This is a genomic window from Spirosoma montaniterrae, from assembly GCF_001988955.1.
Taxonomy (GTDB): Bacteria; Bacteroidota; Bacteroidia; order Cytophagales; family Spirosomataceae; genus Spirosoma; species Spirosoma montaniterrae.
Genome location: NZ_CP014263.1, coordinates 5,714,988 through 5,797,678 on the forward strand (window position 1 = coordinate 5,714,988; position 82,691 = coordinate 5,797,678).

Below are 82,691 nucleotides of genomic sequence, written 5' to 3' on the forward strand. Positions count from 1 at the left end.
TATAGGCGAACGTCCTGTCATCATGAAAACCCGCCACCGTTTTTGTCTGCTAATTGTCCTGCTTATAAACCACATAAGCACATTTGCCCAACGGTCGGCCTACTGGCACGAGAAGCCCGGAACGTGGCTGCTGAATGTTGGCACAGGAGCTACCCGATATGCTGGCGATCTGGCCGAAGCCGGTAATCTGGCGCATCTGCAACTGGGCGCGGCTCTGGGTGTGGCCGGAACGTACCGCGCCACGCAACGGCTCTCGTGGCGGGCCGAAGCGCAACTGTACTACGTTTACGGCTGGCAGAAATACACCCGAAATTATTATAACAACCTCTCGTTCAATAGCCTGAATCCCGATGTTTGGGCGGGGATTCAGTTCGATTTCTGGCCTGTAAACGACCCCCACCGGGCTACTATCCCGTATGCTATGGCAGGTGTGGGACTTACCCATATAACGCCTAAAGCCCGTTATGAAGGCCAGAACTATAGTTTACCTCAATTTGAAACAGAAGGCGTTGCCTACAACCGGCTGCCACTTATTATTCGCTACGGGGTTGGTTTGCCAATGCTGTCGACCGAACGGCTAAGGTTTCATCTTGAAGGCACCTATACGCACGTTTTGAGCGACTATTTCGACGACGTTAGCTCGATATACATCGACCGAAGTAACATGACCCCGCTCGGTGCAGCCTTGACCGACCGACGCGCCGAACTTGGTACAACGCTCAACCGACCCGGCGAACAGCGGGGCAATACGGGTAAAAATGACGGTTACTTTGTGTTGAGTGGTCGGTTGGTTGTTGTCATCATTACGCCACAGCAACGCAATTACCGGCGCATGTTCGGGCGTTAGGGTTTTGGGGGCTTTTGCCGTATTTTTGGCCCCAAACCCACTCGACTACTAATGAATCCAGCCGTTTTTATTGAGGCCATTCAAGCAGAACTTCAACGCACTAAATACGGGCAGTACCCTCCCGAACTGTATGACCCCATTCGGTATATCATGAGCCTCGGCGGCAAACGAATGCGTCCGCTGCTGACCCTCATGGCAACCTATCTTTTCACCGACGACTGGAAACAGGCCATTCGGCCCGCGCTGGGTGTGGAGGTCTTTCACAATTTCACGCTCATGCACGACGACATCATGGACCAGGCTCCACTGCGTCGGGGGCAACCAACCGTGCATGAACGCTGGAACGCCAATATTGCCATTCTATCGGGCGATGTGATGCTGGTGAACGCTTACGAACTGCTGCTCGACGTGGCTCCCGACAAGCTCAAAGCCGTGATGAGTCGCTTTAACCGTACAGCCGCCGAGGTCTGCGAAGGACAACAGATGGATATGAATTTCGAGACGCGGTGGGACGTGACCGAAGCCGAATACATCGACATGATCCGGCTGAAAACGTCGGTGTTGCTTGGCTACGCGCTCGAACTCGGTGGCCTGATTGCCGGTGCCGACGCCGAAACTAACCGGCATCTGTACGAAGGGGGCGTAAACATTGGCATTGGCTTTCAGTTGAAAGATGACCTGCTCGACGTGTACGGCGACCCGGCCAAATTCGGCAAACAAGTGGGGGGCGATATTCTGGCGAATAAAAAAACCTTTCTGCTCATCGAAGCCCTCGAAAAAGCTACCGGCCCGCTCAACGATGAACTGAACGGCTGGCTTACCAAAACTGAGTTCGACAAAGCCGAAAAAGTACAGGCCGTAACGGCCATTTATGACCAGTTAGGTATTCGGCAGATTACCGAACAGCGTATCAATGCATATTTTGCACGCGGCTTTGCCAACTTCGACCAACTTAAGGCCGACCCCACCCGCCGACTCCTGCTTACCCAATTCGCTCGTCAGTTAGTCGAGCGTGAAAGCTAAACATCACATGAACATTACCCTTGTTATTATACTCGTTACCGTTGGCGTGAGCCTGGCAGCCTGGAACAATCCGGCTCTGATGAGTCGCTGGATTATGAATCCCTATCAGGTCATGAACCGGGGGCAATATTACCGGCTGCTGACATCCGGGTTTCTGCACGCCGACTGGGGCCACCTGCTGTTCAACATGCTGAGTCTGTATTTTTTCGGCGGTTTTATCGAGCAGGTTTTTGCCTACCTGTTTGGTGGCAACGGCGGGCTGTATCTGATTGGCTTTTATTTAGTCGGAATTGTTGTGTCTGATATTCCAACGTTGCTGAAGCACCGGAACAACCCCAGCTATAACTCACTGGGCGCGTCGGGGGGCGTATCGGCCATTTTGTTTGCGGCTATCCTGTTCCGGCCCCTAACGCCGATCTACTTGTTCTTCATTCCGATTGGCATTCCCGGCTTTATTTTCGGAGCGTTATATCTGGCATATTCCTACTACGAAGCCCGGCGTGGCTACGGCAACGTGAATCACGACGCGCACTTTTACGGAGCTGTGTTCGGTGTGTTGTTTATGATTGTGGTATACCCCGAAGTAGTGCCGCAGTTCTTCGATCAGGTGTCGGGCTGGCGGCTTTTCTAAACCATGTTTAAGTTACTCGCACAGCCGTACCCAACCGAAGAATCGCTACGACGCCGATTGCTGAAATCATTTACTATTGGGGCGTTTGTGGGCCTGTTCTTGTTGCTTTTTCAGCCGTTTGGTATCGATGACTGGCAAACCGATGCCAAAGTCTGGAAAGTGCTGGGTTTTGGAGCCGTAACGTTGGCGGTGTTGCTGCTGAACTGGTTTGCGCTGCCTGCGTTGTTTCCCCGGTTCTTCTCAGATGCTCAATGGACCGTTGGCCGCGAAATTGTGCGGGTATTGTCGTTCATTCTGGCGATTGCGATTGGTAACGGGCTATACATGAACTGGCTGTTCAACCGGCATCCTACAATTGGGAGCTGGCTTTGGATAATTGGCGTTACATTTCTGATTGGCATCTTCCCCACGGTTGGGTCTATCATGCTCAACTACATTATTCAATTGCGTCGCTACAGCCGCTCAGCCGCCACGCTTAACCCAGTTGCACACAACACCGCCGAATCAACACTCCAAACCGAAACGGCATCGCCCCCGCCCCTGAGCGATACGCTGACATTATTGGCTGACAATGAAAAAGATACGCTGACGCTCGAACCGGCTAAGTTGCTCTTTATCGAATCAAGCGATAATTACTGCACGGTCGTTTATCTGAAAAACGACAAGCCCGCCAAGGTTCTGCTACGAAGCAGCCTGAGCCGCATGGCCGACCAAATTCAGCGACCCCACATTGTTCGCTGCCACCGGTCTTATATCGTTAACCTCGACCGGGTAGAGCGCGTGACGGGCAACGCGCAGGGCTACAAACTACACCTCCTCGACGGGCAGTTTGCCTTGCCTGTTTCGCGTCAGTACAACGATACGCTCGTAGCCGAACTGAAGGCGTTGTAATTCACCTTTGTCATTCGTCCCAACCCACGTTCTTCTTTGCCAAATGCCCCAAACGGTGCCGTTTGGCCCTATTTTTTGTTCGGAGTTTCTGAGCCGCTGTACGTTTGCATCATCAACCGCAACCAACAAAACGGCTATGAACACGCTGCTCACTATTCTCCTCATCACCCATATTGCTACTGGCTTTACGGCCCTGCTGGTGGGACTGATTCCAATGTTTGCTACGAAAGGCAGCCAACTGCACAACCGAGCCGGGCTGGTCTTTGTCTATTGTATGATTGCCGTGACTCTCACGGCCTTGCTGTTGTGTGTGTTGCAGCCGTTTAAGATGATGCGGCTATTTCTGACAGGCATTGCTGTATTCAGTTTCTACCTGAGCATGACCGGCTGGCGGGCCACCAAACAAAAAAACGGGCAGGTGGCTGCTTTCGACCACTGGCTGACATACATAACGCTCGCTGTCAGCGCGGGTATGATTGGTTTTGGCGTGTATCTACTGGTATTGAATGGGCCTGTTTTTCTGCCGATTGTCTTTACATTCTTCGGTTTTCTTACCCTCCGATTCGCCGTTGAAGATTATCGTAAACAACGCAGACCCGCTCAGAAAATGCATCGGAGGGTCGCACCCTGGTATTTTCAGCATTTCACTCGAATGGGAGGGGCATATATTGCTTCGTTTACGGCGGCATTGGTCACCAACATTGGCCGCGTGTTGCCCGATGATGCCCCCGATTGGGTAGGTACGGTGGCCTGGATTGCGCCGAGTATACTTGGCGGACTAATTATTGGCCGAACGGTGCGCTATTACCTGACGAAGTTCAAGCTGACCCGGTAATCGACTACGAAACCAGTAGCCGACTGACTACTGGCAACGCCAGTTCGGCCCACTGTCGCATCTGTTTACCAGAGTAATGCAGACCATCGCTGGTAAACTGCGAGTCTACGCCCGGCGTGGGCTCACTTGCTGCCCGGCGCGTGGTGGGCGTAATGTCCACGAAGGCTACAGCGGCCCGGCGGCATTCTTCCTGCGCGATGGCATTGAACTGGTCAATCTCCTGCGCGATTTTGGCCCGGTCGCGGTCGCTGGCAAAAGGTGAAACGCCCCAGTCGGGAATCGATAGCACGAACACACGACTGGCCCGCCCCCCCGCAAACTGAATAGCCGTTTGCAGCAACGCCCGAAACTCGGCACGGTAACGCGCCCGCGACTGGCCCCGGTACTGATTGTTAACGCCAATCAGCAGCGATACTAATTCATAGGTTTTCTGATTACCGCTTTTCTCGATGGCTTCCTGCAATTCAGCCGTAGTCCAGCCAGTATGGGCAATGATGTCGGGGTTGGAGATGGCCGTGCCACTGTCGCGCAACAGCCCGGCCAACTGAACCGGCCACCGCTCAACCTCTAACGCACCCTCGCCAATGGTGTACGAATCGCCGAGCGCGAGGTAGTCAGAACCATCTGAACCAGGATTAGCCAAGATTTTCGGGATTAAACAAGATTCTAAACTAAAACCGCTAACATTCAAAAGTGTCAGGAATAAAACAAGATTCAACAGTTTACAAGCGAAGCGCATAAATCTTGTTTAATCCCGAAAATCCTGGCTAATCCTGGTTCAGAAGAAACGCCTTAATAAACGGGTCTAAATCGCCATCGAGTACGGCATCGGTGTTGGAAGTTTGGTGGCCGGTGCGGTGGTCTTTCACGCGCCGGTCGTCGAGCACATAGCTGCGAATCTGCGAACCCCACTCAATTTTCTGCTTCCCGGCTTCTACTTCGGCACGGGCTGCGTTGCGTTTCTGCACTTCGATTTCGTAGAGTTTCGATTTCAACAGCCGCATCGCCACCTCTTTATTCTGCAATTGCGAACGTTCCTGCTGGCACTCGATTATCAGCCCCGAAGGCCGGTGCCGCAACCGAACTGCCGTTTCCACCTTATTGACGTTCTGCCCACCGGCCCCGCCCGACCGGAACGTATCCCAGTCAATATCAGCCAGATTAACCTCAATGTTAATGGTATCATCAACGAGCGGGTAGGCAAACACCGACGCAAAGGACGTGTGCCGCCGGGCGTTGGAATCGAACGGCGATACGCGCACAAGCCGGTGAACGCCATTTTCCGATTTCAGAAACCCATATGCCAGCGGCCCATCGACCTCAATTGTGGCTGATTTGATGCCTGCCGTGTCGCCTTCCTGATAATCGACCTGTTTGAGGCTATAACCGTGTTTTTCGGCCCAGCGCATGTACATCCGGTAGAGCATGTCGGCCCAGTCCTGGCTTTCGGTGCCGCCCGCTCCGGCGTTGATTTCGAGTACTGCGCTCAACTGGTCTTCTTCGTTGCCGAGCATTTTTTTGAGTTCAAGATCGTCGAGCGTTTCGGCTACCTTGCGGCCTTCGGCGTCTACTTCTTCTTCGGTTACTTCCCCGGCTTCGTAAAACTCAAACAGCGTTTCGAGGTCACCAAACTGACTGTTCAGTTTATCGTATCCCGTTGTCCAGCCTTTTAGCACACGAACCTGTTTCATCACGCCCTCGGCGCGGGCGGCATCGGTCCAGAATTCGGGCTGGAACGTCTGCTGTTCGAGTTCAGCTAATTGCTCTTTTTTAGTATCGTAGTCAAAGATACCTCCCCAGAGCCTCTATTCTGGCCCTCAAGTCGGTCAACTGGTCAGTTGTCATGAACTTGTCTTGTGTTAGTTAGAAAGTTGTGATACAGAGATGCACGAAGGAAGCACAGAGATACGCAGAGAAATTTAAAAACTTTGTGTATCTCCGTGTCTTCTCCGTGTATCTCTGTGTCACAACCACAAAGATAGAACAAAAGCAGCGGGGGGCGTTGTTTCGGGGAAGCCCGCAAACCAACTTTTCGCTATACCTTTGCGTTCTCAAAATAGCATACGTGACCGCTGCGAACAGGTTTACGCAGCACACACTTTTCAGTATACATTCTTCATTTTTCACTTATAAAAATGGCTTCACAGTACGATGTTATCGTGGTAGGTAGCGGACCGGGCGGATACGTTGCCGCCATTCGGGCTTCGCAGTTGGGTATGAAAACCGCCGTGATCGAGCGCGAAAGTCTCGGCGGCATTTGCCTCAACTGGGGCTGTATTCCAACCAAAGCCCTGTTGAAATCAGCGCAGGTTTTTGAATATATCAAACACGCCGGCGACTACGGCATCACGGTACAGGGCGAATCGCAGGCCGATTTTGGGGCCGTTATCAAACGGAGTCGGGGTGTAGCCGATAGCATGAGCAAGGGTGTACAGTTCCTGATGAAGAAAAATAAAATCGACGTTCTCAACGGCGTCGGTAAAGTGAAAACCGGCAAAAAAGTTGAAGTAACCGGTCCCGACGGTAAAGCCACCGACTACGAAGCCAAGCACATTATCATTGCCACCGGAGGCCGCGCCCGCCAACTGCCTGCCGTACCCATCGACGGCGAAAAAGTGATTGAGTACCGTAAGGCCATGACGCTCGAAAAAAGACCCGATTCGATGGTTATTATCGGTTCGGGAGCCATTGGCGTCGAGTTTGCTTACGTGTATGCCAGCATGGGTACGAAGGTGACAATCATTGAATTCCTGCCCAACATTGTGCCGGTTGAAGACGAAGACATCTCGAAAGAACTGGCGAAGCAGTACAAGAAAATGGGCGTTCAGCTTTTCACCAATTCGGAAGTCACAAAAGTAGATACGAGCGGCAAAGGCTGCGTTGTAACGGCCAAAACCCCCGATGGTGAGAAGACGTTTGAAGCCGATGTCGTGTTGTCGGCAGCGGGCGTGGTTGCCAACATCGAAAATATTGGCCTGGAAGATGTCGGCATTAATACCGACCGGGGCAAAATCGTAACCGACGATTACTACCGCACAAACGTAGAAGGTTACTACGCTATCGGCGACTGCACCAAAGGGCAGGCACTGGCGCACGTAGCGTCGGCAGAAGCCATTATCTGTGTCGAAAAAATTGCCGGATTGCCGCACGTTGAGCCGTTGAACTACAACAATATTCCGGGTTGCACGTACTGTACACCCGAAATTGCGTCGGTAGGTTATACCGAAAAAGCGGCCCGCGAAGCCGGTTACGATCTGAAAGTAGGGAAGTTTCCGTTCACCGCGTCAGGTAAGGCCAAAGCTGCTGGCGCACCCGAAGGGTTTGTAAAGGTAATTTTCGACGCCAAATACGGTGAGTTCTTAGGTGCTCACTTCATCGGCGCGAACGTGACGGAGATGATTGCCGAGGTGGTAGCTGCCCGTCGGTTAGAAACCACGGGAGAGGAAATTTTGAAAGCCGTTCATCCGCACCCCACCATGTCGGAAGCCATTAAAGACGCTACCGAAGCAGCATACGGCGAGGCTATTCACCTGTAAGGTTTAGTCTAAACGCAGAGTGGCGGAGGTTGCACAGAGTACACAGAGCTTAAATCAAACACGCTGTGTACTCTGCGCAACCTCCGCCACTCTGCGTTTGAACTCTTAACTCAGGTACTTCAGTTTCACTACTTCTTTCGGGTCTAAGAACCGCCATTTGCCGCGCGGCAGCTCTTTCTTCGTCAGTCCGGCAAACATAGTGCGGTCGAGCCGGGTAACTTCATATCCGAAATGCTCGAATATCCGGCGCACAATGCGGTTGCGACCCGAATGAATTTCAATGCCAATTACGTGTGCGTCGGGTGTTACAATGCTAAGCGCGTCGGGCTTGATGGGGCCATCTTCGAGTTCGATGCCCTTGCGGATGGCTTCAAAATGCTCTTCCGTCAGTGACTTATCGATTTCTATCTGATAAATCTTCTTCACCTCATTTGATGGGTGCGTCAGTTTGTCGGCCAGTTCACCATCATTGGTAAGCAGCAGCAGACCCGTGGTGTTGCGGTCTAAGCGGCCTACGGGGTAAATGCGATAACTCCCTACGTCAGCAACCAACTCCATCACCGTTCGGCGATCTTCGGGGTCGTCGGTAGTAGTGATGTAATCTTTCGGCTTATTGAGCAGTACATACACAAACCGTTGCTGGCTTAGCAGTTTCGTGCCATATTTCACCGTGTCGCCATCTTTTACCTTGAAGCCCAACTCGGTTATAACTTTGCCATTGACGGTAATGTCGCCCCGGAGAATAAGCTCTTCGGCTTCCCGACGCGAACAAACGCCTGAATTAGCAATATATCGGTTCAGGCGAATCAGACCGTCCTGCGCGGCTGTCCGAACTGGCTGATCGGTGGGCTGTGCCGCTTTGGCGTCGCGTTTGTCGCGGTATTTGTCGCTGGTTTTTTTACCACGGCGGTCGTCCTGACCATATTGCTCATGACGACGTTGTGCCAGTTCGTAGTTGGGCACTTTATCGTAATCGCCCACGCGCCGGTCGCCCGATGCCCTGCGTTGAGCCGGTGTAAAGCGCGACGATTCGTCATCGTTCCGATTGGTAGTTGTGCGGTCATCGTTCCGGCGGGGCTCGCTCCGACGTTCATTCTGGCTTTCAAAGCGGTTGCGCTCGTCGGCTTCCCGATTAAAACCACCTACCCGTTTGAAACGGGGATTTTCGTCCCGCCCGCCCCGGTCGAAACGAGGTTTATCGTCGCGGTTGAAACGTGGTTTATCAGTACGGTCATTGTCTCGGCTGAACCGGGGTCGCTCTGTACGCTCTGAATCCCGGTTGAAGCGCGGTTTCTCATCGCGATTGTTATCGGCCTGACGTGGGCGGTCATCGCGGTTAAAACGGGGCCGATTATCGCTCCGTTCAAAACGCGGTTTGTCATCGCGTGAGGGCCGCTCGTCCCGACTGAAACGCGGTTTGTCATCCCGATTGAAACGCGGCTTATCGTCGCGGCTGCTCCGGTCAGGCCGGGGTTGTTCGCTGCGTTCGTCGCGCCGGAAACGCGGTTTATTCGTATCGTTATCGCGGTTGAATCGATTCGGGGCATTGGTTTGCCGGTCGTTGTCGCGGCCAAAACGTGGTTTGTCGTCCCGATTGAAACGCGGTTTATCGTCGCGTCGGTCGTTGCTTCGCTCAAACCGTGGCCGTTCGTCCGGGCGGTTGGTATCACGGCTAAACCGGGGTTTGTCGTCGTTGTTCCGGCGCGGGCGGTCATTGCGGTCACTATCGCGCGCTAAGCGGGGGCGGCTGTTGCCGGTACGGTCGTCATCCCGACGGCCAGAAGAACGTTCATTTCGCCGGGGCGCATCGTCCCGTTGGCGGTCGTTCTTATCAAAATCCTGATTCATGGAATAATACAGTAAATAGTACTGTGAAGGAAAGCGAACATGCTGATTATCAGTCTCACGACTGTTATGCAAGTCAAAAAGGGATGCAAAGATACTGCTTTTTACAGGAACCACACGGTAGTGGTTGTGCGCAGAACGTAATTTTTACAGAAAACAATCCAGGACCGCTGATGGTCGTTAGCGATATAGTGCCGAAGACAGTGCTTCGGCTGTAAAATAGTTTTCCTACCTACAGCCGAAGTACTGTCTTCGGTGCTATATCCTACTATGCCCCACCCGACACGTACACCCATTTACACCCCCGACCGCCGAACCAGCGACCAGTCGCTCCTGAAAAAATACATGGACTGGCTGTTTATCAAAAAGGGCCTGTATTTCCGAGATTATGACGACCTCTGGGATTGGTCGGTTACTGACCTCGAAGATTTTTGGGAGAGTATCTGGCAGTTCTTCGACGTACAGAGCCATACGCCCTACAACCAGGTAATTTACCGACCTACCAATGCCGATATGATTGGTACTGAATGGTTTGTAGGGGCAACTGTCAACTACGCCGAACATATTTTCCGGCACAAAACGTCACAGCGGCCTGCTATCGTTTTCGCATCTGAGCGGTCGGTGGAGCGGGGGCAGCGGCTCTCGGCTCTGTCGTGGGACGAACTCGAACGGCAGGTAGTAGCCGTGTCGACCTGGCTCCGGCAGCAGGGCGTGGGCGTGGGCGACCGTGTGGTGGCCGTGTTGCCCAACATTCCTGAAGCCGTTGTGGCTTTTCTGGCAACCAACGCCATAGGAGCGGTGTGGTCGAGTTGTTCGCCCGATTTTGGCACGGCCAGTGTGGTTGATCGGTTTCAGCAGATTGAACCCAAGGTGTTGATTGCTGCCGATGGCTATACCTACAACGGCAAACCAATTGATAAAACCGACGCGATGCGCGAACTGCGCCTTAGCTTACCTTCGCTGCAACGGGTTGTGTGGGTGCCATTTCTGGATGTAGAGAACCGGCTCGAACGCAGCGTACTGTGGCACGATGTGCTGGAAACAGCTGCGCCCGACGAGCTTGATTTTGAACCAGTGCCCTTCAATCACCCCATTTGGGTGCTATACTCATCGGGTACAACGGGCAAACCGAAAGCAATTACGCATAGTGTGGGCGGCTGTTTGCTCGAACACCTTAAAGTGCTGACCCTGCATCAGGACGTGCGCGTGGGCGAACGCTATTTCTGGTACTCGACCACCGGCTGGATGATGTGGAATTTCGCGGTAGGTTCTATGCTCGTTGGAGCCACGCTCGTGCTGTATGAGGGCGCGGCTGGTTATCCTGATCTAAACATACTCTGGAATCTGGCCGAGGCTGGGCGGGTCAATCACTTTGGCGGTGGTGCGGCCTACTATTTAGCCTGTTTGCGGGCGGGCATTTCACCGCGCAACACGTTATCACTCAGTCAGCTACGCAGCATAGGCTCAACCGGATCACCCCTGCCGTCCGAAGGATTTCAATGGATTTATGAGTCGGTGAAGCCGAACGTCTGGCTGATTTCATTTAGTGGTGGCACCGATGTTTGCAGTGGTTTTGTGGGTGGAAATCCGATGTTGCCCGTTTATGAAGGCGAAATCCAGTGCCGGTTGCTGGGTTGTAAAGTCGATGCCTTCGACGCCAACGCTCAGCCTGTGCGCAACGAACTGGGCGAAATGGTGATTCTGGAACCCATGCCTTCCATGCCGATCTTTTTCTGGAATGATCCCGGCAATGAACGCTACCGCTCCAGCTACTTTGCCGAGTACCCCGGCATCTGGCGGCACGGCGATTTTATCCGCATCACAGAGCGCAACGGCGTAATTATCTATGGTCGCTCCGATGCTACGCTGAATCGTGATGGCGTCCGTATTGGCACCGCTGAAATTTACAGCGCGGTCGAAAGCCTGCCCGATGTTGCTGATAGTCTGGTGATTGGCCTGGAGCAACCGGGCGGGAAGTATTTTATGCCGCTGTTTGTGGTGCTGCGCGACGGAACCACCCTGACCGACGACTTGGTGAAACAAATCAAACAAACCCTTCGGAATCAGTTCAGCCCGCGCCATGTGCCCGACGCCGTCTACCAGATCAGTGAAGTGCCGTATACAATCAGCGGTAAAAAACTGGAAACACCGGTCAAGAAAATTTTGTCGGGCATGGATGCGTCGTTGGCAACCAGCCGCGACACGCTGCGTAACCCGGCATCACTCGATCAGTTCACGGAATTTGTGCTGGAGCGAAAAAGTTGATAAGCCAATTTAAGTCCGGTACACGGCTATAGAAAAGCGTTTTAGCGGCTCAAAAACTGCTCATGCAACGCCACAACCTGCGGGAGCAACAGCGTATGCTCATCATTCACCAATACGTAATCCGCAATTTTCAGCCGGTCGTCGTCGCTGACCTGCCGGTCGATGATGTTGCGGATTTCGGTTTCTGACCGGTGCGGGTCGCGCTGTCGGATGCGCTCGATCCGTAAGTCGACGGGGGCCGTTACCACGATGACGGCGTCTATACCGTGACCCGGATTAGCGGCTCCCATCAGCGCGGCTTCTTTTACAACATACGGCTTGTCAGCGTGTTGGTTAACCCACGCGGCTGTATCGGCCCATACGCGCGGATGAATCACGGCGTTCAGTTGCGTCAGCAAATTGGGGTCGGCAAATACCTGCGACGCCACCCATGCCCGGTTATAACGTCCGAGCGGATCATACGCCTGATTGCCCAGTACGCGCCGGACATCGGCTTTCAGAATTGGGTCGTGTTCAGTAAGCCACTTAGCCCGCTCGTCAGCGTAATACACGGGCACACCGAGCGTCTCAAACACCCGGCACACCACGCTTTTCCCGGACCCAATGCCGCCCGTTACGCCGATCTGGAGCATTTTTGAGTGATTGACTGACTGACTGACTGACTGATTGATTGAATGAATGAATGAATGATTGAATGAATGAGCCTTCGCACCCCATTCAATCATTCAATCAATCAGTCAGTCAACCACTCTATTTTGGTGAAAGCAACTCGCCTACTTCAAAGCTCACCGACACTTTGTCGGCAGATGCGCGGAGAAGTGGGTGCTTAAATTGATTGACGGGTAATTCGTTGTCGTAGTTATCAGAAATTCGTTTGCCCGGAATCCGAATCAGCAGCGTATCAGACAAACCGCGCACGAGTCGTTCGGGACCTTCTATCTCAATGGTGCGGGGCGTCAGATTAATTTGGCTCGACACCACAAAACGGGGCGACAAATTGATATGTATACTGTCGGGGATGAGCCGGATTGTTCTGGTCATGCGTCGCTCGAAATGCATTTCGAGCGTGTCGGCCACTACGTAATTGACGCGTAGTTTCTTGGCTTGTTCGGCTAAGGTTGCTGCCAGCGAAGCCGTATTGATAACCGACGCCTGAATTGGGTCTTTGACAACATAATCGACCGGCTCTGTGCGAAACGGTAGCCACGAATGCCGAAGCAATCCCCAGCCATCGCTCGATACGTTGACCATCACGGTGCGGGGCAGGGGCGTAGTTGGAATGAACTTCGATTCGTTGTAAACGAAGTGAATCGGATAGTCAACGTTCAGGGTATAGCCGCTTTTATTGAGCGCATTCAGTAACCAGAATAGGGCAGCCGCTCCCAAACAAAGCAGGAAGCGGGTTGGCTGAAACGGACGAGCGTTCGACGGAGTATTCACAGAAAAAGGCTTGTTTATACCCCACCCCAACCCCTCCCCGTTAGGGAGGGGCTTCCGCTGGAAGCATCTATGCTTAGCCCCACCCTAACGGGGAGGGGTTGGGGTGGGGTGTTTTTATTCTGTTGCTTCCGTTTTAGCAGTCGCTTCGCGCGAGATGGACGATTTCTCGAAGGTCATCTTCACGCCTTTGTCGACTTCGAGTGTTACGGTTGTACCATCGACCGAGGCTACGCGGCCATGCAAACCACCAATTGTCACCACGTTATCGCCTTTCTTCAGATTATCGACAAACGTTTTCTGGTCTTTCTGTTTCTTCTGTTGCGGGCGAATCATAAAGAAATAAAAGACACCAATGATGGCTACCCAAAGCAGCACATTGTAGATCATTGGCGTGTTCGACCCTGCCGGGGCCTGTAGCAAAACTGCGTACATAAGTCAGGTAGATTAAGATGTTTTGACGGAGTCAGGTCTGGGGTTGACCATCGCTTTGAATTGCAGGTCGGTCATGGCCGGGTCTGTATTGGCAAAGATGGTAATCGTTTTATTTTGCTGACCCATTTTACCCCGGCTGTTGAACCGCACTTTCACCGATGAACTTTCGCCGGGGGCCACCGGTTCGCGGGGCCATTCGGGCGTAGTGCAGCCGCATGAAGCGGTGATGTTGTTGATAATCAGTGGAAACTTGCCAGTGTTCGTGAACTTGAACACGTGTTCAGCAGTATCACCTTCTATCATGTTGCCGAAGTCGTAAATGCCTTTTTCTGCGAACGTGATTTTAGGCAATTTGTCTGAGATCGTAGCTTGAGCCGATTCGCCCTGTTGCCGGTTATCGCAGCCGACCAGGGTTAATCCGCCGAGAAGAAGCAGGAAGAGGTACTGTTTCATAGCAGTGTTCTCAGTGAACAGTCATCAACCAACAGCCAACAGTTGGTCGAAACGTACAGTTTCGCTGTTGGTTGTTGGTTGATGACTGTTCACTGCTTAGGCGTTTTGCTGTTTAATCTGGGCCATGAGCCGGTCAACGTCTTCGAGCAGGCGTTCGGCTTTTTCACGGGCGTCGTTTACAACGCGCTGCCCTTCATTTTTCGACAAATTTTCGGGCAGGTCTGCTGAAGTCATCAGTTCGTTGAGCAGTTGCTCCAACTGTTCGCGGTACTTCGAGAGCCGGAACGACAGCCGGTCGCGCGTGACCATGCCCTTTTCGGGCGCGAACAACATACCAATCGCCGTGCCGACCCCAATGCCGACCAGCATAAACGTTACATCACGAGCAATGCGGTTCATCGTTATAAGAGTTGTAGTGTTGTAAGGTTGGATAGTTATAAGGTTGTTGTGCTGAGTCTGGCATAACTTTACAACTTTATAACAATATAACCTTACAACTCACTTGTTATCTAAAAGGCCCCGTCCGCTTTTCCGCAGGCGACCCGACGCTTGCAGCTTCTCGGAGAGGTTATCTAAAATTCCATTGACAAACTTACCGCTTTTGGGCGTACTGTACGACTTTGCCAGTTCGATATATTCGTTAATGGTCACTTTCACGGGAATGTTTGGGAAGCTAAGTAGCTCACAAACTGCCAGTTTCAGAATAATCATATCCAGCATTGCCACGCGTTCAACGTCCCAGTTTTGCAGTTGGTCGGCCAGCATGGTTTCATAGTCGTCGTTGTTATCGATAAAATTATCGAACAATGTGGTCAGGAAACGCTCATCCTCTTCCCAGTCGTCGGTCAGCGGTTCGAGTTTCAGCCCACCCGCGCTCGTTGCCGATTTGAGCGTTCGGATTGCCAGCCCGCGTACAACTTCGCTGTTTTCGGCCCAGCTCAAATCAATTTCGGCCAGAAAATCGCGAATAATTTCGTGCTTGAACACCAACGTGCGAAGTACGTACTGAATTAACGTCTGATCTTCGTCTGGCGTATGCGTTTTCTGTTCGCAATAGGCGCGGTAGGTCTCGTCGGTTTTCAGCACTTCGCGCAGGGCTTTGCGAATAAACCCCAACTCGTCGGCCCACGAAACGCCGTGGCGAACGGCTTCGTTTTGCAGCGGCTGATGCGCGGCCAACGCCTGCACCACCGTGTTGTCGTTCAGCGTCGATGCAAATGGGAAGGGGGTTTCGTCAACATCGCGGTACTGCCGTTCACTATCGATACGGGCGGCATGGCCCAACTCAACCAGCAGCAATAAAATACGCAGGTAATCTTCGTAGATGCCATTCACCTGCCGAATCATCATCTGGGCGAGGTGTTGACGGTCTTTTTTAGCGCGGATGCGGTAGAATAGCAGCCCGTCGTTAGCGGCTTTCAGGACGCTGGCGGGCGCGTCGTCGTCCTGAGCGGGCTGATTGGTTTTAACGGCTTCTTCAAACAGCAGACCCGCCAGTTTACGATACCCTTCCAGTTGCGGCTTATTCTGCGGCTTCATGGAGTTGAGATCGGGTTGAAACAGATCGGCGATGCCATCGAGGGCTAATTGCTGGTTTGAAGCCCGCGCCTGTTCGAGCGCGTACACGGCCTGCATTACTTTAATACGAAGGAGTCGCCGGTTCAACATGGTGTTTCTGCGGAGTTAGTTTGCCGATAAATAAAAGAACATCTGAAATTGCGGGCGCAAAGATACGAATTTTTCCCCGCCCAACCGTGTTCCCCTGAAAAACGCGGCCTGTTTGTGAAAGCACTTTCCTACCTCAATAAATATCTCCTCAAATACAAATGGTATCTGATTTGGGGAACGGTATTTACAATTATATCCAACCTCTTCGGCATTTTTCCGGCGCAACTGGTTCGATACGCGCTCGACCTCGTTCGCGAAACCCTCGACGTGTATTACCTCTATGATCAGTCGCCGTTGCAGGCGTCGCTCTATGATGTTTTTGCATTCAGTTTGTTGCTGTTTGCGGGTGGCACGCTCGTGATGGCGTTACTGAAAGGCTTTTTCCTGTTTTTGGTGCGCCAAACGCTTATCGTGATGTCGCGGCACGTAGAATACGACCTGAAAAACGAAATCTACGACCACTACCAAACGCTGCCGCTCAGTTTTTACCGCCAGCACAACACGGGCGATTTGATGGCCCGCATTTCGGAAGACGTGGGAAAGGTGCGGATGTACATCGGGCCAAGTATTATGTACGGCCTGAACCTGATAGTGCTGTTCATTCTGGTTATCACCTACATGGTTAGCATTAACGCCCGGTTGTCGCTGTACGTGCTGCTGCCGTTGCCAGTGCTATCGGTCGCAATTTATTTAGTCAATAACATCATCATTCGGCGGTCGGAAGAAATTCAGCGCAGCTTATCGAAGTTATCGACGTATGTGCAGGAAGCGTTTTCGGGTATTCGCGTGCTGAAAGCGTTTGTACAGGAAGAAAATTCGGCGCAGAAGTTTGAACTCGAAAGCGATCAGTACCGCCAGAAATCGCTCGGCCTGACCCGCGTCGATTCGCTGTTTTTCCCGATTGTTGCCATTCTGGTGGGTCTGAGCAACGTGCTTGTCGTGTATGTGGGCGGGCAGGAAATTCTGGCCGGTCGGCTCACTCCGGGCAACATCACCGAGTTCATTCTGTACGTCAATATGCTGACATGGCCCGTGATGGCCCTCGGCTGGACCACGAGCCAAACCCAACGGGCCGCAGCCTCGCAGGAGCGCATCAACGAGTTTCTGAATATCAGAACTGACATCGTTTCTAAGAAAAACATAACCCATACCATTCAGGGCGAAATCGAGTTTAAAAACGTGCGGTTCGTGTATCCTGATTCGGGCATTGTGGCCGTCAAAAACTTCTCGATGCACGTGCGGGCGGGCGAAACCGTCGCCATTCTGGGTACAACGGGTTCGGGCAAAAGTACGCTGGCGAACCTGCTCACGCGGATGTATGACGTGAGTGCAGGCGAGATTTGTATCGACGGGGTTTCGATTCAGGATTACAACCTGACCAACCTGCGCGAACAGATGGGCTACGTGCCGCAGGATGTGTTCCTGTTCTCTGAAACCATCAGCAACAACGTGCGCTTTGGCAAACCCGACCTGCCGCAGGCCCGCGTCGAACAGGCCGTGCGCGACGCCGATTTGTACCAAAACGTGGTCGATTTTCCTGAAGGCTTTGAAACACGGGTAGGCGAACGGGGCGTTACGTTGTCGGGGGGGCAGAAGCAGCGGCTGAGCATTGCCCGCGCCATTGCCCGCAACCCAAAGATTCTGATCCTGGACGATTGTCTGTCGGCGGTGGATACCAACACCGAAAACATCATTTTGAACAATCTCCGGCGCATCATGGCCGACCGCACGTCGGTGGTGATTTCGCACCGCGTTTCGTCGGCCAAACTCGCCGACTACATCATCATGCTCGATGATGGTGCAATTGTTGAAGAAGGCACCCACGACGACCTCCTGGCCCGCAACGGTGCGTACCGCGAACTCTACGACAAGCAGTTGCAGACGGAGGAGGTGTAGATTTATAGATGAGTACGAAGAAAATCGTCAAACAGCATAATGCGACGAAACCCTCTTGAGCGAGCTTCTCTATAGATAGGTTGGTCGCGTGTGAGCAGAACGCCGTTTAGTTGAATAGCTAAAGCCAGATAAGCTACGTCTTTCGGGTCTGTTTCTCCTATCAATCGTGTGGATTCACGCAAGGCATAATCACTCAAATAGTAAGTAGGCAGAATAGTAAGTGGTTGAAAAATAGCAATCGTGAACCGCTTTAGTTCATCATCTTTAAGCTTTGATTTGTTGATAATTGTTTCGCTGTACTTCTCTATTTCAGTCAGGGCGAATTGCGGCAGCAATGGGTTAAGTTGCTGGAAAACAGTTTTATAAAAACTCTTACCGCTAATCAACGCGCCCATTAAAACATTCGCGTCAATTATATAACTCATTTGGGTAAAACAAATTTATGTTTCTCCTGTTCCCATGCTTGCTGCCGGGCCGTTTGCCAGGCCGGGTCATGCATAGGGTCTTCGTCTGACAACTCCTGGAGAATTGCCATAGCAGCAATTTTCATTTCCAGATGCGCTGCTGAATCGCTCAATAAATTTTTAACAAGATCATAGCCCAGGGTTTCCACTACGCTGTCTTCTACTTCGATTGTGACCTGCATAAACTCAATTAGTTTTGTACTCGCTTCTTTAACAGTGCCAATGGTAGTTTTTGTGCTAAGTTTACATAAAAAGCATTAAAAAGTATGAATCCCCGCGTCTGGTTCAAAAGCATTTCGCTCGAAAACGTCCGCTCGTTCGGTACGAAGCAGACCATCTATTTCACCGAAAACGGCAAGCCCGATGGGAAAACCGCCCGCTGGAACGTGATTCTGGGCGATAACGGCACGGGGAAAACGACGGTGTTGAAGGGGTTGTGCATGGCTACGGGCAATTATTGGAACGATTCAGATGCGTTGTTTTTCCGGCGGTTCTCTCGCGAAAGCCCGCAAATAGAATGTGTTGCCGATAAAGATGGCGGTGAGGTAAAACTTGATAAATTTTGGATTAGTTATGGTGCGATGAGAAATGGTGAGTATGTCCATTCTGCTAATTACTCAGCCGGTCATAAGGTGAAAGCTGACCTTTTATTAACCGCATACGGAGCCGCCCGAGCTGCAACATCGCTCTCTCCATCACTGTCACAACAGCAAAACAATGTTCAGAACCTTTTTATAGATGGGAGTCCTTTATTGAATCCTGAGCAGTGGCTACTAAACGCTGAATTGGCTGCTAAACAGAGTGATGATAAGCAAAACTATTATGACCGTGTTAAAAAATCGCTGGAAAAATTATTTGAGGGGGAAGTTATAGGTATAGAATCTAAAACTAACTATTACAGCACAAATGTATATTTCAAAACTCACTACGGAGAAGTTCGCCTTCACGAACTAAGCCTCGGCTACAAAACGCTTATCGCATGGATGGTCGATTTTGCTAAAGGCTTGTTCGACCGCTACCCCGACAGCGAAGACCCGCTGGCCGAACCTGCCGTTTGTTTGGTCGATGAAATTGATTTGCATTTGCATCCGAAGTTTCAGCGCACCATTATTCAGTTTTTGACCGAGACATTTCCAAACACGCAGTTCATTGTTACGGCGCATAGCCCGCTGATTGTGCAATCAGCAGAAGACGCCAATATTATTTTGCTGAAACGCGAAGGCGACGAAACCCGCGTGGTGCAGGGAATGGAAGTGCATAGCTGGCGGATCGATCAGATTTTAAGTAGTGATTTGTTTGGCGGAATCAGTACCCGCCCGCCCGAAACCGAAACAAAAATGCAACGTCGGCGGGCGTTGCTGCTCAAAGACGGGCGTACCGAAGAGGAAGACAAAGAATTGGCCCAACTGGAAGAAGAATTGGGTATGCTGACGGCTTCGGAATCGGAAGAAGCTTTAAAAGCATTGCAACTGATTAATAAAGCTTTGCCCCATTAACGCCTGTGATTAAGCTTGATAAAACTACCGTAATAGTACCAACAATTTTAGCGGCAGGTGGGAGAGGGGAAAAGGCTGTAGACAAACTGAAAGCTGCGTTCGATTCGGGAAATACCACGTTTGATTTTGAGTCGGCCATCTACGGTCATGCATCGGTCAAAGAGACCTTGAAACTGTTATAGCACGATAAATGCTGTTTTTGCGAGACCCGCATCAGTCATGTCGAACATGGCGACGTAGAGCATTTCAGGCCCAAAGCTGGTTATCAGGTAAATGAAGCGCAGTTACTGGTGAAGCCAGGTTATTACTGGCTGGCCTATGATTTTGAGAATCTGTTTTTTTGCTGTCAGATTTGCAATCAGGTCTATAAGAAAAACTATTTCCCACTGGCCGACGAAAGCAAACGCGCCAACTCGCATCATGACGATCATACGCTTGAAGAAAGTTTGATCCTGCATCCGGCTTTCGATGCAATTGATGAACACTTGACGTTCGAGGCAGAAATTGCCAAGCCTAAAAACGGTTCGCGCAAAGGAACCGAAACCATCAAACGCACAGGTCTCAATCGTGAGCTTTTGCTAAAGGAACGGTTGGAGCATTTGAAAAAACTACGCTTTCTGGCGAAAGGTGTTGAACAGAATATTGCTTACGCCGACGAAATCAGAGCGGCTTTTAAGGAATGGGGAAAGTTTGACAGCCTCTTCTCCGCGATGGTTCGCGCCAACTTCCCCAGCCTGATTTGAAACAAAACGACCTCCGTTTCCGATTTATCGGTATGTCAAATCCATTACGATTAAACCTGTTTACGCCCGTTCATGACGACCGCCCGGTGTTTGTGGCGGGCAATTTTAACGACTGGCACCCCGCCGACGAGCGGTTCAGACTCCGCCAAACCGGGCCGGGCGAATACGAATTCGAGTTTCCGACTGACATTCTGCTTCCCGACATCCTCGACTACAAATACACTAAAGGCGGCTGGGACCACGTTGAACTCAGCTCGACCGCCGAGACGCCCCCCAACCGCACCATCAGCGCGGAGCCGCACCGAGAACCCGACATTGTGCCGCACTGGCGTTGGTTCGGACAACCGTTCAATCCCGATTTTCTGCCCAAGTTGGTGGCCGAGGAATTTCATATACCGCAGTTGCACACCGACCGCCACGTGAATGTACTGCTGCCGTATGACTACGATGCCAGTCCCGAAAAGCGTTATCCGGTGCTATACATGAACGATGGGCAAAACCTGATTGGCGAAGGTTCGGGCTACGGAAGCTGGCACGTCGAAGAAAAAATGGCGATTCTGGCAAGCCGCCGACGGCACGACATTATTATCGTAACTATAAATCACGGAGAGGCCGAACGCATCCGCGAATTTACGGTCGATAAAACCCGGATGGCCGGGCGCGGGCGGGGGCGCGAATACCTGAAATTCATTTGCGACACGCTCAAGCCAGCCCTCGACGCCAATCTGCGAACGCTGTCCGACGCCGAAAACACTGGTATCGGCGGCAGTTCGATGGGCGGGCTAATCAGCGTCTATGCCGGGCTGATGCACCCCAACGTATTTGGGCGGCTGATGGTATTTTCGCCATCGCTCTGGATTTCGCCCAAGATTTACTTCGACGCCATCAAGTTTAAAGCTCCTGTGCCGATGCGCGTCTTTGCCTACGGCGGAGCAGCCGAATCGAAATACATGGTTCCCAATCTTGAGCGGTTTAAAGAATCGCTGGTGAGGCAGGAATATGGCGGTAATCCTATCGACGTATATTTGTCGGTTTATCCGGAAGGCACCCACGAAGAACGCCACTGGAGCCGCGAGTTTCCGCGTGCTGTTGAGTGGCTTTTCTATGGAGAGCATGTTTAAAATTGATGGAACACGGATGTAACGGGTTATACGGGTTTACACAGATTTTTATTTGGAAAAAGCAGCAAAATCCGTGTTAATCCGCGTCATTCGTTAAATCCGTGTTCCCCTTATATTTCGAGTTATGCGTATCATCTGTGGCAATACCGACATTGGCGACCGGATTATTCCTGTTGTCAAAACTGACTCTCTAATTGACCGACTGGCCGAGCAAGCTACTAAACTTGGCTTGCCAACGGACGCACTCCAGCGCGACTTTAAAGCCGAAGCCAAAGAAGTGCTGACCATGTACGGCTCTGATGGGCAGAAGACGTATCTGCTTGGCTTAGGCACTGACCCGCAGGCTATCGACTGGCTGAAAACGTTCCGAAAGTTTGTCTTCGATCACAAAGCAAAGCTATCGGCAACGGTTAGCGTTGACCTGACCGGCTTTGATGCGTCGGTGGTGGAGCCGGTGGTGCTGGGACTTCGGGCAGGTAGTTACGACCTCGGCCTGTTCAAAACCGATAAGCCCGAAAAACCCACGTTTTTAACCGATGGGCAGGTTTCGATTGTGCTGTCTGCCGACCAGCAGGCCGAAGCGCAGGAAGCCCTGCAACGGGCCGAACACATCGCCCTGACGACCCGGCAAATGCTGGACGTGATGAATTCGCCCGCCAACAAAAAAAGCCCCGAATCGCTTGCGAAATGGGCAATGGCGTCGGGGCAGGCGTATGGCTACAAAGTGACGGTTTTAGACCGGGCCGAACTTGAAGCGCAGGGCTTGGGCGCATTGCTGAGCGTATCGGCGGGCAGCGAGGTGCCGCCCGTGCTGATTGTGGTCGAATACAAGCCGCAGGGTGTTGAAAAGGCGAAAACGGTGGGATTGGTCGGCAAAGGTGTAACGTTCGATACGGGGGGCGTGTCGATTAAAACGTCGGCCAACATGCACTATATGAAGAGCGACATGGGTGGAGCCGCAGCCGTGCTCGGTACGCTCGAAGTAGCCGCCAAACTCAACTTGCCCGTTCACCTTGTCGGCGTAATACCCGCCACCGAAAATTCGACCGATGGCCGTTCCACCAAGCCCGGCGACGTGGTGACGAGCTACAGCGGCAAAACCATCGAAATCATCGATACCGACGCCGAAGGCCGCGTAATTCTCGCCGACGGGCTGGGTTATTTAGTGCGGAATTATCAACCCGACGTAGTGATTGACCTCGCTACGCTCACGGGCAGCGTGATTGCCGCGTTGGGCTACCATGCCGCCGGGCTATTCACGGCCAACAACGACCTGGCCGCGCAACTGACCGCTGCCGCCGACCGCACGGGCGAACGACTCTGGCGAATGCCCGTCTGGGACGTTTATAAAGAAGACATTAAATCGGACGTGGCCGATGTGAAGAATTTTAGTGGTAAACCGCTCGCCGGTTCTATCTCGGCTGCGAAGTTTCTGGAGGTTTTTGCGGAAGGTCATCCAGCCTGGGCGCACCTCGACATTGCCGGTACAGCCTTTGCTGATACTGAGTTCGGTACACAAAAAAATGCGACAGGTTTTGGAATACGGCTGCTGATTGATTACTTGCAGAATTTGTGATAAAATTGTTACACCGAGATACGCAGAGAAGAAAAGAAGATTCACGCAGGGTGAGCTTTATTGAATCTTCTTTGCGTATCTCGGTCTCTCCTCTGTGCATCTCTGTGTAACATAACAACATGGCCCAACTCTCATTTCTCTGCATCGCCACGTATTTCAAGGGGCAGGATTTCATGCGTTCCTGCAAGGCACTCGGCAATACGGTGTACCTGCTTACGGTCGAAAAATTGCGCGATGCCGAATGGCCCCACGACGCCATCGACGACGTATTTTACCTGCCTAATCCCGAAAACACGAGCGAGAATTTAGACCGGATGCTCACAGGACTTGCCCATACTATGCGCCAACACAAAATTGACCGGGTGGTGGCCTTAGATGATTTCGACGTGGAGAAGGGCGCGCTTATCCGCGAAACGTTCCGCATTCCGGGCATGGGCCAAACCACGGCGCGTTTCTTCCGCGACAAACTGGCGATGCGGATGCGGGCCGCTGCCGAAGGTATTCGGGTGCCGCGTTTTAGCAGCCTGTTTCACGATCAGAGCATTACCGATTTTATTCAGACCTCCGAAGGCCCGTGGCTTGTGAAACCACGTTCCGAAGCATCGGCAACGGGTATCAAAAAAGTACACAACATCGACGAAGCCTGGCAGGTGATTCATGCCCTGGGCGAACGGCGGCACGAATACCTGATCGAAGAGTTTAAGCCGGGGCGTGTGTATCACGTTGATTCGCTGTCGTTTGAAGGCAAAATTATCTTTAGCCGGGCGAGCCGCTATCTGGCAACACCGATGGAAGTCTCGCACGGGGGCGGGGTGTTTCGCACCGTCACGCTGGCGAAGAACGACGCGGAAACGGTGGCTCTGCGCGAAATCAACGAACGCGTCATGAACGCATTTGGCATGAAATCGTCGGCCTCGCATTCTGAATACATCCGGGGCGACCACGACGGCGAACTGTACTTTCTGGAAACAGCCAGTCGGGTCGGTGGCGCGCACATTGCCGAGATGGTGGAGGCTGCGTCGGGTATCAACCTGTGGACTGAGTGGGCGAAGTTAGAAACCGCCCTTGCCCGAAACGAACGTTACAAGATTCCCAAAGAATCAGACCACTACGCTGGACTGATTGTGTCGCTGGCCCGGCAACAATGGCCCGACATGGCCGCCTTTTCGGACGATGAAATCTGGTGGCGCATGAACAAGGAATACCACGTTGGCCTGATTGTCCGCTCCAAAAAGCAGCCGCGCATTCTGGCGTTGCTGGACAAGTACATGCAACATATTTACAACGACTTTCACGCATCGGCCCCCGTGCCGGATAAGCCCACAAGCTGAGGTCCTGCACCCGTCTCCCGCGTTTCATTTAAATCATTACAACCTTTTACGTTATTGAGGGTCTTGGCAAGTGTATTCTAACTAATTGACATGACGCGAACTGTATTAATTTTATTGAGCCTGGTATTAGTGTTTATGGTCGGCTGCAATCGAACAGGTATTGACCCAACACTCCTGCAACCTGAACTTGCAATTGAGGAAGGGTTACGGCCAATTACAGTTAATTCACAAACAGTCAGAGACCAGTTACTAATAGACATATCGCCACAGGGGTCAATCGTGTGCTGTTGTGCGCCTTGTCTGCAACCTACTTATGCCTTGACTGATCGCTACGAAATACAGATTTCCAGCGCAGAGTCAGGGCCTTATCGCCTGTACACAACTATTAAATCAGGCAACAGCGAGCAGGAACAACAGAAAGCCCATAGTATAGCACTACCCAAAGATTTAGTTAGTCAGCCCTCAATTGTTCGGGTTGTGGCTGTAAGCAAAAAAGGTAAAGTTGGTCAGGTTAAGGCTATTATGAATAGCTTTTCACCCGAAATTAAAGCTATCACGGAAGTGGTTGTTAATGAGAAAGATAAACTGTGGTCGCTTAATTTCAATCCGGCTAAGCCGCAGGTCGTTTATGCTACTTACGTACAGGACGCGTCTCACAACATTATTGCTACATTACGGGTAGCTGACTATGCACAGGGGAAATTGAGTAATGTGCAGGTTATAAACCCCAGCGGCTATGGCGGTCTGTTTTCAAAAGATGGAAAGCTACTGGCTTATTTTCAGCCGCGTACTACGGATGACTTGCCCCGGCTACTCGTTATTCGGGAGATGGAGACGGGACTAAACCGCACCCTTCGATTACCTGCCAATTTATGGATTGGCTCGATGGCCTGGTCGCCCGATGGGCAGCACATTGCTTTTTTGGAGCAAAATAACGAATACACGCGTTTGTGGAAATTAACCATTAGTACTGAAAAACTTGAACCCATTACAGCCGTTATGCCATATAAAGAACCCGGTGGTCTCTGGCAAGGTAGTATTGATTGGACACCCGATGGTAAGGCAATTATTGCTACGCGCAGCGACCATCAAACCAGTATAAACCGGCGGTTTGGCTTGTCTATGATATCTGTCGCTAACGGACGTATTTTGTCAGATTTTATGACTTTACCTAATTGGCGCGATGAGAGTCCATCCTTCTCCCCCGATGGAAAACAGATTGCTTTTCTTAGTTCCAGAACCGGCCCGTCGAGTAACAATTACTCCCTTTGGTTAAGAGACATAGCCACTAATCAACTTCGGCATCTACGTTTTCCTGAAGGTTTTCAATTATCAAGTATATTTCAACCACATTGGATTAACGGCAGTCAGTTACTTATTGCAGTGTATTCGGGCTACACGGCCCAGAATCGCTACTATGTGGTGTCAATTTGAAACGGCCTGAACAGATTTAGGTTGATACGCTTCAATCTTCGCCAGTAGCCCCGTCATCATTTCCTTGAAATAATCGCCATTGTAGGGGCCGAACCAGTTCATGTCGCGGGTTTCGTAGGTGATGCGGTTATAATAACGGTCGGGTGTGACATAGCCGATGTAGCCGCCGTTGAAGCTCGTAATCATTAGATTCAAGCCGCGCTGCCGGGCTGCGGGTTGCAACTCCACTGCCAGTTCGCCCGAAAAGTCGCAGGGGGTGCCGAGCAGTACGGTTGAGCCGATGCGTAGCGCTTTCAGGTCGGACGGGTAATCGCCATAGAGGTTGTGAAAAAACCAGGGTCGAATCCGGCAATCGCCCAGTACACGGGGGTGCGGTTCGCGCAGGCTGAGTGGTAGGGTGAGTATTGCCAGTGTACTATCGGGGCGGGGCTGAATGGTGGGTGCAATGCGTTCGATGCGCAGAGCCAGATCGCCCGCGTAGTTTCTGATCTCCTGAAAATCAGTTTTGCCGCGTGCCTGTGGCCCGGTACTGCCCATTGGCCCGCCCAGAAACAGCGCGAACGTTGCCGTTTTTCTCTCTAACCTGTCTACCAGCGAACCCGGATAGTCGCGGCTGAGATAATCTCCGTTATCGCCTTCAAACAAGGTCGCATGGCCCGCAAACGAGCAAATCAACGCCGACGTACCATCTTGTTTCTGTAGTTTAATGAGCCGAACGGCTCCATCGAGCGGTCCGGTTGGCCCCGAAAAACCGATGCGGTTGTAAATATGGTCAGACGCATCGGTTTCGCCGTAACCAACCTGCGCGGGGGCCATGTTGGCTTGTGCATTGCGAATAGCCGTTAGAATCCCTTCGGTGATGCGCGTCACAATGCGCTCGTCATAGTCACCGGCAATCAGTTGGCCTACTACCCCCGGTGCCCAGCCGCCCACACTGTTATGCGAGTGAATGGTTCCGCTGTAGACGTTTTCCCAGCGAAGTCCCAGTTCGGGAAGCCGTTTTTTCAGTTGTTCTACCACCGTTGGGGGCGTAATGAGCAGATCGAGTCCGATTAGCACGGCCCGCGTACTGCCGTTGTCGAAGACAATGGCCCGCGCCCAGATCGAGTCGCTGACGATTCGCCAATGTCGTCCGCGCCGTTCGCCGTAGCCGCCGGTTGGGGTGGTATAGGGGGGCGTAATGTTGGCTTTGGCCCATCCTGCCCGTAATGGCGTTTTTGCCGCTGGTGGCGCGGGCAATTGTGTCAGCCGCTGTTTTGTCTGAGCGTAGTACGGCATCTGTTGATAAGGGGTCTCATCAACTGGAATCAAGCTAATAGATACAAGAAGAAGAACGAACAAAATCAGGCCAAGCAGTAGACGCAGCAGGAAACGAACAAACCACATAAGTGCATTAAAGAAAGATACAGGTCTGCAAGCAACGAAATAATGCCCGAAACAGAAAATAAAAAGCACCCGCGAAAATCACGGATGCTTTCTGTATTAAGCCGGTTTCCCGGTTCCTCAAACTAAACTCCCTGCTCACTATGTCGATGATCCTCAATGGGCTACCGCCCGTGTAGCAATTTTACCGTTCGATAAAACATACGTACCTATGGATAATATGGATTCCCGGTTCTCCAAAACAGTCGTATAACTTGCGTGACAATTATAGCGAATGCCCGTCACAAGGCCACTTGTGGATTTCATTCAGCTATTTACAGCCTTTCTACATTGATTATGCAATACAAACGAACCCGCACCACCGACATGCAGATGCTATTGCGCAGCCAGTTGAACGTTGTTTCGCGGTATGCCAATCAGTCATCGCAGCCTCAGAAACCGATGGGACCCATTAGGTTTCTGTTGCAATTATTCTTCCCATAGCCGGAAGATTCTTGGTGAAAAACGAAGTGGAGCCCAGCCTATCGGCGTGATAGGCTGGGCTTTTTTTGGGCCAAACTAACAGACTCGCGCTCACTGCCCTGTCTTTTGTTATCTTTGCGACTCCCCAATTCATGCCACAGTACTCATTCTACACTACTCATTTTAGCTATTTCATGCGGGTTTTAAAGTTTGGCGGCACGTCGGTAGGCTCGGTTGAGAGTATCAAACAGGTTATTCAAATTATTGAAAAGCATCGTGATAACGACGATCAGATAGCCGTCGTGTTTTCGGCGATGGGTGGTGTTACCAACCAGTTGATCGAGATTGGACGGATGGCAACAACCGGTCAGGTCGATTATATGGAACTGGTTCGGCGTATCGAAGACCGGCACTTCAACGTTGTCAAAGCCCTGATTCCGGTTAAAGAACAGAGTAAGGTGTTTGCCCGCGTTCGTGGCATCATCAACGAACTCGAAGACCTGCTGCGGGGGGTCTCGCTTATTCGCGAACTCACCCAGCGCACCCATGACCTGATTACCAGCTTCGGCGAACGCCTGTCAACGTCGGTCATTGCTGAGTGCATAAAAAGCCGGGGTATTCCGGCGCAGTTCTGCGACGCTCGCAACCTTATCAAAACCGACGCACAGTTTGGTCATGCCGACGTTAACTACACGCTGACAAATCAGCTTATTCAGGAATACTTCGCCAAAAACACTGACTTACAGCTCATTACGGGATTCATTGGTTCGACCGAAAAAAACGAAACTACCACACTGGGGCGGGGCGGCTCTGATTATACGGCCAGCATTATCGGTGCGGCCCTGAACGCTACGGTTATCGACATCTGGACCGACGTTGACGGTATGATGACCGCCGACCCGCGCAAAGTGCCAAATGCGTTCAATATCCCGACCATCACGTATGCCGAAGCAATGGAACTGAGCCACTTCGGCGCGAAAGTGATATACCCGCCCAGCCTGCAACCGGCCTTTGCCCGCAACATCCCGATTCGGGTGCTGAACACGTTCAACCCATCGCATGAGGGTACGGTAGTCAGCCGCACTGCCGAACGGCGACAGTACACCATTACGGGCATTTCGAGCATCGACGACATCGCGCTGGTGAACGTGCAAGGCTCCGGTATGATTGGCGTGGCGGGCGTATCGGCCAAACTGTTTGGCGTGCTGGCGGCTCATAAAATCAGCGTAATTCTGATTTCACAGGCATCGTCGGAACACTCGATCTGTTTTGCTATCGACCCCCGTGGAGCCGATAATGTGAAGGCAATTTTAGACGCCGAATTTGCTACTGAAATTGCTCACGGACATATCGATAATATCGGCATCGAGCGCGATCTGTCGGTGATTGCGACAGTGGGCGAAGGCATGAAAAAATCGTCGGGGATTGCCGGGAAGCTGTTTTCGGTGCTGGGCAAAAACGGCGTTAATATCGTGGCCGTGGCGCAGGGGTCGTCGGAGATCAACATTTCGGTGGTTATCAATAAAAACAACCTCTCTAAGGCTCTCAACGCGTTACACAACATTTTCTTCCAGTCGGAGGCCCGAATGCTTAACCTGTTTATGGTGGGTACGGGGCTGATTGGTAAGGCGTTGCTGAAACAGATTCACGCCCAGACGGATTACCTCCGTCGCGAAAAGTTGCTGAAAATCTGCGTGGTCGGCGTGGCAAATACCCGCAAAATGCTGCTCGACCCAAAAGGGCTAAACCTCCACGACTGGCACGAACATCAACTAACCGATGGTGTGACAACCTCGCTGCCTGCCTTTATCGAGAAAATAAAAGATTATAACCTGCCCAATTCGGTATTTATCGACTGCACGTCGGATAAAGACATTGTGCAGCATTACGAAGCCCTGTTAGACGCTAACATTTCGGTCGTAACGCCGAACAAAGTGGCAAATTCCGGGCCGTATTCGGAGTATCGGCGGTTGCAGCGCACAGCCCTGAATCGGGGGGTTAAGTTTCTGTACGAAACCAATGTTGGGGCGGGTTTGCCCATCATCAACACCGTGCAGGGGCTAATGACGGCGGGCGATCAGTTTCTGAAAATCGAAGCCATTCTGTCGGGTACGTTGTCGTTCATATTCAATACGTTCGGCACTGGCGGTCCGACGCATCGGTTGTCATTTGCCGAGGTAGTGCGCGAAGCAAAAGAAAAAGGCTATACCGAACCCGACCCCCGCGACGACCTGAGCGGGCAGGACGTGGCCCGGAAAATCCTGATTCTGGCCCGCGAAGCTGGCTTCCCGCTCGAACCCGAAGACGTTACGATCAACAACCTGCTGCCGCAGTCGTGCTTAGACGCGCCCACGATTCCGGCCTTTTTTGCCGAACTCGAACGCAATAACGCTTACTTTGAAAACCTGCTTTCAGAAGCCGAAGCCAACGGCGAAAAACTACGGTTTGTAGCCTCGTTTGAGAACGACAAAGCCGTGATCGAACTGCGGTCGGTAGGGCCGGAGCATCCGTTCTACCAACTGACCGGGGCCGACAATATCGTGTCGTTTACGACCGAGCGGTACAAAGAGCGTCCGTTAGTAGTAAAAGGCCCCGGCGCGGGTGCCGAAGTAACGGCATCGGGCGTCTTCGCCGACGTGGTGAGCATCGGGAGTTATTTGGCGTAGCGCAGAACTCGCTAAAGAGTATGACTGTTAACGAAGAAACTACTAACAACACAGACGATGGACGAGAACGCTATCTACCTCAACGAGTACCACCAGCAGCGGAGCAGGCGAATGGTCAGGAAAATCTCCGAGCAGCCCTTAATGTCATTGCAGGAGTGCATCGAACAAGCAAAGCGGCTCAAGGACCAACCCCGAAAAAGTAGCTCTGGAGGAAGCTCTTAAAAAAGGAGAGGAGAAACTGCTTAGGCGTTGGGTTCTATCAATGGATATTATGTTGCCATCTGAACCTTTCACCGACGCCTGGCACGCACAGGGCGGGGAAGGTGGAGCAGAGCATCAGGTGTATGTTCAGCTTGGTATTTACTACAAACGCAACAACTTAAACTATTACGGCACCTGGCTAAGCTACTTTCATAATTTATTGCTGCATAACTGGCTTTTTCCTGAGACTGCATACAAATTTCTGGGCCTTATGGATGTAGACGACACGTTACAGGCTGTTGTTTCACAGAAAGCTCTCCGGGGCGTGCGCGGAGCTTCGCCCGACGAGGTAGCCGCCTATATGGCTCTATTTGATTTTACGCCACTCAAGAACAACGAATACATTAACCTGAACTTTGGTATTATCGTTAGCGACCTGCATCAGCGAAATGTACTGGTGCGGGACGATGGAGAACTGCTTGTGTTTGACCCGGTTATTTATTTGAATTAGCGTATTTTCTTAGTGCTGTCCAACTTACCAACGTGGTGAATATCAGGAGTTATTTGGCTTGGAAATACGCTACTCACCGGCCTGATGATTCGCCAAAACGGTTGCTAACTTTTCTTCAAGACCTGGAAAATCGCGTGTCATTCGGCCTTTCGGACCCCACTCGATATGAATATGGTCGGTATGCGGCATGGTCTGCTGTTGCTCATACGGAACCGGTCCGCCCCGATTGTCCCAGGTTTGGCGATTCCAGATAATGGCTCCCCACTTAATTCGTGGCTTTTCGCTCACTAATACCCTGACGATAGCATCCGCTAATTTTCGCTCGTCAGGGTCGTTGGCATTCAAAAAAATGTCAATCGCACTACCGTCGTCGTGCGGGCCGTGGCCGGGATTGAAAATCTCCATGCGCTGGCAATAGGTGGTGTCCTCGAAGACTTTCGTGAATATCCGTTTTAGCTCTTTGGGTGCTGGCTGTTCCATGATCGTAAAGAATAAGGCTATTCGATTAGTCGTTAGGCCGGTTTCGTACACAAACACCGTCGTAAAGAGGATGACCGGTTACTGGGCAAAATTTTGTAATTTAGCCTGACTAACTCGTTACTATGCTTACCGACACCCATCAGCAAGCCCTCGTTGACCGCATCCGCGACATTGGTCATGCCGAAGCCATTCGGCGATTTTTCGGGCTGTTGAAGGAACTCATCGACATCGTAAACCTGCCCAACGGCGATGCGCGGCTGGCATTTACACTTCGCAAAGATGCCAGGTCAATATCGGCCAATGTTAATTTTTTTCTGGCACTTCGCATCGTAAAACCCAGCCGTGGCGAAGTTGAATATTGGCTGACTATCAAACGAAGTTGTCAGGAACAACTGAGCGGTATCCAGGAACTTGGTTTTATTCCCCTTACAGACCGCTCTGATTACGTATCTGTCGTTATTGGGCATTCTGACGCTCATTTACTGCAAAATTTAACCATCCGTAAGTGCTGGGAAGACTGTTTGCCCGAACTGACCGAAACTGCCAAGCGCGGCCCGCACGTGGCCCGGCACAACCCCGATATTTACGAAGCTGCTGAAAATGAAGCTTTTCTGACTGACCTGCTCCGGCTGGCCGACGACCCTACGCTGGGCGAACGCTCGCTCAACGGCCACGCTGTTGAAGAACCCGACGCCAACTACGAAACGCAGCCGAAACGACCCGATCAGCCGCATAATCTGATTCTGTTCGGGCCACCGGGTACGGGCAAAACCTACGCCCTGCAACCCTACCTGCGCGAGCCAAATAGCAGCCTGATTACGTTCCATCCGTCGTACAGTTATGAAGAGTTTGTGGAGGGCATCAGGCCCGAAGTAGTTGGTGGTCAGATGAATTACAAGATTCGCAAAGGTATTTTCTACAAAGCCTGCCTGTCGGCAATTCAGCAGGCGGGCTACGGTACGCTGGCCGATTGCCTGAACGATAACCCCGACAGCCGCGCCCGAAAATTGCAGAAAGCCCCGGCCCACTACCTGCTCATCGACGAAGTAAACCGGGCTAATGTCTCGAACGTGTTCGGCGAACTGATTACGCTGCTCGAACCCGATAAGCGGCTGGGCGCAGCCAATGAACTGTGGGTAACGTTGCCGTATTCGCAGGAACGGTTTAGCATTCCGGTCAATCTTTACGTCGTTGCCACTATGAACACCACCGACCGGTCGATTGCGCTGTTAGACATTGCGTTGCGTCGGCGGTTTGCGTTCCGTGAGATGCTGCCCGACCCGTCGGTGCTGCCGGTTATTGAGGGCGTTGATCTGGCGCAGTTGCTGCGGACTATCAACGAACGCATCGAATACCTGCTCGACCGCGACCATCAGATTGGTCATGCTTACCTGACATTAGTAACGAACCATGCTGAACTGTGCTATGCGTTTCGCGACCGGATTATTCCACTCTTGCAGGAGTATTTTCTGAACGACTGGCCGAAAATTCAGTTAGTCCTGGGCGATAATCCGCTTTGGGGTAAAGACCCTGAACTGCGGCTAATCTGGGTCAGGAAAAAATACACGAACGCAGCCGCCACCAAGCTATTCGGTGAACTACCCGATTCGCTCGATGAGGTTGTTACCTACGAAGTGAATCCGCACCTGACAGCGGGTGATTTTGATCGGGTGCCAACCGATGCGTTTGTGAAAATCTACTCGAAATGAAAGCTCTCGTTCTTACGGAATACAATCATTTTGAACTACAGAACGTAGCCAAACCAACGCCCGGCCCCAACGATGTGCTGGTACGCGTGCAGGCTGTGGGTATCTGTGGCTCCGACGTTCACGGCATGGACGGCAGCAGCGGTCGCCGTATTCCGCCCGTTGTGATGGGCCACGAAGCCAGTGGCATCATCGCCGACGTTGGCAGCAACGTGCGCGGCTGGGCCGTTGGCGAGCGCGTAACGTTTGACTCGACCGTTTACGCGCTCGATGACTGGTATAGCCGACGCGGCATGTATAACCTCAGCGATGGCCGCGAAGTGGTGGGCGTGTCGACGCCCGATTTCAAACGGCAGGGTGCCTTTGCTGAGTATGTGACTGTGCCACAGCATATTCTCTATGCCATTCCCGATAACGTATCATTCACCCAGGCCGCGCTGGTGGAGCCGGTGGCCGTAGCTCTGCACGCGCTCAGCCTGACGCCCCTACAGATCAACGACTCGGCGGTGGTGGTCGGTGCAGGCATGATTGGACTGTTCGTGATTCAGGCACTTAAACTGGCTGGTTGCAACCCCATTATTGCCATTGACTTAGACGATGACCGGCTGGCTCTGGCGAAATCGCTGGGAGCTACGCACACCATTAATGCCCGCGATACAAACGTGCCGGCGCAGGTACAGACTCTGACGAACGGGCGCGGGGCCGACGTGTCGTTTGAAGTTGTGGGGGCGGGACCAACCGTGAAAACTGCCATCGACTGCGTCCGAAAAGGCGCAACGGTGACATTGGTCGGCAACCTGGCCCCGTCGGTCGAGATGCCTTTGCAGGCGGTGGTGACGCGGCAGTTGCGGCTACAAGGCTCCTGCGCCATCAACGGCGAATACGAAGCCGCGCTGTCGCTGATTTCGTCGGGTCGTATGAATGTCGAAGCCATTTTAAGTGCCGAAGTGCCGCTCGAAGAAGGAGCCGACTGGTTTAAGCGGTTGTATGATAAAGAGAAGGGGCTGATTAAAGTTGTATTGAAACCCTGAAGCAGTTGTAGTGTATTACGTTCCAATCTTGTTTATAATGACTTTCCGCACCAGTATTCTCGCTTTTTCACTCCTCCTCACCCTCGAAATCCGCGCTCAGGTGCGTTTGCATACCGAAGACTTGTCCCGTTTCTATCAGGCGTTCGATAGCGTAATGACCACTACCGATACGGCTAAACAAACGGCAATTATTCAACAGCTTTACGTTGATAAAGCCAGTCAGGGCCTTCGGACGTTCATGGAACTGCGGGGTGGTACGGCCCCCAAATGGCGGGTCTACATCGCCGAAAATAAAGAAGCGTTAATCAAAAAGCGTCCGTATATCCTCTCGGTGCTGAATCAGGAAGCGGAGTTGTTTCGCAAGCTCATTCAATTCAAAAAAATCTATCCTGACTTTCGGGAGGGCGACGTGTATTTCTGCGTGGGTATCGGCAACTCAGGCGGCACCATCCGCGGCCGAACGGTATATATCGGCACCGAAGTAGCCGCCAGCGAACGGCCAAACTGGGCCATACCCTTAGTGTTGCATGAGTTTGTGCATACGCAACAGTGGGTACAGCGACACATTAATGAGCTGATGGGCAGTGAAAAACTGGCTGAAGAGTATGGAAGAATGCATAAGCAACTGCTGGAGCAATGCATTGGCGAAGGCATGGCCGAGTTTGTAAGCGAGTTGGTATTAGGCCAACGGCTGGCCGAACTATCGCCCGATGGCTACATTGCTTACAGTCTGAAGCATGAAAAAAGCGTTTGGGATGCATTCCAGAAGGAGATGTACAAGAATTATAACTGGAATGATGGGTGGCTTTATAACGAAAAGGCAATCAACGGTACAAAGGTGCGTGACCTCGGTTATGCTGTCGGCTATCAAATTTGTAAAAGCTACTACGACAAAGCCCACGACAAAAAACAGGCTCTCAATTATATGATTGGCTTAAACCTGACCGACGAAAACGCCCGTAACTTCCTACGACAGTCGGGCTACGAAACCAAAAAGAAAGCAGATCGCTGAACTTGTATCAGATTTAATGCGGCTAAGTGAACAAACCGACCTCCTTTTGAGTCCTGTTACGGAAACGAGTCCGTAACGCATGAAAACCTGCCTTTCACTGATTCTGAGCTATATAACCGGCTGTGTCTGGGCGCAAACTGATTCGGTTCAGAAGCAACTGAGCCTACAGGCGCATACTGGCTTTATCATTCCCCACGCTGCCGATTTACGAGCCATTTCGCAGTCCAGACCGGCGGGTTTTGAATTGAGCTACAGCCGGACCAACCTGCGCCGGGCGGCCTACGAACGCTGCAATTGTTTTGCCCGCGTGGGCGCGTATGTCAACTATTACGCGTTTAACAACCCCGCCGAACTGGGCCGGACGGTGGGGGCGGGGGCTTTTTTTGAGCCGCTTATCAACTACGGAAAACCCATCTTTTTTTCGGTGCGGGCCACCGCCGGGCTGGCCTACGTATCGCGCACCTTTGATGCTGAAAGCAATCCGCGCAACACGTTCTTCGGTGCTCCGCTGAATGGGTTAATGGCTTTGTCGGCCAGCACGCACGTGCGGTTGAGCGAGCACCTGCAAGGCACCGTTACGGCCAGTTATAACCACATCTCCAACGGCGGTACGCGCCAGCCTAACCGGGGCATGAATTTTCCGACGCTGGGCGTTGGCCTGACCTACAGCCTGAACGCCGTGCCTTTCCCCAACCCGCGCCAATGGACTAAACCCGAGCTGGCAAGTCGTTTTACGATGCGCCTAATGCCATTTGCGTCGATCCGAACACTACCAAGAACCGATGTTTTCGCCGAGCGAGCTACGTGGCTTTGGGGTATAACCGCCACGGCAGGCTATCGGCTTAATCGGTTCAATGCATTGACAGGCGGGCTGGAGGTAGTTCACGACGGTTTCGTGCGCGAACAGGCCCGGCGCGACGGCCTGCGACCCGATGCCTGGCAACTGGCCCTGCTGGGCGGCTACGAACTCTGGCTGGGCCGGTACACCTTCGCAACACACGTTGGCTATAACCTGCATCAGCCCGCCATTATTCCCGATGGGCCGGTGTTTCAGCGGTATCAGTTGCTGTACAATCTCGGCCCGCGTATACGCGTTGGCGTCGGCCTGAAAGCCCGGCTGAACGTAGCCGAAGGTTTCGACGTGCGGGCGGGGATTGGGTTCTGATGATTGTCGGCTTTTCCCGTGCAGCACTGCCGATTTGAGCAACGTCGTGCTACCGCACTGCTTTATAAACTATTTGCCCGGCCTTACCTTTTACCGACAATGCCAGCCGCTCGGTCGTGAGCGAATCAATCTGTTGCTCGGGTTCGTAAGGAGCGCATAAGATAAGAGCACACTCCGGTGATTCGTAGCCACCCGCAACGTCTGAAAACGTAAGCTGATTGCCGCGCACGACAAAACGGTTAGGCTGGCAACAGGTCCACTGTTTACCGTTAAACTCTAACATATACTCACCCGATGATTTGAACGTAACGATAGTAGGCCGCGTCGGATCGGGCCGAAATACAGGCTGACCCATCGGGCGCGATTCAATCCAACGCCACCGTTGGTATAACAGTGGGGTTGGGCCGACCGAATCCTGATGCCAGCAAGTAATGAGTAACAACGCTACAATTGATAATCCGATAAACTTCTTCACGAATTGGGCCTATGTCTGTTGAAAAATTAAGTTGAGTTATCATTGACTGAACGTTCCGTCAATCAGCCTGATAAACGCTTCGAGTCGATGAGCCTCTTACGGACAGGATCAGCGTTTTGGCTGAAAGCACGTCAATGTGTTGAATCAACCGCTCGGGTGGAAAACCAACGCAATCAATATAAGCACACTCCGGCGATTGATAGCCGCCCGGCTTATAGGAAAGCAACAGCAGATTACCCACCTGCTCGAAGTGATTGGGAAGGCAACACGTAAACCGCCGACCGTTTAGCTCATTAATATACTCGCCCGACCGGTCAAATACCACCGTATTGATCGACTGCCCTAACGGCACAAGCGATCCATCGGCCAACCGGGATTCGATCAGTCGCCAGCGTTTATTCAACAGATTAGTCGAACCGACCGTATCGTTTTGCCTACACGCACTAATTAGCCCTATCAGGGCAATTAGTAGCAGGGTAGTTTGTTTGATAACGTGCATAGAAACGGTTTTTGTTGAGTAGAAGACCCACCCGCCCGTCATTTCGTTGGAAGACGTTTCTAAAAAAAATATGCCCAATAACCCGCTCCGCATTGCCATCATTGGCCCCAGTAAGGTGGCCCACCTTCACGCAAAAGGCGTACTGCAAACGCCCGGTACACAGTTGGTGGCCGTGTATGGCCGCACCCTTACTAAAGCGCAAGACTTCGCCAACCAATACAACATCCGGGCTTACGACAACGTAACCGAGATGGTTACGCAGGAAGGCATCGACCTTTGCTTAGTCACAACAACCCACCCCGCCCACCGCGAACCAACCGTAGCGGCCCTTGATGCCGGGTCGCACGTGCTGGTTGAGAAACCGCTGGCGTCGTCGCTCGACGATTGTGATGCTATGCTCGAAGCTGCCCGGCGCAACGGTTTACACATTGGCACGATTAGCCAACGCCGGTTTTATGCACCGAGTATGCGTATTCGTGAAGCCATAGACGCCGGAAAAATTGGTAAACCGGCTCTTGGTGTGGTGCAGATGTACGGCTGGCGCGACGAAGCGTACTACAAAAGCGACGCGTGGCGCGGTACGTGGAAAGACGAGGGCGGGGGCGTGTTGGTCAATCAGTCACCCCACCAGTTAGATCTGCTGCTCTGGTACATGGGCGAGGTCGAGAGTGTGTTTGGTGTTTGGGATAATCTCAACCACCCGTATATCGAAGTCGATGATACCGCACTGGCAATTGTCCGGTTTAAGAACGGCGGTTTAGGCAATATCATCGTCAGTAATAGCCAGAAACCGGGGCTATACGGCAAAGTGCATATTCATGGTACGTCGGGCGCGTCGATAGGCGTGCAGCCCGACGGCGGGGCGTTGTTTATTGCGGGTCGGTCGAGTGTTACCGAACCGCCCGTCAACGATCTCTGGACCATCCCCGGCGAAGAACACAAATTAGCCGAGTTCATCGCTGAAGACAAGGCTTTCTTTAACACCATCGATGCGACGGTGTATTATTTCGGTTTGCAGATTGCCGATTTCCGCGATGCCATTAACGAAAATCGCCCGCCAATGGTGACGGGCGAAGACGGTCGCAACGTGGTTGCGCTGTTTCAGGCTATTTACGAATCCAACCGAACGGGCGGGGTTGTTTCCCTCACCCCCGGCCCCTCCCGCAACGGCGGACCGCCCAGAACGGGAGAGGGGAGGGAGTAGAAGAGTTCTGGGCGAATGACCGATAGTTAGCCATATGCTGACATATGGCTATGTACTGCACCCCTCTCCTGTTTTAGGAGAGGGGCCGGGGCCGGGCCGGCGTTCCGGTGAGGTGCATTAATTAGCCGGGTCCACGGGCGTACTGGTATTGTTATCACGCTCGGTAAACGGATACGGCAGGAAATTGCGTGTTCGTTCGGCGTTGGCCTGGGGCGTTGTGTCGGGACCGGGGCGGCTGAACCGGCGGCTGTCTTCGAGCCGGAAACCCTGGTAGGCCAGTTCGATTTGCCGGTTTTCGTAAATCTGCAACAGAATGTCGTTGGCCGTTTGCGGACCGGCATAGGCTGGTAAGCCCGCGCCCACGCCCCAGGCATCCTGCGCCGGAGTTTTGGTTAGCACCCGGTTCAGTTCGGTTACGGCATTCGTCAGATCGTTCTTACGGGCGAAGGCTTCAGCCCGAATCAGCAGTATTTCGCCGGGCAGGTACACTGGCACCGGCGCGTTGTTGGCCGTATAAAAGCCCGTACCGAGGTTCTGCGTAGCGGTTGGATTGGCGCGGGTGTAGAACGCAATCCGACGGTCGGTGGGGTCAGGTGCCAGCGCACCCGTCAGGCCGAAGTTGGTGTTCGTGGGTGCAAACACGTTCGTGTTCCCGAAAGCCGTGAAGAACACGGGGTTCTGTGTGTTGTCGTCAAAGGCGAACGACGACCGCACGGTCAGCGTCACCCGACCGGCAGCGGCAATGGCCTTATCGAAGTCACCCACAAACAGCGCGTAGCGGGCAATCAGCGCCTGAATTGTGTTCGGAATGTCGATACCGACCGGAACGCGGGCCGTAAAAGCGGCAGAAGGGGGCGTAGTGCCAACGAGCGTAGCCGCTGTTTCCAACTGCTGAATGGCCGACCGCAGCAACTGCTCGCGCGATACAAACGGCGCATTGGTGCCGGTGGTGATAGGAGCCTGCTGGAAAAACTGCGCCAGCGTACCAAGCGACAGTGCCTTAAAAATCGACGCGTAGGCAATCACGCCCGATCGCAAACCGGGGTCGGCAATCACGCGCTCGGCATTGGTCAGCACAATATCTGACGTTGCACGGGTCAGTTGAGCACTTGTCCAGAGGTTACGCACCACGGCGTTGCTACCCTGTACACTCGCAAAGCCCTGTTCCAGAAACAGTTCGTCGGTGTTGCCCGCATTCAGCACGCGCAGTTCGCGAGTGGCTAAACCACCGGCTGTAACGGCGTTGTAGATCACGCCCGTCCGGCCAAATGTGTAGCGGTATTGCAGCCCGTTTACGAGCGTTACCAGCCCATCGGGCGAGTTCACGACCTGTACTTCGCTGGCCGCGCTCGGGTTCAGATATTCCTGATTGCAGGCATTCTGCGTCAACGTCAGTGCCAGCAGGGAAGTGATTATAAGGAGTTTTTTCATGATTTATGTGCGTTACCCCGCCCCCGTCCCCTCCCCAGAAGGGAGGGGTGAAACCTGAAAAGCTTCGCGCTCCTCACCCCTCCCTTCTGGGGAGGGGACGGGGGTGGGGTGTCTTTTAAAAAGTCGCCGACAGTTGGAGTTGATAGGTGCGGGGAATGGGGACGTTGCCGAAATCGACACCGCGAACCAGATCGGCGTTACCGCCTGAGTTGGTTTCAGGGTCGAATCCGTTGTAGTTGTCCCACGAAATCAGGTTGCGGCCAATCAGGGCCACGTTCAGGCTGCTGATGCCTTTGATACGCGGCAGTTGGTAGCTCAGAGCCACCTCACGCAGCTTCACGAACGAACCATCATCGACCCGAAACTCGCCAATCGGCCCGATAGCGAAGATATAACCGCGTTGCAGCGTACCGCGCATTTCCTGTTCGGTCAGTGTGCCAATACCTACATTTTCGCGGGTGCGTTTGTCGGCGTTGAATACCTGACTGCCCTGCACCGCGTCGAGCATGAACCGGAAGCCTAACTTCTTGTAGGTCAGGTTCGACGCAAACGAGCCAGTCCATTTTGGGTTTGGGTCGCCGATAATGCTGCGAATAAACGCGCCCGTAGGCTGACCCTGATCATTGCGACCCGGCGTGTACGAAAGGTCAGCACCGGCTCCCTGCGTACCCCGCTCGCGTTGCGGCAAACCCTGGGCCGTCAGTAGCAGCGAACCGTCGGGATTGCGGGCATAAGGAAACTCGAAGAATACGCTGGCGGGCTGGCCTTCAATCAAAAATACTGGCGCACCCGATACGGTCGAGATTTCGATGCGCGGGCTGCCGAGGCTCAGGATTTTGTTGCGGTTGCGGTTAAAAATAAACGTTACGTCCCACGAGAAATCTTTCTTCTTAATCGGCGTCACGTCGAGCATCATTTCGATACCCCGGTTCTCCATTGTCCCTACGTTATTGATGATGCCTGTACCACCCGTTGAGGGGGCTAACGTCCGGTTCACGACGAGGTCTTTAATCTGCTGATTATAAGCCGTGAAGCTCAGGTTCACCCGGTTGTTCAGGAACGACATATCAACACCGCCCTCCAGTTCGGCCATGCGCTCAGGTCGCACGGCAGGGTTCGCCAGTGTCGACGATGGAATGATGGTGTTACGGCCCAGGAAGGCAATCGGCTGAAACTGCCAGAACCGGCTATACGAACCGATACCCGACAGGTTGCCCGATTCGCCGTAACTGGCACGGATTTTCAGGTCGTTCCAGACACCGCCAACGGTTGATGTTTTCCAAAAACCCAAATCCGATACCACCAGCGAACCGCTCACTTTGGGGTAAATCTGGTTGGTTTCCGAGGGCGAGAACTTTGACGACGCATCGCGCCGGAGCGCACCGGTCAGAAAAGCTAAGTTTTTATAAGCAATCGTCGCCTGCCCGAAATAGCCGCTCAGGTTAAAGCGGTCGAGACCGTAACCGACGCCGAAGGTAGTGCTCGACGCGCCGTTAACGGTTTCGATGAACGGCGCGAGGTTTTGCCCTTCGGCCCGGCTGAAGTCAGACCGGCTGAACTGATAGTTGTAGCCTGCAATCAGGTTTAGCTTGAAATCGTTGGTCAGATAACGCTCGTAGCCTACCGTGATGTCGGAGTTTAGCAACAATACGTTATTGTTGGCCGTTGCTGCGTAGCCAAGCGGATAGCGTTCGGCGGGCAGACCGGCAGTGGCCTGATAGGGGTAGGGCCGGATGTAGTTGCGGCCAAACTGCCCGTAGGTATCTACGCCCAGAATCCAGTCTACGCTCAACCCTTTCAGCGGTGTCAGGTTCAGTTGTAAATCGCTGATGGTGCGGTTTACTGACTGCGTAAACGTCATGTCCTCAATGGTTGAGAGCGGGTTTACGCGCGTAGGTTCAACGGCTTGCAGGTTCCCGGCAGCATCGCGTTTTGTGATGTCCCAGATGTTGTTGGTGATGTTGACCGAGTTAATCGGGCTGTAGAACACGTTGCCATTCGCTTTTTCGTTGGTGAAGCTGTTGGAGTAGCTCAACCCTGCCGACATCTTGGCCCAGCTTGCCAGCCGCTGATCGAGCCGGGCGCGGAAGTTGTAGCGCGTAAAGTCTGTGCCTTTGATGATGCCCTGATTTTTCAGGTAGCCGAACGATACGTAATAATTGGTATTGTCGCGTCCGCCCGATACCGCCAGCGCGTTGTCGGTGCCGTAGCCCGTGCGGAAAATCTGGTCGAAATAGTTGTAACGCGTAACGTCAACAAGATTGGTTGCGAGATTGGTTGTGGCCCCATCGCGCACAATGCCGATAGTCGTTACGCCGGGGTTGGCTGCAATTTGTGCTGGTGAAATGCCTCCGATGGGGTGTAATCGTAAACCAGCAAAGCCAAATTGTTTGTTCAGCGTACCCAGCGGCACGTTTTTCCGCAGTTCATTGACGTTGAAACTGGTCATGAACGATATGCGGGGTGCGCCCGTCTGCCCGCGTTTGGTTGTGATCAGCACTACGCCGTTGGCCGCCCGTGAGCCGTACTGCGCTGCCGCTGCCGCGCCGTTCACCACGTTGATGCTGGCAATATCGTTCGGGTTGAGGTCAGACAATCGGTTTTGTCCGGCGTTGGCTCCGCCAATCTGATTGCCAGCCGCCTGCTGCGACACGTTGTCGCTGGCGTTGCTCACAATCACTCCGTCGATGATGTACAGCGGGTCCGACGAACCCGACAACGACTTAACCCCCCGCAGCCGAACCGTAATACCGCCCGCCGGGTCGCCGGAGTTCTGCGTAATCTGTGCGCCCGGTACTTTGCCCTGCAATGAGTTAATTAGCCCGCCCGTACCAGTTTGGGTCAGTTCCTGCCCTTTGATGGTGGTGATGGCGTTACCAAACTGACGGCGCGGCCCCGAAATGGTTTGCGCGGCCACAATCACCTCATCGAGCGTCTGATTTTCTTCAGCCAGTGTTGCGTTTACGGTCAGTTCGTCCTGATTGCCAAGCGTAACGACCTGATCCAGACCGGCAAAACCGATAGATGTAAACGTAAGCGAGTACGAGCCAGGGCTGGCCGTGATGCCGAGCGTATACGACCCATCGGCAATAGACGTAGTACCCTGTTGTGTACCGCGCAGCAACACGGTTACGCCCGGAATGGACTGCCCGTCTTTATCGGTGACGCGGCCTTTGATGGTGTAGCGGCTGCCTTGTGCCAGCACGTTGCCACAAAGCAGTAGTGTGAGCCAGAGCATACACGTATAGCGAATGCATTGGCTACCAGGTATGTACCTGTTTGTCATAGGTTAAAGAAACATTGGTAGGTAGAAAGAAATCCGATTTTCGGAAGCTGTAAAAATAAGCACAATTTTAGCAGCGAACTGTACAATACTGCCTTTTTTAACGCATATCCTTTTGTTATCAACGTTTACCAGTAGTTATAATTTGGTACGTGAGCTGTTTTACAGACTCCAGGTTAGTATCACAACCAACTGCACACATCGATGAATGCGCCAACCCTGTTGCAAACGCTGAACGAACAATTACAGGCCGACACACCCGTAGGCCGGTTTATCCGTGCCATGTTATGGACCATATTGACGCTGATCGTACTCGGTCTGGTGGTGGTCGCTTTTCAGCCTATCGCCAGCCGCGTCACGTCATTTTTGCTGTCCCTTGCTTGTCTGCTGCTGGGCATATTCACGGGATTTTTGTTTGGTATTCCGCGCGTGTTGCAGGCCGATGGCGGACCGGCTACACCTCCCGCACCGGCTCCGGCAAACTCCTCTAAACCTGCTCAACTCGCCCCGCCTGAGTATCGGCAACAGGTCAACACCAATCTGGAGCAGATTTCTGACTGGCTCACCAAAATAATTGTTGGGCTGGGGCTGGTCAATCTGTACAAAATTCCTGACTTACTGCGCGACACATCGACGCTGATTGCCGCTGGCATCGCACTTCCTGTCGATGAAAAGACGCCCGCCAACCCGGAAATGGTGACGATTTTTGCCAACGCGTTGATTCTGTACTTTCCGATTCTGGGCTTTCTGGTCGGCTATCTTATCACCCGCATTTTTCTGTCGGGCGTGTTTCGTCAGGCCGATACGGGCGAACTCATGACCATAGGCGGGCAGCAGGTAGCACTGGCCGATGTGGTGAAGAATTTGGTCAGTGTAGCGTCGGCCAATCTTACTGCCGAAGAGTCTGGAACACTTGAGACGACTGCATCGGTTCGTCCGAAAACGTCAGTGCCTACCCGCATTCTGTGGGTCGATGATACGCCGGGTAACAACGTAGTCGAGCGCGAAACGCTGACAAATACCGGCGTTGATGTGGTGTCGGTCGAATCGACCGCCGACGCGCTCAGTCAATTGGCTAAACGCGAATTCGATCTGGTTATCACCGATATGGGTCGCACCGAAAACGGCAGCTTCAACGCTACCGCAGGTGTTGACCTGATCAAACAGGTAAACGCTGGACATTTTGCCGCGTTACGAACCATTGTGTACACCTCGAAAAAAGGCTTCGATCAGTATGGCGAACTGGCCCGACAAGCCGGTGCCGACGACATAGTGTATAGCCCGCGCATTCTGATGAAGTCGATTGGCGTTGCCTGAGCGTCACCCCACCCCCGTTCCCTCCCCGTTAGGGAGGGGTGTTTTCTGATGTTTTTCGTTAAATTTGACAAATAAACGTACTCTTCATGCAGTGTCGTCTTTCTACCAACGGCTTACTGGCCGTGGCGTTGCTGATTGCCCACCTGGCAACGGCGCAAACAACCGCTACCAAAACCCGCTACCAGAATCTGAACGAAGCCCTGTCGGCGGGTGCCCAACTCAACGGAGCTTCCGGGCCGCGCTCGGTCAACTGGATCAACAGCGGTAATCAATTCTCGTTTATCGACGGGCAACAAACCATTAAAACGCTCGACCCGGCCACGCAAACCGAAACGGTGGTGTTTGATGGGCGGCAGCACAAATTTCCCGGCACCGACAAGCCCTTCAACTACGGCTCGTTTCAGTGGTCGAAAGACTCGAAAAACATCCTGTTTCAGAGCAACTTCCGGCCTGTTTACCGGCGGTCGGGGGTGTCGGATTATTACGTGTATTCGGTAGTCGATAAAGCCTTGAAACTCGTTGCCAAAGACGCACAAACCGCCGAACTGGCTCCTGATGGCAGCAAAATCGGCTACGAACGGGGGGGCAATCTATTTGTATTCGATTTTGCCACCCAGCAGGAAACCCAACTCACCGACGACCGGAACGCCGGACCGGCCAAACCGGCCTTCTATAACGGGCGGTTTGGCTGGGCCTACGAAGAGGAATTTGGTCTGGCGCAGGCGTGGGAATGGTCGCCCGATAGCAAGTTCATTGCTTTCTGGCAGACGGATGAGCGGCAGGTGCCTATTTACAGAATGACTGATTATAGAGGGTTTGATGAAAAGTATGACTCGCTACCCTACCCCCGTGTGGGCGACGTTAACCCCACCGTTCGCATTGGTGTTATCGACGTAGCTAATCGCAGCTTACAGTGGATGAACGTTGCGCTGAACGACGGCTATATTCCCCGCATTTACTGGACGTCGCAGGAAGGGCAATTAGCTTTGATACACCTCAACCGGAAACAAAACCATCTGCGTTTGTTTATGGCGAATGGCCGCACTGGCGAGGCCCAACAGATCATGGAAGAAACCTCGAACACCTGGATCGACGTGTTCGACTTCTTCGCGGGTATCAATCACCTGATTTATTTTCCGGCAGGCGTGAAGGAGTTCTACTGGGTATCGGATCGGGGCGGGTATTCGCATCTGTATCGGTATGATTATGCGGGTAAACTGCTGAATCAGATTACGAAAGGCCCGTGGGAAGTGACCTATGTTCATCACATTGACCCGAAGGCAAAGAAAGTTTTTTATACGTCGACCGAGGCCGCACCCACTGAGCGGCAGTTGTACGTAATCGACATCGACGGCAGGAACAAGCAGCGGCTTACTACCGTTGCCGGGCGGCACGCGGTCAATTTTTCGCCCAACGGTAAGTTCTTCATAGATCGGTACTCAAACGTGCAAACGCCCACGCAGGTCGAACTCCGCGACATATCGGGCAAACTGCTCAAGCCGCTCGAAACCAATACGAAAGTTTCAGAATACGTGGCCGCACATACATTCGCCCCAAAAGAACTGTCGAGTTTCACGACCTCCGACGGGCAGCGCATCGATATTTCAATTATCAAGCCACTCGATTTCGACATCAACAAAAAATACCCGGTGGTGCTGGATATTTATGGTGGGCCGGGGGCGCAATCGGTGTATAACGAATGGGCGTCGTCGGGCTGGCATCAGTGGCTGGCGCAGTCGGGCTACATTGTGGTAGGCGTCAACAATCGAGGTAGTGGTGGCTATGGGCGCGATTTTGAGAAAATAGTCTATGAAAAACTCGGCAAGTACGAAAGTCAGGATTTTGTGGAAGCCGCCCGCTACATGGCCGCGCTGCCGTATGTCGATGGCAATCGTATGGCAATTCGAGGGCATAGCTACGGTGGTTATATGAGCAGCTACACCATGTTGACACACCCCGGCGTTTTCCGCGTGTCGCTGGTAGGCGCACCCGTCACCGACTGGCGTCTCTACGACAGTATTTACACCGAACGGTACATGGGCTTACTGCCCGAAAACGAGGAAAAATACAAAGCCAGTGCCGTAACGACCTACGCTAAAAATCTGGCGGGAAAAATGTTCATTGCCCATTCAACGATGGACGAAAACGTTCACGTCCGCAACACGTTTCAGTTGATGAACGCGCTCGAAGACGCAGGCAAGGATGCTGACCTGCGTATTTATCCGCCCGGCGCACACGGTGTAGCTTACAACCCGGCCAGTTATCAATTGCTGATGCAGCAATACATCAACTACCTCGAAGCTAACCTGAAGAGTGGTGCAGTGAATTAACAGAGTTGTTACCGCAACGCCTGCCGGATTACGTCTTCGACTGTCAGGTTGGGATCGGCTCTTAGCGCGTCGTCCACGCTTTTTTCGGCGGTGAGTTTAGGGAAACCGAGGGCTACCAGCGCGGCCAGCGATTCTTCGCGCACGGGGTTGTTGGCTGGCTGTTGGCGGTAAGACGGGCCGTCGGGCACAACGCCTGCCCGCTTCATTTTGTCGCGTAGTTCAAGAATAATACGTTGGGCTGTTTTGGCTCCAATGCCCTTGATGGCCTGCACCGCCCGCACGTTTTCGCCCAGAATTGCCAGCCGTAAATCAGCCGGTTGCATAGCCGAAAGCATACCAAGAGCCGTGTTTGGCCCCACGCCCGACACGCCAATCAAATCAAGAAAAAGCGATTTTTCATCTGCCGAAGCAAAGCCGTACAACGACTGCGAATCTTCGCGAAAGAGGTGGTGAATAAAAAGTTTAACACGGTCGCCACCGCCGGGCAGGGTAGCATATGTTTGTAAGGATATATTGACCGAATAACCTACGCCATGTACGTCGATAATTACGTTGGTTGGCTCTTTGAAAGCCAGCAGCCCCTCTAAATAAGCGATCATTATAAAGCGAAAAAGCTTGTTTCTGAGTGAGTTAGAAACTATAAAGATACGAAAAACCCACGACTTTTATCCAACAATTAACTTCTGGCCGGGTCGGAGCGAGTTGCCCCGAATATTGTTCATGCGTTTGAGCCGGTCGATGGTCAGGCCATCGTACCGCTGGGCAATGTTCCAGAGCGTATCACCCTGCTGTACACGATGGTAGCGCGGTTTGTAGCGTTTGGTTTTAGCTGTTGATTCGGCTTTTTTTCGGGCTTTCGGGGTTCCCTGCTCAGCTAACTGCTCGGTGCGGGTTTCGGCTACCTCTTTCAGAATTACCAATTTCTGTCCACGCATCAATTTTGACGAACGCAGATGATTCCACCGTTTGAGGTCGTAGAGTTCAACGTTGAAACGGTCGGCAATATCGCCCAGGTTATCGCCCCGGCGCACTACGTAGGTTTGTTTGCGCGGCTTGCGTACCACCACCGTTTCCAGATCATCTTCGGGCGTGTCGGCGGGTTCGGCCTGTGCCAGTTGCTCACGCAACAGGGCGGGCGAAACCAACTCGTCGGCAGATGCTTTGGCTAACGGATTCTCGTTCATAACCGACCAGCCACCCGCCGAATCGGGCGCACCATTAACCGGCTCGGCATGGGCCATCAGCATGTGTGCCATTGCTACCGGAATCCGGCTTGCCGAATCCATGATGGCCCGCCGACGCGAGGCAAAATAGGCGTACTGCTCACGCGGCACCCGGAGCGGGTAGCGATTGGTGTACTCGGGCAGAATGGTTGTTGTAATAGCCGGGTTCATCTTTTGCAGATGCGCCAGTGGCATAGTACTGTGCTTAGCGAAGGACTCAAGGTTGAAATAACCCGTAATCTGAATGGTATCGTGCGGGATGGGCGCATCAAAATTTTCGCCAAAAATGCCGTGATCGTTGGCGTAGTGCATCAGGTACGTAAACGCCACAAATTGCGGCACGTAGCCCCGTGTTTCTTTGGGCAGCGCATCGTAGATCGTGTAAAACGTATCGCCCCCGCTCCGGCGCATAGCTCTTTTCACGGCACCGGGGCCACAGTTGTAGGCAGCCATAGCCAGTTCCCAGTCACCGAAAATAGTGTAGAGGTCGCGGAGGTAGCGGCAGGCAGCATCGGTAGCTTTCACAGGGTCCATGCGCTCGTCGATGTAATCGTCCTGGTACAACCGAAAATCACGACCGGTGCCGGGCATGAACTGCCACAAGCCACCTGCGCCCGCCCGCGAAATGGCACGCGGGTTCAGGGCCGATTCTACAATAGACAGGAATTTAAGCTCGTCGGGCATTCCGTGCTGAGCCAGCATTTTTTCATAGAGCGGAAAAAACAACGGCATTCGCTCCAGCATCAGCTTGGTAGAACTGGCTTTCCGAAACGTGAAATAGTCCACATACGCCTGTACGGCCTTATGGTAATTGAGCGGGATGGTTTTCTGCAATTTCGCCAGCCGTTCGCGCAACAGACTGTCGGGTACGGTCGGCACGGCAGCTACCGTATCTTTCCGAACAATGCTGCTATCAGCGGCCACTACTTTGTCTTGAATCGTAGTCTTGGCGCGGCCCGTTGTCAGCAACAGGCTCAACACCACACTCATCAGCCCCAGTCGTAACAGGCTACGGTTCATAAGATTCAATTTTAGTGATGAGTGATGAATGATGAATGATGAGTTGGCTGACGCAAAAGGAAATACACCGGCGTCAGCCTACTCATCACTCATCGTTTATCACTCATCGTTAAAAAGTCACTCGTTAACTCTTTCGCCAACGCCACTAAACGCCCCTCCTGAAAAGGTGGAGCCATCAGTTGCAGCCCAATGGGCAGGCCGCTGGCGTCGGTGCCATTGGGTATCGAAATAGCCGGGTAGCCCACTACGTTGGCCTGCACTGTAAAAATATCGGCCAGATACATTTGCAGGGCATCCTCGGTCTTCTCCCCTAATTTAAATGCAGGTGTTGGTGTGGTAGGCGACAACAGAAAATCGTACTCCGCAAATACACGCTCGGTTTCTTCCCGAATCAGTCTTCGTACCTGTTGCGCCTTGGTGTAATACGCATCATAATAGCTGGCACTCAGCACAAACGTACCCAGCAAAATTCGCCGACGCACTTCAGAACCGAAGCCCGCCGTGCGACTTTTTTTGTACAACGACAAAAGGTCGGTAACAGATGCATCGCGGTAGCCATACCGTACACCATCGAAGCGCGACAGGTTCGATGAGGCTTCGGCAGTAGTCAGAATGTAATACGTAGGCAATAACGAATCCAGCAACGACAGGTCGATGGGGTCAACTACATAACCGGCCTGCCGCAACGAACTAATCCGTTGTTGGATGGCCTCGCGAATAGCCAGGTCAACCCCCTCACTTTCAACCCCATCCCGCAGATATGCAATACGCAGCGGGCGCGACGCGGGCAACTGCGCCTGGGTGTAGGCATCAACCGGCTGGCTCGATACGGTGCTGTCGAAGTCGTCGGGGCCGGCCATAATTTCGAGTAATAGAGCCGCATCGTCGACCGTGTTGGCAATTGGGCCGATGCAATCGAACGACGACGCGTAGGCAATTAGTCCCCAGCGGCTGATGCGACCGTAGGTCGGTTTAAGACCCACTACGCCACAGAACGCGGCTGGCTGGCGCACAGAGCCACCCGTATCGGAGCCGATGCTGGCTAAGCAAAGACCGGCCTGAACGGCCACCGCCGAGCCGCCACTGCTGCCGCCCGGCACCCGGCTTGTATCAGCAGCATTGCGAACGGGACCAAACGCCGAGTTTTCGTTCGAGGAACCCATCGCAAACTCGTCACAGTTTTGCCGTCCGATGATAATCGCATCTTCATCGAGCAGACGCTGCACCGCCGTGGCCGTAAACTGGGCCGTGAAATTTTCGAGAATACGGCTTCCGGCCCGAACGCCGTGCCCGGCATAGCTAAGCACGTCTTTGATGCCAATAACCATACCGGCAAGCCGCCCGGCAGCGCCGTTGGTCAGTTTCTGGTCAATAACGTCGGCGTAGGCGAGGCTCTCGTCGGCGTATACCTCGGTAAACACGTTGAGATGCTGCTGTTCGGCAATGCGAACGAGGTAGTGTTCCACCAACTGGCGGCAGGTAACAACTCCCGACCGGAGGTCGGTTTGAACAGCAGAAAAGCTACGGTATAGTGTCAAAACAACAGGGTTGGGTTACGGTAACGCGGCTGGAAAGCCGCAGATTGATGGTTAACACAAGCGGCTTTCCAGCCGCGTTACGGAGTAAGCAAAAACAGCTAATCGAGCGGCTCCGGCCTGGAAACGCTCGATTAGCTGTTGGTGATGTCAAGTACTTATTTTTTGATATCCGACTCTCTCAGACCGTCTTCAATGTTTTCGCGGACGTCTTTGGTAGCGTCTTTGAATTCTTTGATGCCTTTGCCGAGACCCCGTGCCAGTTCGGGAATTTTCTTCGCACCGAACAACAGGAGCAACGCCAGAAAAATGAACACCATCTCCTGACCGCCCAAACCCATAAACGCTAAAATGCTTGCAGAAACCATGACTCTCGGGATTTGAATGTATGCAAAACTAATGAATTACGAATTACAATGCTCGCTTTACGACGTAAAACTTACGAACGAAGACGGGTTTTCGATTCACCGAAATCATACATAGTAAAACTTATGTCGCTACGGATTCTACCCAATCCGAACTATTTCGGGTTGGCGAGGGGCTTTTTCCTTCGGGCTGTTATGTGTCATTTCCCACTGCCGGAACCGCTCAAGATCGTCGGTAATACCACTGAACAGCCACAACATCAGCGCAATATCATCGGTCAGACCAATAATCGGCAGAAAGTCGGGCAGAATGTCGAGGGGCGATACAAAGTAGATCAGCACGGCAATGATCCGGATCAGCGTTTTCCACGGAATCTGTCGGTAATCGCCTGATGCGTAGGCTTTTAACAGCCGCGTCACTACACCCAACTGCTCACGAAAAGCCGTTACGTTTTTGCCCGACAATCCGCCACTTTTATCAAGGGCGTCGCGGACCAGTTTATACAGACTACGGCTGTTGCGGGCATACCGAACGGCACCAATATTAGCCCGTTTGAAAAAAATCGATGTTAAGACTCGGGTAATTAAACTCTTGTTTGCCATGTGTTTTACAGAAAGCGTGTGCCATTAGACTAACAGACGCTCAAAAAGTCAAGTGCTTAAGGAGTAAACAAAAAAACGCGAATTTTTGTCTAAAAAACGAGCCACAGGTCTCAAAGTTTTCTACAAACGGCTGTTGGTTTGTGTAGACGGAGGGCCGTACTTTTGCGCTTCGTGTTAACCCTTTAATTTTGAATCCTGTATGAAAGTGACCGTAGTAGGGGCCGGGGCGGTTGGAGCCACCTGTGCCGACAACATTGCCCGCCGGGAACTCGCCCACGAAGTAGTTTTGCTCGATATTAAAGAAGGCATCAGCGAAGGTAAATCGCTCGATATGCTACAGGCATCGACCCTGCTCGACTGCGATGTAAAGCTGACCGGCTCAACCAATGACTACAGCAAAACTGCCGGGTCAGACGTGGTGGTGGTTACGTCGGGGTTGCCGCGTAAGCCGGGTATGACCCGCGAAGAACTCATCGGCATTAACGCGGGTATCGTGAAAGGTGTAACGCAGAATATCCTGCAACATTCGCCCGATGCCATTTTCATTATTATCTCGAACCCGATGGATACGATGACGTATCTGGCTCTGAAAGCATCGGGTTTGCCCAAAAATCGGATTATCGGTCTGGGCGGTGCGCTCGATTCGGCCCGCTTCAAAACCTATCTGTCGCTGGCAATGAACTGTTCGCCCAACGACATTCAGGCGTCGGTAATTGGTGGTCACGGCGACACGACCATGATTCCGCTAACGCGTTTAGCTACCAAAGGCGGGGTGCCGGTGAATCATTTCCTGGATGATGAGACGCTGAAAAAAGTAGCTGCCGACACAATGGTGGGCGGAGCGACGCTGACGGGACTGATTGGTACGTCGGCCTGGTACGCGCCCGGTGCGGCTGGTGCCTACATGGTCGAAGCCATCGTGCGTGATCAAAAGCGCGTGATTCCGTCGTGCGTGTTGCTCGAAGGCGAATACGGCCAATCGGATATTTGCTTAGGCGTACCGGTTGTACTGGGCCGCAACGGCTGGGAAGAAATCATCGATTACAAACTGAACGACGAAGAGCAGGCAGCCTTCAACAAGTCAGCCGACGCCGTTCGGAATATGAACAACGTACTGAGTACGCTGGAAATCTGAAAATACCCCCAACCCCCTGAAGGAGGCTAAACCATCTGGGTCCAAAAGCCCGGCAGCGGCCGACCGTCCTTCAGGGGGTTGAGGGTAATAAGAAAGCCCCGCTGAATCATTCGGCGGGGCTTTCCTGTGTAATAGTCTGGGCCAACTGCTACCGACCTTCCCAGTCGCAGGCGGGTAGTAGCCATTCCTGACCGGGATCGATGGGGGCACCGTCGGGGGGCGATTGGGCCGGAGCACTCACCATTCGGTCGGGGAACTGCATGTACTGGGCGATAAGCCAGCGGTGGTAATCGTACCGGGAACCGCTGGTGGCAGAACTACTATAGTGCGCTTTTGCCTGACTGAGAGCTTCATGGGCAGTTGCCCGAACGCTGCCATCGATGTCTTTATTTGTCGCCAGTTTAAGCAGTTGATCGAGGTAAAGCCGTTCGGTTTGCCGGGCTATTTCGCCCGCGTAATCAGGCTGTTGCGCAGTCAGTGTTTTGAGTAACGCGTTATGCAGTTTCGTGAATACGTCGTTCAGGCCGGGTAATTTACCGTCGAGACTTTTCTGGCGAACCAACCGGGCGCAGCGTTCGGGGTTGAGCAGCATTCGCAGGGTCATGCCAACGGCTGCTTCGGGTGGGCCGAGCGGATCGAAAGCCAGCCCCGTATGGCGTTTGAACACTTCGCGTGGGTTGGCGTCGTAGCGAAAGGGGCGGGGCGGAATCAACGACAGCACCGTTGGCGGCACGGCCAGAAACGCCGGGTCGAGCGTTGCCAGCAGTGCGTCTAACGCCCGGTTTTGCTCCGCAGCCGGAACCGTTGAAACCACAGGTTGCCCATCTCCGCGCAGGGCGTTTGTATAGCTTTGCCCACCCAGCACTTTGGCGACAGCTTCGACCTGATAGCGGTGAAACAGGTACATCGGTACAAATACGTCTTCGAGCATTGCCATCGGCGTTCCTGCCGGAATTTTCCTGTCCGTAAAATTGGTCAACGCCACCCGGCGCACGTCCATCACGCGCCGGAGTTCGTCAACGGCGTTGGCACCATTGTCCCAGAGGTGCGTGCCGGGGTGAACCGAACCTTCGGGCCGCGCGTCCTGGTCGGTCAGAAACGACAGTCCGGCACTGTGCATATCGCGCACGATTTTGTCAAGTTCCTGCTTCTCATTAGCTCCCGGCGTAAACTGCTCATAACCATAACGAATGCTCCATTTGTCGTAGATGCCGATGCCCTTCGCGTAAGCATCCGACAGGTCGATGCTGGCACCTTTCACCTTCGCCACCATCGTCGGATAGTCCATCACCGAGGCCCGTCCAAACCGCTCCGGCGTACCGGTACCACCGCCCTGCGTACTTGCCAGATAATTGTGCGGCAAGCCGAGCGTATGGCCTACCTCGTGAGCCGCCAATTGCCGTAGCCGGTCGAGCGACATCTGCATCATCTCACCCACATGCGAACTGTCGGTATCGAACTTGCCAACCAACCCCTGTGCAATCAGGTAATCCTGCCGAACGCGCAGCGAACCAAGCGTGACTTTACCTTTCAGAATTTCGCCCGTGCGCGGGTCGATGATGCTCATGCCATAACTCCAGCCGCGTGTAGACCGATGTACCCACTGAATCAGGTTGTAGCGCACGTCCATCGGGTCGGCGTCGGGCGGTAGCAATTTTACCTGAAACGCATCGCGGAAACCGGCAGCTTCGAACGCCTGATTCCACCAGCCTGCGCCCTCCATCAGAGCCGACCGGATGGGTTCGGGTGCGCCGGGGTCCATGTAATACACAATCGGGTTTACGGCTTCGCTTATAGCCGCCGACGGATTTTTTTTCTGGAGCCGGTGCCGCGAAATATACCGTTTCATAATCGGCTGACTGACGGGCGTGGCATAATCGAAAAACTCGATGCCGCCGTAACCGATGCGTGGGTCGAACGCGCGGGGCTGGTAGGCGTCGGGGCCAGACTGGATGGTCCCGGACTGGATGGTCCCGGACTGGATGGTCCCATTAAGTGGGGGCAGTTGTACGAAGGAGTGGTGCTGGTGCATAGTCACAGCCGTGGGCGTTGGCACTACCTCGCGCAGATACGCGCCGGGCTGTTCGCCGGTCAGCGTGATAATGGTTTCAAATTCTGTGTTTTTCGGAAATGCCTTTGTTCGGGGCAGGTGCAGGGCGCAGCGGCTGGGGTCGAGTTTATACGTACCCTGTTTGATTTGGGCGATGGATTGAACGGCTCCCACGGCATCCTGAAGCAGAAACGGCGTCAGATCGACCAACACGTTATCGCCTTCTTCGGCTACAATCTCGAAACCCGCATGAACCGATTTGGCAAAGGATTCTTCGACCGCCCGGCGTTCGAGCGGGTCCGGGCTGATGGCGCGGTAGGCGTAGTTTGGTTCAATTAGCAACACTTTGTTGCCGCTGCGCTGAAACGTGACAACGTGCTCCTGCCCCAGCCTTCCCCGGTCGAGGCCAATATCATTGGAGCCAATGCCCTGCGCCAGCGTGGGGTAATACAGCAGTTCGGTGTTGAACTGGCTGATTTCGAGCCATATTTTACCCTTCTTCGCGTCCCAGTAGTAGGTTAGAAAACCGGGATTGCGGCTCATGCCTGCCGTAAAGGTGGCAATGGTCGGGGGCGTTTGAGCAAGTACGTTCGATAAGATGAAATAAAACAGCAAGAGGAGTGGGAGACGTGTTTTCATGCGGGCAAGTTGATTAGTAGTCTCCAAGATAGTGGAAATTCGTAGATTTGGCGTTTGGGCGGACCGGATAACACTTGAATCCGTGTTCCGTATATTACTTCATTAAAAAAATCTCTCTTCGCCTTAGACGATTGGCCCGATTTTAGCCGTTTGAAAGAAGTACGTGCCATACGCTCCGATTTTTGAACCTGATAGTACCCCCAATGGTGAACCCTTACTTTGTTCACAGTAACTTAATTCGCTCCACGTTCCCTACCATCAACAGACTGCTGTTCGGGCCGAACAACTGGTTGATTATGGGCCTGTGGCTGCTTATTGGTATGGGTACCGTAGTGGCTCAGAATCAGGATTCTACGGCCACCCCCGCCCGGCGCAGCACGGGCCGCCGACAGCAGCCCACCGCCCGGCAGATTGCCGCCGATTCGGCCCGTGCCGATGCCCGCCGACGCGCACAGGCCCGCACCGATTCGATCAAACAGGCCGTTCAGAACCGCACCGACAGCATTCGGGCCGTTCGCTCGGCCAACCGCCGACCCACCGTGAACTGGCCCGACCGCCGGGCTACGCGCTTCTCGGAACGGCCTTCGCGTTCGCCGTTCATTCTACGCGACCCCAAAGGTGTTTCAACTGATTTTCGGCTTAGCCCCGACGGACGTATTGGCGTGAGCGAACGGGTTCGCACGGGCGTGTCGCTGTCGGGTGCGCCAACCCCCAACAATGTACAGGGCCGCAGCGACATTCCATCGCCGGGCATACAGGCACCGGGCACTACAACCGCGCCCGATCCACTCGCACCGGGTGCAATTTTGCCCGGTCAGTTACCGCCCGGTTTGGCCCTGCCCCCATCACGCTACGGATTGCCCTACCGACCCGCCGAAACGATTCCGTATGACACCTACAATGAGCTTCAGAATCAGGCCGTTGGGCAAAATCTCTGGCGCGAATACGGAGCCAAACGCGACGGGCAGAGTGCCGTAAGCGGGCGCGGGCTGATTCCCAAACTCGAACTGCCGCCTATCGTTGACCGGCTGTTTGGCGGGAGTCAGGTCGATTTTAAGCCGAACGGGTTCGTAACGCTCGATTTCGGGTATCTTTATCAGTTTATCGACAACCCGATTTTGCCCGTGCGGCAGCGTCGAAATGGCAACTTTCTGTTTAACGAACAGATTAGTATCAACTTTAACGGTAAGGTTGGCGAGAAGCTGGGCGTACTGGCGAATTTCGATACCAAAGCCAGCTTCAACTTTGAGAACCAGCTCAAGCTAAATTACAAACCCGGCGGCAACCTGCCCGCGTTCGGTACGGGACAGGGCGTACCGGGTCTGCCCAATTTGCCCAACGCGCCGAATTTGCCGGGTGTAAACGGTGCCGCGTCGGGGTTGCCGCAGTTTACGCCCCAGAACGAAAATATCATTCAGGGGCTGGAAGTGGGGAATATCAACTGGGCCGTAAATAGTCAGTTGATTCCGGGTGTGCAAAACCTGTTTGGTATCAAAACGCAGTTGCGTTTCGGGCGGCTTAATGCCACGGTGGTCGGGTCGCAGCAGCGGTCGCGGAAGAGCGAGATTGTGTTGCGGGGCGGCACGTCTAACCGACCCTTCGAGATTCGGGCCGATCAATACGACGAAAACCGGCACTTCTTTCTGTCGCAGTTTTTTAGGGCCACCTACGAGTCGTCGCTGAAAACATTGCCGCAGGTGACGTCGGGTGTGAACGTGACACGGGTGGAGGTGTATGTCACAAACCGTACCAACACCACCGAAACGCTGCGAAACGTGGTGGGTTTTCAGGATTTGGCCGAAGGCAATCCCTACAGCCAGAACAACCCCAATTTACCCCCGTTCTCGCGCAACAACCGGACGCCAGCCAGCAACGAAGCCAACGGCCTGTTCAGTCGCCTGACCAGCAATGCTACCGACCCATTCCGGCAGGTCGACCAGACCAACGAAGCCCTGACAACCCGGTTTCAGCTTCAGAAAGGCACCGATTACGACCTGTTGCGCGGAGCCAAACGCCTGACCGACCGTGAGTTTAAACTTCAACCCGAACTCGGGTATATTTCGCTGGTAACGCCCCTTCGCAACGACGAAATTCTGGCCGTTGCCTACGAGTACACCTATCAGGGCCGACGTTACAAGGTGGGTGAGCTGACCGAAGATTACCAGGCCCGGCGTCCTGAAGAGGTGCTGGTGCTGAAGCTGTTAAAGTCGGCCACATTGCGCAACAATCTCCAGTTGCCGATGTGGAACCTGATGATGAAAAATATTTATTCCATCAACACGGCGCAGATTGCCCGGCAGGGTTTTCAGTTGCGAATCGTTTACAAAGACGACCTGACCGGTATCGACAACCCCAATCTTCAGGAAGGCCGACGGTTGCAGAATCGCCCGCTGGTGCAAATTTTCAATATGGACCGGCTGAACCAACAGCTTGATGCCCAGCCAGATGGTAATTTCGATTATGTCGAAAATATTACGATAGACAGTCGGTTCGGCAAAATCATCTTTCCGGTACTGGAGCCGTTCGGGTCGTTTCTGTCGCGGCAGTTCGATCCCGACGAAGAAGCACTCCGGGCCAAATACGTGTTCGATCAATTGTATCGAACCACGCTGGCCGATGCACAGCAACTGGCCGACCGCAACAAATTTTTCCTGAAAGGCTCGTTTCAGTCGGGCAACGGGACTGAGGTTCAGTTGCCCTTCGGGGTGAGCGAACAGTCGGTTCAGGTAACGGCGGGCGGGGTGCCGCTGATGCCGGGGCAGGACTATGTGCTGGAGGGCCAAAGCGGGCGGCTTCGGATCATCAACGAAAGCGTAACGAATTCAGGTCGCGAAATTCGCATCAGCTACGAACAGCCCGACCTGTTCCAGAACCAGATCAGAACACTGATTGGCACCCGGCTCGACTATGCCATCAACCGCGACATCAGTGTGGGGCTTACGGCCATGCACATGCGCGAAACCCCCGCCGGATTCCTGACCCGTGTGGCCCTCGGCAACGAGCCGGTCAACAACAGCATTGTAGGCGTAAACGTAAACCTGCGCAAAGACGCCCCCGGCCTGACCCGCCTGATCGACGCGCTGCCATTAGTGCAGACCAAAGAACTATCGACCATTCAGGCCACTGCCGAGGTCGCGCAGTTGTTTCCGGGCACGAACCCTCGTGCCCGCAACGAGAGCTACTTAGATGATTTTGAAGCAGCCCGCACTATTTTCGACCTGACGCGCCAACCTGTTCGGTGGCGGTTAGGAGCCACGCCCCAGCAGTTTCCGCAGGGTTCGTTTGCCTATCCGCTGCCGTTTGCCTACAACCGCGCCCAGATTTCGGTGTATTCGGTCGATCCAAGTATTTACACCACCAGCACGCCGGGTTTCGCGGTAGGTCTCGACCCCGAAGAAGCCAACCAAAACGTGTATGAGCGGTATTTTCTGCCGCAGGATTTGTTCCCGAACCGCTCACTACGGCCCGTGCAGTTGCCCGAAGCTATCCTGGATGTATCGTACTTTCCGAGCGAACGCGGGATGTATAACTACAACCCGAATCTTAATCCCGATGGAACGCTGCCCAATCCCCGGCGCAACTTCGGGGCCGTGACGCGGGCCATTGCGTCGGACATCGATTTCGACAATGCCAACGTCGAAAACCTCACGTTCTGGCTTATGGACCCGTTTGTAGGGGGCGATGCCGGAAAAGTGCGCGGCAATCCCGACAACAACCGGAACATTAACAACACCACGGGTGGTAAATTAGTCTTCAACCTCGGCGACATCTCGGAAGATGTCATGAAAGACAGCCGTTACCAGTTCGAAAACGGCTTCCCGGCCAGTGGCGTACCCAGCAGCACTACAGCCACAAACGACCGCGAACCCGGCACTGTGCCTACGCCGTGGGGCTTTGCGCCCCGGCAGCAGTTTGTGACGAATGCGTTTGAGAGTGGCGGGCGTGAAAATCAGGACGTTGGTCTCGACGGGCTGAGCAGCCGGACGGGTGCGCCCACGGCCATTGCCGAACAACAGTACTTTCAGAGTTACCTGAATGCGATTCGTCCGCGCCTGTCGGGCGAAGCACTGGCCCAAATCGAGCGTGACCCCTCGAACGATGATTTCCGGTTTTATTTAGGCGATGAAGCCGATCAGCAGCGGTACATTGTGGCGCGGTACAAGAAGTATATGGGCATGGAAAACAACTCGCCCGAAAACACCTCGACTAACCAGTTTCTGACGCCCGCATCGAGTACCCTGCCCGACATCGAAGACCTGAATATCGACAACACCATCAACGACAACGAAGCCTACTACGAATATGAAATCGACCTGCGGCCCAACCGGCTGGAGGTCGGGCGTAACAACATCGTCGACAAAGTAACGGTGCCGCACCCTACCGCACCGGGCGGGGTAGTAACCTGGTATCAGTTCCGTATCCCGGTTCGGGAGCCGACACGCAAAATAGGTAGCATCAACGGCTTTAAGTCGATTCGGTTTGCGCGGATGTACCTCACCGATTTTGCTGAACCGGTGGTGTTGCGCTTCTCGCAGTTGCAGATGGAAGCCAACCAATACCGCAAATACCTCGGCGACCTGAATCAGCGCGGCTTGCAGGAAGTACCCGAACCTTACGACGCCAACTTTACGGTATCGGCAGTGAACGTAGAAGAAAACGGCAGCCCGCAAACAACGACGCAAACCGGCGATAAATACGTGTACACCGTGCCGCCCGGCTACGTCCGCGACCGCGACTACACGCAGGTGAACACCATCGAACTCAACGAACAGTCGATGCGGCTGAGCGTAACCAACCTGCGCGATGGTGATTCGCGCGGAGCCTTCCGCAACACCAACTTCGACCTGCTGTTTCGCAAGCGGCTGAGAATGTTTATCCACATGCACAACGACCAGAACGAGAGCGGGCAGGTAGCGGCCTTTGTTCGGTTGGGTACGGATTACACCGATAACTACTACGAAATCGAGATTCCGGGACTTCGGGCCACGCCCCCCGGCAACCAGACCTCCGACGTGGTGTGGCCTGCCGAAAACGAACTCGATATTGCGCTCGAAGAATTGATTAACCTGAAAGCCGACCGCAACCGGCAGTTAACCCGGCGCACATCGCTGCCATTTTCGCTGCCTTCGGCTAACGGTCGCTACCGGCTGACAGTGGTGGGCAATCCCGATCTGAGTTCGGTGCAGTCGGTGATGATTGGCGTGCGAAATCCGCGTCAGTCGGGCGATGGCGAACAGCCGAAAACGTTTACCGTGTGGGTGAACGAACTACGCGCCAATGGCTACGATCAGCACGCGGGAACGGCGGCTGTAGCGGCTGTAAACATGAAATTAGCCGATCTGGCTACCATTACGGCGTCGGGGCGGCTTACTACCTTCGGCTTCGGTGGCGTGCAGACGCGCATCGGCGAACGCTCGCGCGACAATACCCTCGATCTGGGCATTTCGTCGGCTATCTCGGTCGATAAATTCCTGCCCGCCAACTGGGGCTTACGCATTCCGCTGTACGTCAACTACGATTCGCGTACTATCGACCCGCACTTCGATCCACTTGATCCTGACACGCCTTTGCAGACGTCGCTCTCGACCAAACCGGAAGGCGCAGATCGCGACAACTACCGGCAGTTGGTGCAGGACAACACCACCCGGCGCGGGTTCAACTTCTCGAATGTGCGGAAGATAAAGACCAACCCAAATGCCAAATCGCACTTCTGGGACGTCGAAAACTTTGCGTTTACCTACGCCTTCAACGACCTGAAGCGGACCAACATTCTGACGCAGGAATACCTGCAACAACAGTACCGGGGCGGCATTGCCTACACCTTCAGCAGTCAGCCGAAAGCGTTCGAGCCGTTTCGTAACAAAAACAGTTTCGAGGCTCCGTACCTGCGCTGGCTGAAAGATTTTAACCTGACGTTGCTGCCTTCGTTGGTCAGCGTTCGGACCGATATGGACCGCAGTTTTATCAAAACCCAACTGCGGTCGTCTGACCTGACTACTGACGGCATTACGCCCCAGTTTGAAAAGTATTTCCTGTTCAACCGCTATTACGACCTGACCTGGAACCTCACGCGCAGTTTGGTGGTCACGTACCGCGCTCAGGCTAATTCGATCATCGACGAACCGGCGGGCGACATCAATACACAGGCCAAACGCGATTCGATCATCAGCAGCATCAAGCAGTTGGGCCGATTGAAAAACTATGTGCAGGACATTCGGGCTACGTACCGCCTGCCGCTCGACAAAATACCGCTGCTGGACTGGATTGCCGCCGATGCAGTTTATGGCATGGGCTACCAGTTCCAGGCTAACTCGTTCGGTATTGCCGATACGCTGGGTGTGCCGTTTGGCAATACCGTTCGCAACAACCGAGAGCGGGGAATCACGGGTCGTGTCGACCTTATTCGGCTGTACAACAAGATTCGTTATTTACGCTTTGCCAACACGCCATCGCCCGTGCGGAAGAATTTTGCCCGAAACCCCGGCGATGTAGAAGACATTCAGCGCAGCGAAAGCAAAGTGCTGAAAAACTTTACGCGGGCCTTGCTCACCGTGCGCGGTATCAATTTCTCGTACACGTTGCAGGAATCCACGATTCTGCCGGGTTTTTTGCCCACCCCCCGATTCTTCGGCGTTACCTCCGACAACGCGCCGGGTTTGGGCTTCGTGCTGGGCAGTCAGGACCCAACAATTCATTACCGGGCGGCTGCAAAGGGCTGGCTCACACCCAGCACCGTGCTGAATACGGCGTTCCAGCAAACGCGGGCGCACAATTTCAACGCACGTACCACGCTGGAGCCGTTTAAAGATTTTCGAATGCAGGTTGAATGGCGGCTGACCCGCTCCGATGCGTACCAGGAATTTTACCGACCGGGGGCCATTGGCGGGCCATTCGAGACACAATCGCCCGTGCGCAATGGGCAGTTCGCCATGTCGTTCTGGTCGTTCCGAACAGCGTTTATCGGGCTGCGTGACGATAGTTCATCGCCCATTTTCGACCGCTTTGAAAGCTACCGGCAGCACTTTGTCGAAAGACTGACAAGGGCAAATCCTGAAACGCGCGGGCGGTACGACGTAACCTCGCAGGACGTGCTGATTCCGGCGTTTTTCGCGGCCTACAGCGGGCAACCTATTGAAAAAGCGCAGCTATCGCCGTTCTACAGTTTCCCGCTGCCCAACTGGCGCGTTGACTACAACGGGCTGTCGGGGCTGGGGCTGATTCGGAAGAATTTCAGCGCGTTTACGCTCACGCATAGCTACACCTCGAACTACAGCGTCGGTAATTTTATTTCGAACTTAGACTATGGCGCGGCCTACGTGAACTTAGCCGTGCAATACGACCCGACCCGCGTAAACGTGGTGAACCAACTGGGGCAGTATGTACCGATTTTCGCGATGAGTACCATCACCATGTCGGAGAAATTCGCGCCCATGCTGGGGGTTCAGTTTCAGACCAAAAACCGCATCAGCGGGCGGCTCGAATACAACCAAAGCCGCGACATTGCGCTGAGCCTATCAAACGCGCAGGTGGCCGAACTGAGCAACAAAGATCTGACTGCTTCGGTGGGCTTCACGCGGCAGAACGTGCGGTTGCCGTTCCGGGTCAACGGGGCGTATAAGAAACTGAAAAACGACCTTACATTCTCCTGCAACCTGACATTGCGCGATACCCGCGCCATTCAACGCAAGTTAGACGCCGAGCAGATTATTACGGCGGGGAACGTAAACTTCCAGTTGCGGCCCCAACTCAGCTACATCGTCAACCGGCGGCTTAACCTCAATTTCTACTTCGACCGTACCTTCAACGATCCGCTCGTCTCCAATTCGTTCCGCCGGGCCACTACCGCTGGTGGAGTGCAGGTGCGGTTTAACCTTGCCGAGTAGGAGGCCCATCATTCATTTGTTGCTTCTCCCAACGGAATTGCGCAAAATTGGGTTCTATAGGAAACAACGTTACAAAATGGGTCGATGGGGATGGTGCCTGATGGCAATGGGGTTGGCTTTATCATCGGCCTGGGGTCAGCAGCAAACAACACCTCGCTATGCACAGCGCGGGCTGGGCAAGTTTGTTTATCAGACACTTAACGACACGTCGTCGGCAGCTTCGTCGCGGGTATTGGTGTTTCCGGCGGCTGGCTTTTCGCCCGAAACCAGTCTGGAAATCGGATTGCGGGTGTTTTCGCTATACTACGCTAAGGGGGATACCGCTGTAAACCGACTGAGCGAACTGGTTTTATATGGCTTCGTAACGCTGCGCGGGCAGTTTGGGGCGCAGCTCGAAAATGCTATCTATTCTGATAAAAATACGTATTACCTGTTGGGCCGGGCGCGGTATCAGCAGTTTCCGTTGCTGTATTTTGGTATTGGGCCAAATACTAAACCCGATAATCCGGCATTGGTCAATTCGCATTATTTTCAAACGCGACAGCGGGTGCTGCGTAAAGTGATCGAGAATTGGTACATAGGTCCTGAAATTGACTTTCAGAGTCTACAACGGATTGAATTCGAGCGGGTTGATCCGAATGCGTTCGATATACCGCTGGGCGGGCGAGGCTCCACTACCCTTGAATTGGGCGTGGCAATCGTGTACGATGATCGCAAAAACGTGCTGAACGTGCGAAAAGGTGCTTTTTTTGAAACCGCTGCGCTCCGAAACGTTCGTCTTAATAACGACTTTCAATTTCAACGACTGCTGTTCGATGCCCGCTTTTTCCGACCGTTAGGGCGGTACAATCGAGTACTGGGCATTCAGGCTATCGGTACGTTTATGGAAGGCGACGTGCCGTTCAACAATCTTGCGTTGCTGGGTGGCGAAAGTGCCATGCGCGGCTACTACTTAGGCCGTTACCGCGACAAAAATCTGCTGGCGGCTCAGGCCGAACTGCGCTGGTTGCCGTTTAATTTCAGTAAACGGTGGGGTGGTACGGTATTTGGGGGCGTAGGCACGGTAGCACCAACGCTGAGCAGTCTGCAACTCAATCAGTTCCGCTGGGCCGTTGGCGGTGGCATACGATTCCTGTTTTTCCAGAAGAAAGACGTATATCTGCGGGCCGACCTGGGCTTCACCCGCGAAGGCACGGGCCTCTACTTCTCCCTCGGTGAAGCGTTCTGAATAAAGAACTACGTAAATTATTCACGCGGTTGCTGAGCATAGTCAGAGCCTACGCCAAATGGGGGTGCAGTTAACGTCATAGGTGTTTGCAAATTCGGCCCGGTATCGCGTATTTTGTGCGTATCAAGATTAATCATTTCGCAATGAATTTTCCCGCAGAACTGAGTTATACGCAAGATCACGAATGGATTCGGATGGAAGCCGACGGAACCGCCGTTGTTGGCATTACCGATTTCGCACAGCACGAACTGGGCGACATTGTGTTTATTGATGTGAATACAATCGGGCAAACACTGGCAAAAGGTGAAGTTTTCGGGTCGGTAGAAGCCGTTAAAACCGTGTCTGACCTGTTTTTGCCGATTACCGGCGAAATACTGGAACTGAACGAAGCTATCGAAAAAACGCCTGAACTGCTCAATAGCGACCCTTACGGCGAGGGCTGGATTATCCGGCTGAAACCTGCTGAAGAGGCTACTGACCTGCTTACTGCCGAAGCGTATCAGGAACTGGTTGGTGCGTAAGTGTTCGTTTGAAAGGCAAGGTTCGACCCTTGAACAAGTAAAAGAAAGGCTCCGTTAGGGGCTGTTTTTTTGTCATGCAACTGCTGATTCGTGCTGCCCGTGTTATTGATGCTGCTTCGTCGTTCGATGGGCAGACGTGTGATTTGTTGATTGAAAACGGCCTGATTCGCCAAATCGGGACTGATTTAATCGCTGATGAAGGTGTTCAGGTAGTAGCAGCCAATAATTTACACGTTTCGCCGGGTTGGATCGATATGCGGGCGTCGGCACAGGACCCCGGCTTTGAGCAGAAAGAAGACCTGACGAGCCTGTGCCGGGCGGCTGCGGCTGGTGGCTTTACCGATGTGGCCGTGCTGCCTAATACACAGCCCGTTGTCGATGCCAAAGGTACGCTGGGCTATATTCGACGCATGGCCGAAGGGCAACCCGTTAGCATACACGTTGTTGCTGCTATTACGCAAAAAGCAGCCGGGGAGAATTTCACCGACATGCTCGATTTGCACCATGCCGGGGCCGTTGCGTTCTCAGATGGGCACCATCCGTTGCAAAACCCCGACCTGTTGCTGAAAACGCTGCAATACCTCCAGCCCGTGGGCGGTTTGCTGATGAACCGACCTGAAGAAACGCTATTGACTCGCTACGGGCAGATGCACGAAGGAGTTCAGAGTACGCTGCTGGGTCTGAAAGGCATGCCCGCACTGGCCGAAGAGATTATGATTGAACGCGACCTCCGCCTGCTCGATTATGTAACGCGGGTGGAAATCCGCGAAGAACAAGAGCCAACAGGTGGGCTTCCCCCCGCGTTACATTTCTCCACTATTTCCACGGCCCGGTCGGTTGAGTTGATTCGGCGTGCAAAGGCAGAAGGAATGCCGGTCAGTTGCGACGTGGCGGTTCATCAGCTCGTTTTCGATGATTCGGCATTGGCTGGCTTCGATACTAATTTAAAAGTAAATCCACCCCTGCGCACTGCTCATGACGTAACCGCACTTTGGGCCGGGCTATCTGATGGCACCATCGACGCTGTTGTGTCGGACCATCAGCCGCAGGATGCTGAAAGTAAAAACGTGGAATTCGACATGGCCGAATTTGGCATGATCGGGCTGGAAACAGTGTTTGGGGCCATGATGACCTATAATCGGGGTATTTCGCTGGCGCAACTCATCGAAAAAATAACCACCCGACCCCGGCAGTTACTGCGGCTTCCTCCCGTGTTGATTGCTGAGGGAGAACCGGCCCGGCTAACTTTGTTCGATCCGGCAGATTCGTGGACGTTCAGCCAAACACGGTCGAAGTCGCTAAATACGCCGTTTCTGGGAAAAACACTCACGGGCCGCGTTATTGGAACGGTGCATCAGGGGCGGCTCAATCAAACATAAGATGAACAATATTGTCAGTTATTTCAATCACCCGCTCCTGAAAATTCCGCTTCTGGCGGGATTGATGACGGGTGTATTGTGTTTTTTTTACTTCCTCGCGCTCTATGTAGTTGGTGTGCCTGCTTTGGGAAACATCCGCGTGCTCGACTATGGTATTCACGTCATTACGCTCGTCGGCACGATTTGGTATTATCGAAAATACGTAGGAATGGGCCGGCTGCACCTCTGGGAAGGGCTGACCATCGGTTATGTACTTAACACAATGGCCGCTCTCCTGACGGGCTGGCTTATCTACCTGTTTGTGACGTATGTCGACCCCGCCGTCTGGGCCGAGTATGTAGTGAACTCGAAGAAATTGCTGCTTGACGGCAAAAAACAGATTATCGATCAGTTTGGGCCGGAAACGTTTCAGCAACAGTGGGATAAAACGACCACTATGCAGCCGGGGGTACTGATTCCTGATGAACTGACCAAGAAAACGGCATTGGCCGTATTGCCAGTACTGATTATTTCGCTTATCTTCCGTAAGCAGGACTACAGTGTACTAAATCCTTAAACTGACTTATTATTTATGAACGGACAACCAACCCCCGCCCGCGTCGCCCTGAAATGGGGCCTTATTCTGGGAATTGCCCTGATTGTGTATTCGCTTGCTTTGTTCCTAACCGATAACGTGGGTAACACGGGTTTGGGCTTTATTTCGTATGCCTTGTCGATTGGTGGTATCATTCTGGCGATGCGCGAGTTCCGCACCCTGAACGGAGGCTACATGAGCTACGGCGAAGGACTAACTGTCGGTACGCTTACGTCGGGTATATCGGGTTTATTATCGTCCCTATTTTCAACGTTCTACACCACTGTTATCGACACGGGCGTTATGGAGCGCATGGCTGACCAAACGCGCGAAAAACTGGAAGAGAGCGGGGTGTCGGACGAAGTGATCGAACAACAAATGGAGTTTGTAAAGATGTTTCAAAGTCCGGGGCTACTCTTTGTATTCGGCGTCATCGGGTCAATTGTGCTGGGACTAATTTTCTCGCTGATTATTGCGGCCTTTATGAAAAAAACAAAAGAAAACCCGTTTTAACGAGGGGGTTTCGTAAGCGGCTGACTGCGCGTCCCGGAATTAATTCAGCCGCTTACGAAACAAACAAACTTCTTATGCTTGCCATCTTCCGAAAAGAGATCGATCAATTTTTCGCGTCGCCCATTGCCTACATCATTATGGGCGCGTTTCTGACGGCGGTGGGGCTGCTGCTGTGGGTGTTTCCAGATACCAGCCTGCTCGAAACGGGCTATGCCGATATGGGCACGTTTTTCAACCTCACGCCCTATGTCATGCTGTTTTTAGTGCCCGCCGTAACAATGCGCTCTATTGCCGATGAAAAGCGTACCGGCACGCTCGAATGGCTACTGACCAAGCCCGTAGGTCGCTGGGGTGTCGTAGGCGGTAAATTTCTGGCAAGCTGGCTGTTGGTTGCGTTGATGTTGCTGCCCACGCTGCTTTACTACTGGACGCTCTACCAACTTGGTTCGCCCGTGGGTAACATCGACTCGGCGGGGGTATTTGGGTCGTACATTGGCTTGCTGCTGCTGGCGGGTGTGTTTGTGGCAATTGGCCTATGGGCGTCGTCGGTCAATGACAACCAAGTAGTTGCGTTTGTGTTGGGCGTGTTTTTCTGTTTTTTGCTCTATGTGGGTCTAAGCGCGTTGGCCGGGTTGTCGATGCTCGGCGTGGCATCGTATTACCTGTCATATTTCGCACTCGATGAGCAGTACCGTGCCCTGGGCCGGGGTCTGATCGATTCCCGTAACCTCGTCTACCTCAGCAGCCTGATTGTATTATTCCTCTTTTTAACGGCCAATCGGCTGAAACCTTAATACTATGTTGTTCGGACTGTCGCGGCATCAGCTTCTCTATGCCATCGCCCTCATCTGGACGATTACTATTTTTATCGGCTGTTCAATTCCCAGCAGTGGTATTCCCGACATCACCGGTAAAGACAAGATTATCCATGTAGCTATTTTTGTTCCGTTTGGTATGCTCTGGCGACTTGTGGGGCGGTCGTGGTTGTGGGTACTGGTGGTCGGAACGCTCTACGGCATCCTGATCGAAGTCTGGCAAGGTGCTCTGCCCATTGGCCGCGAAGCCGATGTGTACGATGCCATCGCCGACACCATCGGCACCATTCTCGGCATCATGGCAGGCTGGGCAGTATTGAAAATAGGGGGGAGGGGACTGAAGGGGTAAGGGTGTAAGGGGTAAGGGGGTAAGGGGGTAAGGAGTAGGGTTAGAATAGGTGGTTAACATACACTACACCTATTCCAGCCCTACACCTTACCCCTTAAACCTTATTTCCCTTCCCCCTTTATCTCATTGCTGTTGGGCGGTTATTGTTACATTTCTCCGTGATAATCTTGTATGACTGTGCGTAGCCCAGTTCGCCCGCACGGCTCAAGTCTCCGCAGGCATTGGTTTCGTCGCCCGAATCGTACCGGATAATGCCGCGCAGATAGTACGCTTCAGCGTGGCGCGGATTCAGTTTGATGGCACTATTACAGTCGATGAGCGAACCACGCTGATCGCCCATCGACGACCGCACAATACCCCGTATAAAATACGCTTCAGCATTGGTCGGACTCAGTTCAACGGCCCGGTTGAGGTCTTGTAAAGCTTGTTTTCCATCACCCAGCGAGTTTTTTAGTACGCCCCGAACCAGAAACGCGTCGGAACGGTCGTCGCTCAATTCAGTAACCTTGTACCGATCCTGCACCACCGACCCCAGCAGAGGCAACGTGCTTCGGGTAATAAAATCGCTGTAATACGTTTTGCTTGAGCTAACATTGGCACCCATGTCAATGGCTCTGTCAATATCCGTAATTGCCTGTTTAGGGCTTCCCAACCGGCTTTTGCAGAATCCCCGGCTAAACTGAGCTTTGTAGTGTCCGGGATTCAACTGAACAGCTTTGTCAAAGTCAGCCAGTGCATTTTCCAGTTCGGCCAACCGGGTTTTTACCAGACCGCGTCGGTAATAGAGGTCTGCATCGTCTTTATTTAGCTCGATGGCTTTATTGAAATCCACAATGGCTCCTTTAAAATCATCGAGTTTAAAGCGGGCATAGCCGCGTCCGGCGAGGGCAGTGGATTTATTGGGCGACTTTTCGAGACCCAGGCTGTAGTCGGTCAGCGCGCCTTTCAAATCATTCATCTGCATTTTGCAGTTGGCGCGGGCGGTGAGAATGTTGGCATCGTTGGGAGCCAGCGACGCAGCTTTATTGAAATCGTTCAGCGCACTGTTGACGTAATTTATTTGCATCCGGCACAACCCGCGCTGGTAATACAGGAGCGGGTCGGCGGGGCTAAGTTCAATAGCCCGGTTAAAGTCCTGCATGGCTCCCCGGAAGTCCTCCTGTTTAGTGCGGTTCAACCCCCGGTATAAGTACGCATTGGCATCGCTGGAGTTCAGATCAATGGTTTGATCGAGGTCGTTGTTGGCTCCCTGAATATCGTTCAGGCTGATTTTTACCAACGCCCGGTTGTAATAACTGGGTGCATTTTCGGGGTTGAGGATGATTGCCGACGTAAACGCTTGTAAGGCAGCCGGATAATCCTTGGCATTACTCTTCTGAACGCCCTCGTTAAAGAAATCTGCCGCCGTTTGTTGTGCCTGAATATAAGTCACAGTTAACAAAAGGAAGCTTGATAGTACAGATGTACGGTAAAAAAAGTGCATAAATGTTTGGGTAGTTAAAATGTAGGGATTACGGGCAAAACTACTTTTTAATAATTACTATCCATAAGGTAAATAAATAAAAAATGTAACTGACTAAATAATTTAATTTTGAAAATTGACTATTTCTTGCTCGTTGTATGAAAATATTCAGAAGATAGAAACTGTAGAAATGGTATGAAATCAGTTAGCGCATCCGGGTTTGCGAAAAAATCGCCAATTTGACCCTTCAAAACCATTGATAATTATGCACATTGGATTCGTTGGCTTAGGCAAAATGGGGTTTAACCTCGTTACCAATCTCATAAATCACGGGCATACCGTGGTTGGGTATGACATTAACGAAGAACTGGCGAAAGCAATAGAAACTGTTGGCGCAAAGGGAGTTACATCGTTGACCGATATGTACAACTCCCTGCCCGAAAAGCGATACCTATGGCTCATGATTCCGGCTGGCCCATTAATCGACAATGTAATTGAGCAACTGCTGGCCGTTATGCAGCCCGGCGACGTTGTTATCGACGGGGGTAATTCGCACTATCAGGACTCAATTCGCCGACACGCATACCTGAAAGAAAAAGGTATTGGTTTCCTCGACTGTGGCACAAGCGGTGGCATTAGTGGCGCACTTAATGGTGCCTGCACAATGGTTGGTGGCGACCCCGACGTGATTGAGCCACTGCACCAGGTATTCGATGATATTTCGGTTGATAACGGCTATCTGTATACCGGACCGGCAGGTAGCGGCCACTTTGTGAAAATGGTACACAACGGCATCGAATACGGTATGATGCAGTCGATTGCCGAAGGTTTTGAGGTGCTGGAAAAAAGTCCGTTTCCGTTCAACCATGCCGAAGTGGCCCGCATGTGGAGCCACGGTTCGGTTATTCGCGGCTGGCTGATGGAACTGACAGAGAACGCTTTCCGTAAAGACGCCAATTTAGACGGCATCAAAGGGCGCATGTTCTCATCGGGCGAAGGCAAATGGACGCTCGAAACAGCCCTCGACCTGGGCGTACCGACGCCCGTTATCGCGCTCTCATTGCTGACCCGCTATCGGTCGTTGCAGGACGATACGTTTACGGGAAAAGTTGTTGCAGCCCTACGAAACGAGTTTGGCGGCCACGCTGTAGCAAAAAATTAGGTCCTCACCAAGGTGTTATTAAAATTTTCGTTAACATTGTAGAAGGGTCTGGGCAGTTTCGATTGTCATAACGGCACAATTGAAACGGCTCAGACTCTTTTTGTAGCCAGTAACCGCTGTACCTAATTGTTTTCATGAAAGTATTGAGCACTATCCACGATCCTGTTTTCACGGCTCGCTCCTACAATTCGGTTGATCGCTTCTTTCTGAAACTTATTAAAGATGAGCGTGATCTGCCGTTCATCTATCTAACCCTGAAAATTACTTTCACGCTGATTCCGCTGGCGGTGCTGCTGTTTGTAGTGCCGGTGTTCAGCGGCCTATGGTGGGCTATTGCTGCCGTTCATTTTTTTATCAGCAACTTTCGGTTCAAAGGGCCGTTCGGACTAATGCTACACTGCACGAGTCATCGCCCGTTTTTCAAGCCCGAATACGGCTGGCTGAACAATTACCTGCCGTGGATCGTGGCTCCGTTCTTCGGACATACGCCCGAAACTTATTACAGCCACCATATCGGGATGCACCATCCTGAGAATAACCTCGAAGACGATGAAAGCAGTACGATGGCTTTTCAGCGCGATAGTTTCCGCAGCTTTCTGGCTTACTTCGGGCAGTTCTTTGTGCGCGGTGTGTATGATCTGCTCAATTATCTGAACTGGAAAAATCGCTCGAAACTGGCCCGGCGTGCACTCGTCGGCGAAATTACGTTTGCCCTCATTTGTGGCGGCTTACTGCTGCTGAACTGGCCCGCTGCGGTACTGGTGTTTTTCTTTCCGCTCGTTATTTATCGCTTGATTGCCATGCTCGGCAACTGGACGCAGCATGCCTTTGTCGATGCCAATGATCCGGGGAATGCGTATAAAAACAGCATCACCTGCATCAACGTCAAATACAACAAAAAATGCTGGAACGACGGCTATCACATTAGCCACCACGTTCGGCCTGCTATGCACTGGACCGAACACCCTACTTTTTTCCAGAAAACCATTGATAAATACGCTCACAATCGGGCTATCATCTTCGACGGACTGGACTTCCTGCAAATCTTCTTTTACCTCATGAACAAACGGTACGACGTGCTGGCCGCACATATGGTAAACCTGAACGGCACCACCTTTGCCGATGAGGCCGACGCCATCGAGCTACTTCGCTACCGCACGCAGCGCATCCCTGTCCGCCAACTGGTGCCGGTGTTGAATGATTGACGGGTTGACTGATTGAATGAAGGAATGATTGAATGGAGCGACAACAATCATTCAATCATTCCTTCATTCAATCAGTCAACCCGTCAGGACGCTCCGCCATCGATTCGGGCTTCGATAATTCGCTGCACGTTCGTGGGTACGTTCGATAGAAAATCGTAGCCGGTCAATTGCTCAAGTGCATCGACGGTTGTTACGTAGGCCCGCCAGGGCTTGTCGGCGGCAGCTTGTGTATTTGGAATATTGACAGCAATAACGCGCGTATTCTCAGTCACCATAAACGTAGCGTCGGTGCCGCGCGGCACTACCACCAGAATTTTCCAGAGCGTGGCCGGAACGGTCAGTTTACCGCCCGCCAGCGACGTAGCATAGCCGTTTTGCCCCGTACCACCTCCACCCGATGCACCGGCAATTATGAACACGTCGTTGCCCATTTCCATCAGTTGCCGCCCGTACTCCTCTACGTTTTTCCATACCTCGCGGTTGTGCCGGGGAGCTTGTGGCACGATGTTGGATAGAAGAAACGTGGCGGCATTATCTTCGGGCGTTGCGTCGCGGTCGTCGGAGGGGCACAGGTGGCCCCGGTCGAAGCCCGTGTTGGTATAATCGGACGGTTTCGCTGCATACCAGCCCTGCGGTAAGGACAGGTCGGGCCGGAAGTCGTTGGTTCGGCGGGCGTCGCCTTTCCAGACGGGGCTAAGCACCCAGCTTACCCAGTTGGCAAGGCCCCGGTCGCGGCTGAACGACAGTACGTATTGCGGGCGGCTGATGAGGTAATTATTCGGGTCATTGCTGCCTGCCCCACTGGGGTTGCCAAGTGCGAGATTGCTGGTTCGCGACATCGGTGTACCCGATGGAGCTACGGGCCGGATACCTACACAGGCCGACAGCGCAATGCTTATACCGACCGCTAACGCAATAGTTTTAATAGGATAATGCATCTGAATTGATTTTACTGACATTCTTACGGAACTTTACAACAGTTAACCCGGTCAATTGCTTCTCGTTGGCACCCATAACGACGAAAGCTCCAGATTGACCTCAATTAGACGAGTACCTGCTGTTATGGCTAAAAAAAAGCAACCCGCCGGACCACCCCGCCCGGCGGCTCCCAAACCTGCTCTGACTCCTGCTAATGGCCCCGTTCGGCCCGTAGCTAACCGGCCTGCCGAAACCACCGTTCGGCCACCTGCGCGCCCGGCACCCGCCCGCGCTGCCGAACCACCCGCTTCTGATTTACCCATCGACCGGCGGTATGTTGCCTGGTGGCCCCCCGTGGTGCTGGCATTAGTTGGCTTTCTGCTATACATAAACACGTTTGGCCACAGATACGCGCTCGATGATATTGCCGCTATCGGCCAAAATCTGTTCGTTAAAAAAGGTTTTGCCGGTATTCCAGACCTGCTGCGTACCGAGTTCTGGCACTTTAGCAACATCTCGCTGGGGTACTACCGGCCTTTGTCGCTGATTACGTTTGCCATTGAGCAGGAATACTTCAAAGATAATCCAAATATCAGTCATATGATTAATACTGGCCTATATGCACTAACAGGGCTGGTACTTGGCGTATTGCTTCAAAAATGGCTTAACAAGCAGGTTATCATCGCGTTTTTGATTGGTCTGGTGTTTATTGCGCACCCCATTCACACCGAAATTGTAGCCAATATCAAAGGCCGCGACGAAATCCTGAGCTTCCTGTTTATTGCACTGATGCTGCTGTCTTACTGGAAGCATCTCGAAACCAGCGAAATGCTGTGGTTCAAAGGGCCAATGTCCGACTGGCCGCTGGGTGGTTTGCTGGGTCTGTTCTCGGTAGTGGGCGGCTGGGTAATCGGCAGTAGCCTGATGGTCAATAGTTTAGGAGCAACAGCGGGTGGCGTTCTGGGCGTATTGATTATGGGTACGCTCTCAACAAGCTGGCTCGGGCTGGCCTGCGCGTCGCTATATTTTGCGTTCCTATCGAAAGAGTCGTCTATCGTTAGTCTGGCCCTGATTCCGGCCATGCAATACTGGTTTGCCCGCCGAAACGTGTGGCAGTCGCTCATTAGTTTGTGGCCGTTTCTGATTGTGGCAGCCCTGTTCTTCTACCAGAAACAAAAGATGATTGGCACCCTGAGCGGCACTCCGCCAGTCGACTGGGCCAACTACCCGTACAAGATTCTGCAAACCGAGAAATCGACTACGTTTAAGTTTTTGATGTACTACATCCGGCTGCTGATTTTGCCGCATCCGCTGGTGTATGATTACTCGTTCAACGTGATACCGTCGGGCGACAAAGGTGATGTTTTGACCTGGACGGGCTTTTTTACCCTGATTGGTCTGATTGTGCTGGCCTGGAAAGGTTTCGTAAAGCGCACACTCTGGGGCTTCGGCATTTTCTGGTTCTTTGTTACGATGGCACCGGGGCTGGGCTTTATCTGGTTCCGGGGCGGTATTTTCGCCGAACGCTTTACCTACGCAGCCGTAATGGGTTTTGCCTTTGTGCTGATCTGGGCGTTGCAGAAACTGCTCGTGCGTGAATCGGCAGAATCGCCCAAACCATTGCTGGTACGTTACGCGCCCGTGTTGGGACTGATGGCGGTGGTAACGGGTTTGTATTCGTTCAAGACCGTAGAGCGCAACCGCGATTGGGAAAACAACTTTGTGCTGTTCAACTCGGCCTTGCCCTACGCGCCCAATAGCTGTCAGGTGCAGCGGCACGTAGCCAACGAATGGATTGAGAAGGGTTTGAAAGACCGCGCCAAAGCCGACTCTATTGCCAACGTTACCAATGCTATCAAGCCCAAACCGTCGACCGATCAAATTAAAAAAGCACAGACTCTGATCGACACGAACATTGCTCGTGCTAACAAACACGGGCGGTGGGCACTCGACCATTTGCAGGAATCGACGCGCATTTACCCGAATTTTGGGGAGGCTTATTTCTCGATGGCGTATGTATTCCAGAAAATTACGCCCAATGTCGATTCGGCCAAGTATTACTACAAACAGACAATTCGGGCGGCCAACGCCTACGCCCCGGCCTACAATAACCTCGGCGTGATTTACCAGACCGAAGGTTTCGCTGAAAACAATCGGCGCAAAATTGAACTGGCGTCGTACTATTACAACCGCTCGATGGTGGTGAACCCGGCTTATCAGGATGGCAGGAACAACCACGCTAACCTGCTCAAAAGCACGGGCATCAACGTAACGGCTCTGCCCGATTCGATTATAAACAAGTATTGATGATTTGCACAGCCCTTCAGTACGAAGAAGCCCGCCTTTGCTATGAAGGCGGGCTTCTTTCGTGATGAGGGATTGATACCATAAAAAACAAACCTGCGACAATTTGCGTATATTCATGAACGCAATACCACAGCCCTCCCCGACTCGATCTAACCTATGATTCCTCCATCCAATGAGATGCTTTCAGACGAGCCTGTCAAGCTAACATCAAGTCTGATTAGTATTGATTATCAGCCTACTCTTCAGGAAAAGCTACTGCTGCGGGAAGCGCAACTGAGTCAGGCGCAGCGTATGGCAGGCATGGCAAGCTGGGAGTGGTATTTCGGCGATACCAAAATTCGGTGGAGTCCTGAGATGTATGTGTTCTGGGGTATGAGCCAGACGAAATTGAAGTAGACTTAGATAGTGTAGCGCAGTGGACACATTTAGACGACCTGCCTATTTTGCAGGAAGCCGTTGGGCGGGCCTTGCAGGGCGAAGACGTGGAAATGGAATACCGCCGGTATGATAAGTTTGGCCGGGAGATTTTTATTTGTACGATTGGCCGGATCATTCGTAACGAGCAGGGCGAACCTATGGGCGTGTTTGGCATTGACATGAACATTACCAACCGGAAAAAGCAGGAAATGAACCTGGCCGCGTTGAACCGCACACTCGCCGAAAAAAACCGGGAACTTGAAAAGCGCAACGCCGAATTAAGTGCCTTTGCCTATGCCGCCAGCCACGATTTGCAGGAGCCGCTACGCAAAATTCAGATGTTTAACAGCCTGATTCTGGATCGCGAAGCGAACCGGCTTTCAGCGCAGGGACGTGTTCACTTCGACCGGTCGATGGCGGCTGCCGAACGGATGCAGACATTGGTAAAAAACCTCATCATCTACGCCCGCACCAACACCGCCACCCGCCACTACGAATCGGTAGACCTGAACGAACTGATGGGCGAAGTAGAGCAATACCTGTACGAAACAATACGTCAGAAAGAAGCCATTATCGATTATGGGCCGCTGCCGGTTGTACCCGTCGTAGAATTTATGTTCTGGCAACTGCTGCAAAACCTGCTCGAAAACGCGCTTCGCTACTGCCGCCCCGGCGTATCTCCCGTTATTCAGCTACAATACGGGGCTGTTGACCAGTCTACCGTGGCCGACTTAGCCATTGCCGCGCCGGGTATGTATCATCAACTTACGTTTTCTGATAACGGCACAGGGTTTGAGCCGATCTATAACCAAAAAATATTCGGCCTGTTTCAACGGTTACACAGCCCCATTGATGCACTGACGGGAACGGGTATCGGGCTGGCTCTTTGTCAGCGCATCATGGAATACCACGACGGCTACATCATAGCCGACGGACGACCCGGCGAAGGAGCCACGTTCACGCTGTACTGGCCTATGCGAGCTGTGTAATCTTCATTGTCCTTCAATAGTTAGATAGAGCTTTGTCGATGTCTGTTTTTGAGAACAGGGGGCGATGTTGCATAGCCACAAACATACGAAACAGCCGGGCTTACCCCAACAACGCCCGCAGTGCATCGCGGTTGGCCTGCGTCTCAAAAATGGAGCGAACAGGTATCGTAAAACCGGGTATGGTCAGAGCCGTAATGGCATCGTTCAGGTGAAAATTACCAACAGCATCGAATGCCATAAATTCTTCATCAAGCCGAAACTGCTCGACGGTTTGCCGGGTGGGGTCAACCAGCCAGTATTCACGAACGCCGTGGGCCGCGTAGTCTTCAAACTTTATACCTCGGTCGCGTTTGGCGGTAGCTTTCGATAGAATTTCTACAACCAGATCAGGGGCTGGATGCTGCATAGTATCATCGCTGAATGTATCGGAAATTTCTTTACGCCAGAAACAGATGTCGGGTTCGTAATCATTACGGGTCAGCGTAATCATTGCCTTCTCCACATCCACTTCGCCGAGGTCATTATTTTCAACGTAAATACGAAGAAGTGTATAAAGCCGACCACTGGCCCGCAGGTGCCGACGCTTCACCGGCGAGTGGAGAATCACTTCGCCGTTGATAAATTCAGCTTTTACATCATCGGTAAGCCAGTCGTAAAATTCCTGACGACGTCTTTTCTCGTCGTTCAGCATCGACTGCACGCGGTTTATAATCAACTGAGCGTCGGGAGCATCGAAAAGTTCAGCTACTAATTCGTCAGTCATTTTCTTATTTATTTACTCGTGAAGATACAAAAAACCTACTCTTTCATCAACTCGGTCAGAATCTTCTGGGCCGCTACGGAAATCACGGTTCCCGGCCCGAACACGCCTTTTACGCCCGCATCGTACAGAAATTGATAGTCGGCGGCTGGAATAACGCCCCCGGCAATCACGAGAATGTCGCTGCGGCCAATGGTGCGGAGTTCGTCGATTAGTTGCGGCATCAGCGTTTTATGGCCGGCAGCGAGGCTCGATACACCTACGATATGCACGTCGTTTTCGGCGGCTTGCCGGGCTACTTCGGCGGGCGTCTGGAATAGCGGTCCCATGTCTACGTCGAAGCCGAGATCAGCAAAACTGGTGGCAATAATTTTGGCACCCCGGTCGTGGCCGTCCTGCCCCATTTTAGCAACCAGAATGCGGGGCCGCCGTCCGTCGAGTTCGGCAAATTGGTCGGCCAGTTGGCGGGCCAGCCGGAAGTTTTCGTCGTCCGATACTTCAGCCTGATAAACACCCGAAATAGACCGGATGGTGGCCTTGTGGCGGCCAAATGCCTGTTCCATAGCGTCGGAGATTTCGCCCAGCGTGGCGCGGTGCCGGGCCGCTTCGATGGAGAGAGCCAATAACCCCACCCCTGACCCCTCCCCAGAAGGGAGGGGGGGAGTAGCAGGCCCCTTCAGTTTATTCTGAATCTCCGTTAGAACAGCGTTGGTGTCATGTAAAACCTGCTCATTCGTGAAGCGGATGACATTGAACCCATTGGCGTTTAGGTACTCCGTCCGTGCCTGGTCATATTCGTGTTGTTGCTCGTGAATCTCGCCGTCAACTTCGATAACCAACCGGTTGTCAAGTGCCACGAAGTCCACAATGAAATCCTGTATGGCATGTTGCCGACGGAACTTCGTGTTCGCCAGTTTTTTCCCGCGCAGGTGTTGCCACAGTACTTCCTCTGCCGGGGTCGGTTCTTTTCGGTTAGCGCGGGCAAACTTCTTCAGCATTCGCCATTTTTCAGGATGTGTATGATAGAACGGTTTATCTCCAAATGCTTCAGGCATCGGCGTGTCGGGTTCCACCCCCCTCCCTTCTGGGGAGGGGCCGGGGGTGGGGTTCTTCGCAGCTTCATATAATGCTTTTAATGCCTTTTGTACGGCTACTTCATCCCGCTTTGCCTTTACCTCGTTGATGCGCCGAATCTGGGCATCGCGAACGGCCTGATTATCAACTTCGAGTAGTTCGATGTTGGTTTCGGTGTCGGGCCTGTAGCGATTTACGCCCACAATGATGTCTTTGCCGGAGTCGATGCGGGCCTGCTTGCGGGCGGCTGCTTCTTCAATCCGCAGCTTGGGCAGGCCGGTTTCAATGGCTTTGGTCATGCCGCCGAGTTGCTCGACTTCTTCGATAAGCGTCCAGGCGCGTTCGGCCAGTTCGTGAGTCAGGTAGTCTACATAATACGAGCCGCCCCAGGGGTCAATGGCGCGGGTAATGTCGGTTTCGTGCTGGAGGTAAAGCTGCGTATTGCGGGCAATGCGGGCCGAAAAATCGGTGGGCAGCGCAATGGCTTCATCGAGCGAGTTGGTATGCAGACTTTGTGTGCCGCCCAGCACAGCCGCAAGTGCTTCAATCGTGGTGCGGGCCACGTTATTAAACGGGTCTTGCTCGGTCAGGCTATAGCCAGAGGTTTGGCAGTGCGTTCGCAACGCCAGCGACTTCGGGTTTTTCGGCTCGAACTGCTTCACGATTTTAGCCCAGAGCAACCGGCCCGCCCGCAACTTGGCAATTTCCATAAAATGGTTCATGCCAATACCCCAGAAAAACGACAGACGCGGGGCAAACTCGTCGATGTTCATGCCCGCCGACAACCCGGTGCGGATGTATTCCAGCCCGTCGGCTAAGGTGTAGGCCAGTTCGAGATGGGCAGGTGCACCGGCTTCGTGCATGTGATAGCCGCTGATGCTGATACTGTTGAACTTCGGCATGTGGCGGCTGGTGTACGCAAAAATATCGCCGATAATCCGCATCGATGGTTCGGGCGGATAGATATACGTATTGCGCACCATGAACTCCTTCAAAATGTCGTTCTGAATGGTTCCCGATAGCTTCTCCGGCAATACGCCCTGTTCCTCTGCGGCCACAATGAAAAACGCCATAATCGGAATCACGGCCCCATTCATGGTCATGCTCACCGACATTTGATCAAGCGGAATCTGATCGAACAGAATCTTCATGTCTTCGACCGTATCGATGGCTACGCCTGCCTTGCCCACGTCGCCCACTACGCGCGGATGATCGGAGTCGTAGCCCCGGTGGGTAGCCAGATCGAAGGCAACCGACAGTCCTTTCTGCCCAGCCGCCAGGTTGCGCCGATAAAACGCATTCGATGCTTCGGCAGTGCTGAAGCCTGCATACTGCCGGATCGTCCACGGTTGGCGCACATACATACTGGCATACGGCCCGCGCAGGTATGGCGGAATCCCGGCCTGGTCTGTATCGGTATCCGGCGCATCGGCTACCGTAAACCGGGGTTTCAATTTTATACCTTCGGCGGTGGTGAAGAGTGTATTTACTGGTTTATTGATGCGTGTCGATTGCATGGTTCAGGGACCGTTGATACAGCAGTTTGGCGGTTTGCTGAATTTCGTTTTTTACTTTTTCATTCGTGAGCGTGTCCCAATGGAGCACGTCAAAAAAGAACGGCATCGGGCTATCTTCTTCCAGCACAAAATGAATGTGCGACACGGTTTCGCGTTCCACATCCGGCCCAATCAGTGCCAAATCGACGTCGGAGCCGGGTCGGTTTGTGCCTTTAGCGCGTGAGCCATACACCCAAACCTGCTCAACGTCAGGATGTTGCCGAAACAAGTTTGTCATATAAACAATGTCGGAGTCGCGCAGGCCGAAGGTCATGAGTTGGCAGTTTTCTCTTGTAACGTTTGTTCCAGACGTTCCAAAAAAATTAAAAATCACTCAAACTCAGCCGCCAGCCGCCGGTCGGGGAGGGTGCTGAGTGGCAGACGAAAAAGCGTCACCGCTTCGCCAATGGCGTTATCCGCTTCATCGAATCGATATTTATTGACCCCTACCAGCACCCGCCCATCACGAACGGCCTGACGCTTTGCCTGATAAGCCCGCTCAATCTCGGCTTGTATAAAACCCATCTCGAACGCTTTTGCCAGCCCGCCCATGCCCTGCACCTGCCCGAACAACGCCCAGGCACGCTCGGTCAGTTCGTGGGTAAGTGTTTCAATGTAATAACTACCCGCCGAAGGGTCGGCTACTTTGTCGAAATAACTTTCGTCGCGCAGCAGCACCGACACGTTGCGGGCGATGCGTTCCGAAAATTCATTCGGGGCATTAAGCAGCGTATCATACGGCTGAACCGTCAGCGCGTCGCAGCCGCCAACTACTGCCGCCATCGCTTCGGTGGTAGCCCGCAGTAGGTTGGAGTAAGGCGTGGCAGTGGCGTTATAAAAGGAGGACGTTTGGCAGTGAACGAGTGATGAGTGATGAGTGATGAACGATGAACGTTGATAAAAACGCTGGATGAGGACGCGCAGGGCGCGGAGTTTGGCGATTTCAAGAAAATAACTGGTGCCGACTGATACAGACAGCACGGTTTTTTGTATAATCTGTTCAGCCTGTAACCCAGTGGCTGTTAGAGAGTCAAATCGTTCGGCAAGGCGGGCGAGCGTGAAGGCTAATTCCTGCGTGGCGGTGGCTCCGGCGTTGTGAAAATCGTGGCTACTAATGCCCAATGTGCGAAATTGGGGCGAATCGAGCGTTAACTGTGTGGCTTCAAGGTTCGCATTATTGGTTAATAAGCCGCCTTTGAGCTGATACGGTGCCACTGTTTGTAGGGCGCGGACAAACGCACTTGCATCGCCTGCCAGTCGGAAAAAAACGGGCGTATCGCTCAGTTTGATGCCGTCGAGCAATCGGGCGAGGTCGGGTTGTGTGGGCAGGTTTAGCAGCAGCGCATCAGCTCCGCGTTCGAGCGCGTGGCGCAGGTGTCGGTTATCGCTTCTGGGGTCGTTGGTTAGCGTATATTCGGGTGTGTTGAGCCAGCCGGGATACGCTTTTTGAGGGTCTTGTAAGTCGCTAACTGCTAAACTGTTAAGGTCGTCGGCAGTGTAATATGGATCGATTGTAAAGCCTTCGGGCGTGTGCCAGCGCAACAACTCGTCGGCGCGTTCGTCTTTGAGTTCCCGGCGTACCTGCGCCAGCCAGTCGAGTTTGCTGGCTGGAGGGAAGGCGGGCGAGGAGAGGGGTTCCATAGCTGTCAATGTTGTGTGCTGGTAAAGGTAGCACTTTCTCTTTTTTAGGGCAAAGCCCCGGCTACGTTCCTAATTGGGCCAGTTGGGTTGCATTATTCAAAGGGATTCCCTAAGCGGGTTGCGCGTCGGTTTAATGCGTCTTAATTTTAGCTTAACGAATCAATGCAGACGGGTAGGCCGAACCGGATATTTCCCTACTTTTGTCTCCCTTTTTCGCCGGCCTGTAGTTGACTGTACTCACCAATATACTCTTTTTGACCTGTGAACGGAACGAATCAACCCGGT

General features: G+C 53.0%; 66 protein-coding genes. 37 read left to right on the plus strand and 29 right to left on the minus strand.

The window, feature by feature from the left end; translation table 11 throughout:
* The first annotated feature begins 22 nt into the window (after positions 1 to 22).
* From AWR27_RS24675 to AWR27_RS24695, 5 genes are all read left to right on the plus strand, one after another.
* A complete protein-coding gene (locus tag AWR27_RS24675; RefSeq protein WP_077133643.1) occupies positions 23 to 847 on the plus strand; it encodes a hypothetical protein in 825 nt (274 codons plus the stop codon).
* Between the two features lie 51 nt (positions 848 to 898).
* Positions 899 to 1,870, plus strand: a complete 972-nt coding sequence (locus AWR27_RS24680) for a polyprenyl synthetase family protein (protein ID WP_077133644.1) — start codon at positions 899 to 901, stop codon at positions 1,868 to 1,870.
* Positions 1,871 to 1,877: 7 nt separating this feature from the next.
* Positions 1,878 to 2,501: a rhomboid family intramembrane serine protease gene (locus tag AWR27_RS24685; RefSeq protein WP_077133645.1), complete on the plus strand. Its 624-nt coding sequence runs from the start codon at positions 1,878 to 1,880 to the stop codon at positions 2,499 to 2,501.
* A 3-nt stretch (positions 2,502 to 2,504) separates the two neighbouring features.
* Positions 2,505 to 3,392, plus strand: a complete 888-nt coding sequence (locus AWR27_RS24690) for a LytR/AlgR family response regulator transcription factor (protein WP_077133646.1) — start codon at positions 2,505 to 2,507, stop codon at positions 3,390 to 3,392.
* A 136-nt stretch (positions 3,393 to 3,528) separates the two neighbouring features.
* Positions 3,529 to 4,227, plus strand: a complete 699-nt coding sequence (locus tag AWR27_RS24695; protein ID WP_077134191.1) for a DUF2306 domain-containing protein — start codon at positions 3,529 to 3,531, stop codon at positions 4,225 to 4,227.
* 4 nt (positions 4,228 to 4,231) lie between these two features.
* Here AWR27_RS24695 and AWR27_RS24700 read toward each other — a convergent pair whose 3' ends face one another.
* Both AWR27_RS24700 and prfB read right to left on the minus strand, forming a co-directional pair.
* Positions 4,232 to 4,870 (minus strand): SGNH/GDSL hydrolase family protein, encoded by a 639-nt coding sequence (locus AWR27_RS24700; RefSeq protein ID WP_418346597.1) that lies wholly within the window; start codon positions 4,868 to 4,870, stop codon positions 4,232 to 4,234.
* 124 nt (positions 4,871 to 4,994) lie between these two features.
* Positions 4,995 to 6,072, minus strand: a protein-coding gene (prfB, locus tag AWR27_RS24705) for a peptide chain release factor 2 (protein ID WP_157579301.1) whose coding sequence is annotated in 2 segments (ribosomal slippage) — positions 4,995 to 6,011 and positions 6,013 to 6,072 — 1,077 coding nt in all. Because the reading frame shifts where the segments join, the coding sequence is not laid out codon by codon here.
* A 290-nt stretch (positions 6,073 to 6,362) separates the two neighbouring features.
* Between prfB and lpdA the strand changes: the two genes are divergently transcribed.
* Positions 6,363 to 7,763: a dihydrolipoyl dehydrogenase gene (lpdA, locus tag AWR27_RS24710; protein WP_077133648.1), complete on the plus strand. Its 1,401-nt coding sequence runs from the start codon at positions 6,363 to 6,365 to the stop codon at positions 7,761 to 7,763.
* Positions 7,764 to 7,868: 105 nt separating this feature from the next.
* Here the strand turns inward: lpdA and AWR27_RS24715 are convergent, their stop codons facing one another.
* A complete protein-coding gene (locus tag AWR27_RS24715; protein ID WP_077133649.1) occupies positions 7,869 to 9,611 on the minus strand; it encodes a pseudouridine synthase in 1,743 nt (580 codons plus the stop codon).
* Between the two features lie 267 nt (positions 9,612 to 9,878).
* Here AWR27_RS24715 and AWR27_RS24720 point away from each other — a divergent pair, with 267 nt between their 5' ends.
* Positions 9,879 to 11,873 carry an acetoacetate--CoA ligase gene (locus AWR27_RS24720; RefSeq protein WP_083732962.1) on the plus strand — a complete coding sequence of 665 codons (1,995 nt, stop codon included), beginning with the start codon at positions 9,879 to 9,881 and terminating at the stop codon, positions 11,871 to 11,873.
* A 41-nt stretch (positions 11,874 to 11,914) separates the two neighbouring features.
* On the opposite strand, the gene coaE is transcribed toward AWR27_RS24720, so the two are convergent.
* The 6 genes from coaE to nusB form a co-directional block, all read right to left on the minus strand.
* Positions 11,915 to 12,505: a dephospho-CoA kinase gene (coaE, locus tag AWR27_RS24725; protein ID WP_077133650.1), complete on the minus strand. Its 591-nt coding sequence runs from the start codon at positions 12,503 to 12,505 to the stop codon at positions 11,915 to 11,917.
* A 118-nt stretch (positions 12,506 to 12,623) separates the two neighbouring features.
* Entirely contained in the window at positions 12,624 to 13,313 is a 690-nt protein-coding gene (locus AWR27_RS24730; RefSeq protein ID WP_077133651.1) for a YbbR-like domain-containing protein, read from the minus strand.
* Positions 13,314 to 13,427: 114 nt separating this feature from the next.
* A complete protein-coding gene (yajC, locus tag AWR27_RS24735; protein ID WP_077133652.1) occupies positions 13,428 to 13,745 on the minus strand; it encodes a preprotein translocase subunit YajC in 318 nt (105 codons plus the stop codon).
* 12 nt (positions 13,746 to 13,757) lie between these two features.
* Positions 13,758 to 14,198: a DUF1573 domain-containing protein gene (locus AWR27_RS24740; RefSeq protein WP_077133653.1), complete on the minus strand. Its 441-nt coding sequence runs from the start codon at positions 14,196 to 14,198 to the stop codon at positions 13,758 to 13,760.
* Positions 14,199 to 14,294: 96 nt separating this feature from the next.
* Positions 14,295 to 14,597, minus strand: coding sequence for a YtxH domain-containing protein (locus tag AWR27_RS24745; RefSeq protein ID WP_077133654.1), 303 nt, complete (start codon positions 14,595 to 14,597; stop codon positions 14,295 to 14,297).
* Between the two features lie 99 nt (positions 14,598 to 14,696).
* Positions 14,697 to 15,833, minus strand: a complete 1,137-nt coding sequence (gene nusB, locus AWR27_RS24750) for a transcription antitermination factor NusB (protein WP_077134194.1) — start codon at positions 15,831 to 15,833, stop codon at positions 14,697 to 14,699.
* Positions 15,834 to 15,980: 147 nt separating this feature from the next.
* Between nusB and AWR27_RS24755 the strand changes: the two genes are divergently transcribed.
* Positions 15,981 to 17,762, plus strand: a complete 1,782-nt coding sequence (locus tag AWR27_RS24755) for an ABC transporter ATP-binding protein (RefSeq protein ID WP_077133655.1) — start codon at positions 15,981 to 15,983, stop codon at positions 17,760 to 17,762.
* A gap of 2 nt (positions 17,763 to 17,764) precedes the next feature.
* On the opposite strand, the gene AWR27_RS24760 is transcribed toward AWR27_RS24755, so the two are convergent.
* Positions 17,765 to 18,187 carry a PIN domain-containing protein gene (locus tag AWR27_RS24760; RefSeq protein ID WP_077133656.1) on the minus strand — a complete coding sequence of 141 codons (423 nt, stop codon included), beginning with the start codon at positions 18,185 to 18,187 and terminating at the stop codon, positions 17,765 to 17,767.
* On the minus strand, positions 18,184 to 18,408 hold the full coding sequence (locus tag AWR27_RS24765) for a hypothetical protein (RefSeq protein ID WP_077133657.1): 225 nt from the start codon (positions 18,406 to 18,408) through the stop codon (positions 18,184 to 18,186). Before AWR27_RS24765 ends, AWR27_RS24760 begins: the two co-directional genes overlap by 4 nt.
* Before the next feature lie 84 nt (positions 18,409 to 18,492).
* Here AWR27_RS24765 and AWR27_RS24770 point away from each other — a divergent pair, with 84 nt between their 5' ends.
* From AWR27_RS24770 to AWR27_RS24795, 6 genes are all read left to right on the plus strand, one after another.
* Positions 18,493 to 19,722, plus strand: a complete 1,230-nt coding sequence (locus AWR27_RS24770; protein WP_077133658.1) for an AAA family ATPase — start codon at positions 18,493 to 18,495, stop codon at positions 19,720 to 19,722.
* A 290-nt stretch (positions 19,723 to 20,012) separates the two neighbouring features.
* Positions 20,013 to 20,465: a hypothetical protein gene (locus AWR27_RS24775; protein ID WP_077133659.1), complete on the plus strand. Its 453-nt coding sequence runs from the start codon at positions 20,013 to 20,015 to the stop codon at positions 20,463 to 20,465.
* Positions 20,466 to 20,497: 32 nt separating this feature from the next.
* Positions 20,498 to 21,586 carry an alpha/beta hydrolase gene (locus AWR27_RS24780; RefSeq protein ID WP_077133660.1) on the plus strand — a complete coding sequence of 363 codons (1,089 nt, stop codon included), beginning with the start codon at positions 20,498 to 20,500 and terminating at the stop codon, positions 21,584 to 21,586.
* A 124-nt stretch (positions 21,587 to 21,710) separates the two neighbouring features.
* Entirely contained in the window at positions 21,711 to 23,162 is a 1,452-nt protein-coding gene (locus AWR27_RS24785) for a leucyl aminopeptidase family protein (RefSeq protein WP_077133661.1), read from the plus strand.
* Positions 23,163 to 23,281: 119 nt separating this feature from the next.
* Complete coding sequence (locus tag AWR27_RS24790; RefSeq protein ID WP_077133662.1) at positions 23,282 to 24,493, plus strand: ATP-grasp domain-containing protein; 1,212 nt, start codon at positions 23,282 to 23,284, stop codon at positions 24,491 to 24,493.
* Positions 24,494 to 24,583: 90 nt separating this feature from the next.
* On the plus strand, positions 24,584 to 25,927 hold the full coding sequence (locus tag AWR27_RS24795; protein ID WP_083732963.1) for a PD40 domain-containing protein: 1,344 nt from the start codon (positions 24,584 to 24,586) through the stop codon (positions 25,925 to 25,927).
* On the opposite strand, the gene AWR27_RS24800 is transcribed toward AWR27_RS24795, so the two are convergent.
* On the minus strand, positions 25,919 to 27,205 hold the full coding sequence (locus AWR27_RS24800; protein ID WP_335695402.1) for a neutral/alkaline non-lysosomal ceramidase N-terminal domain-containing protein: 1,287 nt from the start codon (positions 27,203 to 27,205) through the stop codon (positions 25,919 to 25,921). The two genes, AWR27_RS24795 and AWR27_RS24800, sit on opposite strands and share 9 nt — an antisense overlap.
* A 761-nt stretch (positions 27,206 to 27,966) precedes the next feature.
* Between AWR27_RS24800 and thrA the strand changes: the two genes are divergently transcribed.
* Together thrA and AWR27_RS24810 are read left to right on the plus strand one after the other, a co-directional pair.
* Positions 27,967 to 30,438, plus strand: coding sequence for a bifunctional aspartate kinase/homoserine dehydrogenase I (thrA, locus tag AWR27_RS24805; RefSeq protein ID WP_077133665.1), 2,472 nt, complete (start codon positions 27,967 to 27,969; stop codon positions 30,436 to 30,438).
* A gap of 205 nt (positions 30,439 to 30,643) precedes the next feature.
* Positions 30,644 to 31,150 (plus strand): putative polyvalent protein kinase domain-containing protein, encoded by a 507-nt coding sequence (locus AWR27_RS24810; RefSeq protein ID WP_257788531.1) that lies wholly within the window; start codon positions 30,644 to 30,646, stop codon positions 31,148 to 31,150.
* A gap of 69 nt (positions 31,151 to 31,219) precedes the next feature.
* On the opposite strand, the gene AWR27_RS24815 is transcribed toward AWR27_RS24810, so the two are convergent.
* On the minus strand, positions 31,220 to 31,630 hold the full coding sequence (locus AWR27_RS24815; protein WP_157579303.1) for a VldE C-terminal domain-containing protein: 411 nt from the start codon (positions 31,628 to 31,630) through the stop codon (positions 31,220 to 31,222).
* A gap of 122 nt (positions 31,631 to 31,752) precedes the next feature.
* Here AWR27_RS24815 and AWR27_RS24820 point away from each other — a divergent pair, with 122 nt between their 5' ends.
* The 4 genes from AWR27_RS24820 to AWR27_RS24835 all read left to right on the plus strand — a co-directional run bounded on the left by AWR27_RS24820 (position 31,753) and on the right by AWR27_RS24835 (position 36,544).
* Positions 31,753 to 33,339, plus strand: coding sequence for an McrB family protein (locus AWR27_RS24820; RefSeq protein WP_077133668.1), 1,587 nt, complete (start codon positions 31,753 to 31,755; stop codon positions 33,337 to 33,339).
* Positions 33,336 to 34,367 (plus strand): galactitol-1-phosphate 5-dehydrogenase, encoded by a 1,032-nt coding sequence (locus AWR27_RS24825; RefSeq protein ID WP_077133669.1) that lies wholly within the window; start codon positions 33,336 to 33,338, stop codon positions 34,365 to 34,367. The genes AWR27_RS24820 and AWR27_RS24825 overlap by 4 nt, the downstream gene beginning before the upstream one ends.
* 37 nt (positions 34,368 to 34,404) lie before the next feature.
* On the plus strand, positions 34,405 to 35,379 hold the full coding sequence (locus tag AWR27_RS24830) for a DUF2268 domain-containing putative Zn-dependent protease (protein WP_077133670.1): 975 nt from the start codon (positions 34,405 to 34,407) through the stop codon (positions 35,377 to 35,379).
* A gap of 79 nt (positions 35,380 to 35,458) precedes the next feature.
* Positions 35,459 to 36,544, plus strand: a complete 1,086-nt coding sequence (locus AWR27_RS24835; protein ID WP_077133671.1) for an acyloxyacyl hydrolase — start codon at positions 35,459 to 35,461, stop codon at positions 36,542 to 36,544.
* A gap of 49 nt (positions 36,545 to 36,593) precedes the next feature.
* On the opposite strand, the gene AWR27_RS24840 is transcribed toward AWR27_RS24835, so the two are convergent.
* The gene (locus tag AWR27_RS24840) at positions 36,594 to 37,019 is read right to left on the minus strand and encodes an META domain-containing protein (protein WP_077133672.1); all 426 of its coding nucleotides are present in this window, start codon (positions 37,017 to 37,019) and stop codon (positions 36,594 to 36,596) included.
* A 58-nt stretch (positions 37,020 to 37,077) separates the two neighbouring features.
* A complete protein-coding gene (locus AWR27_RS24845) occupies positions 37,078 to 37,518 on the minus strand; it encodes a hypothetical protein (protein ID WP_077133673.1) in 441 nt (146 codons plus the stop codon).
* Positions 37,519 to 37,588: 70 nt separating this feature from the next.
* Here AWR27_RS24845 and AWR27_RS24850 point away from each other — a divergent pair, with 70 nt between their 5' ends.
* Positions 37,589 to 38,722, plus strand: coding sequence for a Gfo/Idh/MocA family protein (locus AWR27_RS24850; RefSeq protein ID WP_077133674.1), 1,134 nt, complete (start codon positions 37,589 to 37,591; stop codon positions 38,720 to 38,722).
* A gap of 117 nt (positions 38,723 to 38,839) precedes the next feature.
* Here the strand turns inward: AWR27_RS24850 and AWR27_RS24855 are convergent, their stop codons facing one another.
* Entirely contained in the window at positions 38,840 to 40,153 is a 1,314-nt protein-coding gene (locus AWR27_RS24855) for a RagB/SusD family nutrient uptake outer membrane protein (RefSeq protein WP_077133675.1), read from the minus strand.
* A gap of 115 nt (positions 40,154 to 40,268) precedes the next feature.
* The gene (locus AWR27_RS24860; RefSeq protein WP_157579304.1) at positions 40,269 to 43,391 is read right to left on the minus strand and encodes a SusC/RagA family TonB-linked outer membrane protein; all 3,123 of its coding nucleotides are present in this window, start codon (positions 43,389 to 43,391) and stop codon (positions 40,269 to 40,271) included.
* Between the two features lie 249 nt (positions 43,392 to 43,640).
* Between AWR27_RS24860 and AWR27_RS24865 the strand changes: the two genes are divergently transcribed.
* Positions 43,641 to 44,753 carry a response regulator gene (locus AWR27_RS24865; protein ID WP_077133677.1) on the plus strand — a complete coding sequence of 371 codons (1,113 nt, stop codon included), beginning with the start codon at positions 43,641 to 43,643 and terminating at the stop codon, positions 44,751 to 44,753.
* A gap of 86 nt (positions 44,754 to 44,839) precedes the next feature.
* Positions 44,840 to 47,083, plus strand: a complete 2,244-nt coding sequence (locus tag AWR27_RS24870; RefSeq protein ID WP_077133678.1) for a S9 family peptidase — start codon at positions 44,840 to 44,842, stop codon at positions 47,081 to 47,083.
* Between the two features lie 8 nt (positions 47,084 to 47,091).
* Here AWR27_RS24870 and ruvA read toward each other — a convergent pair whose 3' ends face one another.
* The 5 genes from ruvA to AWR27_RS24895 form a co-directional block, all read right to left on the minus strand.
* Entirely contained in the window at positions 47,092 to 47,682 is a 591-nt protein-coding gene (gene ruvA / locus AWR27_RS24875; RefSeq protein WP_077133679.1) for a Holliday junction branch migration protein RuvA, read from the minus strand.
* Positions 47,683 to 47,748: 66 nt separating this feature from the next.
* The gene (locus AWR27_RS24880; protein ID WP_157579305.1) at positions 47,749 to 49,335 is read right to left on the minus strand and encodes a lytic transglycosylase domain-containing protein; all 1,587 of its coding nucleotides are present in this window, start codon (positions 49,333 to 49,335) and stop codon (positions 47,749 to 47,751) included.
* Between the two features lie 80 nt (positions 49,336 to 49,415).
* Positions 49,416 to 50,864 (minus strand): Asp-tRNA(Asn)/Glu-tRNA(Gln) amidotransferase subunit GatA, encoded by a 1,449-nt coding sequence (gatA, locus tag AWR27_RS24885; RefSeq protein ID WP_077133680.1) that lies wholly within the window; start codon positions 50,862 to 50,864, stop codon positions 49,416 to 49,418.
* A gap of 155 nt (positions 50,865 to 51,019) precedes the next feature.
* Positions 51,020 to 51,229, minus strand: a complete 210-nt coding sequence (locus AWR27_RS24890; protein ID WP_077133681.1) for a Sec-independent protein translocase subunit TatA/TatB — start codon at positions 51,227 to 51,229, stop codon at positions 51,020 to 51,022.
* A 138-nt stretch (positions 51,230 to 51,367) separates the two neighbouring features.
* On the minus strand, positions 51,368 to 51,829 hold the full coding sequence (locus AWR27_RS24895) for a YkvA family protein (RefSeq protein WP_077133682.1): 462 nt from the start codon (positions 51,827 to 51,829) through the stop codon (positions 51,368 to 51,370).
* A 199-nt stretch (positions 51,830 to 52,028) separates the two neighbouring features.
* Between AWR27_RS24895 and mdh the strand changes: the two genes are divergently transcribed.
* Complete coding sequence (gene mdh, locus AWR27_RS24900; RefSeq protein ID WP_077133683.1) at positions 52,029 to 52,964, plus strand: malate dehydrogenase; 936 nt, start codon at positions 52,029 to 52,031, stop codon at positions 52,962 to 52,964.
* A 148-nt stretch (positions 52,965 to 53,112) separates the two neighbouring features.
* Here mdh and AWR27_RS24905 read toward each other — a convergent pair whose 3' ends face one another.
* A complete protein-coding gene (locus AWR27_RS24905; protein WP_077133684.1) occupies positions 53,113 to 55,653 on the minus strand; it encodes a zinc-dependent metalloprotease in 2,541 nt (846 codons plus the stop codon).
* 203 nt (positions 55,654 to 55,856) lie between these two features.
* On the opposite strand from AWR27_RS24905, the gene sov reads away from it, so the two are divergent.
* From sov to AWR27_RS24945, 8 genes are all read left to right on the plus strand, one after another.
* Positions 55,857 to 63,536 carry a T9SS outer membrane translocon Sov/SprA gene (gene sov, locus AWR27_RS24910; RefSeq protein ID WP_077133685.1) on the plus strand — a complete coding sequence of 2,560 codons (7,680 nt, stop codon included), beginning with the start codon at positions 55,857 to 55,859 and terminating at the stop codon, positions 63,534 to 63,536.
* 76 nt (positions 63,537 to 63,612) lie between these two features.
* Positions 63,613 to 64,764 carry a BamA/TamA family outer membrane protein gene (locus tag AWR27_RS24915; protein WP_232325928.1) on the plus strand — a complete coding sequence of 384 codons (1,152 nt, stop codon included), beginning with the start codon at positions 63,613 to 63,615 and terminating at the stop codon, positions 64,762 to 64,764.
* Between the two features lie 143 nt (positions 64,765 to 64,907).
* Positions 64,908 to 65,285 (plus strand): glycine cleavage system protein GcvH, encoded by a 378-nt coding sequence (gene gcvH, locus AWR27_RS24920; protein ID WP_077134196.1) that lies wholly within the window; start codon positions 64,908 to 64,910, stop codon positions 65,283 to 65,285.
* Between the two features lie 74 nt (positions 65,286 to 65,359).
* Positions 65,360 to 66,664 carry a dihydroorotase gene (locus AWR27_RS24925; protein ID WP_077133687.1) on the plus strand — a complete coding sequence of 435 codons (1,305 nt, stop codon included), beginning with the start codon at positions 65,360 to 65,362 and terminating at the stop codon, positions 66,662 to 66,664.
* A 1-nt stretch (position 66,665) separates the two neighbouring features.
* Positions 66,666 to 67,220, plus strand: a complete 555-nt coding sequence (locus AWR27_RS24930) for a DUF4199 domain-containing protein (RefSeq protein WP_077133688.1) — start codon at positions 66,666 to 66,668, stop codon at positions 67,218 to 67,220.
* Positions 67,221 to 67,235: 15 nt separating this feature from the next.
* On the plus strand, positions 67,236 to 67,751 hold the full coding sequence (locus AWR27_RS24935) for a DUF4199 domain-containing protein (RefSeq protein ID WP_077133689.1): 516 nt from the start codon (positions 67,236 to 67,238) through the stop codon (positions 67,749 to 67,751).
* 74 nt (positions 67,752 to 67,825) lie between these two features.
* Positions 67,826 to 68,545, plus strand: a complete 720-nt coding sequence (gene gldF, locus AWR27_RS24940; protein WP_077133690.1) for a gliding motility-associated ABC transporter permease subunit GldF — start codon at positions 67,826 to 67,828, stop codon at positions 68,543 to 68,545.
* Positions 68,546 to 68,549: 4 nt separating this feature from the next.
* On the plus strand, positions 68,550 to 68,915 hold the full coding sequence (locus AWR27_RS24945; protein ID WP_077133691.1) for a VanZ family protein: 366 nt from the start codon (positions 68,550 to 68,552) through the stop codon (positions 68,913 to 68,915).
* 118 nt (positions 68,916 to 69,033) lie between these two features.
* Here the strand turns inward: AWR27_RS24945 and AWR27_RS24950 are convergent, their stop codons facing one another.
* Positions 69,034 to 70,347, minus strand: a complete 1,314-nt coding sequence (locus AWR27_RS24950; RefSeq protein WP_232325929.1) for a tetratricopeptide repeat protein — start codon at positions 70,345 to 70,347, stop codon at positions 69,034 to 69,036.
* A 295-nt stretch (positions 70,348 to 70,642) separates the two neighbouring features.
* On the opposite strand from AWR27_RS24950, the gene gnd reads away from it, so the two are divergent.
* Positions 70,643 to 71,539, plus strand: a complete 897-nt coding sequence (gnd, locus tag AWR27_RS24955; protein ID WP_077133693.1) for a phosphogluconate dehydrogenase (NAD(+)-dependent, decarboxylating) — start codon at positions 70,643 to 70,645, stop codon at positions 71,537 to 71,539.
* Between the two features lie 134 nt (positions 71,540 to 71,673).
* A complete protein-coding gene (locus AWR27_RS24960) occupies positions 71,674 to 72,744 on the plus strand; it encodes a fatty acid desaturase family protein (RefSeq protein WP_077133694.1) in 1,071 nt (356 codons plus the stop codon).
* An 83-nt stretch (positions 72,745 to 72,827) separates the two neighbouring features.
* Here AWR27_RS24960 and AWR27_RS24965 read toward each other — a convergent pair whose 3' ends face one another.
* The gene (locus tag AWR27_RS24965; RefSeq protein ID WP_083732966.1) at positions 72,828 to 73,682 is read right to left on the minus strand and encodes a DNA/RNA non-specific endonuclease; all 855 of its coding nucleotides are present in this window, start codon (positions 73,680 to 73,682) and stop codon (positions 72,828 to 72,830) included.
* Positions 73,683 to 73,806: 124 nt separating this feature from the next.
* On the opposite strand from AWR27_RS24965, the gene AWR27_RS24970 reads away from it, so the two are divergent.
* The 3 genes from AWR27_RS24970 (at position 73,807) to AWR27_RS24980 (ending at position 77,375) form a co-directional block, all read left to right on the plus strand.
* Entirely contained in the window at positions 73,807 to 75,969 is a 2,163-nt protein-coding gene (locus AWR27_RS24970; protein WP_077133696.1) for a tetratricopeptide repeat protein, read from the plus strand.
* A gap of 156 nt (positions 75,970 to 76,125) precedes the next feature.
* On the plus strand, positions 76,126 to 76,365 hold the full coding sequence (locus tag AWR27_RS24975; RefSeq protein WP_077133697.1) for a hypothetical protein: 240 nt from the start codon (positions 76,126 to 76,128) through the stop codon (positions 76,363 to 76,365).
* Positions 76,356 to 77,375, plus strand: coding sequence for a sensor histidine kinase (locus AWR27_RS24980; RefSeq protein ID WP_232326077.1), 1,020 nt, complete (start codon positions 76,356 to 76,358; stop codon positions 77,373 to 77,375). Before AWR27_RS24975 ends, AWR27_RS24980 begins: the two co-directional genes overlap by 10 nt.
* 100 nt (positions 77,376 to 77,475) lie before the next feature.
* On the opposite strand, the gene AWR27_RS24985 is transcribed toward AWR27_RS24980, so the two are convergent.
* From AWR27_RS24985 to AWR27_RS25010, 4 genes are read right to left on the minus strand one after another with little or no spacing between them, the layout of a single operon-like run.
* Entirely contained in the window at positions 77,476 to 78,138 is a 663-nt protein-coding gene (locus AWR27_RS24985; protein ID WP_077133699.1) for a Uma2 family endonuclease, read from the minus strand.
* A 35-nt stretch (positions 78,139 to 78,173) separates the two neighbouring features.
* On the minus strand, positions 78,174 to 80,726 hold the full coding sequence (scpA, locus tag AWR27_RS25915; RefSeq protein ID WP_232325930.1) for a methylmalonyl-CoA mutase: 2,553 nt from the start codon (positions 80,724 to 80,726) through the stop codon (positions 78,174 to 78,176).
* Positions 80,704 to 81,039, minus strand: coding sequence for a nucleotidyltransferase family protein (locus tag AWR27_RS25005; protein WP_077133700.1), 336 nt, complete (start codon positions 81,037 to 81,039; stop codon positions 80,704 to 80,706). The genes scpA and AWR27_RS25005 overlap by 23 nt, the downstream gene beginning before the upstream one ends.
* A gap of 56 nt (positions 81,040 to 81,095) precedes the next feature.
* Entirely contained in the window at positions 81,096 to 82,406 is a 1,311-nt protein-coding gene (locus tag AWR27_RS25010; RefSeq protein ID WP_077133701.1) for a methylmalonyl-CoA mutase family protein, read from the minus strand.
* Between the last annotated feature and the right edge of the window lie 285 nt (positions 82,407 to 82,691).

Coding starts and splice junctions, on each gene's coding strand:
- AWR27_RS24675 (WP_077133643.1), top strand. CDS start 23: ATGAAAACCCGCCACCGTTTTTGTCTGCTAATTGTCCTGCTTATAAAC.
- AWR27_RS24680 (WP_077133644.1), top strand. CDS start 899: ATGAATCCAGCCGTTTTTATTGAGGCCATTCAAGCAGAACTTCAACGC.
- AWR27_RS24685 (WP_077133645.1), top strand. CDS start 1,878: ATGAACATTACCCTTGTTATTATACTCGTTACCGTTGGCGTGAGCCTG.
- AWR27_RS24690 (WP_077133646.1), top strand. CDS start 2,505: ATGTTTAAGTTACTCGCACAGCCGTACCCAACCGAAGAATCGCTACGA.
- AWR27_RS24695 (WP_077134191.1), top strand. CDS start 3,529: ATGAACACGCTGCTCACTATTCTCCTCATCACCCATATTGCTACTGGC.
- lpdA (WP_077133648.1), top strand. CDS start 6,363: ATGGCTTCACAGTACGATGTTATCGTGGTAGGTAGCGGACCGGGCGGA.
- AWR27_RS24715 (WP_077133649.1), bottom strand. CDS start 9,611: ATGAATCAGGATTTTGATAAGAACGACCGCCAACGGGACGATGCGCCC.
- AWR27_RS24720 (WP_083732962.1), top strand. CDS start 9,879: ATGCCCCACCCGACACGTACACCCATTTACACCCCCGACCGCCGAACC.
- coaE (WP_077133650.1), bottom strand. CDS start 12,505: ATGCTCCAGATCGGCGTAACGGGCGGCATTGGGTCCGGGAAAAGCGTG.
- yajC (WP_077133652.1), bottom strand. CDS start 13,745: ATGTACGCAGTTTTGCTACAGGCCCCGGCAGGGTCGAACACGCCAATG.
- AWR27_RS24740 (WP_077133653.1), bottom strand. CDS start 14,198: ATGAAACAGTACCTCTTCCTGCTTCTTCTCGGCGGATTAACCCTGGTC.
- AWR27_RS24745 (WP_077133654.1), bottom strand. CDS start 14,597: ATGAACCGCATTGCTCGTGATGTAACGTTTATGCTGGTCGGCATTGGG.
- nusB (WP_077134194.1), bottom strand. CDS start 15,833: ATGCAGGCCGTGTACGCGCTCGAACAGGCGCGGGCTTCAAACCAGCAA.
- AWR27_RS24760 (WP_077133656.1), bottom strand. CDS start 18,187: ATGAGTTATATAATTGACGCGAATGTTTTAATGGGCGCGTTGATTAGC.
- AWR27_RS24765 (WP_077133657.1), bottom strand. CDS start 18,408: ATGCAGGTCACAATCGAAGTAGAAGACAGCGTAGTGGAAACCCTGGGC.
- AWR27_RS24770 (WP_077133658.1), top strand. CDS start 18,493: ATGAATCCCCGCGTCTGGTTCAAAAGCATTTCGCTCGAAAACGTCCGC.
- AWR27_RS24780 (WP_077133660.1), top strand. CDS start 20,498: ATGTCAAATCCATTACGATTAAACCTGTTTACGCCCGTTCATGACGAC.
- AWR27_RS24785 (WP_077133661.1), top strand. CDS start 21,711: ATGCGTATCATCTGTGGCAATACCGACATTGGCGACCGGATTATTCCT.
- AWR27_RS24790 (WP_077133662.1), top strand. CDS start 23,282: ATGGCCCAACTCTCATTTCTCTGCATCGCCACGTATTTCAAGGGGCAG.
- AWR27_RS24795 (WP_083732963.1), top strand. CDS start 24,584: ATGACGCGAACTGTATTAATTTTATTGAGCCTGGTATTAGTGTTTATG.
- AWR27_RS24800 (WP_335695402.1), bottom strand. CDS start 27,205: ATGCCGTACTACGCTCAGACAAAACAGCGGCTGACACAATTGCCCGCG.
- thrA (WP_077133665.1), top strand. CDS start 27,967: ATGCGGGTTTTAAAGTTTGGCGGCACGTCGGTAGGCTCGGTTGAGAGT.
- AWR27_RS24815 (WP_157579303.1), bottom strand. CDS start 31,630: ATGGAACAGCCAGCACCCAAAGAGCTAAAACGGATATTCACGAAAGTC.
- AWR27_RS24820 (WP_077133668.1), top strand. CDS start 31,753: ATGCTTACCGACACCCATCAGCAAGCCCTCGTTGACCGCATCCGCGAC.
- AWR27_RS24825 (WP_077133669.1), top strand. CDS start 33,336: ATGAAAGCTCTCGTTCTTACGGAATACAATCATTTTGAACTACAGAAC.
- AWR27_RS24830 (WP_077133670.1), top strand. CDS start 34,405: ATGACTTTCCGCACCAGTATTCTCGCTTTTTCACTCCTCCTCACCCTC.
- AWR27_RS24835 (WP_077133671.1), top strand. CDS start 35,459: ATGAAAACCTGCCTTTCACTGATTCTGAGCTATATAACCGGCTGTGTC.
- AWR27_RS24845 (WP_077133673.1), bottom strand. CDS start 37,518: ATGCACGTTATCAAACAAACTACCCTGCTACTAATTGCCCTGATAGGG.
- AWR27_RS24850 (WP_077133674.1), top strand. CDS start 37,589: ATGCCCAATAACCCGCTCCGCATTGCCATCATTGGCCCCAGTAAGGTG.
- AWR27_RS24855 (WP_077133675.1), bottom strand. CDS start 40,153: ATGAAAAAACTCCTTATAATCACTTCCCTGCTGGCACTGACGTTGACG.
- AWR27_RS24860 (WP_157579304.1), bottom strand. CDS start 43,391: ATGCTCTGGCTCACACTACTGCTTTGTGGCAACGTGCTGGCACAAGGC.
- AWR27_RS24865 (WP_077133677.1), top strand. CDS start 43,641: ATGAATGCGCCAACCCTGTTGCAAACGCTGAACGAACAATTACAGGCC.
- AWR27_RS24870 (WP_077133678.1), top strand. CDS start 44,840: ATGCAGTGTCGTCTTTCTACCAACGGCTTACTGGCCGTGGCGTTGCTG.
- ruvA (WP_077133679.1), bottom strand. CDS start 47,682: ATGATCGCTTATTTAGAGGGGCTGCTGGCTTTCAAAGAGCCAACCAAC.
- AWR27_RS24890 (WP_077133681.1), bottom strand. CDS start 51,229: ATGGTTTCTGCAAGCATTTTAGCGTTTATGGGTTTGGGCGGTCAGGAG.
- AWR27_RS24895 (WP_077133682.1), bottom strand. CDS start 51,829: ATGGCAAACAAGAGTTTAATTACCCGAGTCTTAACATCGATTTTTTTC.
- mdh (WP_077133683.1), top strand. CDS start 52,029: ATGAAAGTGACCGTAGTAGGGGCCGGGGCGGTTGGAGCCACCTGTGCC.
- AWR27_RS24905 (WP_077133684.1), bottom strand. CDS start 55,653: ATGAAAACACGTCTCCCACTCCTCTTGCTGTTTTATTTCATCTTATCG.
- sov (WP_077133685.1), top strand. CDS start 55,857: ATGGTGAACCCTTACTTTGTTCACAGTAACTTAATTCGCTCCACGTTC.
- AWR27_RS24915 (WP_232325928.1), top strand. CDS start 63,613: ATGGGTCGATGGGGATGGTGCCTGATGGCAATGGGGTTGGCTTTATCA.
- gcvH (WP_077134196.1), top strand. CDS start 64,908: ATGAATTTTCCCGCAGAACTGAGTTATACGCAAGATCACGAATGGATT.
- AWR27_RS24925 (WP_077133687.1), top strand. CDS start 65,360: ATGCAACTGCTGATTCGTGCTGCCCGTGTTATTGATGCTGCTTCGTCG.
- AWR27_RS24930 (WP_077133688.1), top strand. CDS start 66,666: ATGAACAATATTGTCAGTTATTTCAATCACCCGCTCCTGAAAATTCCG.
- AWR27_RS24935 (WP_077133689.1), top strand. CDS start 67,236: ATGAACGGACAACCAACCCCCGCCCGCGTCGCCCTGAAATGGGGCCTT.
- gldF (WP_077133690.1), top strand. CDS start 67,826: ATGCTTGCCATCTTCCGAAAAGAGATCGATCAATTTTTCGCGTCGCCC.
- AWR27_RS24945 (WP_077133691.1), top strand. CDS start 68,550: ATGTTGTTCGGACTGTCGCGGCATCAGCTTCTCTATGCCATCGCCCTC.
- gnd (WP_077133693.1), top strand. CDS start 70,643: ATGCACATTGGATTCGTTGGCTTAGGCAAAATGGGGTTTAACCTCGTT.
- AWR27_RS24960 (WP_077133694.1), top strand. CDS start 71,674: ATGAAAGTATTGAGCACTATCCACGATCCTGTTTTCACGGCTCGCTCC.
- AWR27_RS24965 (WP_083732966.1), bottom strand. CDS start 73,682: ATGCATTATCCTATTAAAACTATTGCGTTAGCGGTCGGTATAAGCATT.
- AWR27_RS24970 (WP_077133696.1), top strand. CDS start 73,807: ATGGCTAAAAAAAAGCAACCCGCCGGACCACCCCGCCCGGCGGCTCCC.
- AWR27_RS24975 (WP_077133697.1), top strand. CDS start 76,126: ATGATTCCTCCATCCAATGAGATGCTTTCAGACGAGCCTGTCAAGCTA.
- AWR27_RS24985 (WP_077133699.1), bottom strand. CDS start 78,138: ATGACTGACGAATTAGTAGCTGAACTTTTCGATGCTCCCGACGCTCAG.
- scpA (WP_232325930.1), bottom strand. CDS start 80,726: ATGCAATCGACACGCATCAATAAACCAGTAAATACACTCTTCACCACC.
- AWR27_RS25005 (WP_077133700.1), bottom strand. CDS start 81,039: ATGACCTTCGGCCTGCGCGACTCCGACATTGTTTATATGACAAACTTG.
- AWR27_RS25010 (WP_077133701.1), bottom strand. CDS start 82,406: ATGGAACCCCTCTCCTCGCCCGCCTTCCCTCCAGCCAGCAAACTCGAC.